Here is a 91,654-nt window from a genome sequence, read left to right as displayed (position 1 = left end):
ACCGTGTTCGACCCGTTCGGCACCAACGGCTCGGGCACCAACGTCATCAGCACCGTCAGCGGCAACACCACCATCAACAACGCCAACTACGTGCGCGCCAGCAACTCGATCGGCTACTTCCTGCCGCCGAACCTGGGCGGCTTCTATGGCCAGGTGCAGTACAGCCTGCACGAGAACGCCAGCACCGACGCGACCAGCACCACGGCTGCTTCCAGCAGCACCGCCGGGCGCTACGTCGGTGGGCGTTTCGGCTACGCCAACGGTCCCCTGGACGTGGCACTGAGCGTGGGCCAGAGCACGGCGGTGGACACCGCTGCGCTGGAGCGCAAGGTGCAGACCATCAACTTGGGCGCTTCGTACGACTTCGGTCCGGTGAAGCTGTTCGGTGAGCTGTCGAACGTGAAGAACAAGTTCGACTACGCGGCAGCGGCCGACACGCACGACACCTACAACGGCTACCTGATCGGCGCGACCGTGCCGGTGGGCGCGGGCCTGATCCGCGTGGCGTACTCGCAGGTGCGCTACAACGAAGGCACGGCCGGCATCACGGGCGAGGACCCGCTGGCGCGCAAGTTCGCGGTCGGCTATGTGCACAACCTGTCCAAGCGCACGGCGCTGTATGCGACGGTGGCGCGCGTGAACAACCGCAACGACGTGAACTACACGGGCAGCCTGGTGTCGGCCAGAAGCGCACGGCGCTGTATGCGACGGTGGCGCGCGTGAACAACCGCAACGACGTGAACTACACGGGCAGCCTGGTGTCGGCCAGCACCACGGGCTACGGCAGCGCGGGCGTGAGCTACACGGGCCTGCCGCGTTCGTCCACCGGCTACGACTTCGGTATCCGTCACGCGTTTTGATGACGGTTTGACGATGTGATGAGGGGGCAGCGCGGCCGGGTGGCCGCGCTGCCTGGCCCGCTGCGCTCACGAGGGAGCCCAAAGGCAGCGAGGAGGTGAAGCCGCAGTTTCAAGGCAGGTCAAATGAAAAAACAGACATTCGCGTTCGCGCGCTGGTTGCGTGCGTGCGTCTTCTTGCTTGTGTCCCTCGGATCGCTTGCAGCGGCACAGGCACAGAACCGCATCGAGTCGGTCACCGGCTCCATGCAAGCCGGCACGGAAGTGCTGCGCATCGATTTCTCGGAGCCGCTGGCCGCTGTGCCTGCAGGCTTCGCCATACAGTCTCCCGCGCGCATCGCGCTCGACTTTCCGGGCATGGCCAGCAGCCTGGGCCGTGCAGCCATCGACGTGAACCAGGGCAACCTGCGTTCCGTCAACGTAGTGCAGGCGGGCGAGCGCACGCGCCTCGTCATGAACCTGAAGCAGGCGACGGCGTACCGGACACAGCTCCAGGGCAAGTCGCTTCTCGTGTCGCTCGAACCCGTGGCCGGCGCCGCACTGGTCGCGTCCACGCCCTTCGAGTTTGCGGAGAACCGCAACCGCGACGTGCTGCCCCTGCGCGACGTCGATTTCCGCCTGGGCACCGAAGGCGCCGGCCGCGTGATCGTGAGTCTGCCCAATGACCAGGTCGGCGTGGACATCCGCCAGCAGGGCAAGGGCCTCGTGGTCGAGTTCACCAAATCGTCGCTGCCCGAGGGCATGAACCGCAAGATGGACGTGGCCGACTTCGGCACGCCGGTTCAATCGGTGAGCATGCAGCAGTCCGGCGATCGCGTGCGCATGGTGATCGAGCCGCGTGGCGATTGGGAACACAGCGCCTACCAGAGCAACAGCCAGTTCGTGGTGGAGGTGCGTCCGCGCAAGGTCGACCCGACCAAGCTGACGCAAGGCACGGGCTACAACGGCGAGAAGCTGTCGCTGAACTTCCAGAACATCGAGATCCGCTCGCTGCTGCAGGTGATCGCGGACTTCACCAACTTCAACATCGTCACTTCCGACTCGGTCAACGGCACGCTCACGCTGCGGCTGAAGGACGTGCCCTGGGACCAGGCGCTGGACATCATCCTGGAGGCGAAGAACCTCGGCATGCGCAAGAACGGCAGCGTGCTGCGCATCGCGCCGGAAGACGAGCTCAACGCCAAGGACAAGATCAAGGCCGAGGCCCAGGCCACGTTGCAGGGGCTGGAACAGCTGCGCACGCAGTCCTTCCAGCTCAACTATGCGAAGGCGGCCACGGTGGCGCAGGGGCTCTCGGGCACCGGCGCGAGCGCCGGTGGAGGCGGCGGCAGCTCGGGCGGCGCGACTCGCATCCTGAGCGCGCGCGGCAGCGTGCTGGCCGAGGTGCGCACCAACCAGCTCTTCGTGACCGACATTCCCTCGCGCCTCTCGCAGGTGGCAGACCTCCTCCAGAAGCTCGACGTGCCGGTGCGGCAGGTGCTGATCGAGGCGCGCTTCGTCGAGGCGACCGACACCTTCAGCAAGTCGCTGGGCGCGAAGCTGGGTGGCGGCTTCGTCAACTCGAACTCGTCGGTCGGCGTGACGCCTTCCGTCAGTACGAGCACCGCCAGCGGCGTGACAACCACCACCAGCACCAACACCTACTCGAGCACCAGCTTCGTCAACCTGCCGGCGACCAGCACCACCGGCGACGCGGTCGGCACCTTCGCGCTGTCGCTGTTCAACTCGGGCCTGACGAAGATGCTCAACCTCGAGATCTCCGCGCTGGAAGCGGACGGCAAGGGCAAGGTGGTGTCGAGCCCGCGCGTGGTGACGGCCGACCAGACCAAGGCGCTGATCGAGCAGGGCACAGAGCTGCCCTACCAGGTGGCGACCTCGAGCGGTGCCACCTCCATCGCATTCCGCAAGGCCAACCTCAAGCTGGAGGTGACGCCGCAGATCACGCCCGAGGGCAACATCATCCTGGCGCTCGACGTCAACAAGGACACGGTGGGCCAGTCGACCACCGCGGGCTACGCCATCAACACCAAGCACATCCAGACCGAAGTGCTGGTGGAGAACGGCGGCACGGTCGTCATCGGCGGGGTCTTCGAGCTGACGGACACCAGTTCGGAATCGCGCGTGCCGGTGTTGGGCGAACTGCCGATGGTGGGTGCGCTGTTCCGCACGCGCAGCCGGGTCAACAACAAGACCGAGATGCTGATCTTCATCAGCCCGAAGATGATTTCGGACAGGAACGCGGCGCGATGAGCCGTCGATAGATTCCAGGCAGCGCGACTGTTCGAGGCCGAGGGCGAGAGCCCTTGGCCTTTTCTTTTTTTCCTGAGCCGCAGGCAGTTTCGTGGAGGCCGATAGCCCCGCGCTGCCTCAGGTCGAATGGCGCACGGGTGTGATCGTCGCTTCAGCCGAGCTGCGGAGCATCTCGACTTTCTCTTGCTCAACCCAGTGTGTCCCGTCGCCGTGGGCCCTGTTTCCGGCCTCCACGGCTGCCTGGAATGCGGTGCGTACAGGGAGCGTATCCGCCTCCCACAGCCAGTGACCCTCGACGGGGTGCCCGAACAGGCCGACGCACGGCAGCCGCCAGCGCAGGCGAATCCGTGGGCGGGAGGGCAGGGGAGACATGCCGGCGAGTCTGCGCGGCGATGTGGGAGATATCTGGGCGGGCCGAGCCGGGCCTGAGCCGGCCGGATTGCCATCCGCCGTGGCCGCGGGGGGCGTCCTTATTCGACCACTGGCACTTCGCGCCAGTTCAACAGCCGCAGGCTCAGGCTGGACGACAGCGACACCTTGAGGTTCGTCACGGTGCCGGTGTTGGAGCCCACCGACAGCGTGGTGCCGCCGTTGGTGCTGCTGGTGAAGCGCAGGTCCGTCACCGCGTACGACTCGGAGATGTAGGCGGCGTTGCTATCCAGTGCCGATTGCCCTGTTCCGAAGTTGATGGCGTACACCCGGCTGGTGCCCGAGGGACTACATGCATCGGCCGTGGTGAGCGTGGAGGCAAATGCCACCACGCCGCCGGTGGTCGTGGTGCTGGTGATCATGCGCCAGGCAATGCCGGTGCTGCTGTCGGTGCCGAGGTCCACGTACCAGCCCATCGAGCTGCTGCCCAGAGTGGTGGTGGAGGTCAGGTCGGTCAGCGCGGTGAGGTTGCTTCGCGCCAGCGGAAAGCTCACGCCCGAGGGCAACGCGGAAGACGTGTTGAATGCAGAGGACGTGCCATCGAGCAGTGCGTAGAAGTCCTGCGCGACCGTGGAGCTCACGTCGCTGGAGGACAGCAGCTGGCCGGTGCCCAGCAGCACATAGCGCTTCTTCGTGGTCGGATGCACCTCGACCAGCGGTTGCGTGGTGACGGGCTGTGCATTGCCGCTGGCGTCCGTCAGCTTGGCCATCAGCAGGGGCGAGCTGTAGGTCGAAGTGCCGGTGACGTCGAAGCGCCAGACCTGCCCGCTGAGGTCGCCGGCGTAGATGGCGTCGGCCGTGCCGTCGGTGAAGTCGCGCACATAGGCGGTGGCGTGCGTGAGGCCGGCGGCGGTGCTGCCGGTCTTGACCTTCTCCAGAAGCGCACCGGTCTTGGGGTTGACAAAATAGATGTAGCCGTAGCCGTCGGTGTTGTTGTAGCCCGAGGTCAGCACCACCACCCAGCCGTACTTGGCGGTCTTCACCACCACGGGCTCGCCGTAGCTGTAGCCCATGGTCGAGTCGGTGAACTCCCACAGCACCTTGCCCGCGACGATCGATTCGGAGGTCATGCCCGCCGGATTGGTGACGTCGATCGCGTAGAAGCTCTTGCCGCCCTTGCCGAGCCCGCCGACGAGGATGGTGCGCCAGTCGGAGGTGGCGGTCGAGGTGGTGGTGAGGGAGCCGCCCGCGTAGTTGAAGTCGACGTCGAAGGTCAGCGGCGTTGCGTCGACGTAGGAGTGGTGGGTGTAGCTGGGGTTGCCCAGCGCGGTGAGGCCGTCGGAGGCGGATGTGTTGGGCGTGCCGCTCGGGCCCTGAAACAGCGCGCTCGGTACGTAGGCGAATATCTCGGTGCCCGCGTCGGTGCCCGACAGCGTGCCGTTGAAGGCGTGCAGCATGCCGTCGTTCGCGCCCACGAAGACCATCGTGGGCCGGCTCGACCAGGTGCTCTTGAAGCTCGCGTAGCCGGGGTTGATCGAATCGGAATACGTGAGGCTGGGCACTCCCACCGCCGTCACCTTGGAGCCCACGATGTCGCCCAGCAGCACCGTGCGTGCGCGGTAGGCCAGGCTGCTGCCGCTGGTGGTGGAGCCGACCTCCTGGGTCTGGTCGCCGCGCAGGTAGCTCAGGTAGTCAGAGCCGTCGTTGCCACGGTAGGAGGTGACCAGCGCGGCCTTCTGGCTGGTCGTGAGGTTCGCGTAGCGGAAGGGCTGGCCGCTGCTGCCATCCCAGGTCGCGACGCGCCGCGACGTGCTCCAGCCGGTGCTGGCGAGTTGCGTGGCGAGCTTGGCGGTGGAGGTCCACATCGTGGTCGAGGTGGTGGTCAGGTCGGTGCCGATGGTCACACTGCTGGCGGTGAGCACGCCGCTCCAGTTCTTCGATGCGTACTGCGCGGCATACGAGGCGCTGCCCGAATCGCTCACCTGGGCGGACGACAGCGAGAGCGAGGTGGTGTAGGCGCTGACGGCCGTGGCGATGGCGGAAAAAGCCTTGGTGAGGCCCGAGACCATCTGGCTCGCGCTGCCGGCCAGGAAGTAGTTGTCGGGCCGGTACTCGGTGGCGGTGCCCATCGTGATGGTCTCGCTGCTGCTGTTCCACCAGCTCTGCGTGAGCGCGGTCGTGGTCTGGGTCGGGTCGTAGCTCGATGGCACGGTGAAGCCGCCGTACTTGGCCGCGAGCCAGTAGGGGTTCTTGTCGGCTGCGGTCTGGTACTCCATCACGTCCATCCAGTAGGTCGAGATGGTCTGCGTGCCCGTCAGGTCGGAGCGGATGTCGTTGGTGTGGGCCTGGTAGGCCAGCCCCGCCATGTAGTAGGTGGCGTAGGAGCTGTTCCACCACGCATCGACCTTGGAGCTCAGCCCCTCGAGCGTGAGCAGGTTGTTGGTGTAGGTGCGCGCGAGGTTGAGCGTGTCGCTGCTCACGGCCGTGGGCTTGGAACGGGTGCTGGTCAGCGTGCCGCCGCCCACGTTGTAGTCGTAGTGCGTGTTGGTGTCGCCGATGCCCAGGATGAAGTTCTTCTGGCAGGCGTACAGCACCGGGTCGGTCCAGGTGGTGACGGCCGGAAAGCCGTCGAGCAGGGTGCTGCGCGTGGTGCTCGACGAGGTGGTGGCCGGCGTTATGTAGCTGGTCCACGTCGACACGTTGCCCAGGTTCTCGAAGTAGCGCACCGCGGCGTAGTAGAGCTCGCTGACGTTGTCGTAGGTCATGTACGACGAGGCGGCTGTGCCGAACTTGTTGAGGTAGTTCATCACGCCGCTGTTGCTGATGGTGACGCCGCTGGTGCTGGTGGTTGCGGTCGCGGTGGCGCTGTCGGGGTTGGTCACCATGATGCCGGTCGTCGAGCTCCACTCGGCCTTGCTGTTGGTGGTGACGGTGGTCGACAGCGGCGTCGGGTAGGTCGGGCCGATGTAGCCCATCGGTGCGCGCAGCACCGCGCCCTGGTTGGTGGCGCCGCTGCCGTTGAGGTAGGAGAAGGCGCTGTAGCGGATCTTGTTGGCGTAGCTCTGCATCAGCCCTTCGGGCTTGTACTGGCCGTTGGGGTACAGCACGCAGTTGGATTCCACGCCGCCCGATGAACTGCTCGAGTCGCAGACCAGCACGCGGATGTACACGCGATAGGTGCTGGCCGCATTGTTCGACGACGAGGCGCTCACCCAGTCGGTGCCGCTCACGCTGGTGTTGCTGTAGCTGCTGCCGGTGCCGGAGAACACCATCGTGTTGCCGCGCTTCCAGATGCTGGTGTTGAACGAGGTCCAGCTCAGGGGCGTCACCGACGAGATCAGCGAGGACGCGATGTTGTGGCCGGTGGAGGTTGTCTGGCTGGTGCCGCGCAGCGGGAAGTTGGTCTGCGAGCCCTGGCTCGATCCCCAGGCTTTTTCGAGGATGGTCTGGGTCGTCGAGTCCACGCTGCGGTAGCCGCCGGTGAGCGCCCAGCGGAACGGGTCGATGGTCTGCATCGTCGCCCAGTTCATGAAGTTGCCGCTCCACTTGCCGGAGCAGGTGTGCAGGTTGGTGCCGGTCGAGAGGCCGGCCGGCTGGAAGTAGCTGCTCGCCGGTGTAGTGGAGTTCAGCGTGTACGTGTAGCACTTCAGCGGATCGAAGTAGCCGAGGTAGGTCGAGCTGTCCGCGTAGTTGCCGAGGTTGGCCACGCTGATGGCGGTCGGGTACTCGACCGACAGCGTGAGCGCCAGATTGCCCGGGACGTCCGCGCTCGCGAAGACCGGCTGGTCGGCCAGTGTCACGGCGGGGGAGGGTTGTACGCCCAGCAGCAGGGCGGCGGCGGTCAGTGCGATGGAAATGACGCGGGAACGGTTCATCGGAGTTACTCGGGCCGGGTGAACGAAGTCTGGAGAAACACCTGCGTCGAACGCGCTCCGGTGACGCGCACGCTGAGGCGGTAGACCGGCGAGATGGTCGACGCCGGCCGCTGGCTCGCCGGCAGCTGGCTGCTGCCGCCGGTGACGTTGCTGCTCGACGGCGCATACACGCAGGTGCTCGTGCTCGCCGTGCCGGCGGCGCGGCACAGGCGGTCGATGACGTAGCGGATCGCGATGTCGGAGGTCGCCCCCGCCAGGTCCGACGCCGTCGGGCTGAAGGTGGATCCGGCGAAGTCGGTGCCGCTGGGCGAGCTGCTGCTGGACAGCAGCACCAGCGGAATGCCCTGGTCGTTGGCCGTCAGCTCGACCGCGCTGTAGTTGGCCGAGGGAATGCTGGCCGCCGAGAGCGTGGCCGTCTTCAGCACGCCGCTCTTGAATGCCGTGAGCACGTTGGAGGCGGCTTGCTCGCCCTGGCTGGCGAGGTCGCGCCGGAACGCGAGGTTGCCGGCGCTCGCCAGCGAGGTGTGCGTGGAGCGCATCACGGCGACGCCGCCGATCAGCAGGATGACGAGCACGATCAGGCAGAACAGCAGCACGACGCCGCGCTGGCGCCGGCCGCGCGAAGCACGGAAAAGAACAACAGGTGTCATGACGTGGGCAGCAGCAGCACGTTGCGAATAGGGATCGTCGACTCGACGATGCGGTGGCGGAAGTGCTGCTCGCTGGTGCTGAAGCTGATCGTCTGCTGCAGCGAGGTGGCGAGGTCACTGAACAATGTGAGCGAGGCAGGCGATGGCAGCTCGCCGTTGTCGTTCGCCCGCTCGGGGTTTGCGCTGCGCAGCACCAGCGCGATGCGGATGGCGACCACCTGCCGTGCGGTGGCGGGCGTGGTCATCATGGTGGCGATGTCGTAGCCGGTGGCGCCCGGATCCACCCAGGTGTCGAGCACGCCATCGGAGTTGGTGTCCAGGCCGTAGAGCGCGTGCATCTCCGACACGCCGTCGGCGACAGCCTGCGATGCATCGGTGCCGTTGGCCATCAGCAGGTCGTAGCTGTAAAGCGTGTTGTTGCTGCCCACCCCGAACATCTGGAACTGCGTGTTGCCCGCGTTGACGTTGCCCAGCGGCGTGAAGTAGGCGCTGCCACTGGCCGCAAGCGTCGACAGGCTGGTCGACGAGCCCGAGGCGGTGTAGTAGGTGCTGCCCAACGGAAGTGCGTCGTTGCCGGCGCTGTCGGCGAAGGCTGTGCTCGAGTGCACCTGCTCCAGCAGGCAGTCGGTGGTGCCGCTGGCGCTCACCAGGCCCAGGTCGCCTTCGGCCAGGCCCGCGGTGCTGTCCAGGCGCAGGATGCTGGTCGACTTGCCGCTCGAGAGAATGAGCCGCGGCACGTCGCCCGAGGCAGCCGTGCCGCCCATTACCACCAGCACGTCGGAGCCCGCGTCGGACTGGCTCTTGCCGATCAGCACCGGCGCCACGCGCAGATTGGCGCTGCCGCTCGCGCCGCCGAGAAAGGCGGTGGCGAAGGGGGCCGGAAACGCTGAGCTGCGCGGCAGGTTGGGCGTGCTCGGCAGCGTTGCGTTCAGCAGGCAGCCGAAGGCGCCCGCAAGGGTCCACGACTGCGTGAAGCCCGAGCCGGCGGTGCGCACGGCGCGGTCCAGCACATAGGCGGCATAGGCGCCGGTCTGCCCCATGTCGTTGGTGGCGGCGGTGGTGCGCTTGCTCGATTCGCCGAAGATCAGCAGGCTGGTGGCGGCCAGCGTCACCACCAGGCCGATGACGATCGCCACCATCAGCTCGATCAGCGTGACGCCGTGTTGTCGTCGTTGCACGCGGTGCCTCATGGCAGCACCACGCGCGTGACGAGCTTGCTGGCGGCATTGGCCGCGGTGGACTCGCGCGTCACGGCGCGCCAGGCGATCACGATATCGGCGGCATTGGTCGTGCCCGCGCTGTTGGTCGCGCCCGAGACGGCAGTCACCGTCAGCGTGGCATTGGGCAGGCCGCCGCTGGTCAGGGCGCTCACGCGCGTCTGCCATGCGGTGGTGTCGACCGAGATGGAGTTTTTCAGCCACATCGTGCTGGCGATCTCGTTGGCGAGCAGCGCGGCGCGGTTGCGGTCCTCGGCGTCGATGGACACCGTGAGCGAGCGCGCCAGCATGCCCGCCATGCCGAGCAGGCCGAACGAGAAGATCAGCAGCGCGACGAGCACTTCGATCATCGCGAAGCCGGACGCGGCATGCGCGCGGCCGTGGGTGGGTGTTTTCATGTTCTCAGCTCGGGCAGCCGTCGGGTGTGCTGGACGACAGCGTCTTGGCCGGATCGCACATGTGCACCTGGCCGCCCAGGTTCACGACCACGCGCAGGGGACGGTCGGCCGAAGTCATCGTGATGTTGTAGGTGGGCGTCGAGCTCAGGCTGCAGGTGGCGCCCGTGACGCCGGTGCTGCTGTTGGCCGACAGCCGGCCCAGCGGGCTGAAGCAGATGGCAGCTGGCCCGCTGATGTTCACGCCCGCGCCGGCAACGGTCAGCACGCCGGCTTCGACGAAGGTGGCGATGCCGGCCGTGTCCAGCGTCGACGACGCGACGAAGTTGATCGACCAGTTGCTGCCGTTGGCCGTGGCGGTCAGGCTGGTCTTCGGGGCGGTGTCGTTGGTCAGCGAGAACACGGCCGTGCGGCTGCGGCGAACCGCCTCGGCCTGTGCCTGGCGCAGGCCGTTCTGCAGCACATCGCTCACCGTGCGCACGCGGGTGTTGGCGATCCATGCGAATACCGCCGGCATCGCCAGCGCCATGAGCACGGCCATCACCGCCAGCGTCACCGCGAGCTCGATCAGCGTGAAGCCCCTGGCCGGCGCGGCGCGCTTCATCAGCAGGCCCCCCGCTTCGACACCCAGTCGGTGCTGCAGGTCGTCCAGCCCGTGGGCACGCCGACCGTCGCGCGGTTGTTGGCCTGGTCGACGGTGAACACGAAGCCCGCGGTGCCGTCGCTGCCCGTGGCCACCAGCGTGTAGCCGGTGGCGGTCACGGCGCCGTACGTGCCGTCGCACGATAGCGTGAAGGTGCCCGACATGCGCAGCGTGGACGACACCAGGCATGGCGAGGTGTAGCTGCCGGTGGACAGGTAGGTGCGGTTGTCCTGGAAGTAGCGCTCCATGTTCGCGCGCATCGTCGACAGGCCGTTGGTGGCGTCGACGATGCGCCCGCGCAGCACGTAGTCGCGGTACGAGGGATAGGCGATGGCCGCGAGGATCGCGACGATGGCCACGGTCACCATCAGCTCGATCAGGGTGAAGCCGCGCGTTCGCGCGCGAAGCCCGTGAGGCTTCTTCTGCAGCCGTTTCATGTCGGTTCTTCTCCTCATGTGCCGGAAGCAATCAGAAGCTTCCTAGACGCCGAGTCGAACATGCAATCTGGGAGAAAGCTGGCTGATGCGTTGTGGTTTGTGTGCGCTGTTGCGCGCTGCATCCGAGGTTCCTCCGACTTTGTCCCCGAGCATTCCGCCTGCATCGGATCGACCGATGTTCAGGAGAAGCGATCGATGATGTTGAAGAAGAAGTTGCAGCCCTTCGTGCTGGCGTTCCTGGTGGGCTGTTCAGCCACCGCGCTGGCGGCGTCGACGGCCACCGAAAGCGGCACCGGCAACTCAGGCGGCAACGCGGCAGTCGATGCCGCGCTGAAGACTTGCGCGGCCAGCGTGGCCAAGGATGCCGGCGGCGGCCCTGACCAGACGGCGATGACCGCCTGCATGACCAAGGCGGGCTTCACCAAGCCCGTGCAAGGCGGCGAGCGGCGGCCGCCGCCTGCTGGCGCCGCGCCTGGGAAATGACGGCGCGGCAGCCGGTGGCGCGATGCTCTTCGTTCAGTGCGCGGCCGATGTCTGCAGCGACGGCATCCGCCCCGCCTCGAGCGCCAGCGGCACCCGAACCTGCGCAAGCAGCCCGTGCGAGCCTGACCTGAGCACCACATCGCCGCCGTGCGCACGCGCGATGGAGCGGCACACGGCCAGGCCGAGGCCGCTGCCTGGCGCGCTCGAAGAGCGGGCGCGCGCCGTGCGGTAGAACGGCTTGAACACATGCTCCAGCTCACTCGCGGGCAGCCCCGGCCCGCGGTCGCCGATCTCGACCACGGCGTCATGTCCGTCGATCAGCAAGCGCACGCGCGCCAGGTCCCCGTACTTCACGGCGTTCTCGATCAGGTTGTCGAGCACGCGCCGCATGCCGATCGGGTCGACCTCCACCTGCGCGCGCTCGACGCGCCGAAGCTGAACGTCCTTGCCGACGAACACGGCCTGCTCGACCACGTCCTCGACCAGGCTCGCGAGGTCCATGCGTTCGCGCGCGCTCACCACCGAAGCATCGCGGATGAAGCTGAGCACGGAGCCGATCATCAGCTCCATCTCCTGGACGTCCTCGAGCATGCCGGTGCGCACATCGTCGGGCACGTCCTCGATGCGAAAGCGCAGCCGCGTGAGGGGCGTGCGCAGGTCGTGGCTGATGGCGCCGATCATTACCGTGCGGTCGTCGACGAAGCTGCGCAGCCGCGCCTGCATGCGGTTGAAGGCTTGCGCGGCGCGGCCGATCTCGGCGGGGCCCTCCAGTGCCAGCACCGGCGCCGACGGGTCGCGGCCCAACTGGTCGGCCGCGCGCGCGAAACCGGCGATCGGCCGCACCAGCCGGCGCGAGAACAGCCAGCCCGCCGGGGCGACGATGGCCGCCGCGATCAGGAACCACAGCAGCACGCGGCGCTGCCAGGCATTCGGAAAGGACTCGGGTGTCGGCTGCACCACCACCCAGCTGCCTTCGGGCGTATACGCCGCGGCGATGAAGTCGCCCTCGACGAACGGCGCGGGCGCGAGCCCGAAGAGCCCGCGCGCGACGGGGCGCTCGATGTCGGCGGTTGCAACGGGCGGCGAGCCGGTGCTTTCGGGCGCACGGGGTGGCTCGGCGCGAACGGGCGGCGGCGGGGTTGCCAGCGGGGGCGCCGCCGGCGCCGTACTGGTCGACGGCGGGCGTACGGCGGGCTCGGCAGGCTGCTGCGATGGCGTGGGTGCGCGCGCAACGGGCGCCTCGGCCTTTGCAGGCGCCTCGCGGTGTGGCGGACTCACGATGGCTGGCGGCGGGCCTCGCGTGGTGCTGCCCGGCTGCGCGAAAGAGGGCGCGGGGCCGGGCGGTGCAGCGGGCGAAGGCCCCGGGGGCGCTGAAGGCGGCGCTGCTGCGCCTGGCGCGACCGCCATGTTGGGCGCTGCCGATCCGGGCGACGGCGGCGGCGGCGAACTGGCGGCATCGGGAGGGGCCCCTCCGGGCGCGCCCGCCGATGAACTGCCTGGTGGGCTTCCCGCCGTGGGTGGGGGAGCGGCTGGCGCATTGCCGGCCGGGGGATTCGTCGCGGCGCCGGGCGGCGGCTGCGGAGCGCCGGCCGTGTTTCCGCCCGGACTTGGGCCCGGGCCGAAGCCGCCGCCAAAGCCGCCCCCACCCCCACCGCCCGGAAATCCCATTCCGCCCCCCGGGCCGCCGGGTCCGCCTGGGCCCCTTCCCTGGACTCGCAAGAAGCCTGCTCCGGCGAACGTGCCAGCGATGCGGCGCGGCGCGGATTGCGCAGCGTCACGCCCTTCTCCTGCCGCGGCAACCGGACCCGTGGTGCCCGCGAACGGCAGCGGCGTGAAGAAGTACAGCCGCACCTCGGCCACGTCGCGCCCTAGCAGCTGCGCCAGGTCGCGCCGAGAGCGTTCGGATGTCAGCCAGCCCTGCCCCTTGGGCTGGGGCGCGTTCACCTGCAGCGAGCGTTGAAGCAGCTTCGCATTGCGGCCCTGGGCGTTGCGGCCCGACAGCATGTGCGCGATCTCGCCCAGCTCCCATTGGCGTTGGGGTTGCGGCGGCAGCAGCACGGTGAGTGCCAGCGTCACGGCCTGCGCAACGACCAGTCCGCCCAGCAGCAGGCCCATGATTTGCCACGCCAGCGGCGGGCCCGGCCAGCGGCGTGCGGTACCTCGGGAGTTCATGCGCCGATGCTGGCACGGACGGGATGCGGTGTCACGCCAGCGTGGCTCGATCTTTGCGTTCCCATTTTTTCTCCCAGCTTTCAGGCGCCGAGTTTGTGAACCGGATGTTGCGGCCGGATTTCACTGCATTGCAATTCATTTCATCGTCTGTGAGGCTTCGGACCAAGGCGGTGTCCGACCTATGATCCGCTACCCGATCCGCCGTAACGTGAACTACCTGTCCACCCGAATCCTCATCGTCGACGATGACGCCGGCATCCGCAGCCTGGTGGCGTCCTTCCTGGAAAAGCACGGCTTCCAGGTCGACGCGGCCGGCCACCCGGCAGAGATGCGCGAGCGGCTCGCGCAGGCCGAGTACGCGCTGATCGTGCTCGACGTGATGATGCCCGGCGAAGACGGGCTGAGCGCGCTGCGCGAGCTGCAGCGCATCGGCGGGCCACCCGTCATCATGCTGTCGGCCGTGGGCACTGACATCGACCGCATCGTGGGCCTGGAGATCGGCGCGGAAGACTACCTTGCCAAGCCCTGCAATCCGCGCGAGCTGCTGGCACGCATCCGCACCGTGCTGCGCCGCACTGCGCATGCGGCCGTCCCCGGGGCGCAGGCGGTGCCGTCGGCGCCGGCCTCCGGCGCGGCCGAGGCGCAACCCAAGGTGCTGTACTTCGCGGGCTGGCGCATGGACTTCGAGGCCTGGCAGCTGCACGACCCGCAAGACCGGCCGGTGGACCTCTCCGACGGCGAGTTCCGCCTGCTGCGCGCGCTGGTGCAGCATCCGCGGCGGGTGCTCACGCGCGACCAGCTGGTGCAGTACGCGCTGGGCACGGAAAGCGATTCGTACGACCGCGCCATCGACGTGCAGATCAGCCGCCTGCGCCGCAAGCTGGCGCAGGGCGAGGTGCGCGCCGACCTGATCCGCACCGTGCGCAACGAGGGCTACATGTTCGTGCCCGCCGTCACGCGCACGCGCGAGGCCTGAGCCCGCAGGCCACGCTGCGGCAACCGGGCCGCAACACGGTGAAATCCGCGGGCAATGCGGCGGGCTCAATCTCGGGGCTTCGCATTCATCACCTTGACCGACCCATGACATTGTTCGACTGGCTGTGTGACTGGCGCACCCTGAGCGCGCTGGCCGTGGGTGACGCCGTGCTGCTGGCGATGTTCCTGGCCTCGGATGCCAGGCGCCTGGCGTTCCTGGCCCGGCGATGCGGCACCAGGCATGAACTGCCGCCGGCGAGGCATGTTCATGTCAATCCCGAAGACCGTGGCGTGTTCACTCGGGAATCGCCTGGGTCCGGGACCTGAGCTCGAGCTTGCGATAGGTGCTCAGCGTCTCTGCGAGCATGGCCAGCATGTGGCGGGCCGCGCGCGGATCCAGCACGGCGCCGCCGTTCGTCAATGCGCGCAGCGCGTAGGCGATCTCGGCGTCTTCCGCCTCGCTCAGCAGGTAGCCCGTTGCGCCCGAGGCGAACGCGCAGAGCACCCGTTCCTGGTCGTCCGTGTCCGACATGGCGACGATCTGGGCGCGCGGCAGCCTCGCGCAAACATCGGCGATCAGCGATGCACCGTCGCCGATCGGATAAAGCTGCATGTCGACGAACACCAGGTCGAAGGACAGCGCGGCCAGCATTTCCTCCGCTTCCGCGCGCGTGGACACGAGCACCACGCGCCGCCCCGGTGCGAGCATGCCGAGAATGCGCCGCATGCGGCTCGCGACGGTGGGGTCGCTCTCCACGACCAGTGCACCGAAGAACGGCTTTGGCTGGAGTGCACGCGAGGCGGCATCAAGGAACCTGGGATCGAACACGGATGTGCTTTTCTCTTTGAAGTGGACGCCGTATGCGCGCGGGCGCCCTAGAGCATCGCCTTCGAATGCCCGAGGCGGCCGGGCGCGTGCTTGCGCTTGCAGCTGCCGTTGCGCGGTGCCTCGTTGCCGGTGGCCATGATCGGCGCGAGGGTCGATCGGCTGTAGTTGCTCGGGGTGCCGGCTTCGTGCGCGGCGCACGTCTCACCGGCGGCCACGAAGATGCCGAGCGCCAGCGCGCCGAAGGCCACCAGGCCCATGAGACACGATGCCCGGAAGGATCTGTCGAGCTGCGGCCTGGCGACGAAGGCGGGCTGCGTCTTGTTCCATCGTGCTTGCATCTCGAACTCCGGGAGATGGCCATTTGCATGCGTCCACGCCGGCAGGCTGCTGAAGCGCAGCGCGTGCGATGCGCTGTTTGAGTTGCGATGCCGGGGACTGTTCATGGCCGGTATCGTGAGCTTCAAAACAGGAGAAAAATTGGACGGCGGCGCTCGATGGCGGCCGCGTGCTTCAGGGGCCCGCGCGGCGCGGTCCATGCGGCCAGTCGCCGCTCAGGAGCAGGCCCAGCCCCGTCGCGCGCAGCGCGGCCGAGATCGGGTCGACGAAGAAGCCGCCGACGTAGGTCGACGATGTGGGAAAGGCCTCGGCACGCGAGGCCATGGGCGCCAGCCGAGGCGATGTGGGCGCCGGCGCCGGCACGCCGTCGAGGGCGGCGGCCGGCATCTCGATCCACGCGCCGGGCGGGTCCGCGGTGAGCATCATGTACTCGGCCCCTTCGAACTCGCAGACCAGCGCGTACTTGCCGCCTGGAAGCCATGTGCTCGACACCACGCGGGCCTGCGGCGCGGCACTCGCCGTACTACCGAACGCGACGCACAGGCACAGCGCGCCGGTGGCCGCGGCGATGCGATGGAGCAGTGGCTTCAATTGCATGAGGGCCTAGAAATCCAGCTTGGCGCTCAGGCTGAAGGTGCGCGGGTCGCCGGGCTTGATGTAGTTGTCGTACTGGTATTCCCAGTAGCGCCGGTTCGCCACGTTGTTGATGGCCGCGCGGAAGGTGGTGTTGCGCCCGGCGATGCGTGTCGTGTAGCTCGCCCCTATGTTGGCGACGGTGTAGCCGGGAAGGCTCAGCTGGTTCGACGCATTGAGCATCGTGCCGCCCGTGTACTTCATGTCGGCCGACAGCTTGAGGCCCGGCACCTGCGCCACCGCGTACGACACCTGCGCGGTCGCCACCAGCTTGGGCGCACCCGCCACGCGGTTGCCGACGTAGTTGCTGCCGCGTTCGTATGAGCTGTCGAGCAGCATCAGGTTGCCGCCGATCTGCCATTGCGAGCCCAGCCGCGTGGAGGCGCCGAGTTCCAGGCCCTGGTAGATCGACTGGCCGTCCTGCACCAGCACGTTGGCGCTGTTGGCGTATTCGGCGCCGCGCTCGATGCGGAACAGCGCGGCCGTGGCGCTCCAGCGCTCGCGTTCGGTCTTCAGGCCCAGTTCGTACTGCTTGCTCTTCAGCGGCTTGAGCAGCTCGCCGTTGTTGGCGTAGAGGGTGCCCACCGTGCTGCCGGCCTCCAGTGACTCTACGTAGCTGGTGTACAGCGTGGTGTCGGGTGCGGGCTTGAACATCAGCGCCAGCGTGGGCGTGACCACGCCGCTCTTGCGATAGCTCGAGGTCTGCGCTCCCGTGGTGCCGTAGCCGTTCTGCTCGTAGGTGGTGCTGCGCAGGCCGGCCAGCACCGACCACTTCTCCGACAGCTTCATCGTGTCGCTCGCGAACACCGCGCGCTGCGTGATGTCGCTGTTGCGGTAGGTCGTGAAGTCGGTGGCGCTGGCGTAGCTGTTGGTGTTCTGCCCGAAGATGCTGCCGGTGCCGATCAGCTGGTAGATGCTGTTGCTGCTGTAGTAGTTGACCTGCTTCTGCCACGACGCACCCAGCGTCACCTGGTGCTCGAGGCCGCCGGTGCGCAGCTTGCCCGTGGCCATGGCCTGCCACTGGTTGAAGCGATGGCCTTCCGCGCTGTCGGAGCGGTAGTCGTCGTAGCTGCCGCCGGCGTCCTGCAGGTAGGCGATGCCTTCGTTGCGGCTGCGCGTGGCGCTGCTGTGGCTGTAGCTGGTGCTCAGCGTCCAGTCGGGCGACAGCTGGTACTGCAGGCCGGTCGAGTAGAGCCTGAAGTCCGTGGCCAGGTGCTGCCCCGCGCCCACGAGTCCCTGGTTGTCGGCGTCGATGGTCCGGGGCAGCTGCGTGCCCGTGTAGCTGCCCGTGAAGATCGACGGCGTCTGGCCGGTGGAGTTGCGCTTCTGGTAGAGCGAGTCGAAGGTCCAGGTGAGCTTGTCGGTGAGCTTCGCGTCGAGCCCGAGCGACATCGATTTGCGCCGCACGTTGCCATCGTTGTAGGTCTTGCCTTCCTCGTGCGTGGCGTTGAGCCGGTAGCCGAAGCGGCCGTCGGCGCCGAAGCGCCCGCCCAGGTCGACGTGCTCGCTCCAGATGCCGGCGGTCTTGTAGCCGACCTCGATGCTGCGCACCGGCTCGTCGGTCGGCTTCTTCGTCACGTAGTTGACGATGCCGCCCGGCGCGCCGAAGCCGTACATGAAGCCCGACGAACCCTTGAGCAGCTCGATCTGCTCGAAGTGCTCGTAGGGCAGGGTGATGGCGTAGCTGAGAAAGGGCTGGCCGTTGATGCGGTAGCCGTTCTGCCAGTCCAGCGGCAAGCCCCGCACCGTGATGTAGCTGGCCCAGGCGCTGTAGGCGCCGCTGTTGTCGCTCACCGAGGCGTCGAGCGCGAACACGTCGCCCAGCTTCGACACTTGGCGCTCGGCCATGTCCTCGCCGCGCACCACGGTGGTGGAAAACGGCGTTTCCAGTTGCGAGCGCGCACCGAGCGCGCCGCTGCTCACCTTGGTGCCGAGATGCTGCGGCGTGTCGTCCTGCGATTCGGCCGTGACCGTCACGGTCGGCAGCGATGCGGATTCCTTGCCCTGCGCCTCCTGCGCATGCGCGCGGCCCACCTGGGCGGCGGCCCACAGCACCAGCAGTGTGGCGCGTGCGGGCGGGCCGAATGTGCTGCGCCTGTATGAAATCGGAGAGGGGTGCGCGACGATGGCGGCGGTGTTCTGGCGTCCAGAGCTCAACGTTGACTCACTTTGTAAATAAGAATTATTCTCATTTTAAAGACGAATCTGGCAGAAATCTTGAAGGCCGGCCCTGCTGCCGGGAGCGGCTTCTTCCCTTCAGTGCCCGTTGCCCGGAGACGGCGCCAGCCCGCGCTGCTTCAGGAAGTCGTAGAGGCTGACAGCGAGCACCTGCGCAATGGGAATCGGCAGCGTGACGCGCAACACCGCCGCCCGCTGCACCGGGCACCGGTCGGAACTGTGGTCGACGCGGCTGGCGTCGAAGGTGATGTGGACGCAGCCCGCATTGACCCAGTAGCCCGAGACTTCGTCCGCGAACACCTGCGGGGCGTGCAGGTCGTCGATGTAGGTGGCTTGCGGAGGCTGGGACATGGCGGCTCGGGAGATGCGGGAGCCCCGATGATCCGCATCAATCTGGTAGGAAAAATGGTCCCGCGCCCTCAGACGATCCGCACCGACAACTCCGGCAGCCGGTCGATGTGGATCTCGATCAGGTCGCCGCGCACCACCGGCCCGACGTTCTCCGGCGTGCCCGAGTAGATGATGTCGCCCGGCCTCAACTCGAAGGCCTGCGACAGCCGGCTGATCTGCTCGGCCACCGACCAGATCATGTGCCTGAGCGTGGCGTTCTGCTTCGTCTGCCCGTTCACCTTGAGCCAGATCGCGCCATCGGTGAAGTGCCCGACCTTCGCCACCGGGTGGATCGGGCCAATGGGCGCCGAATGGTCGAAGCTCTTGCCGATTTCCCAGGGCTTCTTCTGGTCGCCCATCTCGCGCTGCAGGTCGCGGCGCGTCATGTCGAGGCCCAGCGAATAGCCGTACACGTGGTCCATCGCCGAACTCGCCGGGATGTTGCGCCCACCCTTGCCCAGCGCCACCACCAGCTCCACTTCGTAGTGGTAGTTCTTCGTGAGCGTGGGGTAGGGGTGGTCGGCCACCACGCCGGGCGTCACGACCTGGATCGCGTCGGCCGGTTTCTGAAAGAAGAAGGGCGGCTCGCGGCTGGGGTCCGAACCCATCTCGCGCGCATGCGCCTCGTAGTTGCGGCCGATGCAGTAAATGCGGCGCACCGGAAAGACCTGCTCGCTGCCGACAATCGGGATCGTCGACGCGGCGACGTCGAACGGCGTTGCCGCCGCGCGGCCGGCCCCGGCGGGCAGCGCGCAACCGGCGATGGCGCCTGTGGCCATGGCGGCGGAACCGGCCAGCAGGCCGCGACGGGAAGTGATCATGAGCGTCTCCTTGGTTTTATGGAATGCGGGTGCCGTGCCTTCACGGCCGGTCGATTCTGGGGTGGCGAACCGGCGTGCGACCGTCCGCATCTACGCAAAAACAGGACAGAACCCACTCCACCGCATGGCGTCCCGGCGCAGCGGTGGTTCATGGTGCCGAGAAGGGCGGCAAGCGCCTCCGGATCGTCTGCGCCTTCACGATGGATGTATTGGTCTCGGCCTTGTTCGCGATGTGGTCGAGAATGCCGTCGAGCTGGTCGAGCGATTGCAGGAAGAGCCGCGCGACGAAGCAGTCTTCGCCCGTGACCTTGTCGCACTCGCAGAACTCGGGCGTGCCCTCGATCAGCTTCTGCACCGCCTGCAGCTGCCCGGGCAGCGGGCGGATGCGCACGATGGCCTGGAACTGGTAGCCGAGCGCCTTCGGATTCACATCCAGCGTGTAGCCCCGGATCACATCGCGCTCCTCGAGCCGGCGCAGCCGCTCGGACACGCTGGGCGACGACAGCCCCACGCGGTGGGCCAACTCCTTCAGGGACATCCGCGCGTCGGCCGCGAGGGCCTGCACGATGGCTTCGTCTGTTGCGTCGAGCATTTCCGATCTCCGGTGATGAGTGGGTGTTGACGGCTTTTTTTCAAAGGCCACCGGCGGCTGTTGCCTTATTAAAAGCATATCCAATCCGCGCGGGACGTGGCACGCTTGCTCCTTCTTTTCTATCGTTCGGAACCGAGACATGCAGACGCAGTTGCGCGGCGCGCTGGAGATGAGCGCGGCCATGGTGATTTCCGGAACCATCGGATGGTTCGTCGTGCGCTCGGGCCAGCCTTTGCCCGACCTGCTGTTCTGGCGCTGCGTGTTCGGCGCGGCGACGCTGCTGGTCGTGTGCCTCGCGCTGGGCCTGCTGCGGCGCGGCCTGACGCTGCGCAGCTTTGCTCTGGCTGCATTCGGCGGCGTGGCGCTGGTCGTCAACTGGGTGCTGATCTTCGCGGCCTTCTCGCATGCGTCGATCTCGATCGCCACGGCGGTCTACAACACGCAGCCCTTCATGCTGGTCGCGCTCGGCGCGCTGCTGCTGTCGGAGCGGCTGACCGCGATGAAGGCAATCTGGCTGTGCATCGCATTCGCCGGCGTGGTGCTGGTGGCGCAGGCCAAGTCCGGCGGTGGTGCCGACGGTTCCTCTTACTTGATCGGCGTGCTCATGGCGCTGGGCGCGGCCTTCTGCTACGCGGTGGCCGCCATCGTCGCGAAGAAGCTCGACGGCATCGCGCCGCACCTCATCGCACTGATCCAGGTCTGCGTGGGCATCTTGCTGCTCGCACCCTTCGCGCACCTGAAGGCGCTGCCCGCCGACGCCGCCACCTGGGGCGTGCACCTGACGATGGGCGTGGTCTACACGGGGCTGGTGTTCGTGCTGCTGTACGGCGCGCTGCAGAAGCTCTCGACGCCGGTGGCGGGCGCGCTGTCGTTCATCTATCCGCTGGTGGCCATTGGCGTCGACTACGCCGCCTTCGGCCAGCGGCTGGGCGCGCTGCAGCTGGTGGGCGCGGCGGCCATTTTGATCGCGGCGGCGGGCATGACCTTCGGATGGACCCTGCCGGGCCTGCCGCGGCGATTGCCAGCTGCCGAAGAGCGCTGAACCGGGAAGCCGCCGCGACGCCGCTAGCTGGCGCCTTGCTGGCGCCGTCCCAGCGCGAACACCGAGTTCGGCGCGTCGACGACAAAAGGCTTGCGCGTGGCCGACTGGCCGGACGGCGTGCGCCGGCTGTCGCTGCGCGCCGCGGCCTGCACGCCCTTGGCCTTTTGCTCGTCGACAAGGCTTTGCAGCGAGATCGACTTGAGGAACTCGACCGCCCGCAGGTTCACGGTGGCCCAGAGCTCGTCGATTTCGCAGCGGCCGGCCTCGCCCGGCGCGTCGGCGTTGCGCCGGCGGGAGGATTCCGCATCGTGTTCCTCGATCGAGAGGACGATGTCGGCCACGGAAATCTCCGTCGCCCTACGGCTCAGAGAGTACCCGCCGCCCGGGCCACGGGTCGATTCGACGAGGTCGGCGCGGCGCAGCTTGCCGAACAGCAACTCCAGGTAGGACAGCGACACGCGCTGGCGCAGGCTGATCGAGGCCAGCGTGACGGGGCCCGAACGGCCGTGCAGTGCGATGTCGATCATCGCGGTGACCGCGAAGCGGCCCTTGGTGGTGAGGCGCATGCCAGTTCTCCTTTTTCGGGGGATTACTCGTCGCGGCCGCCGGCGATGCCCAGCAGGGCCAGCAGCGACTGGAAGACGTTGTAGATGCTGAGATACACACCCAGCGTGGCGGAGATGTAGTTGGTTTCCAGGCCGTCCTTCACGCGCTTGAGGTCGTGCAGGATGAAGGCCGAGAAGATGCCGATGGCCAGGACCGACAGCGTCATCATCAGCGCGCTCGACTGGATGAAGAAGTTGGCGATGCCCGCCACCAGCAGCCCGATGGCGCCGATGAAGAGCCACTTGCCCATGGAAGACAGGTCGCGCTTGATGACCGACGACAGCGTGGCCATGCCGAAGAAGATCGCGCCGGTGCCGGCGAACGCCGTCATCACCAGGCTCGCGCCGTTGGCCAGGCCGAGCACCGTGCCGACCAGGCGCGACAGCATCAGTCCCATGAAGAAGGTGAAGGCCAGCAGCACCGGCACGCCGGCGGCCGATTCCTTGGTCTTCTCGATGGCGTACATGAAGCCGAAGGCGCCGCCGAGGAACACCATCAGGCCGATGCCCGGCGACATCGCGCGCGACAAGCCGGTGGCAACGCCGATCCAGGCGCCGAGCACGGTGGGCACCATCGACAGCGCGAGCAGCCAGTAGGTGTTGCGCAGGACGCGGTTGCGCTCCTGCGGCGATGCGAGCGGCAGACCGATGCTGTCGTGATAGGCGGTAGGGCTGTTGTTCATTGTGTGGATTCCTTGAAGCTGGACCTGTGCCGGCTGCGCGCAATGGCGCGTGCAGTGGCGGCGCAGGGCCTGAAAATGAGAGGTGTCGTTGCCGCGATGCGGGTACCGCATGGGGGCGGGCCCGGATCGCAAGGGCGGGAGCCGTGGCGGCTTCCGGTCGCGCAGGCTTTGGGGGCCTAGGCGACGAAGGCAGCGGCCCGGGGTGGCCGCTTGGGTCGCGCGAGGAACGGCGAGACGGAGGTGGTCAGGCCGAGCTTCGGCGGCTGTTCCGTGAAGCGCAGCAGTGCGGGGGCTTCGTTGCGCGCGTTGACCAACTCGGCGTGTTCGGAGCCGGCTTCGTCGAGGGAAAGGGCATCGTCCGACGCTTCATCGGCAGCGCCTGCCGGAGCGTCGGAGAGGGCCACGCCGACGACCAGCGTGGCGGCCTGCGGCTCGCCGTGCGAATGGCCGGCACCGATCATGCTGTGCGCAAGCACGGCAAAGCCGTAGCAGGACAACATGATGGAGAGGACAGCAGCGGCAAACCAGCGGGACATGTAGGGGCAATTTTACCTGTCGCGGTTTGCGGCGCTCGCCACGGGGGTTTCAACCGACCGGATCGCATGGATGTTCGTCAGGCTGGCGCGCTCGTGGTTTCGCTGCCTTCGGACTGCAGCCATTCGCGTGCGTGGGTGCGCAGGGCGTCGATCTGCAGCCAGATCAGGCCGAGTTCGGTGTGAAGGGTTCGCGCCTGCGGGTCGTTGCTGGTGGCGACGGCCTGCGCCAGTGCGGCCCGAGCCGCCGGCTCCGCGGCGGCATCGCCCGGCGCCTCGATCAGGCCCTTTTCCAGCCCGGCCGCCAGCCCTTCGAGGGCCGCGATCGCTCCTTCGGCCGCCGTTTGCAGCAGTGCCATCTGCGCCGAGTCGGGCAGCGCCGCACGGTGGGCGCCCAGGGCCGAGAGGTAGCTCAGCAGCGTGTGCGAGCGGATCAGGAAGCGCAGCGCCACCCCCGCGCGCGGCCGCACGTAGCCCGGCTCGCGGAACATGTCCGACACCGCCGTGGACAGCGCCGCGTCCGCGTTGTGGTCGTTGCGCCGCGCCAGCCGGTAGTCGAGGTGGTCGCGCGCGCCGGTGCGGTACTGGCCGACGATCTGCCGCAGGTAGCCGGCATGGCCGCGCATCGCGGCCGCGGCCAGCTCGTTGATGCGCCGCGCTTGCCAGTGCGGCAGCACCAGCAGCACGGCCAGCCCGGCGATCGCGCTGCCGATGGCGGTGTCGACCAGCCGCGGCACCAGCAGCACGCCGCTGTCGCCGACCTGGTTGAAGCACATCAGCACCAGCAGCGTCATCGAGGCGGTGGCCAGCAGATAGCGCGTGGCGCGGGTCGCGAAGAACAGCACGCCGGCCGCCACCGCGATCACCGACTGCACCAGCGGCTGCGGAAACAGCTGCAGCAGCGCCCATCCGGCCACCACGCCGAGCGCGGTGCCGGCGATGCGCTGCCCCATGCGCGAAATGGTGTCGCCGTAGGTCTGCTGGCAGACGAACAGCGTGGTCAGCAGAATCCAGTAGCCCTGCGCCGGGTGAATGGCGCGCATCACCCCGTAGCCCGCAACCAGCGCGATCGACAGCCGCAGCGCGTGGCGAAACAGCGCAGAGCGCGTGGTGAGCTGCCGCCGCACGCGCTCGACCGCATCGCGCCACGAGCGTGGCGAGCGGTCGAACAGGCCCATCTCGGTGCGGCCCGCGCGCGCCGACGGCTGGCTGGCACCCGAGAGCTGGCCGTCGAGCAGCGCGAGGTTGCGCGCCAGCGCCTCGACCGATGCCAGCAGCGCCAGCCTCGCGGGCGTGTCGGCCCGCGCGCGCTCGTGCTCGATGGCACTGCGCAGGTCGGCCAGCGCCTGCACGGTCTCGGGACCGACCTCGAAGGGCTCGCGCCGCGCGATCGAGTCGGCCAGCCGCTGGCAGGCCAGCCCCTGCAGGCCCAGCACGCGCTGGCAGCGGTAGAGCAGGTCGCTGTGGAAGAAGGCATCGGCCAGCGCGTTGTAGTCGTCGTGCGAGGAGCTGGCGCGCTCGTGCACGTCCTGCGCGATCAGGTAGAGCCCGCGGTAGCGCGAGAGGCGCCCGGTCGGCGCGCGCGCGCCGATGCGCAGGAAGATGCTTTCCTTCGCGGCGTTGAGCTCCGCCACCACCTCGGCATTGAGCTGCGCGAGCGCGAGCCGCTTGCGCTCGATGTCGATGCCGCGCAGCGGCTCGAACAGAGAAGCCTTGAAGCGCACGAAGCTGCCCAGCACCGTGAACAGCGTCACCAGCCGCGCCTGCACGGGCTGCGCCGGAAAGGCCGCGCACCACAGCACCGAGAACACGCCGTACCAGGCCGCGCCGGCCAGCAGCAGCAGGGGCTCGCGCCCGCGCTGCACCACGCCGTGCGAGCCCAGGTTCTCGATGCCGAGCGTGGCGTACATCGCGAGGATCAGCGTCGCGTATGCGATCGCCTTGTAGCGCGCTCCCACCGCACCGAGCATCGTGAGGCAGAAGGCCGCGAGCGCCAGCCCGGCGATGAACAGCAGCGGAAGGCTGAACGCCGCCTCGACCGCGAACGCGATGGCGGCGAAGCAGCCCAGCGTGACCACCTGCGCGCGCAGCCGGCCGCGCCAGCTGTCATCGGTCTCGGCGAGCGCGCTGGCGATGGCGCCGAGGAACAGCGGGATCACCGCATCGGGATGGCCGGTCCAGGCGCAGCCCGCCATGAGGCTGCCGAGGGTGAGAAGGATGCGCACGGGCTGCGCGCGGGAAGCGAAGGACCGCAGCCGCTGGCGCAGCGCGTCGGGAGACAGGGGAAGCATGGGGTCGATCTTGCACGATGCATGCCACCGCCATGTGGCGCTCCGCTACGGGGCGGGCCGGCTGCGCAGGAAGCCGTGGCGCAGGGCGATCCACCTGGCCTGGCCGTCGTCGGCTGCGGGGCCGGCGTCGAGGCCCGCGAGCAGCATCCGGTCTTCGACCTGCAGGAACTGGCGGGACGGCGCGCCGTCGGTGCCGGGCAGCACGCGCAACGTGGCATCGCCGAGGTCGATCTGCTCGCCCGGTGCGGGCGATGCGGTGGATGCATCGGGCCAGGCCTCGCGCAAGACGCGCATCTCTTCTTCGGTCGTTGCCTGCGTCGACAGGAGCCACCTCACCCGGCCAGGTGCCGCCGCGACAAGGGCCGCGAGGTGCCCGGGGCTCGCGGGCAGCGCGTCGATCAGTGCGCAATCGCCGCCCGCGACGCCCACGAAATAGCTGTGCGTCAGCGCGCCCGATGCATCGGCCTCGCCCGTGACCCGCAAGACCCGCGCCGAGAGCCGCATCACCAGCCCGGCCTCGTGTGCGTAGCGGCCGCCGCCTTTGCCGTCCGGATCGACGTGCCCGATTTCTTCGTACGCCGGCTCTTCCATGTTCACCGGCCGCCGGCCCGCGGGACCGTCCGCCAGCCGCGGCATGAAGCGCGGGATGTGCGTCAGGCCGCGCGCATGGGCCATGAGTTCGGTCGTGCTTGCGAACTGCGCGAGCTGTTCGAGGATGCGGCGCGTCACGTTCATCAGCTTGAGCCCGCGCGCGGGCGCCACGGCCTCGGCCGGCCGCAGCCACATGTGCTCGACCGTCTCGCGGCCGTCGGGCCGCACGTTCTGCGCCTCGGGCATCGGCGCGAGAAAGAAGCGCGTGTCGAAGCGGCGCGGCATGCCCGGCGGCGTGAGCCAGTGGGTGAAGTAGGCGAGCCGGTCGGCCGCGAGCTGCCAGCCGTGCCGGTCGCACAGCGAAATCAGCGCGTCGGTGCCTTGCTCCGCCTCGTCGCGCATGGCGGCGAGCTGCGCGGGCGGCAGGTTGTCGAGCGCCACCGGCCGGCCCGTGCCGTCGGTCGCGAACAGCACGCCGGCTTCCTCGAAGCATTCGCGGATCGCGGCCGCGTAGTAGTCGAGGCCGCCCTCCGGCACCGCGAGGCGTTCGCTCGCGGCGCTGTCGTCAAGGCCGCCGCAGTGCCCGTGCAGGCTGCGGTCGTGCGCGTCGATCACGCCGCCCGGGAACACGCTGGCACCGCTGTTCTGGTCGTCGGCCTTCTCGGCCCGCCGCAGCATCAGCACCTCGAGCCCGTGGCTGCCGTCGCGCAGGACGATGAGGGTGGCGGCCGAGCGCACGGGGCGCGGCGAAGCGGGGCGTGGTGTGGCGTCGGAGGTGCTGGTGGTCATGCGCACATTGTCGCGCCGGCGGCTGCTGCGAAGGCGACAGCACGGGCCCTCGGCTGTCGCATGAACGACCGTGCGAAACACCATGTGCCGCGTACCTTCAATGCACATCGACTGTTGAAGGACGCACCATGCATTTCGAATTCACCCCTCGGGCGATCGCGCTGCGCGACGAGCTGCTCAAGTTCATGGACGAGTTCGTCTACCCGAACGAGAAACGCCGCGAGGAAGAGCTGGCCGCCAACGCCCGCGCCGGCCGCCCCTATGCCGAACTGCCGATGATGGCCGGCCTCAAGGCCAAGGCGCGCGAGCGCGGGCTGTGGAACCTGTTCCTGCCCGAGCCGGAGCATGGCCCGGGGCTGAGCAACGTCGAGTACGCGCCGCTGTGCGAGATCATGGGTCGGCGCTACTGGTGCGCGGAAATCTTCAACTGTTCCGCGCCCGACACGGGCAACATGGAAGTGCTGGCCCGCTACGGCACCAAGGCGCAGCAGGAGCGCTGGCTCACGCCGCTGCTCGCGGGCGAGATCCGCTCGTCGTTCGCGATGACCGAGCCTGAAGTCGCATCGAGCGACGCCACCAACATCCGCTGCAGCATCCGCCGAGAAGGCAACGAGTACGTCATCAACGGACGCAAGTGGTACATCACCGGCGCGATGAACGAGCGCTGCGAGATCTTCATTCTGATGGGCAAGACCGACCCCGACAACGCCGACCGCCACAGGCAGCAGTCGATGATCCTCGTGCCGAAGAACACGCCGGGCATCACCATCGTGCGCGACATGCAGCTGCTCGGCATGTACGACCCGCCGTTCGGCCACCCCGAGATCGTGTTCGAGAACGTGCGCGTGCCGGTGGAGAACATCCTGCTCGGCGAAGGCCGCGGCTTCGAAATCGCGCAGGGCCGCCTCGGCCCCGGGCGCATCCACCATTGCATGCGCGCCATCGGCATGGCCGAGTCCGCGCTCGAGATGATGTGTCGGCGCCTCGTGTCGCGCACCGCCTTCCACAAGCCGCTGTCGGAGCAGGGCGTGTGGCGCGAGCGCATTGCCGAGTCGCGCATGCTCATCGAGCAGTCGCGCTGGATGGTGCTCAACGCGGCCTACCGCATGGACACCGTGGGCAACAAGGTCGCCGCCAAGGAAATCGCGATGATCAAGGTGCTCACACCCAACAACTGCGTGAAGGTGATCGACTGGGCGATGCAGGCCTTCGGCGCGATGGGCCTGAGCCAGGACACGCTGCTCACCCACTTCTACGCCTACGAGCGCCACCTGCGCGTGGCCGACGGCCCCGACGAGGTGCACCGCAACGCGATTGCGAAGCAGGAGCTGGCGGCCTACCAGTAAGAAGAGGAGGAGCGCGAAAGGCGCTCAGCGCGCGGCGTCGGCCGGCGCCTCCCACGCGAAGCCGACGCCGTACACCGACCGGATCCAGTCGTATTCGGGCGTCACCGCGCCGAGCTTGCGGCGCAGGTTCTTCACGTGGCTGTCGATGGCGCGTTCCGTCACGTCCACCGTGTCGTCGTAGGCCAGCTCCAGCAGGCGGGCGCGCGAGAAGATGCGCCCCGGATGCCGCGACAGCACCTGCAGCAGCCCGAATTCGCGCCGCGTGAGGTTCAGCGGCGTGCCTTCGAGCGACGCGCGCCAGTGCACGTCGTCGAGCACCAGCCCCGGCGCCTCGCTCTGCGACGCCGAGCCCTGCAGGCCCGGTGCGGTGCGCCGCAGCACGGCGCGCACGCGCGCCACCAGTTCGCGCGGCGAGAAGGGCTTGCACACGTAGTCGTCGGCGCCCAGCTCCAGGCCCAGCAGCCGGTCGACCTCCTCGATGCGCGCGGTCAGCATGATGATCGGGTGCGCCGTGTGCTCGCGCGCGCGGCGCAGCACCTCGATGCCGTCGAGCCGCGGCAGCATGATGTCGAGCAGCGTGAGGTCGGGCGGCGTGGCGACGATGCTTTCCAGCGCGCTGTGCCCGTCGGTGAAGTGCTCGGTTTCGTAGCCCGCGTGGCGCAGGTAGTCCTGCACCACCGAGGCGATGTCGATTTCGTCTTCGACGATGACGATGCGTGTCATGACGGTGCCGCCAATGGAAGTGTGATGGTCACGCGCAGCCCGCCCAAGGGCGAGGCCGACGCGTCGATGGTGCCGCCGTGCGCCTCGATGGTCGCGCGGCAGATCGAGAGACCGAGCCCGGAGCCGCCGTGTTCGCGGCTGCGCGAGCTCTCGCCGCGGAACAGGCGGTCGAACAGGCGCGGCAGCTCGGCCTCGGGTACGCCGGGCGCGCTGTCATCGAACAGCAGGGTGAGGCAGTTGCCGGTCCATGCGCCTTCGACCGTGACGTCGATGCGCAGCGTGCCGCCGTCGTTGGTGTAGGCCAGCGTGTTCTCCAGCAGGTTCATGAAGACCTGGTGCAGCCGGTGCGCGTCGCCGTCGATGGTCGGCTGCGCGGAGGCGCCGATGAGGTCGATGGCGCGCCGGTCCACCGCGATGGCGCGCCTGGCGAAGCGGTCGCGCGTGTGGTCGAGCGCCTCCTTCAGCAGCGACAGCGGGAACACCGTGGTAGTGAGCAGGTCGCTCTGCGGTTCACGCATGCTGCTGCGCAGGTCGTCGACCAGCTGGCCGAGGCGGATCACCTGCCGGTGCAGCCGCAGCGCGGTGCGTTCGTCGAAGGTGCGAACGCCGTCCTGCAGCGCCTCGATCTCGGCACGCATGGCCGCCAGCGGCGTGCGCAGCTCGTGCGCCGCGTCGGCCAGCCAGGCGCGGCGCGAGGCTTCCACCGTGTCGAGGCGCTGCGCCATATCGTTGAAAGTCCGCCCGAGCAGCGCCAGCTCGTCCGAGCCCTGCACCGCGACGCGGGTGGACAGCCGCCCGCGCGCCAGGTCCTGCGCGGCCTGCGTGAGCTCGTCGATGGGCCTGAACCAGCGGCGCGCCAGCAACCACGACAGCATCAGCGCGAAGCCGAGGCCGCACAGGCCGGTGAGCACGATCACGCCCGACTGCCGCGCGACGAAGGCGCGGTCGGCTTCGCTCTCGAGGCCCCGCATCGGCGTGAGCGCGAGGTAGCCGATGACCGTCCGGTCGCGCCGGATCGGCGTGCGCGCGGCGTTTTCCAGGTCGACGTTGGCGCCCACCACGCGCGCGCCGTGCGCGTCGAGCACGGCCAGCCGCTGGAAGATGGAGTCCGGCATCTCACGCAGATCCGGGAAGGGCCACGGCGGCGGCATGGCCGGCCCCCGGCGCGGCAACAGGTCGAGTTGCTGTGGCGGCTGTGGGGGTGGCAGGGGCGGCGGGCTGCCGTCGGCGCCGTTGTCGGGCGGGGCATCGCCGCGCATGGCGCGGTGTTCGTACCAGGGGGGCAACCGCCGCTCGTCTGCGTTGCCGTTGCCCGCGGCGCCGTCGAGCACGGCAGCCAGCCGGCCCATCTGCAGGCGGCGCCAGGCGTCGTCGTTGTCGTGCAGGCTCTTCCAGTCGCCATTGGCGACGTAGTGCTTCAGCAGCAGCTGCGAGAGCCAGTCCATGCGCCGGATCTCGATCTCGGCCACGTAGGAGCCCAGGCCGCGCTGCAGCGCAATGATCGAGAGGCCCGCGAAGCTGATCAGCAGCACGATCAACAAGGCGGCCAGCGCCAGGAAGATCTTTCTGGAAAGGGTCAGGTGAGGCATGGGCTCGGGGAAGGCATGGCCGCATTCTGCGACATGCACTGCGGGCAGGCGTTGGGGGGCTTCATGGGCAAGCGGTTGATCATCGGGGTCGAATGTGGAGGAAATTGGGACAGAGGTTCTCCCACATTTCTCCCGAATCGAGCCGCACGATGGAGCCCATGAGCCCTCGCATGGACCTGCCGCTGCTGCTGGCGATCACGGTGTTTTTCTGGCTGGTCGCGCAGGCATGGACGCTGCTCGTCTTCTGGGCGGAAGAAGGCGCCACGCGGCCCTCGGCGCCCGTCGCGCCGCGTCCTGGGCCGATCAGGAAGGACAAGAAGCCATGACACCCCCCGATTCACAACTTCCCCTCGGGCGCCGCGGCCTGCTGGCCGCCCTCGGTGCGGCGGGCCTTTCGGCATCGGCACGCCCGGCGCCGGCCGCGCAGCGCCGGTTGCCGCTGACCGCGCAGACCACCGAGGGACCGTACTACCTCGACCTTGCGCTGGACCGCCGCGACATCACCGAAGGGCTTGAAGGCGTGCCGCTGGACGTGCGCTTCACCGTTTGCGACACCGCCGGCCGGCCGCTGCCGAAGCTGCGCGTGGACCTGTGGCACTGCGACATGCAGGGGCGCTACTCGGGCTTCGGCGAGCAGGGCGACGACCGCGCGCAGTCGTTCGAGGGCAAGACCTTCCTGCGCGGCAGCCAGCGCACCGACCGCGCAGGCATCGTCTCCTTCGGCACCGTGTACCCGGGCTGGTATGCGGGCCGCACCACGCACATCCATTTCAAGGTGATCAATGGCGCGCGTGCTGTGCTCACTTCGCAGTTCTTCCTGCCCGATGCGCTGAGCGAGTTTCTCTATACGCAGATGCCGCTGTACCAGCGTGCGCGAATGCGCGACACGCTGAACAGCGTCGACGGCATCGCGCTGAAGGCCGGCGGGACGGTGCTTGGTGCGGTGCGCGAAGAGCGGCAGCGCTATGTCGCCACGCTCGCGCTGGTGGTGGACCCGGCGGCAGTTCCGGTGATCGACCGGCCTCCGAGGCCGGGCGGTCTGCCCCCTGGTGGCCCATTTCCCGGTTCGACGCCGCTCTCTGGTGCCCGTCCACCGCGGCCCCGCGCTCTGGAAGGCTCCGCGCGCATCCGCGCGATGGTGCCGCCGCGCGCCGAAGGCTGAGCCTCGCCAGCCACATGCGCACGCGGAGACGCGGCAGCGCGCAGCCTCAGGCCGGCCGCTCCGCGAAGCAGAAGCCCACGCCATAGACCGAGCGGATCCAGTCGTGCGACGGCACGGCGTCAGCGAGCTTCCTGCGCAGGTTCTTGATGTGCCCGTCGACCGCGCGCTCGTTCACGTCGAACGCTTCCGAAAACGCGGCTTCGAGCAGCTTGGAGCGCGTGAACACCCGGCCGGGGTCGCGCGACAGCGCGCGCAACAGCAGCAGCTCGCGGCGCGTCAGCCTCAGCGCGCGCCCTTCCAGGCAGGCGTTGCCGCGCGGGTCGTCGAAGCGCACCGCGGCCGAGGGCATGGCGGCTTCGCGCCACTGCGCGTGCCGGCGCAGCACCGTGTGGATGCGCGCCACCACCTCGCGCGGCGAGAAGGGCTTGCAGACATAGTCGTCGGCGCCCAGGTCGAGCGCCAGCAGCCGGTCAGCCTCCTGCGTGCGCGCCGTCAGCATGATGATCGGGTGGTTGCCGTGCGAGCGCACCTTCTCCAGCACCTGGATGCCGTCGATGCGCGGCAGCACCACGTCGAGCAGGGTGAGCGCCGGCGGCGCGCTCAGGATGCGCTCCAGCGCCGCCGCGCCGTCTTCGATCTGCTCGACCTCATGGCCCGCGCCCTGCAGGTGGCCCAGCAGCAGCGGCGCGCTGTCGCGCCCGTCTTCCACCAGCAGGATGCGGCTCATGCTCAGGACCCTGGTGCTCAGAAGGAGGTTCCGATCTGGAACTGGAAGCGCTGCGTGCGGTCGGCCGCGATGCCGTTGGCGGTGTCGGCCTTCTGGTAGAGCAGCGGCACCGCATAGGCCAGCCGCAGCGGGCCCAGCGGGGAGATCCAGCTGATGCCGATGCCGGCGGAAGCTCGCAGGCGGTTCTGCGCCTTCCATTGCGCGTCCGTCATGCTGGCGGTGCGGTCGGCGAACACGTTGCCCGCATCGAAGAAGCTGTACAGGCGCAGCGTCTTGTCGTTGCCCGCGCCCGGGAAGGGCGTGCTGAACTCCATGTTGAAGATCGCCTTGCGCGTGCCGCCGAGCGCGCCGCCCGTGACCGAATCGACCGGGCCGAGCGAGTTCTGCTCGAAACCGCGGATCGAGCCGAGCCCGCCGGCATAGAAGTTCTTGAAGATGGGGTAGGTGCTGCTGCCCAGCGCGCGCGCATAGCCTAGCTGGCCGTTGATGGCCAGCGTGTACTGCTTCGACAGCGGGAAGTACTGTTGGTACTGGTAGTTCGTCTTCAGGTAGTGCAGTTCGCTGCCCACGCCCATTTCGAGGTTGGCGCTCTGCAGCTTGCCGCGCGTGGGCACCAGCGCGCTGTCGCGGTCGTCGCGCGACCACCCCAGCGTGGCCGGGATGCCCACCACGCTCGAATTGGCGCAGGTCACACTCGGCACGGTGCCCGTGCACTTGAAGTAGTCGAGGTAGGCCTGCGGCGTGGCGGTGTACACGTACGAGCCATTGACCAGCGTGTAGGTGCCGTTGGTGCCGGGCGTGAACGACCAGCGCTCCAGGCCGATGCCGAGGAACACGGTGTCCTGCTCGCCCACCGGGAAGCCGAAGCGGACCGAGCCGCCATCGCTCGCGAGCTTGTAGTTGCCGTCAGCCTCGTAGTAGGGCCGCGTGGTGGTGTGGAACACGTTCAGCGTGCGGGAGATGCCGTCCTTGGTGAAGTACGGATCGGTGGCCGTGAGCGAGATGGTGCGGTTGTACGAGCTCGTGTTCACGCTCAGCCCCAGGTAGTTGCCGCTGCCGAACACGTTCTCCTGCGTGATGCCGAAAGTCAGCGAGACCTTGTCGGTCGACGAGTAGCCCGCGCCCAGCTGCAGCGAGCCGGTGGGTTTCTCGGTCACGTTCACCACCAGGTCGACCTGGTCGGGCGAGCCGGGCACGTCGACGGTGTCGACGTTCACGTCGGTGAAGAAGCCCAGGCGGTCGACCCGGTCGCGCGAGGCGCGGATCTTGTTGCCGTCGTACCAGGCGCCTTCGTACTGGCGAAACTCGCGGCGGATCACCTCGTCGCGCGTGCGGGCGTTGCCGCCGATGTTGATGCGCCGCACATAGGCACGGCGCGAGGCTTCTGCCTTGAGCACTATCGTCACGCGGTTGTTCTGGCGGTCGATCTCGGGCTCGGCCTTCACGCGCGCGAAGGCGTAGCCGAAGGTGCCGAAGTAGTCGGTGAAGGCCTTGGTGGTGGCGGCCACGTCCTCGCCGTTGTAGGGCTTGCCGGGGCGGATGGTGACCAGGGTCTTGAACTCGTTCTCGTGGCCCATGTAGTCGCCCGCGAGCTTCACGCCGGCCACCACGAACTTCTCGCCCTCGGTGATGTTGATCGTGAGGGTCAGCGTCTGTCGGTCGGGCGAAATGGCGACCTGCGTCGAGTCGATGCGGAACTCCAGGTAGCCGCGCGTGATGTAGTAGGAGCGCAGCGTCTCCAGGTCGCCGTTGAACTTGGTGCGCGAGTACTGGTTGGACTTCGTGTACCAGTCGAGCCAGCCGCCCGTGTCCTGGTCGAACAGATCGAGCAGTGTGCTCTCGCTGAAATCCTTGTTGCCGACCACGTGCACTTCCTTGATGCGCGCGCTCTCGCCCTCGGTCACGGTGAAGGTGATGTTCACGCGGTTCCTCTCCAGCGGCGTGACGGTGGTGACGACCTGCGCGTTGTAGAGGCTGCGGCTGATGTACTGCCGCTTGAGCTCCTGCTCGGCGCGGTCGGTCAGCGCCTTGTCGTAGGCCTGGCCTTCGGCGAGGCCGACCTCGCGCAGCGCCTTCTGCAGTGCGGCCTTGTCGAACTCCTTGGTGCCCACGAAGTCGACATCGGCGATCGAGGGGCGTTCTTCCACGATCACCACCAGCACGCTGCCGTTGACGTCGATGCGCACGTCCTTGAAGAGGCCGAGTTTGAAAAGCTCACGGATGGCGGCGCTGCCGCGTTCGTCGCTGTAGGTATCGCCGGTGCGCAGGCCCATGGTGGCGAAGACGGTGCCGGGTTCGACGCGCTGCAGGCCTTCGAGGCGGATGTCCTTGACGGTGAACGGCTCGACGGCCCAGGCGGGGAAAGCGGCGAGCGAGGCGAGCAGCGCGGATGCCGCTGCGAGGGACTTCGGTAAGTGCATCGCCGCATGGTCCTTGCCAATGTCGGAGAAATTTGGGACTTTTCTCCGGCTGCCCCGGGGTGCTCGGGGTCTTTACCTTACTGCAACCCCATGGCGTTTGTGGTCATCCACGCCGGCACGGTTTCGGTGCCGGCAGCCTGGCTGATTTTTTCTCGGCAGTTCTGCAGATGGTCTTCGAGCGACAGGCCGCCCTGTATCTCCAGCAGGCGCTCCACCGTGCGGTCGATACCTTCGGCATCGAGCAGCCGGCAGGTGCGCGCGGTGCGGCCGTTGTTGCGCACGAGGCGCGCGATGTAGGGCAGGTCCCGCTGCGTGATGACGGCGGCCGGCATCACGCCTTCGAGCTCGATCCCTTCGCACGGCAGCAGCACGAAGTACTGCAGCCGCAGGTCGTCAGGCAACAGGCTGCGCAGCTGCGTGGTCTTGCGCCCGCCCTGCCATGCGGGGTCTTTCACCTCGCGAGCGCTCTTGCAGCCGTTCAGGCGCAGGAACCAGCGCGGCGGGGACTGGTCCGATTTCTTGCGATAGACGAAGGCATTGCGCCAGGCCTTGATCTCGAACAGGTAGATGCCGGTCTCGCAGACCAGCACGGCGTCGATGCGCGCGGTGGGCACCGCGTGCCCCTCGGGCATCGGGATGATGAGGTTGCGAAGAATGCGCAGGTAGGAAAAGGCGGGGCTGAATGCGCTGGCGAGTTGCTGCACGCCCAGCGAGGTGGCAATGGTGCTTTGCAAGGCAATGGTCATGGAGGACTCCTTCGGCCATCGAGCATCGCGCGGCTTTGGGGAGACTTCTTGTGCAAGGTGTTTCCTGCGGTGGCGTGCAGGCAAACAACAGTCCGTGCAAAGCAGGAGGCATCCACAAGATTCCTCCGAATTTGAACGAGACGATGCGTGCCGGCTGCTCGATGGAGAGCCGCTGCAACTGGAGAACCCTGAATGAAGAAAACCCTCACGGCATTCGCTGCCCTGGCCGTCTGCGGGCTGGCCTCTGCCCAATCSTCCGTCACGTTGTTCGGCGTCGTCGACGCGGGCCTGACCTACCAGTCGGCGACCTCGCGCGACGCGACCACCGGCGCATCGGTGAAGTCCAGCAAGACCNTCCGTCACGTTGTTCGGCGTCGTCGACGCGGGCCTGACCTACCAGTCGGCGACCTCGCGCGACGCGACCACCGGCGCATCGGTGAAGTCCAGCAAGACCAGCCTGGCCAACTCCGGCTACAACTCCAGCCGCATCGGCTTTCGCGGCACCGAAGACCTCGGCGGCGGCCTGGCTGCGAGCTTCTGGCTCGAAGCGCCCATCASCAACGACGACGGCGCCACCGGCATCTCCACCTTCGCCCGCCGCTCCACCGTGAGCCTGTCGGGTGGCTTCGGCGAGCTGCGCCTGGGCCGCGACTACACGCCTACCTTCTGGAACGACACCGTGTTCGACCCGTTCGGCACCAACGGCTCGGGCACCAACGTCATCAGCACCGTCAGCGGCAACACCACCATCAACAACGCCAACTACGTGCGCGCNCACCGTGTTCGACCCGTTCGGCACCAACGGCTCGGGCACCAACGTCATCAGCACCGTCAGCGGCAACACCACCATCAACAACGCCAACTACGTGCGCGCSAGCAACTCGATCGGCTACTTCCTGCCGCCGAACCTGGGCGGCTTCTATGGCCAGGTGCAGTACAGCCTGCACGAGAACGCCAGCACCGATGCGACCAGCACCACSGCTGCTTCCAGCAGCACCGCCGGGCGCTACGTCGGTGGGCGYTTCGGCTACGCCAACGGTCCCCTGGACGTGGCACTGAGCGTGGGCCGGAGCACCGCGGTGGACACCACCGCGCTGGAACGCAAGGTGCAGACCATCAACCTGGGCGCTTCGTACGACTTCGGTCCGGTGAAGCTGTTCGGTGAGCTGTCGAACGTGAAGAACAAGTTCGACTACGCGGCAGYGGCCGACACGCACGACACCTACAACGGCTACCTGATCGGCGCGACCGTGCCGGTGGGCGCAGGCCTGATCCGCGTGGCGTACTCGCAGGTGCGCTACAACGAAGGCACGGCCGGCATCACGGGCGAGGACCCGCTGGCACGCAAGTTCGCGGTCGGCTACGTGCACAACCTGTCCAAGCGCACGGCGCTGTATGCGACGGTGGCGCGCGTGAACAACCGCAACGACGTGAACTACACGGGCAGCCTGGTGTCGGCCAGCACCANGTGCACAACCTGTCCAAGCGCACGGCGCTGTATGCGACGGTGGCGCGCGTGAACAACCGCAACGACGTGAACTACACGGGCAGCCTGGTGTCGGCCAGCACCACGGGCTACGGCAGCGCGGGCGTGAGCTACACGGGCCTGCCGCGTTCGTCCACCGGCTACGACTTCGGTATCCGTCACGCGTTCTGATGCAGGACGCACGCCGCGCGGGACAAAAGGGCGCGTGCTCTTTTCTCCCGCACGGCTTTTGTTTTTCAGTCAGCAGTGAGATTTCCAATGGACCGAATCCGACTCTTCGCGAGCGTGCTGATGGCCGGCGGCCTGGCCGGCTGCATCATGCTGCCTCCGCCCCCTCCACCCATGCTCCATGGTCCCGCGCCGGGCTTTCGCGGCGAAGGGCCGCCGATGAACTACGGCGCACGCAGGCCGCCGCCGCCCGGCTGGGAAGCCTGCAACGGCGCGCGGGACGGCTGCATGCGCGGCATGCCGGGCCAACCCGACGGCCAGGCTCCAGGAGCCCGTTGATGACCGGGGCGCAACTGCACTCCGGCAACCTCGGCACGATCATCGCCGGCGTCATCCTCCTCGGCATGGCCGGCGTGGCCTGCATGATGTTTTCGCTGTTCATCACCAACCTGCGGCAGGGCGCGAGGGCGCGCGAGCTCGCGGCGCAGGCCCGCGGCGAGGCGCAGCAAAGGCTGGGCGCGAGCCGCGTGCAAGACCTGCGGCCGCTGCTCGATGCCGCCCCCGCCTGCCGGGACATCCGCCTCGACATCCAATTGCCGCCAGAGGCCGTTCCCGTGCTGGCGATAGAGGCCGAGCTGCGTGAGCTGCTCGCCAAGGTCGCGGCATATGCGGCCAGCGTGATGCGCGCGGGCGCGACGCTGCAGGTTTCCGCCCAGGCGGAGGGCGGGCAGGCGGTGATCCACTGGCGCGACCTCGATGCCGTCGACGTGCGGCCACCGCTGGCGAGGTTCTTCGACAACGCCCACACGGCGGCAGCCGGTGCCAGCGCCCGGGCCTGCGAGCGCATCGCCAGCCACCATGGCGGACGCTTCTACTCGGCGCCGCATGCAGGAGGCGTGCTGGGGCTGACGCTGCGCCTGCCGCTGCTGACCGGCTGACTGATCGACGCCGGCCGGCCGGAACGGGCCTCCTGGAACTCCGCGCCATACTCGCGGTCCCACGGTGCCGCCGCTTTTCTTCCTCCTGCCGAACGTGCGATCCATTGCTTCCCCGACCTCCTTTCTCCGCGCGCTCGCCGCGAGCGCGGCCCTTCTCGCCGCCGGTGCGCTGCATGCGCAGGCCTTGCCGGCGGGCGTGCACCTTGGCATGTCGGCCGAGGAACTGCGGGCCGTGCTGCCCGCGGCCGAGCGCGTGCAGCGCCCGCAGCGGCTGAGCGGCGGACTGGCCGGCAGCTGGCGCGCGGCTCCGGTCGAGATGGCGGGGCTGCTGTTCGAGCCGACCTTCTTCTTCGCCGCCTCGGAGCTGCGCCGCGTCGAATACGTGGCGACGGCGCAGGCCACGCCCGACAACGGCGCGGCCGCCTTCGCGGCGCTCGTGCGATGGGGCCGAGGGGCGTTCGGCAACGAACTCGCATCGCGCGACCCGGGCAGCGCGTACGCCGCATGGGTGAGCAACGACACCGACGTCTACGTGCAGCAGCAGGCCGGCGATCCGCGCCGCGCGAGCGTGCGGCTGGTCTACAAGGCGCGGCAGCTGCGCGACGGCAGCGAACTCTGAGCGCCGCCGCACCATGGGAAGTTGTCCTGCAAGCCGATTCGAATCTGTCTGGCCGGCGGCGCCCGGCCGGCGGAGAGACTGCCGTCTCCAAATTCTTCATGGAGACGACGATGCCCGAGGCCAGCGAGGTCCGCATTCCGCAGGACGATGAGCAGATCGATGTCACCGATCTGAAAGAGGTCGACTACTGGACAAAATGGTTCGGCGTGACCGAGGCTCGCCTGCGCACGGCCGTGGCGTCTGCCGGCACGCGCAGGGACGATCTGCGCGTCTACCTCGGGCTGCCCTGAAGCGGCGGCAGCCGCGCTGCTTCAGGCGGCGGCCAGCATGCCCCGTTCCTCGATGAACGCGACCACCTCGGCCACGCCGGTGAGCGTCTTGAGGTTCGTCATCACGTAGGGCCGCTGGCGGCGCATGCGCTGCGTGTCCTGCTCCATCACGTCGAGGTTGGCGCCCACGTAGGGGGCGAGGTCGGTCTTGTTGATGACGAACAGGTCGCTCTTGGTGATGCCGGGGCCGCCCTTGCGCGGGATCTTTTCGCCGGCCGCCACGTCGATCACGTAGATCGTGAGGTCCGACAGCTCGGGGCTGAAGGTGGCCGCAAGGTTGTCGCCGCCTGATTCGACGAACACGATGTCGGCGTCCGGAAAATCCTCGAGCATGCGGTCGATGGCTTCGAGGTTGATCGACGCGTCCTCGCGGATGGCGGTGTGCGGGCAACCGCCCGTCTCGACGCCCATGATGCGTTCAGCCGGCAGCGCGCCAGCCACCGTCAGCAGACGCTGGTCTTCCTTGGTGTAGATGTCGTTGGTGATGGCGATCAGGTCGTACTTGTCGCGCATCGCCTTGCAGAGCATTTCGAGCAGCGTGGTCTTGCCCGAGCCGACCGGGCCGCCGATGCCTACGCGCAGCGGGGGCAGTCTCTTGGTGCGATGGGGGATGTGGTGCAGGGCGGAGGTCATGGAGGGTGTGTCCGGTTCAGCTTCGGAAGAGGCGGGAATATTGTGTTTCATGGCGGGCCGACAACACCGCCAGCAGGGGCGCGAAGGCCTGGCGCTGGTCGTCGCCGAGGGCCATGGCGCGGGTCACGGCATCCGGGATTTCCTGCGCCAGCCGTCCGAGGATGCGCTGGCCCGCGCTCTGGCCGAGCGGCACGGCCTTGACGGCGGCGGCGACCATGTTCTCGGCCCAGCCGAAGGCGAAGGCCAGGCAGCCGTCGTGCACCGTGGCGCCGGTGCGGCCGACCGCGAACGCGAAGGCCACGGGGTAGGTCGCGGGCAGGTCGGCGAAGACCTCGGCGGTGTCGGCATGGTGCAGCTTGAGCCACTCGACGAAGGAGCGGCCCATTTGCTCGGTCTGCAGGAAGAACTCGGCCGATTCGCGGGTGCTCATCACCCACTGGTTGAGTTCGCGGATGCGCGGCATGTCGTTGGCGCGCCAGGCCGCGATGGCCTGCGCAAAGGCCGCGAGATCGCCGCGCGCGAAGCTCAGGTGCAATTGGTCTGCGAGCCATTCGGCGGCCTTGGCCTCCGAGTCGACGCCGGCCCATTCGACAGCCGCCTCGATGCCTTCGGAATACGAGAAGCCGCCCACCGGCAGGGCTGGGGAAGCCAGCCAGATGAGCTGCAGCAAGTTGTCGGCGCTGACTGGGTTGGGCATGTCAGTTTTAGGCCACCGGGTACTCCCCTCCGCGAATGTCCCCCGGCTTCGCCTCCTCCTTTATTTCGCTGCGGGGAGCACCCGGTGCCCTGTGCACGATGGGCGCTGCTGTTGTTTCGCTCGATCAACAAGTGCTCTGAACGATCACGACGGCGGGGTGCCTTGCGCAGCGAAATAAAGGAGGAGGCCGCAGGCCGGGGGACATTCGCGGAGCAAGGCACCCCGTCGGCGTGAGCGCGCCCTGGATCACGCATGGCCATGATCGTCGAGCAGTTCCGGCGCGAGCACGAGCGGCTTTGGCCCTTTGCTGCCGCCATGCGAGTGCCCATGGTCATGGCTGTGACCCCCGCCGTGCGAATGCTCATGCGAACCATAGGCGCCGCTCTCGGGCTCGAAGGCTTCTTCCACCGCGACGACGATCAGGTGCATCGAACGCAGCATGTCGGCCAGCACATGATCGGGCTCGATCTTCAGGTGGTCGGGTCGGAGCTCGATCGGCACATGCCGGTTGCCCAGGTGATAGGCCGCGCGCGTCAGGTCGAAAGGCGTGCCGTGGGCCGTGCAATGCGTGATGCGCAGAACCGGCTGCGGCGCGGCGATGACGCGGACCAGCGAGCCGTCTTCGGCCACCAGCACATCGCCGCCCCGCACGGCGGTGCCGCGTGGCAGGAACACGCCGATCTGGCGGCCCTGCGAGTCGGTGGCGTCGAAGCGGCTCTTCTGACGGATGTCCCAGTCGAGTTCGATGGTGGCGGCGCGCTTGAGCAGCACGGGCGCAAGGCCGCGGCCCTGGGGCATGAGTTTGTTGGCGGTGAGCATGGTGGCTTGCGGCTCCAAATGAGGCGGGCTAATATAACGTTCGTTATAACTTCTGTTCAACGGAGCGTCCAATGTCCGCCCTCAAACTGACTCAGATCGGTAACTCTGTCGGCATCATCCTGCCCAAGGAAGTGCTGGCGAGCATGAACGTGGGCAAGGGCGACACCGTCTACCTCACGCGGGCCGCCAACGGCGGGGTCACGATCACGCCGTACGACGACGAGTTCGAGCGGCAGATGGAGGCGGCGCGCCGCGTCATGAAGAAGCGGCGCAATGTTCTGCGCGAGCTTGCCAAGTGAGCGCCGCCAACCAACACTGGGTCTGGCTGAACCTGAGTGTGATTCAGTTGGTCCATGAAGAACAGCTCGCCGAGCATGGTGGTCCCGCCGGTGTGCGTGACGAGGGAATGCTTGCATCCGCCATGGGCCGACCGCAGAACCGCGCGATGTACGAATCTCCCGATGCGGCCACGCTGGCCGCGAGCTACGCATTCGGCATCGCCCGCAACCACCCGTTCGTGGACGGCAACAAGAGAACCGCATTCGTTGCGATGGAAACTTTCCTCGATCTCAACGGATTCGAGCTCCTCGCGTCCGACGAGGACTGCGTACTGAAGACGCTCGGCCTCGCGGCGGGGGAGATCGACGAAGCCTCCTTTGCCCAATGGATTCGCGGGCACCTCGCACCGCGCAGCCCCTGACATTCAAAACAGGAAATACCGCTGCGCCATCGGCAGCAGCTTCGCCGGCTCGCAGGTCAGCAGGTTTCCGTCGGCGCGCACCGCGTAGGTCTGCGCATCGATCTCCATCTTCGGCGTGTAGCCGTTGTGGATCAGGTCCTTCTTGCGCACGTTGCGGATGTTCTTCACCGCGCTGAGGTTCTTGCTCAGGCCGTAGCGCTCCTTGATGCCCGAGGCCAGGCCGGCCTGCGAGACGAAGGTCAGCGAGCTCTTCGCGAGCGAGCCGCCGTACGCGCCGAACATCGGCCGGTAGTGCACCGGCTGTGGCGTGGGTATCGACGCGTTCGGGTCGCCCATCGCAGCCATCGCGATGGTGCCGCCCTTCAGGATGGTGAAGGGCTTCACGCCGAAGAAGGCCGGCTTCCAGATCACGATGTCGGCCCACTTGCCGACTTCGAGCGAGCCGACCTCGTGCGCGATGCCGTGCGCAATGGCCGGGTTGATCGTGTACTTGGCGACGTAGCGCCTGGCGCGGAAGTTGTCGTTGCGCTCGTTGTCTTCGGGCAGCGTGCCGCGCTGCAGCTTCATCTTGTGCGCGGTCTGCCAGGTGCGGATGATGACTTCGCCGACGCGGCCCATGGCCTGGCTGTCGGAGCTGAACATGCTGATCGCGCCGAGGTCGTGCAGCACGTCCTCGGCGGCAATCGTTTCCTTGCGGATGCGCGATTCGGCAAAGGCCAGGTCTTCGGCGATGCCGGCGTCGAGGTGGTGGCACACCATGAGCATGTCGACGTGTTCGTCGAGCGTGTTCACGGTGTAGGGCATCGTGGGGTTGGTGGACGACGGCAGGAAGTTGGCCTCGCCCACCACGCGCAGGATGTCGGGCGCGTGGCCGCCGCCCGCGCCTTCGGTGTGGAAGGCGCAGATGGCGCGCCCGCCCACGGCGGCGATGGTGTTCTCGACAAAGCCCGATTCGTTGAGCGTGTCGCTGTGGATGGCCACCTGCGTGTCGGTGGCGTCGGCCACGTCGAGGCAGTTGCTGATGGCCGCGGGCGTGGTGCCCCAGTCTTCGTGCAGCTTCAGGCCGATGACGCCGGCTTCGATCTGCTCGTGCAGCGCGTGCGGCAGGCTCGCATTGCCCTTGCCGAGGAAGCCCAGGTTCATCGGGAATGCATCGGCCGCCTGCAGCATGCGCTCGATGTGCCAGGGGCCCGGCGTGGCGGTGGTCGCGAAGGTGCCGGTGGCGGGGCCGGTGCCGCCGCCGAGCATAGTGGTGACGCCGGAGGTCAGCGCCTCCTCGATCTGCTGCGGACAGATGAAGTGGATGTGGCTGTCGATGCCGCCGGCGGTGACGATGTTGCCCTCGCAGCTGATGATCTCGGTGCCGGGGCCGATGACGATATCGACGCCCGGCTGCACGTCGGGGTTGCCGGCCTTGCCGATGGCGGCGATGCGCCCGTCCTTCAAGCCGATGTCGGCCTTGACGATGCCCCAGTGGTCGAGGATGAGCGCGTTGGTCAGCACCGTGTCGACGGCGCCCTGCAAACGCGTGCGCTGCGATTGCGCCATGCCGTCGCGAATCGTCTTGCCGCCGCCGAACTTCACCTCTTCGCCGTAGCCGCCGGCGCGCAAGGTGTAGTCGGCCTCGACTTCGATCAGCAGGCCGGTGTCGGCAAGACGGACCCGGTCGCCCACGGTGGGGCCGAAGATTTCTGCGTAGGCACGTCGCCCGATGGTGGCCATGTTTAAAGCTTCCCTTGAACCAGGCCGCGAAAGCCGTAGACGATGCGATCGCCCGAAAAATCGACCAGTTCGACCGTGCGCTGCTGGCCCGGTTCGAAGCGCACCGCGGCGCCCGATGCGATGTTCAGCCGCATGCCGCGCGCGGCCTCGCGGTCGAAGCCGAGCGCGCCGTTGGTCTCGGCGAAGTGGTAGTGCGAGCCGACCTGGATCGGCCGGTCGGCGGTGTTCTGCACCACCAGCGTGAGGGTGCGGCGGCCGGGGTTGAGCGTGTGCTCGCCGTCGTCGGTGAGGAGTTCGCCGGGGATCATGTTCAGACGGCCTGTGCCAGCAGCGACGCACCGAGCACCACGACCGCGGCACCGGCCACGCGCGGCAGCCATGCGTTGGCATGGCGCAGCGACCAGCCCACCGCGATGCCCGCGAGGTGCAGCAGCACGGTCGCGCCGACCATGCCGGCCAGCGTGAGGGCCGCGCCTTCTTCGCTCGCCAGTTCGTGGCCGTGGGCCACGCCATGGAAAACGGCGAACACGCCGACGACCGCCATGGCGACCGCGGCCGGCAGGTGAATGCGCGTGGCCACCAACAGGCCCAGCACGAGCAGCGAGGCCGCGATCATCGGCTCGACCGCCGGCAGCTGCACGCCGGCCAGGCCCATCAGCGCGCCCACCAGCAGCATGCCGGCGAAGGCCAGCGGCGCCCAGAGCAGGTCGGGCCACGCGCGGCGCGCGGCCAGCGCGCTCCAGAGGCCGACCGCAACCATGGCGGCGAGGTGGTCGGCGCCGGTCAGCGGATGCAGGAAGCCGGTGGTGAGGCCGTGATGCAGGCCGCCGTCGACGCCGGTGTGGGCGCTGGCTGCGAGGGGCAGCACGAGGGCGGTGAACAGTGCGAGGCTTCTGGAAGCAGTGGTCTTGCGCATGGAAAAAATCCTTCTTGTTCTGGGTGTGTCAGACGATCGGCTGGTGGACGGTTACCAGCTTGGTGCCGTCCGGGAAGGTGGCTTCGATCTGGATGTCCGGGATCATCTCGGCGATGCCGTCCATCACGTCGGCGCGGGTCAGCACGCCGCGCCCGTCGCTCATGAGCTCGGCGACGCTCTTGCCGTCGCGAGCGCCTTCCATCACGGCGGCGGAAATCAGGGCGATGGCTTCGGGGTAGTTGAGCTTGAGGCCGCGGGCCTTGCGGCGTTCAGCCAGCAGCGCCGCGGTGAAGATCAGCAGCTTGTCTTTTTCGCGCGGGGTCAGTTCCATGGGATCGGCATCGGGTGGCGGAGGGTGGCGGCCATTATGGGCAAGCCGGCTTCTTTGCAACAGTCGTGCCCTGTTCGCCAAAAGTCGTACGTGTGGCACGAAAGATGCACCGAAACGGTGTGAACGCTGCCAACACACCCACCACCCCCGACGACGCGCCGCAGCGCATCGTCAAGGTGCGGCGCGACTACAACAGCTGGGTGGCCAGCGAGACGCTGGAAGACTACGCGCTGCGCTACACGCCGCAGCGCTTTCGCAAGTGGTCCGAATGGCGGGTGGCCAACACGGCCTTCGGGGCGGCGTCGTTCCTGATCCTGGAAGCGGTGGGCGCCACGCTGCTGGTGCAGTACGGCTTTGCCAACGCCTTCTGGGCGATCCTGGCGACCGGGCTCATCATCTTCCTGGCGGGCGTGCCGATCAGCGTGTATGCGGCGCGCTACGGCGTCGACATGGATTTGCTCACGCGCGGCGCGGGCTTCGGCTACATCGGTTCCACGCTCACCTCGCTGATCTACGCGAGCTTCACCTTCATCTTCTTCGCGCTCGAGGCGGCGGTGATGGCCTATGCGCTGGAACTGGCGCTGGGCATTCCGCCTGTGTGGGGCTACCTGGTGTGCGCGCTGGTGGTGATCCCGCTGGTCACGCACGGCGTGTCGGCCATCAGCCGGCTGCAGCTGTGGACGCAGCCGCTGTGGCTGCTGATGCTGGTGGTGCCTTTCGCCTATGTGCTGGTGCGCGATCCTGGTGCATTCGCGGGCATCATGCACTACAACGGGGTTCGCTCGGGCACGAATGGCTTCAATCTGCACCTGTTTGGCGCCGCGCTCACGGTCGGCATCGCGCTGATCACGCAGATGGGCGAGCAGGCCGACTACCTGCGCTTCATGCCCGCGCGCACCGCGACCACGGCGCGCCGCTGGTGGGCCGGGGTGCTGGCCGGAGGGCCGGGCTGGGTGGTGCTGGGCGTGCTCAAGATGCTGGGCGGGGCGCTGCTGGCCTACCTGGCGCTCACGCACATGGTGCCGGCCGACCGGGCGGTCGACCCGAACCAGATGTACCTCGCGGCCTACGAATACGTGTTTCCGCACTACGGCTGGGCGGTGGCGGCCACGGCGCTGTTCGTGGTGATCTCGCAGCTCAAGATCAACGTGACGAACGCCTATGCCGGCTCGCTGGCCTGGAGCAACTTCTTCTCGCGCGTGGCGCACAGCCATCCGGGGCGCGTGGTGTGGGTGGTGTTCAACGCGCTGATCGCCTTCATGCTGATGGAGATGAACGTGTTCGAGGCGCTGGGCGACGTGCTCGGTCTGTTCGCCAACATCGCCATCGCCTGGATGATGGCCGTGGTGGCCGACCTCGTCATCAACAAGCCGCTGGGGCTGTCGCCGCCGGGCATCGAGTTCAAGCGCGCGCACCTGTGGGACATCAACCCGGTGGGCGTGGGCGCGATGGCGCTGGCCTCGGTGCTGTCGATCACCGCGCACCTGGGCATGTTCGGCCCGCTGGCGCAGGCCTTCTCGGCGCTGATCGCACTCGGCACGGCGCTGGTGGCGTCGCCGCTGCTGGCCTGGGCGACGGGGGGCAAGTACTACCTGGCGCGCGGCTCCGATGAACACCACGGCGCGGTGGCCTTCGCGCCCGCCGAAGGTCCGCGCGCGGTGCGCTGGGCCAAGGTCGAGACCGGCAGCTACCAGCGCCTGAAGGTGCAGCACTGCGTGATCTGCGAGCGCGAGTACGAAGGGCCGGACATGGCGCATTGCCCCGCCTACCAGGGCGCGATCTGCTCGCTGTGCTGCACGCTCGATGCGCGCTGCGGCGACCTGTGCAAGCCGCATGCGAGCCTCTCGTCGCAGTGGTCCGGCGTGCTGCGCTGGCTGCTGCCGCGCCGCAGCTGGCGCTACCTCGACACCGGGCTCGGCCACTTCCTGCTGCTGATGCTGGTCATCGTGCCGCTGCTGGCCGTGGTGTTCGGCGTGCTGTACCAGCAGGAGCTGCGTGCGTTCGGCGAAGGCGCGCTGGAGCTGGCCTCCGAGGCCGACGTGGCCGCGGCGCTCATGGGTGTGCAGAAGCTGTCGCTGCGCTCGGGCTTCCTCAAGGCGTACATGGCCTTGCTGGTCATCGCCGGCATCGTCGCGTGGTGGCTGGTGCTGGCGCACCAGAGCCGCAAGGTGGCGCAGGAAGAATCGAACCGCCAGACCCATCTGCTGGTGCGCGAGATCGAACTGCACCGCGAGACCGACCGTGCGTTGCAAGCCGCAAAACAGATCGCCGAAGAGGCGAGGGCCGTGGCCGAGCAGGCCCAGCGCGCCGCCGACCAGGCCAACCAGGCCAAGAGCCGCTACATCAGCGCCATCAGCCACGAGCTGCGCACGCCACTCAACAGCATCCTCGGCTATGCGCAGCTGATGGGCGAAGACCATTCGGTGCCGCCGCACCGCCAGCAGGCGGTGGCGGTCATCAAGCGCGGCGGCGAGCATCTGCTGTCGCTCATCGAAGGTACGCTGGCCATCGCGCACATCGAGGCCGGCAAGCTCACGCTGCATGCGCGGCCGATGCGCTTCGCCGACACGATGCGCGAGCTGGCCGACATGTTCGAGCTGCAGGCGGCGGAGAAGGGGCTGCAGTTCCACTTCGATGCTGCAGGCGCGTTGCCCGAGGTGGTGCGCGCGGATGAAAAGCGCGTGTGCCAGATCCTCATTAACCTGCTGGGCAACGCGATCAAGTTCACGGCGGCCGGGCAGGTCACGCTGCGGCTGGCCTATGCGCGCGAGTTCGCGTCGGTGGAGATCGAGGACACGGGACCGGGCATGCCGGCCGAGGACATCGAGCGGATCTTCGAGCCGTTTGCGCGCGGGAATGCAGCGGGCGCATCGGCCGCGCCGGGCGCGGGCCTGGGGCTCACCATCGCCAAGATGCTCACCGACCTGATGGGCGGCGAGATGAAGGTGCAGAGCACGCCGGGCGTGGGCTCGCTGTTCTGCGTGCGCCTGTTCCTGCCGCGCGTGCACGACGCCATGGCCGGCACCGGCCGACCGCTGCCGGTGCAGCGCGCGCGGCGCGGCTACGAAGGCCCGCGCCGCCGCCTGCTGGTGGTCGACAACGAGGAGGCCGACCGCGACCTGCTGGGGCATGTGCTCGCGCCGCTGGGCTTCGAACTGCGCAGCGCGGCCAGCGGGCACGATGCGCTGGACCTCATCGCCGCCGGCTACCGGCCCGACGCGATGTTCGTCGACCTCGCGATGCCCGGCATCGACGGCTGGGAGACGATCCGCCGCGCGCGCAAGCTCGGGCTGACCGAGGCCTCGGTGGCCATCGTCTCGGCCAATGCGTTCGACAAGGGGCTCGACAACGACGTGGGCATTGCGCCCGAAGACTTCTTCGTGAAGCCCGTGCGCCACACCGAACTGCTCGACTGGCTCGAACGCCGGCTCGGGCTGCAATGGACCGACACCGCCGCCGGGCCTGCGCCCGTTGCAGTTGCGCGCCCGCTGCTGCCACCTTCGCTGGAGCGCCTGCGCGCACTCGAGGAAGCGGTGGGGCTGGGCTACTTCCGCGGCATCATGAACCAGCTCGACGCCATCGACGCAGCGCAACCCGAATGCAGTGCGTGGACCGAGGCCCAACGCACGCTGGCCCGCCAGTTCCAGTTCGAAGCCATGAGCCGTGCGCTCGCCGACGCCGTCGAAAGCGCCGCATGACACAGACGCTACCTCCCGCCGTGGAAACATCGCCGCTCGCCAGGACGCTGCGCGAGCAGCAGGGCGCCAACAGCGACCTCGTGCTGATCGTCGACGACGTGCCCGACAACCTCGCGGTGCTGCACGACGCGCTCGACGAATCGGGCTACACCGTGCTCATCGCCACCAACGGCGAACAGGCGCTGCAGCGCGCCGCGCAGGCGCGGCCCGACATCGTGCTGCTCGACGCGATGATGCCGGGCATCGACGGCTTCGAGGTGGCGCGCCGGCTCAAGGCCGATGCGGCCACGGCGCACATTCCCATCGTGTTCATGACCGGGCTCACCGAGACCGAGCACCTCGTGGCCGCGCTGGAAGCCGGGGGTGTCGACTACGTCACCAAGCCCATCAAGCCCAAGGAAGTGCTCGCGCGCATGAACGTGCACCTGCAGGGCGCGCGCCGCGCGCGGCAGGACGCGCGGCAGGCCGGGCAGGCGCGCAATGCGCTCGATGCCTTCGGCTACGCGAGCATCACCGTGCGCCTGCCCGAAGGCCGGCTGATCTGGCAGACGGCGCTCGCGCGCGACCTGCTGCAGCGCTATTGCGACACGCGCGCGCCCGAGACGCCGCCCGCGGTGCTCGAATGGCTGCGCAGCCACACGCCCGATGCGCGCCAGCGCGGCATCGAGCCGCCGGCGCTGTCCATCGTGCAGGGCGCGAGCAGCCTCACCCTGCGGCTGCACCAGCAGACCAGCAGCGACGACGAAGGCGACGAGTGGATGATCGTCATGCGCGAGGTGTCCGACACCGCCGTGATCGAGGCCATGAGCCTGAGCCTGAAGCTCACGGCGCGCGAGGCCGAGGTGCTGTACTGGGTGGTCAAGGGCAAGACCAACAAGGACATCGGCGAGATCCTCGGCAGCAGCCCGGCCACCGCCAAGAAGCACCTCGAGCGGGTGTACGTGAAGCTCGGCGTCGAGACGCGCACGGCCGCGGCCGGCGTGGCCATCAAGCGCATCCGCGAGTTGCAGCCGCAGTTCGAGCTCTGAGGTTCGATGGCCGACGGTTCCCTGCGCTGTGTCATGGCGCCTGCTTGCAGCGTCCCTAGAATGGCTCGAGGGCCACGGGACACGCGCGATGAAGAACAACAGGCACAACAGGACAACACCCCGACCGCCATGCCGCGGCTGGATGCTCGCTGCTTCCTGCCTGTTCGTGAATCTGGGCACGAGTCCTGGCGCACGGGCCGCCGGCCATTTCGACGTGGACGACGCCAGCACCCTCGACCCGGGCCAATGCCAGTACGAGACCTGGTGGAGCCGCACGGGCACGGAGCCGGTCACGGGGTTCCACCTCGGGCCCGCCTGCCGGGTCGGTCCCGTCGAGCTGGGCCTGAACTTCGACCGCACCTCGGTGCAGGGCGTGCACTCGGTCACCGGCGGGCCGCAGGTCAAATGGAATTTCTACGGACAGGCGGCGGATGCGCCGTTCAGCGCCGCCGTGTCGGCCGGCATCGTGTCGGACCTGCGGCGCGGCGGCCGCATGGGCGGGCAGTTCGTCGTGCCGGTGACGTGGCGCCCGGCCAGCAGCCTGCAGGTGCACGTCAACCTCGGTGCCGACTGGGCGCAGGGCACCGGCCTTCGCACGCCGCGCGGCGGCGCGGGCGTCGAATGGGCGCTGAACGACACCGTGTCGCTCATCGCGGAACGCAACCGCGCGGCGGGCGTCTGGACTTCGCGCATCGGCGGGCGCTTCAGCCTCACGCCGCTGATCAGCGTGGACGTGAGCGCGTCGCGCACCGGGCCGCAGGGCGTGCGCGGCTTCGCGATCGGGCTGAACCACGAATTCACCTGGAAGTGAGCGGCGAGCGACTGCCGCCGGGGGCGCTGTATCCGATTTCCGCGAAATCGCATCGATGCGCCTGGTTGTCGATCACGTATCCGGCCCTGCGCAATTTTTGATTCCGACTGCAAAAGATTTGGTGACAACCTCCCATGCCTGATCCCGTGACGACATCGCCCGTTCTGGACTTCAAGTTCGCCGCTCCTCCCCTCGATTCCACGGCTCATCCTTCGGGCAACCCCTTGGGCATCGCGGCTCGCAACCGGACACCCAGGCCCGTGCGCAACCCGAACCTGCGCGGCCTGCAGTGCCTGCGGTGCGATGCGCTCTTCCCCCTCGCGCTGGCGCACGACGGATGTCCCGCATGCAGGCGCGGAGGCCTTCACGTCGCGCTGCGCGCCAGCTACCTGCCCGGCGGCGCCGAAGCGATGCCCATGCCCTACACCTCAGGCTTCGCGCTGGGCGAAGGGCAGACACCGCTGCAGGACGCGCCCGAGCTGGCGCGGCAGTTCGACGTGGGGCGGCTGGCCATCAAGGACGAGTCCTGCAACCCCACCGGCTCGCACAAGGACCGCATGACCGCGGTGGGCGTGGCGCAGGCGCTCGATTTCGACGCCCACACGCTGGTGCTGGCCTCGTCGGGCAACGCGGCCGTGTCGGCGGCGCACTATGCATGGGCCGCGGGCCTGGGCTGCGAAGTGGCCACCTACGAAGGCATGCCGGCCACCTATGCACGGCAGCTCGACGCACTCGGCGCGCGGCGCTATGTGTTCGCCGACAACGCGGGCCGCTGGGCCTTCGTGCGCGAGCGTGCGCAGCACCCCGGCTACTTCGCGCTGACCAACTACCGCCTGCCCGCGCTGGGCAGCGCGCCGCTGGCGATCGAAGGCTACAAGCCGATCGCGCTCGAATGCGTGGCCGATGGCGGGTTGCCGGACCACATCGTGATTCCCACCGCGCGCGGCGACCTGGCCTGGGGCATCTACGCGGGCTTTCGCGACCTGCTGGCCGCGGGGCGCATCGCACGCCTGCCGAGGCTCTGGCTCGTGGAGCCGTTCCCGCGCCTGGCGCGCGTGCTCGCGGGCGGCCCCCTCAACGACAGCTACCCAGGCCACACCGCGCAGTTCTCCACCGCCGGAGCCACCGTCACCTACCTGCAATGGCAGGCCGCCGCCGCGACGGGCGGCGGCGCGGTGGTCGTGGGCGACAACGAAGCGCGCGCCGCGCGGCGGCTGCTCTCGGCCTCCGGCATCAGCGCCGAGCTGTGCGCGGCCGGCGGCCTGGCCGCCCTGCGGCAGCTGCGAGAGAGCAACGCCGTCGCGGCCGACGCGCATGTGGTGCTGATGCTGACCGCCAGCGCGGCCGGCGATCCGAGCTGGCCCGACCGTCCTGTCTAGCCTTCGGCCTGCAGCCGCAGCAGAAGGCGAGCGCCTTACTTCGCGTCGCTATAGACCGTGGCGCGCGACACGCCCATGTGCGCCGCGGCAATCTCGGCGCCGCGGCGGACCTCCAGCAGGCCGGCCTTCTTCAGTTCCTGCACGAGCTGCTTGCGGTCGGCGGGCTTCAGCGAGCGCGAGGTGGTCGCGCGCGATGCCGCGAACTCGTCGATGCGCGCATGGATGCGGTCCGAGTGGTTGCCGCCGGTCTCGAGGTGCTCGTGCACATCCTTGTCGTCGATCTTCGTGAACTGCGAGATCGCGCCCTGGAAGCTCTGGAACAGCGTGAGGTCGACGTTGAGGCACAGCGCGGCCACGTATTCGCCGCTGTCGTCCTTGATGCCGATGGACGTACTTTTGACCTTGCGCCCGTCGGGAAAGGTGTTGGCGTAGTTCGCGATCACCGCCGGAAACTCCGGGTCGCGGATGCGTGCGAGACCCAGCTCGGTGACTGGCTGGCCGACCTCCCGGCCGCTCAGGCTGTTCTCGATGGCGTAGATCGCGTTCTTGGGGTTGCTCAGGTCGTGCACCACCACTTCGCAGAAGGGCGCGAAGGTCTGGCCCAGGCCTTCGGCCATGTTGCGCAGCATGTCCAGGAGCTGCTTGTTCGGCTTCTTCTTCATGCCGTGGAATGTATCCAGCTCTGGACAGACAATCCAATTCATACAAAAAGTACAGTGTTGGATGTATTATCCAATTTTGTACTGGAGCCCGTGAATGACCGCGAGAGAACGCGCACGCTATGTCGATCCCCGCACCGGCAGGCACTACGACCTGTCCGAACGCCGATGGCGCTCCGACGACGGCCACCCGATGATGGTCACGCCGCTGCCCGGCATCGGGCGCGACGACATCGATTCGCGCGTCCGCTCGCTGTGGCGCTACCGCGCGGCGCTGCCCGTGGCGATCGACCAGCCCGCGAGCATGGGCGAAGGCTGCACGCCGCTGGTGCAGAAGCGCTGGGGCGGCTTCGAGCCCTACTTCAAGCTCGAGTGGTTCAACCCGACCTGCAGCTTCAAGGACCGCGGCGCGGCGGTGATGATGTCTTTCCTGCGGCAGATCGGCGTCGATGCGGTGCTGGAAGACAGCTCCGGCAACGGCGGCGCGGCGATTGCGGCGGCCGGCGCGGCGGCGGGCATGCGCGTGAAGGTGCTCGCACCGAGCTACACGCCCGCGCCGAAGGTGGCGCAGATCCGCGCCTTCGGCGCCGAGGTGCAGCTGGTGCCGGGGCCGCGAGAAGAGTCTGAGTACGAGGCGGTGCGCCAGTCGGAATCGATCTTCTATGCGAGCCACAACTGGCATCCGTTCTTCCTGCAGGGCACGAAGACGCTGGCCTACGAGCTGTGGGAAGACCTGGGCTTCACCGCGCCCGACAACGTCGTGATTCCGACCGGCGCGGGCAGCAATGTGCTCGGCTGCTGGATCGGCTTCAAGGAACTGTTGGCGGCGGGGCAGATCGCGAAGCTGCCCCGCATCTTCGTGGCGCAGCCGCTGAACTGCTCGCCGATCGATGCGAGCTTCATGGCGGGCGCCGACACGCTGGTGGAGCGCATCGTGCAGCCGACGATTGCCGAAGGCACGGCGATCAAGCGGCCCGTGCGGCTGCGGGAAATCCTGCAGGCGCTGCGCGAGACGGATGGCAAGACGGTGGCGCTGACCGAGGAGCAGATCGCGGCGGCGGTGCGCCGACTGGCAGCGAGCGGGCTCTACGCGGAGCCGACGTCCGCCTCGGCCGCGGCGGCCATCGAGGTGCTGGCGCAGCGCGGTGACATCAAGGCCAGCGACACGACGGTCGCGTTGCTGACCGGCACCGGCCTGAAATCGACGCAGTTCATGACCGAGCTGTTCGGCGGCGAGGCCGCGTAGCCAGCGCTACCAGGGCCACGCGATGCGTGTGCCCGTGCCCGTTTCGTCGGCGCGCGCATGCAGCAGGCGCGCGACGGTCAGGTCCTGCAGCGCGAGGCCGGTCATGTCGAAGACGGTGATGTCGGCGGGGCCCCGCTCGAAGGGCGTCTTGCCGCTCAGCAGGTCGCCCAGTTCGATGCATGCCGTGTCGGGCGCCCATTGGGTTTCGCCGATCTGCTGCGCCTGCGTCCGGTCGTCGACGAACAGCCGCACGCGCGGCAGCAGGCCGTCGGGAAGTTCGCGCTTGCCCCGGGTGTCCGCGCCGACGCAGTTCAGGTGCGTGCCGGGCTGAACGGCTTCGAGATCGAAGAGCGCGCCGCCGCCCGGGGTGGCGGTGATCACGATGTCGCTTTGGGCGACAGCTGCGTTGCGGTCGGTGGCCGGCGCGATGTTGCAGCGGCCGGCGAAATGCGCCTCGAACGCCGCATTGCGCTGGCCGTTCGCGCTCACATAAAGAACCTCGCGCAGCGAGGGCATCAGCCGCAGGGCGAAGTCGAGCTGGATGCGCGCCTGCACGCCGTTGCCGAAGAGGCACAGCCGTGTGCTGTCGGCGCGTGCGAGCTGCTGCAGGCCGAGCCCGCCTGCCGCGCCGGTGCGCACGGTCGTCACCGTGTTGCCGTCGATGACGCACAGCGGCCGGCCGGTCGCGGGGTCGATCAGCAGGATCGTCGCCTGGTGTGGCTCSCCGCCGCGCTGCCGGTTGGCAGGCCAGAAGCCCGCGGCCTTGAAGCCGAGCAGGCCCTGGGCCTGCACGTCGCCGGACTTGATGCCGAACACCCCACCCGTGCGCAGCGGCTCGCGCACGACCGGAAAGACGCGGCCCTCGCGCTCGCTGTGCAGCACGAAGGCCTCGCGCACGGCCTGCAGCACGTCGTCGGGGGAAAGGAGGGTGTCGACCTGATGCTTGTCGAGCAGCAGGAGCTGGGCGTTGGAAGGCGCGATCGCGGATGTCATCTGGAAATATTATCTACTTCCAGACAAAACATCAAATTCCCGGGCATTGGCGGGCTGTCAGCGTCCGGTGTGAACCTTGATCCGGATGGTCGCCACGTCCCATCCCCGGTTCTTGAGCCGCGTCACCAGCATCGGCGACAGCTGGCGCAGCTTGGCGGCCGCGGCGCTGCCCTTGACTAGCAGGCACCAGACGTCGCCCTCCGCCGGTCCGGCCTGGATGGCGCTGCGCATGGCCGGCGGGATCAATCCCTCGACAGCCCTGAGCCGCTCCGCAGCGTCGCGTGCGCGCGCCATCAGGCTGCCCAGGGTGGGCGAGCCTTCCGCTGCGTCCTGCAGCGAGATGGGAGGGGGCGTGCGGCGATACATGGGTAATCCAGGGGTTAGAAACAAGACAGCTAAAATGCCCGGTTTGCCGGCGTTCGCGCCGGAAAAAGGCCGCTTGCTTCAAGCTTGATTTTGAAGCGGGTGCGCCCAACTGCTTTCACCATATCTTAGGGAATCCGGTCGCAGTGCCTGCCGTATCAGGCGCCCGCCCATCTCCACCCAATGGCAACCAACTTCCTGACCCAGATCTTCGGCAGTCGCAACGACCGGCTCCTCAAGCAGTATCGCAAGACGGTGGAACGCATCAATGCGCTCGAACCCGAGTTCGAGAAGCTCAGCGACGATGCGCTGCGCGCCAAGACACAGGAGTTCAAGGACCGCATCGCCAAGGGCGAAACGCTCGACGACCTGCTGCCGGAAGCCTTCGCCACTGTGCGCGAAGGCTCCAAGCGCGTCATGAAGATGCGCCATTTCGACGTCCAGCTGCTCGGCGGCATGGCGCTGCACAACGGCAAGATCTCCGAAATGCGCACCGGCGAAGGCAAGACGCTGACCGCCACGCTGCCGGTGTACCTGAATGCGCTGTCGGGCCAGGGCGTGCACGTGGTCACGGTGAACGACTACCTGGCCAACCGCGACGCGACCTGGATGGGCCGCCTCTACAACTTCCTCGGCCTCTCTGTGGGCATCAACCTGCCGCAGATGCCGCGCGAGGAAAAGCAGGCCGCCTACAGCAGCGACATCACCTACGGCACGAACAACGAATACGGCTTCGACTACCTGCGCGACAACATGGTCTACGAGCCCGGCGACCGGGTCCAGCGCGGGCTGAACTACGCGATCGTCGACGAAGTGGACTCGATCCTGATCGACGAGGCCCGCACGCCGCTGATCATCAGCGGCCAGGCCGAAGACCACACCGACCTCTACCTGGCCATCAACAAGGTGGTGCCGCTGCTCACCAAGCAGGAAGGCGAAGCCGATCCGCGCACGGGCGAGGGCGTCACGGTGCCCGGCGACTTCACGGTCGACGAGAAGACGCACCAGGTGTTCCTGACCGAAGACGGCCACGAGAACGCCGAGCGCATCCTGGGCGAACTCAAGCTGATTCCCGAGGGCGCGTCGCTCTACGACCCGGCCAACATCACGCTGATGCATCACCTGAATGCGGCGCTGCGTGCACGCCACCTGTACCACCGCGACCAGCACTACGTGGTGCAGCAGGGCGAGGTGGTCATCGTCGACGAATTCACCGGCCGCCTGATGACGGGCCGTCGCTGGAGCGACGGCCTGCACCAGGCCGTGGAAGCCAAGGAAGGCGTGGAGATCCAGGCCGAGAACCAGACGCTGGCTTCCATTACCTTCCAGAACTACTTCCGTCTGTACGGCAAGCTCGCCGGCATGACCGGCACGGCCGATACCGAAGCCTACGAGTTCCAGGAAATCTACGGTCTGGAGACCATGATCATTCCGCCGAACCGCATCAGCAAGCGCGACGACCAGCTCGACCGCGTCTACAAGACGACGCGCGAGAAGTACGAGGCGGCCATCCAGGACATCCGCGAGTGCTACGAGCGCGGCCAGCCGGTGCTGGTGGGTACCTCGTCCATCGAGAACTCGGAAATCATCGACGGCCTGCTCACGCAGGTGGGCCTGCCGCACCAGGTGCTGAATGCCAAGCAGCATGCGCGCGAAGCCGACATCGTGGCGCAGGCCGGCCGCACGAAGATGATCACCATCGCGACCAACATGGCCGGCCGCGGCACCGACATCGTGCTGGGCGGCAACATCGAGAAGATGATCGAGGCCATCGAGGCCGACGAAGGCCGCGATGAAGCCGCCAAGCAGGCCGACATCGCGCACGTGCGTACCGAGTGGACCAAGGACCACGAGTTCGTCAAGTCGCTCGGTGGCCTGCGCATCATCGCGACCGAACGCCATGAATCGCGCCGCATCGACAACCAGCTGCGCGGCCGTTCGGGCCGCCAGGGCGACCCGGGCTCCTCGCGCTTCTACCTGAGCCTGGACGATCCGCTGATGCGCATCTTCGCGGGCGACCGCGTGAAGGCGATCATGGACCGCCTTAAGATGCCCGACGGCGAAGCCATCGAGGCCGGCATCGTCACGCGCAGCATCGAGAGCGCGCAGCGCAAGGTCGAGGCGCGCAACTTCGACATCCGCAAGCAGCTGCTCGAATACGACGACGTGTCGAACGACCAGCGCAAGGTGATCTACCAGCAGCGCAACGACATCCTCGACGCGGGCGACCTCACGGCTCAGATCGCGGCGCTGCGCGAAGGCTGCTTCACCGACCTCGTGCGCCAGTACGTGCCCAGCGAATCGGTCGAAGAGCAGTGGGACCTGGACGGGCTCGAGAAGAGCCTGTTCAACGAGTGGGGCATCGACATGCCGCTCAAGAAGGAAGTCGAAGCCTCGGACGCCATCGCCGACGAGGACATCGTCGAGAAGGTGCTCAAGAATGCCAACGAAACCTTCGACGCCAAGGTCGCATTGATCGGCCAGGAGAACTTCACCCAGTTCGAGCGCATGGTGCTGTTGCAGAGCATCGACACCCACTGGCGCGAACACCTGGCCTCGCTCGACTACCTGCGCCAGGGCATCCACCTGCGCGGCTATGCGCAGAAGCAGCCCAAGCAGGAGTACAAGCGCGAAGCCTTCGAGCTCTTCGGCCAGCTGCTCGACTCGGTGAAGAACGAAGTCACGCGCCAGCTGATGACGGTGCGCGTGCAGTCGGGCGAGCAGCTCGAGGAAGCCGCGGAAGCGATGGAAAGCCGCGGCGAGAACGTCTCGAACATCACCTACTCGGCACCGACCGAGACGGGCGAAGTCGAGGTCCGCGTCGACGAGGAAAACCAGCGCCGCATCGCGGCTGCCGGCCTGGGCGCGCTCAGCGCGGAGGCCGCGGCTTTCGCGCGCGTCGGCCGCAACGATCCGTGTCCCTGCGGCAGTGGCAAGAAGTACAAGCAGTGCCACGGCAAGCTCAGCTGACCCCGCAACCCATTCGTTAGAGAAATCGCCATGCCAGTGAACCTTTCCGCTCCCGATCCTGCCGCCTTGTTCGCGGTGCCCGGCGTTCGCATCGGCGTGGCCGAAGCGGGCGTGCGAAAAGCCAACCGCAAGGACCTGACGGTCGTGCTGATCGACGAAGGCTCGGCGGTCGGCGGGGTGTTCACCCAGAACCGTTTCTGCGCCGCGCCGGTGCAGGTCTGCCGCGACCACCTGGCCGCGAACTACGGCATCCGCGCGATGGTGATCAACACCGGCAATGCGAACGCCGGCACGGGCGAAGACGGCCTGATGCGCACGCGTTCCACCTGCATTGCGCTCGCGCGCAAGCTGGAGATCGCGCCCGAGCAGATCCTGCCGTTTTCCACCGGCGTGATCATGGAGCCGCTGCCGGTCGATCGCATCGAGGCGGGCCTGCCTGCTGCACTGGCCGATGCCGATGCGAACCACTGGGCGCGCGCGGCCGAGGGCATCATGACCACCGACACGATCCCCAAGGCCTTCAGCCAGCGGGTGCAGATCGGCGATGCCACGGTCACCATCACCGGCATCAGCAAGGGCGCCGGCATGATCCGCCCGAACATGGCGACGATGCTGGGCTTCATGGCGACCGACGCGAAGATCGATCCCTCGCTGATCCAGCCGCTGGCCAAGCTGCTGGCCGACGCCTCGTTCAACCGCGTGACCATCGACGGCGACACCTCGACCAACGACTCGTTCGTGGTCATCGCCACGCAGAAGGCGGCGCACGCCCCCATCACCTCGCTCGACTCGGCCGATGGCCAGGCGTTGGTGGCCGCGATGCAGAACGTGGCGCGCCAGCTGGCGCAAGCCATCGTGCGCGACGGCGAGGGCGCGACCAAGTTCATCACCATCCAGGTCGAGGGCGGCCGCGATGCTGCCGAGTGCAAGCAGGTGGCGTATGCCGTGGCGCATTCGCCGCTGGTCAAGACGGCCTTCTATGCCAGCGACCCGAACCTGGGCCGCATCCTCGCGGCCGTCGGCTATGCGGGCATTGCGGACCTCGACCAGACCGGCATCGACCTGTTCCTCGACGACGTGCACGTGGCGGTCAAGGGCGGGCGCAACCCGTCGTATCGCGAGGAAGACGGCCAGCGCGTGATGAAGCAGAGCGAGATCACGGTGCGCATCGGCCTGGGCCGCGGCAACGCCAGCGAGACGGTGTGGACCTGCGACTTCAGCCACGAATACGTGACGATCAACGCCGACTACAGATCCTGATGACCCCCACGCTCCGCACTTCGTGTCGTCGCTGCCCCTCGAGGGGGCGCTCTACGCCCTTCGGGCGGCCGGGCGGGCGCAGATGAACGAGCAGTTCCAGAAGCTGCTCGAGCGCGCCGAGCAGCTGATCGGCCGCATCGAGTCGATCCTGCCGCAGCCGCTGTCGGCCCCCGCCGACTGGAACGCGTCGATCGCCTGGCGCTACCGCCGCCGCAGCTCGGGCCATGGCGTGCTCGAGCCCGTGAAGCATGTGGCCGCGATGGCGCTCGATTCCCTGAAGGAAATCGACGTCCAGAAGGAAAAGATCGAGCGCAACACCCGCCAGTTCGTCGAAGGCAAGCCGGCCAACAACGTGCTGCTGACCGGCGCGCGTGGCACGGGCAAGTCCTCGCTGATCCGCGCCTGCCTGCAGGCCTACGCGCCGCAGGGCCTGCGCCTGATCGAGGTCGACAAGGCCGAGCTGACCGACCTGCCCGACATCGTCGAGGTGGTCTCGCAGCGGCCCGAAAAGTTCATCGTGTTCAGCGACGACCTGAGTTTCGACGAGGGCGAGCCGGGCTACAAGGCGCTCAAGTCGATCCTCGACGGCTCGATTGCGGCCTCGACGCCCAACGTGCTGATCTACGCGACCAGCAACCGGCGCCACCTGCTGCCCGAGTACATGAAGGACAACCTCTCGTACACCCACACCGAGGATGGCGAGGTGCATCCGGGCGAAGTGATCGAGGAAAAGATCTCCTTGTCGGAGCGCTTCGGCCTCTGGGTGAGTTTCTATCCCTTCAGCCAGAACGAATACCTGGCGATCGTCGCGCAGTGGCTCTCGTCGTTCGGCGTGGACAAGGCGGCCATCGAGGCTGCGCGGCCCGAGGCGCTGGTCTGGGCGCTGGAGCGCGGCTCGCGCAGCGGCCGCGTGGCCTACCAGTTCGCGCGCGACTACGCAGGCCGGAGCAACGCGTGACCGAAGCGCGCAAGCACACCGAGGTCGCGGTCGGCGTGCTGATCCGCCTGTCCGACGACGCACTGCTGCTCTCGACCCGGCCCGAAGGCAAGGCCTATGCGGGCTACTGGGAGTTTCCCGGCGGCAAGATCGAGGCGGGCGAGACGGTCGAACAGGCATTGCGGCGCGAGCTGCATGAAGAACTCGGCATCACCATCGACGGCGCCGAAGTCTGGAAGGTCACGGAGCACGACTACCCGCATGCGCTGGTGCGCCTGCACTGGTGCAAGGTCACGGCTTGGAGCGGCGAGTTCGAGATGCGCGAGGGCCAGCAGATGGCCTGGCAACAGCTGCCGCTGGAGGTGGCGCCGGTGCTGCCGGGTGCCTTCCCGGTGCTGCAGTGGCTGTGCGAAGAGCGTGGCCTGCCGTTCGTGGCGCCGCCGGTTGTCGCGCCGGCTTCCTGATTGATGCACCCCAAGTACCGTCCGGACATCGACGGGCTGCGCGCAATCGCGGTGGGCTCCGTGCTGGTCTATCACGCCTTTCCGAAGGCGCTGATGGGCGGTTTCGTCGGGGTCGACATCTTCTTCGTGATCTCGGGTTTCCTGATCACGACCATCATTCTCCAGAGCCTCGCGGCGGGCGACTTCACGTACCGCGACTTCTACGAGCGGCGCATCCGGCGGATCTTTCCGGCACTGATCGTGGTGCTGCTGGCGACGCTGCTTGCCGGCTGGTACCTGCTGCTGTCCGACGAGTTCGCCGAGTTGGGCAAGCAGACCGTGGGCGGCACGGCGTTCGTCGCCAACCTGGTGTTCTGGGGTGAAGCGGGCTATTTCGACACGGCCGCTGAAACCAAGCCGCTGCTGCACCTGTGGTCGCTGGGCATCGAGGAGCAGTTCTACATCTTCTGGCCGCTGCTGCTCGGGTTCGCATGGCGCAAGCGCTGGCCGATCGTGCGCGTGGTGCTGGCGGTGGCGGCGGTCTCGTTCGTGGTGAACGTGGCGACGGTGCATCCGCTGCCGGCGGCGTCGTTCTACTCGCCGGCCTCCCGTTTCTGGGAGCTGATGGTCGGCGGCATCCTGGCCTGCATGCGGCTGAAGCCGCCGGCGCCGAGCGCATGGCGCAGCCATGTGCAGTCGGTGCTGGGCGTCGGGTTGATCGTGCTCGGCCTGGTGATGATCCGCAGCAACAAGGCGTTCCCCGGCTGGTGGGCGCTGTTGCCCACGCTGGGCGCGGTGAGCTGCATCGCCGCGGGGCCGGCCGGGGTGCTGAACAGGTACCTGCTGTCGAACCGGGTGATGGTGTGGGTCGGGCTCATCAGCTACCCGCTGTACCTGTGGCACTGGCCGCTGCTGGCGTTCGTGCGCATCGTGGAGGCCGATCCGCTGCATCCGGTGCCGGCCTACCGCGCCGCCGCGATGGTGGCGAGCGTGCTGCTGGCCTGGGCGACATACCGCTTCGTGGAGCGCTTCGCGAGGAATCGTCCGGGTGCAGGCACGCTGAAGGCGCTGGGTGCCGGCATGGTCCTGGTGGCCGTGGCGGGCGCCGCGATCTTCCTGGGCGTGCCCGAGCCGCGCAACAGCAGCCCCAAGCTGCAGACGGTGGCCAACGCCACGCTGGACGCCGATTACTACGGGGGCTTCAAGCTCGACCAGATCGGCGAGCAACTGATCTACAAGGTCGGTGGCGGGCCCAAGCGGGTGCTGTTCCTGGGCGACAGCCACGTGCAGCAGTACGCGCCGCGCGTGATGGAGCTGGCGCGCACGCTGTCGATGGAAGGCAAGTCGGCCTGGTTCGCGACCCAGGGCGCCTGCCCGGCGGTGCCCGGTGTGCATGCGGACAAGAACATCGGCTGCGCCGAGCGGCGCGACGCGATGCTGGCCTATGCGCTGGGCCCCGAGGTCGACTCGGTGGTGATCGGCGGCTGCTGGAACTGCTACTTCATCGGCCAGGGCGCCACCGATTACTACTTCCGCGACAGCAGCAACAAGGTCCACCCGTTCCAGAACGGCGACGGCATCGAGCGTTCGCTGGCCTCGATGGAGTTCACGCTGCGCGAGCTGGCGCGCCACAAGAAGGTCTACCTGCTGCTCGACAACCCTGCCGGCGCGGAGTTCTCGCCGAAGCGGCTGATCGAGGGCAGCCGCCTGACGCACATGGAGGTCATGACCTCGACGCCGACGGCGCCGCTGCCGGCCGACCAGAAACAGCTCAATGACCGGCTGCGCGCGATCGCGGCCGCGAGCGGGGCCGAAGCCATCGACGCGATGGCGGTGCTGTGCAAGGACGATCAGTGCCTGCGCACGATGCCCGACGGTTCGCCCGCCTACAAGGACGCCGACCACCTGCGCCCGCGCTACACCCGGGAAGAGGCGAGCTACTTCGACCGCACGGTGCGCACCGCGCCCGCCGCCCAGCAGCCGTCGCGCTGAGCGGGCCTTCGCCAACCATGCATCCCAAGTACCGCCCCGACATCGACGGCCTGCGCGCCATCGCGGTGGGTTCGGTGCTGGCGTACCACGCCTTTCCGAGCCTGCTGCCGGGCGGCTTCATCGGGGTCGACATCTTCTTCGTGATCTCGGGCTTCCTGATCACGACCATTCTTCTGCAGAGCCTGGCCGCGGGCGATTTCAGCTACCGCGACTTCTATGCGCGGCGCATCCGGCGCATCTTTCCGGCGCTGGTGCTCGTGCTGCTCGCGACGCTGGCTTTCGGCTGGTACGTGCTGCTGCCGGGCGAGTTCTCGCAGCTCGGCAAGCAGACCACCGGCGGGGCCGCCTTCTTTGCCAACCTTGTCTTTCTGGGCGAGGCCGGGTACTTCGACGCCACGGCCGAGACCAAGCCGCTGCTGCACCTGTGGTCGCTGGGCATCGAGGAGCAGTTCTACATCTTCTGGCCGCTGCTGCTGGGGCTGGCCTGGCGCAGGCGCTGGCCGATGCTGCGCGTGACGCTGGCGGTGGCGGTGATCTCGTTCCTCGTCAACGTGCTGACCGTGCAGCCGCACCGCGCGGCGGCGTTCTATTCGCCGCTGTCGCGTGCGTGGGAGCTGATGGCCGGCGGCCTGCTGGCGGCGATGCGGCTGCAGGCCGCCAGCAATGGTTCGGCGCAGCCGCGTCCGTGGACGAAGCATGTGCAGTCCGTCGTCGGCATGGGCCTGATCGTGCTCGGCCTCTTCATGACGCGCAGCACCAAGGCGTTTCCGGGCTGGTGGGCGCTGCTGCCTGTGCTGGGTGCGGTGAGCTGCATCGCCGCCGGCCCCAACGGCGTGCTCAACCGGTACTTGCTGTCGAACCGCGTCATGGTGTGGATCGGGCTGATCAGCTATCCGCTGTACCTCTGGCACTGGCCGCTGCTTTCGTATGCGCGCATCGTGGCGGGCGGGGAGCCGCCGCTGCAGGTGCGCATCGTGCTGGTGGTGGCGGCGGTGGTGCTGGCCTGGGCCACTTATCGTTTCCTGGAGCGCTTCGTCAAGCTTCATCTCTCGCAGAGCATGCTGCGCGGACTGGCGGGCAGCGGCGCGGCGCTGGCGCTGGCCGGCGCGCTGGTCTTCCTGGGTACGCCTCCTCCGCGCAACGACAGCCGGGCCCTGCAGGCCGTGGCCGACGCGACGCGCGAAGACAACTACTACGGCGGCTTCGAGGAGACCGCGCTGGGCGGACAGTTCGTCTACCGCACCGGCAGCGGCAGGCACAACGTGCTGCTGATCGGCGACAGTCACGTCGAGCAATACGCACCGCGCGCGCTCGAGCTGGTGCGCACGCAGCCCGGCAAGGCCCGCACGGTGTACTTCGCGACCAAGGGCTCGTGCCCGCCCGTGCCCGGCCTGTTCAGCAGCGCTGACACGGGGTGCGAGGAGCGGCGCCAGGCCGTGCTCGACCTGGCGCTCAAGCCGGACATCGATTCGGTGGTGATCGGGGGCTGCTGGAGCTGCTACTTCACCGGCGCCGGGCCCACGGTGAACTACTTCCTGGACGACAGGAAGGCCGTGCACCCGTTCCTCAACGGGGACGGCATCGAGCTGTCGATGAAGTCGCTGGGCGAGGTGCTGAAGCGCCTGTCGGCGCACAAGACGGTCTACCTCGTGCTCGGCAATCCGGTCGGGATGGATTTCGATCCGCTCAAGCAGATCCAGGGCAGCCGGCTCGGGGGCATGACGGCTGCAGGCGGACAGCTCAAGGCCCCGATGCCGCAAGACCAGGCCGTGCTCAACGCGCGGCTGAAGCAGGTGGCCGAGGCCAACGGCGCGCGGGTCATCGAGCCTTTTGCGAGCCTGTGCGCCGATGGCCAGTGCATCCGCAGCATGCCCGACGACGGTTCGCCGGCCTACAAGGACATCGGCCACCTCCGGCCCAGGTACGCACGCAGCTTCGCGACGTACATTGACCCTGCATTGCTCGACGAGGACGCCGGCGGCAAGTAGCCCTGCGGTCGCCTACTGGATCTTCGGGTCGCCGAAAGGCTCGTCGTCCGGCGGCGCTTCGGCCGGCATGCGGAATTCTTCGCTGGCCCAGGCGCCCAGGTCGACGCCCTTGCAGCGTGCGCTGCAGAAGGGCCTGTAAGTGTTGCTCGGCGCGTAGATGCTGTCGCCGCCGCACGTGGGGCAGCGGACGATCCGCTCGCCCTTGCTGTTCAACCGCGTTGTCATGCGCAGAGGGTCAGCTCGAAGGGCGCGTCGTCCGAGCTTTGGTGAAGGCGGTCGTCCGCGTCGTGGCGCATGAGGCGCACCGAGACCATGAGGCGGTTGCCGCTGATTTCAGGGATCAGGCCCAGCTTGGGATCGATGCGCAGGCGCAGCAGCTGGAAGCTGCGGCCCTGCGGCAAGTTCTGCTGGAACTGGCCGTTGCTGGCGATCACCTTGTAGGGCACGTCGGCATCGCGCAGCAGCTTGAGCAGCAGATAGATCGACGAGGCCAGCGGCGAGAGCGTGTTCGACCAGCGTTCGAGATCGGCGCGGCGGCTGGCGGCGGGGCGGTGCTGCCAGGCGTAGTAGGCGGGCAGGTCGAACTCGCAGGTGCCGCCCGGAATGCCGGCGCGGCTGCGGATGCTCATGAGCCACTCGTTCTCCGTCAGCGCCTGGCCGGCCTTGCCGGCCACGCTGTTGAGGGCGGTGAAGTTGCCTTCGAGCTGGCCGACGACCTGGTCGAGCACGGCCTCGGCGATGGCCGGATTGCCCCGATAGCTGTTGAAGACGTTCTTGTGCTTGTCGAGGTCGCGCAGCACGTCGGCCTTGAGGTCGGCGCGCGCGGCGACGTCCATGATCTCGAAGATCGTGACCAAGGCGTAGTGATGGGACAGCGGCGATTCAGCGGGCACCAGTTCGCCGAGGCGGCGAAACAGGTGCTCCAGCCGCAGGTACGTGCGGATGCGCTCGTTGAAGGGGTACTCGTAGAGGATCACGCGTTTCGTTTTTTCACGTCGGGTTCGGGCTCATTGCGATCTGGCCGCCGGTGCGGGCAACACCTCGCGCACAGCCTCCAGCATACGCTGGCCGAAAAGAATGTAACCCCGGGTCGAAACGTGGGTCTCGTTGGCGGGGAAAAGATCCTTCACCTTGAATCGGTTCTGCTCGGCCAGCGCAAACAGGTCCGGCCCGATATTTTGCGGGTTGAATGCGGCGCGGAATGCATCGGCATGGTTTTGTTGCAAATACACGGTGGTCTTGTTGGGCACGACCATCCACACCACCTTGTAGGGGGCGGCGGTGCGCTCGAAGCGCTTCATGAATTGCGCGGACTCGGCCGTGAGCGCCGCGTTGACGCGGTCTTCGGCGGTCATCAGCAGTTTGTCGCAGGCGCGGTGGCTGAACTGCTTGCAGCCATCGGGCACCACGCGCGCGTCGATCAGCGGACCCCAGCGCTCGGGCGTGTTGGTCCAGCTGTCGGAGGCCAGGATCTCCTTGGTGTTGTGGTACGTGAACCAGCCGCTGAGCAGTTGGGCGTCCCAGTTGAGCTGGAAGCCGGGCGCGGGCCTGGCCGGGTTCTCGAACGGCGGCGGCGTCGGCTTGAAGGCGTGCTTCATCGTCTTGCAGCTCTCGGACTTCTCGATGCGGTCCTGCAGCAGGCGCTCGATGCTCTCGACGATCACGACCTTGCCCTTGAAGCCCGACTTCTCGAGCCAGCCCGGGAAGTCGTCGCACAGCTTGCCGTCGAGGTTGTCCCAGTGGGTGGTCGTCATCTTGTAGCCCGCGCCCACGAGAGACGCCTGCCAGGCGTAGCGAACGGAGAAGCTGTCGCCGATCACCAGGATGTCGGATTCGTTGATGGGCCAGGTCTTGACGTCGGCGTCGGGAATCGGCGGCGGTGGCACCTGCCAGCCGAATTCGCGCTCCGAGATGCGCCCGATGCGGGTCAGGTCGCCGTAGGGAACGGGGGTGAAGAGGCTTGCGACCAGCAGCGCGCAGCACACCAGGTAGCCCGCGGCGAAGATGCGAAGCCAGGTCCTGGCCGATTTCGTGTCTTCCATCTCAGCTCTCCACTGCACTCCGAATGGTCTCCAGCGCATGAACCGGGCGTGCTCCATTCGCGGGACGCCGTGGAACCGGCTTTGCCGGGCCACCGGCGTCGCCCCCGGCGAGGGGGTAGGAGAAGCGACACGAAGTGCGCGAAGCCTGGGGGAGATTCATTTCAGAACTGGAAATAGAGGAAGGGGCTGTAGCTGCCGAACTTCGACACGCACAGGCCAAAAAGATAGATGCAGCCCAGCCCCGTGACCCAGGTGGCCAGTCGCTGCAGGCGGGGGCGTCCGGCCAGGCCCGCGACGTTGGGAATCCAGCGGTCGAGCGTGATGGTGGGCGGCAGCGCCAGGCAGATCACCAGCCCGGCGAAGACGGTCTGGAAGAACTCGGGCTTGCGGAACGGCACACGGAATTCGCTGAAGGCCGACACGGGCGCGCCGTGCAGGCCCAGCATGCCCTTGTAGATCTCGACGGCGGCCGCCATGCTGTCGGCCCGGAACACCACCCAGGCGATCATCACGCACAGGAAGGTGATGAACCACCCGGCCACGCGGCCGTACCACGTGGTCTTGGTGTTTCCACGGCGCACCTTGGCGTTCCAGAAGTGGTTGACCATCAGGTACGCGCCGTGCAGTGCACCCCAGATGACGAAGGTCCAGGCCGCGCCGTGCCACAGGCCGCCCAGCAGCATCGTGAGAAAGAGATTGATGTAGCGCCGCGCCGGGCCCTTGCGGTTGCCGCCGAGCGGCACGTAGAGGTAGTCGCGCAGGAAAGTCGAAAGCGAGATGTGCCAGCGCCGCCAGAACTCGATCATGTTGGTCGACTTGTAGGGCGACCTGAAGTTGAGCGGCAGCTGCACGCCCACGCACAGCGACAGGCCCACCGCCATGTCGGAGTAGCCCGAGAAGTCGAAATAGATCTGCAGCGTGTAGGCCAGCACACCGAACCAGGCCGTGTACAGCGAGGGCATCACGCCTTCGTGCACGCCCTTGAACATCATGTCGGCGTACTGTCCCAGCGGGTCGGCGATCAGCATCTTCTTGGCCAGGCCGAAGACGAAGATGCCCAGTCCGAGCGCCACGTTGTTCGCGTTGAACCGGTAGGTGGCCGGATTGTTGAACTGCGGCATCATCTGCGCGTGATGCAGCACCGGGCCCGCGATCAGGTGCGGGAAGTAGGTCACGAACAGCGCGTAGTGGATGAAGCTGCGCTCGTGCACCTTGCCCTGCCAGCAGTCGACCAGGAAGGCGATCTGCGTGAAGGTGTAGAACGAAATGCCGATCGGCAGCACGATGTGCACCAGATCGATCTGCGAGAAGCCCGCGGCCGCCAGCCCGGCATCGACGTTTTCCAGGAAGAAGTTGGCGTACTTGAAGACAGCCAGCACCCCGAGGTTGACCACCAGCGCGATGATCAGCAAGGCCTTGCGATGCTTGTCCTCGCGGCCCGGGGAAGGCGTCAGCCGCAGCCCGAACCAGTAGTTGATGCAGATCGACCCCAGCAGGAGGGGCAGTGCCTTGACGCTCCACCACCCGTAGAAGAACAGTGACGCCAGTGCCAGGAAACCCGCCGCCGACCGGGGGCTGCGCGTACCGATCAGGAAGAAGCCGATCAGGACCAGCGGGAAGAAAACGAAGATGAAGGGATACGAATTGAAAAGCATCGTGAGGGGCGCTGAGGCGTGCGCCGTTTGACGTGGTCGTCGTGTAGCCGTCGCGGCGTCAACGCCAAATTATCGCGTGCCTGCCCGAACCCACCGTTCCCAGAGACCCTGAACCTGCTGGCCGAGTTCCTCCAGCGTCAGGGACTCGTTGAAAATGACCGCATCGGCGGCGGCCCGGCGCGCCGGGCGCGTGGCCTGCTGGGCAATTACCGCCTTGACCGCTTCGGGTGCCCAGCCCGAGCGTGCCACGACGCGTTTCAGCTGCGTTTCCTCGGTGGCGTCGACCACCAGCACCCGGTCGACGAGGGTGCGCCAGCGGCCGGATTCGACGAGCAGGGGAACATCGAACACAACGACCGCGTCTTCGCCGGCCGCCGCGGCCAGGCGCTGGGTTTCGGCGCCGATCAAGGGGTGGAGGATGGATTCGAGGCGGGCCTTGGCACCTGCATCCGCGAACACGATCTGCCGCATGGCGGCCCTGTCCAGGCCGCCGTCGGGGGCGATGATTCCGGCCCCGAAAGCGGCTTCGAGGGCCGGCATGGCGATGCCGCCCGGGAGCGTGATGGCCCGCGCGATGGCGTCGGTGTCCACCAGCACCGCCCCCTGGGCCACCAGCAGCCCCGCGACGGTACTCTTGCCGCTGCCGATGCCGCCCGTCAGGCCGATGCGCCGCACCATGCGGTGTGTCAATGGATCAGTGCGCCGAGGGGAAAGGCGAACGGAATCCATTGCCTCACGATTTCGGGGCCCGCCACGAGGCAGACGAGGCCCGCGCCGGCCAGGAAGGGGCCGAAGGCGATGGGAATGTCCTTGTGCGCCAGTTTGCCGGCGACGCGCAGCGTCACGCCGATCACCGCGCCCACCAGCGAAGAGACGAGGATGATCGCGATGAGATAGTCGGCGCCGAGCCAGGCGCCCAGCGCGGCAAGCAATTTGAAGTCTCCATAGCCCATGCCTTCCTTACCCGTGACCAGGCGAAAGCCATGGTACACAAGCCAGAGGCTCAGGTAGCCGAACACGGCACCCCAGACGGCAGAGCTCAGCGGCACGCCGGTCCAGCCCATGGCTGCACCGACCAGGCCGAGCCAGAGCAGGGGGTAGTTGAGCGAGTCGGGCAGGAACTGGGTGTCGAAATCGATCAGGAACTGGCAGATCAGCAGGGCGCCGAATGCGGCCCAGAGCACCCCGGCCGGCGTGATGCCGAAACGCCAGGCGCAGAGCGCGAACAGCGCGCCCGTGACCAGCTCGACCAGCGGGTAGCGAGGACTGATCGAAGTCTTGCAAGACGCGCAACGCCCGCGCAGCACGAGATAGCTCAGCACGGGGATGTTCTCGTACCAGCGGATCTTGTGCCCGCAGTTTCCGCAGCGCGATGCGGGACGGGTCAGGTCGAAAGGGGGCTGCGCTTCGAGGACCGCGGCGGCCTTGTCGGCAGCCGCTTCCAGCCCCGCGGGAGGCGACACCTTCGGACCGAAGGCCAGCGACCACAGCGAGGGCGCATCCTTCGACGGCATGAGGTTGGCAACGGCATCGGCGAGCCAGTCGCGATACATCATCACCGGCGTGCGGTAGATGACGACGTTCATGAAACTGCCGATCAATAGCCCCAGCACACCGGCGAACGCGGTGTCGAACTCCCTCGAAACGAGCATCAGACGACCTGGCCGAGCTTGAAGATGGGCAGGTACATCGACACCACGATGCCGCCGATGATGGTGCCGAGGAACACGATGATGATGGGTTCCATCAGGCTCGAGAGGCCCGCGACCATGTCGTCCACTTCGGATTCGTAGAAGTCGGCGGCCTTGCCCAGCATGTGGTCGATGGAGCCCGACTCCTCGCCGATGGCGGTCATCTGGATCACCATCGACGGGAACAGGTTGGCGTTGGTCATGGCCGAGGTCAGGCTGGTGCCCGTGGAAACCTCCTGCTGGATCTTCGCCGTGGCGTCGCCATAGACGCTGTTGCCCGAGGCGCCGCCCACCGAGTCGAGGGCTTCGACGAGGGGGACGCCTGCCGCGAACATGGTGGCCAGCGTACGGGTCCAGCGGGCCACACAGGATTTCTCGATCAAGGTGCCGAAGATCGGAATGCGCAGCAGCAGGCGGTCCATGACCTTCTGCACGCGCTCGTTGCGCTTCCACGCCTGCATGAAGAAGTAGAGGCCGCCGCCGATGCCGCCGAAGATCAGCCACCAGTACGAGACGAAGAATTCGCTCATGGCCATCACGAACAGTGTTGGTGCAGGTAGGTCGGCCCCGAACGAAGTGAACACCTGCTTGAACGCAGGAATCACGAAGATCATGATGATCGCGACCACCACGAAGGCCACGACCACCACCGAGGTCGGGTACATCAACGCCGACTTGATCTTGGATTTGATCGCCTCGGTCTTCTCCATGTACGTGGCAAGGCGGTCCAGCAGGTCTTCCAGAATACCGGCCGCTTCGCCGGCCTCCACCAGGTTGCAGTAGAGATTGTCGAAATACTTCGGGAACTTGCGGAAGGCGGCCGACAGCGAGGTGCCGGTTTCCACGTCGCTGCGGATGTCGTTGAGGAGCTTGGCCACGCTCGCGTTCGCATTGCCGCGCCCGACGATGTCGAAGGACTGCATCAAGGGCACGCCGGCCTTCATCATGGTCGCCAGCTGGCGCGTGAAGATGGCGATGTCCTTGGGCTTGATCGCCTTGCCGGAGCGCATGCGGCGCTTCTTGATCTTGGAGGCGAGCACGCCCTGGCGGCGCAGTGCGGCCTGTACCTGGTTTTCGCCGGCGGCCCGAAGTTCGCCGCGCACCGCCTTGCCGTTGCGGTCCTTGCCTTCCCATTCGAAGACAAATTCCTTGTGCGTGGGCTGGGAGCGGGTGGATGCCACTGTTGCCATTCGATCTCCGGTTCTCAGTGTGTGTTCGTTATTCGTTGGTGCAGGCCACCACTTCTTCCAGCGAAGTGAGACCTTGCATGACTTTTCGCAGACCCGACTGGCGCAGCGAACGCACGCCTTCTTTTTCGGACTGCTGAGCGATGTCGAGCGCGCTACCGTCGCGCAGGATGATTTCCTGGATGGCTTCCGAGATCGGCATCACCTGGTAGATGCCCACGCGGCCCTTGTAGCCGCCGTTGCAGGCGGAGCAGCCGACGGGGCGGTAGGGCTTCCAGGTGCCGTCCAGATCTTCTTCCCTGAACCCTGCGTCGAGCAGCGTTTCGCGCGGAACGTCGGCCGGCATGCGGCAGAGGGTGCACAGCCGCCGGGTCAGGCGCTGTGCGGTGATCAGGATCACGCTCGATGCGATGTTGAACGGCGCGATACCCATGTTGCGCATCCGCGTGAGCGTCGTCGGCGCGTCGTTGGTGTGCAGCGTGGAGAGCACCAGGTGGCCCGTTTGCGCCGCCTTGATCGAGATGTCGGCGGTTTCGAGGTCGCGAATTTCGCCGACCATGATGATGTCCGGATCCTGCCGCAGGAAGGCGCGCAGCGCGGCCGCGAAGGTCAGGCCCGCCCGTTCGTTGACGTTGACCTGGTTGACCCCGGGCAGGTTGATTTCCGACGGATCTTCCGCCGTCGCGATGTTGACGCCCGGCTGGTTCAGCAGGTTCAGGCAGGTGTAGAGCGACACCGTCTTGCCGGAGCCCGTGGGGCCGGTCACCAGGACCATGCCGTAGGGCCGGCCGATGGCGTGAAGGAGCCGTGCCTTTTCGTCTGCGTCGTAGCCCAGAGCGTCGATGCCCAGGCGCGCGCTGCTGGGGTCAAGGACACGAATGACGATCTTCTCGCCGAACAGCGTGGGCAAGGTGCTCACGCGGAAGTCGATGACGCGATCGGGCCCGATCTTGAGCTTCATGCGGCCGTCCTGCGGCACGCGCTTTTCCGAGATGTCGAGCCGAGAGATGACCTTGATGCGCGAGGCCAGCTTGTCCTTGATGACGGTGGGCGGGCTGGCGATTTCGCGCAGCTCGCCGTCGATCCGGAACCGCACGCGGTACTGGTGCTCGTAGGGCTCGAAATGGATGTCCGATGCGCGCATGCCGATCGCGTCGAGCAGCATCTTGTGGAGAAAACGCACGACCGGTGCGTCTTCGACTTCGGCGACCGCCTGCTCGTTGCTGTCGCCCGAGGTGTCGGCCGTGACGTCATCGAACTCGAACTCGCTGCCGACGATGTTGTTGATCGTTTCCGCTGCACTGACGGCGGCGGCTTCGATCATTCGCGACAGCTTGTCGTATTCCGCGATGACCCAGTCGACGCCCATCTGGGAAGCGAACTTGATCTTCTCTGCCGCCTGTTGGTCCGAGGGGTCGGCTGTTGCAACAATCAGACGGTTGTTGCGCTTGCTGAGGACGACGATGCGGTACGCGTGGCACAGCTTCGGGTCGAGCAGGTCCTTGGGCAGGCGCTGGGGATCGATTGCGTCGAGGTCGAGCAGCGGGGCGCCGAAGGCGGTGGAAAGGGTGTGGGCGAGATCGGCGGCCGAGACGGCGCCAGAGCCGGTCAGCTCCGCGATGAAGCTGGTGCGGCCGCTCAGGGACTTCTGGTAGATGTCCTCGGCCGCCCTGGCAGGAAGCTTGCCTGCCGACACCAGGGCGCGAGCAAGCCCGGGGAGGGCAATCTGCGAGGTTTCTTTAACTGGAAGTTCGGCTGCGGCCATTCAACGAATGAAAAAGATGTGAAAAAATGCTTCACGATCATCGCTGAACAGGCCTTTGCTGTAAATCGCTACACAGCAACAGGCATGGCCATTTATTTATGCCAGCCAATGGCTGGTCGGGGTGAGAGGATTCGAACCTCCGGCCTCTACGTCCCGAACGTAGCGCTCTACCAGGCTAAGCTACACCCCGATGGTTGCAAGAAAAAAGAAATCGTCCTAGATGCCAACTCAGGTGAGGTGTTCAGGCACGTCGCTCAAGCAACTGAGCCGCCAATTGTAGCAAACCTGAAGCGTGCAAATTGGACGGGAGGTCCTTCAATGCATGAATTGCTCGCTGTGCTTCGGCGGCGGCGGCGGCGCGCGAGGCAGCAAGGGCGCCGGTTTCGCGCACGATCTCGACGACCTTGCCCAGCTGGGTGGTGTCGCCCGCTTCGATGGCGGCGCGCACCAGTTCGCTCTGCGCCGGGGTTCCGTGCTGCATCGCGAAGATGAGCGGCAGTGTGGTCTTGCCTTCGCGCAGGTCGTCGCCGACGTTCTTTCCTGTCTCGTTGGCATCGCCCGCGTAGTCCAGTACGTCGTCGATCACCTGGAAGGCGGTGCCGAGCGCCTGTCCGTAGGTGGCGCAGGCTTCCTCCACTTCGGGGGTGGCGCCCGCCAGCACGGCCGCCAGGCGGGTGCTGGCTTCAAACAGCTTCGCGGTCTTGGAGCGGATCACGCGCAGATAGGCGGCCTCGTCCAGCGATGCGTCGTGCATGTTCATCAGCTGAAGCACCTCGCCCTCGGCGATCACATTGGTTGCTTCGGCCAGGATCTGCATGACGCGCATGTTGTTGGCATCCAACATCATCTGGAACGCGCGCGAATAGAGAAAGTCGCCGACCAGCACGCTGGCCGGGTTGCCGAACGATTCGTTGGCAGTCGCCCGGCCGCGCCGGAGGGTCGATTCATCGACCACGTCGTCGTGCAGCAGGGTGGCTGTGTGAATGAACTCCACGACAGCCGCCAGATTGAAGCGCTGCTCGCCCGTATAGCCCAGGGCGCCCGACATCAGCAGCAGGAGCGCCGGCCGCAGGCGCTTGCCGCCAGCCGAGATGATGTATTTGGAAACCTGGCTGACCAGCGGCACGCCCGTGTCGAGGCGGCGGGCGATCACACGGTCGACTTCGACCATGTCGCCGGCAATCAGGTCCAGCACGGTGGCGGTGGGGGAGGTGTCGGCGGCGGGAACTGGCAAAGCGGAGGCGCGGAGCGCTGCGGAGGATGAGGGCGACCCAGGCTGGGGAAGGGCCGGAAGGCGCAAATTATAGGGAGCCGCCACGGTTTGCCGGGAGCGCTTTGGGCTGGGAGTGGTTAGCAAGCACAAACCGCGCTATAATCTTGGGCTCTGCGGAATTCGCTGCGGAGACTCATTTCTAAGAGGTTTACATGTACGCGGTCATAAAAACCGGCGGCAAGCAGTATCGCGTTGCTTCCGGCGAAAAAATTAAAGTAGAACAGATTGCTGCGGACGTAGGCCAGGAAATCGTGATCGACCAGGTTCTGGCCGTCGGAAACGGCGCTGAAATCAAGGTTGGCACGCCCCTGGTGTCCGGCGCAACGGTGACAGTCACGGTACTGTCGCACGGCAAGCACGACAAGGTGCACATCTTCAAGATGCGCCGTCGCAAGCACTATCAGAAACGTCAAGGCCATCGCCAGCAGTTCACCGAACTGCAAATCGGCGCGATCGCCGGCTAAGGAGCACATTCCATGGCACAGAAAAAAGGCGGCGGCTCAACGCGAAACGGGCGCGATTCCAAGCCCAAGATGCTCGGCGTGAAGGCTTTCGGCGGCGAACTGATCAGCGCAGGCTCGATCATCGTGCGCCAGCGCGGCACCCAGTTCCACCCCGGCGTGAACGTCGGCGTGGGCAAGGACCACACGCTGTTTGCCCTGGTCGACGGCCACGTGTCGTTCGGTCACAAGGGTGCACTCAACAAGCACACGGTCAACGTGACCCCCGCGGCGTAAGCCTCGAGTCACTTCGACCTGCCCGAGGCCCCGCATTGCCGGGGCTTCTTCATTTGTAAACTGGACATCCCATGAAGTTCGTCGACGAAGCCTTCATCGACATCGCCGCGGGCGATGGCGGCAACGGCTGCGTGTCGTTCCGTCATGAGAAGTACAAGGAATTCGGCGGCCCCAACGGCGGCGACGGTGGCCGCGGCGGCCACGTCTTCGCGGTGGCCGATTCGAACCTCAACACCCTGGTCGACTTTCGCTACTCGCGCCGGCACGAAGCCAAGCGCGGCGAGCACGGCATGGGCTCCGACATGTTCGGTGCCGCGGGCGACGACATCACGCTCAAGATGCCGGTCGGCACGATCATCTCCGACGCCGAAACGGGCGAAGTGCTGTTCGAACTGCTGAAGGAAGGCGACGTCATCACCATCGCCAAGGGCGGCGACGGCGGCTTCGGAAACATGCGCTTCAAGAGCGCCATCAACCGCGCGCCGCGCCAGAAGACCCCGGGCTGGCCGGGCGAGAAGCGCAGCCTCAAGCTCGAACTCAAGGTGCTGGCCGATGTCGGCCTGCTCGGCATGCCGAACGCGGGCAAGTCGACGCTGATCAGCGCGATTTCGAACGCCCGCCCGCGCATCGCGGACTATCCCTTCACCACGCTGCACCCGAACCTGGGTGTCGTGCGCGTCGGTCCGGAGCAGAGCTTCGTGGTGGCCGACCTTCCCGGCCTGATCGAAGGCGCTTCCGAAGGCGCTGGCCTGGGCCATCTCTTCCTGCGGCACCTGCAGCGCACGCGCCTGCTGCTGCATGTGATCGACATGGCGCCGTTCGACGACAACGTCGACCCGGTCGCACAGGCCAAGGCCATCGTCGGCGAGCTCAAGAAGTACGACGCCGCACTCTACGAAAAGCCGCGCTGGCTCGTGCTCAACAAGCTCGACATGGTGCCGGCCGAAGAACGCGCAGCGCGCGTCAAGGACTTCGTGAAGCGCCTGCGTTTCAAGGGGCCGGTGTTCGAAATCTCGGCGCTCACGCGCGAAGGCTGCGAACATCTGGTGCAAGCCATCTATCAGCAGGTCAAGGCGCAGCAGGTGGCCGAGCATGCGCCGGTGGTCGTCGACCCGCGCTTCACGCCGCTGCCTCCCGAGGGCGTTTGAGCGGCACCGCAGCATTGCCCGTGATGCTGCCAACGGACAGATAGACAGACAAAAGCAACCTCGCAGCCTTCACCGCAAAATGACCTCGAACTCCGGATCCACAGCCTTGCGGGATGCCCGCCGTATCGTCGTCAAGGTGGGCTCCAGCCTCGTGACCAACGAGGGGCGCGGCCTCGACGAGGCTGCCATCGGCGAATGGTGCCGGCAACTGGCCGCGCTGGTGCGCGAGGGTCGCGAGGTCGTCATGGTGTCGAGCGGGGCGATCGCCGAAGGCATGAAGCGCCTCGGCTGGCGTACCCGGCCGCACGAGGTCCATGAACTGCAGGCCGCCGCGGCCGTCGGCCAGATGGGCCTGGCCCAGATGTACGAAACCAAGCTGCGCGAAAACGAGATCGGCAGTGCGCAGGTGCTGCTGACCCATGCCGACCTGGCCGATCGCGAGCGCTACCTCAATGCCCGTTCGACGCTGGTCACGCTGCTCAAGCTGGGCGTGGTGCCGGTCATCAACGAGAACGACACCGTCGTCAACGACGAAATCAAGTTCGGCGACAACGACACGCTCGGCGCGCTCGTGGCGAACCTCGTCGAGGCCGACGCACTGGTCATCCTCACGGACCAGAAGGGCCTGTACACGGCCGACCCGCGCAAGGACGCCGACGCGAAGTTCGTGCACGAAGCCGCCGCGGGCGACCCGGCGCTCGAGGCCATGGCGGGTGGCGCCGGCTCCAGCATCGGCCGCGGCGGAATGATCACCAAGATTCTTGCGGCCAAGCGCGCGGCCGGCTCGGGCGCCTCCACCGTCATTGCCTGGGGTCGCGAGTCCGATGCCCTGCTGCGCCTGGCGCAAGGCGAATCCATCGGTACGCTGTTGGTGGCGCAGACCGCCAAGCACCAGGCCCGCAAGCGCTGGATGGCCGATCACCTGCAGCTGCGCGGCGCCGTCGTCGTCGATGCGGGCGCAGCCGCCAAGGTGCGTGCCGAAGGCAAGAGCCTGCTGCCGATCGGCATGACCAGCGTCTCGGGCGAGTTCTCGCGCGGTGACGTGATCGCGGTGCGCGACGTCGATGGCGTCGAGCTTGCTCGGGGCCTGGCCAACTATTCGAGCGTGGAAGCGCGCCTGCTGTGCCGCAAGCCCTCGAGCGAATTCGAGCGCCTGCTGGGCTATGTCGCGGAACCGGAGATGGTCCATCGCGACAACATGGTGCTGATGCCCAGCTGATGAAAACAACAACGGGGCGCAAGGCCCCGTTGATGGATTGACTACTGCACTTCCCGTATCGGGTTGCGTATGTTCTGGACCATTTCCCCGATCGAGGCGCGCGGCGCATTGCCGCGGCACAGCGCCTGGCGCGACAGTGCCCGGGTGTAGCTCGAATTCAGGTCGTTCAGGCGCTTCCACTCGGGCTTGGCGACGTCCTGCCAGGCGCCGTTGTTGTAGCGCGCATAGCTCTTCATTTCCGCGGTCGAGCAGCGTACGCCTTCATAGAAGGCATTGACGGCGCCGCCATTGCGGTTGTGTGCCACCACCACGTAGCGCACGATGCCGTCGCCCGTGATCGCAATCGTGTTCGGGTCGATGCCGAACTTCAAGCTCATGTACGGCGGCATTTCGATCGGCAGCAGGCGGCTTTCGCTGAAGGCCGGCGGTGGGGGCGTTGCGGTTTCCTCCCACTCTTTATCCGTCTCGTAGCGCTTGGGCGGCGGCGGCATGCCTGCCTGGGCCCAATCGGCATTGTCCGTGTCGTGCGGCCCCGAGGCGCATCCCGCAAGGATGCCGAAGCAGGCCAGAAGAAGGGCGCGTTCAGCGTTGCGTCGGAAGGAACGGCGCTTTGTTGTCGTGGACAGGAGGTTCATCGCTCGCAGAAGGAATGTCGGGATGCGGATCGAAACTGCCGCCGGGCGGCAGGTCCAGTCCGGGAGGCGCCCCGGCGTCCAGCGAATGGCGCTCGAATTCTCGGGCGCGCACGTTGCTGCGCAGGAAGCGGTTGCGGAAATCCTGCCGTGGCAGGTAGCGAGCAAGCTCGGTCAGCGCCATCTCATAGACGCCGCGCTTGAACTCGACGACCACGTCGAGCGGCACCCAGTAGTCGTGCCAACGCCAGGCGTCGAATTCGGGATGGTCGGTGGCACGCAGGTTGAGATCCCAGTCGTGGCCGGTGAGTTGCAGCAAATACCAGATTTGTTTCTGGCCCTTGTAGTGGCCCCGTGCGTCACGGCGGATGAACCGATCCGGCACCTCGTAGCGCAACCAGTCGCGGGTACGGGCCACGATGCGCACATGCTCCGGATGGAGCCCCACTTCCTCGTGCAGTTCCCGGAACATGGCTTGCTCGGGACTTTCGCCGCGGTCGATGCCGCCTTGCGGAAACTGCCAGGAATGCGTGCGTATGCGTTTGCCCCAGAAAACCTGGTTTCTCTGGTTGAGCAGGATGATGCCGACGTTGGGCCTGAAGCCGTCCCGGTCGAGCATAATCAAACCCCAATTTTTGAACTGAGTCGATTATGCATGCCGGGTTGCCCTCGGCAAGCTGCCGATGCCAGGCTCTCAGGGTCTCTCCGGGGGAGCAGTCCCCCACTTCCAAACTTCGAATCCAGCGAATCCATCACCGCAATCCCGATGAAAGCTTCCCGATTTTTTGTCTCCACCCTCAAGGAAGCGCCCGCTGACGCCGAGGTCGCGAGCCACCGGCTCATGATGCGCGCCGGCATGATCAAGAAGCTCGGCACGGGCATCTACACCTACATGCCCATGGGACTGCGCGTGATCCGCAAGGTCGAAGCCATCGTGCGCGAAGAGATGAACCGCGCCGGCGCCGTCGAGATGACGATGCCCGTGGTGCAGCCGGCCGAGTTCTGGCAGGAGACCGGCCGCTTCGAGAAGATGGGCCCCGAGCTGCTGCGCATCAAGGACCGGCACGACCGCGACTTCGTGATCCAGCCGACCAGCGAAGAGGTGGTGACGGACATCGCGCGCCAGGAGATCCGCAGCTACAAGCAGCTTCCGAAGAATTTCTACCAGATCCAGACCAAGTTTCGCGACGAGCGCCGTCCGCGCTTCGGCCTGATGCGCGGGCGCGAGTTCATCATGAAGGATGCCTACAGCTTCGACCGCGACCTCGACGCCGCCAAGGCCAGCTACCAGGTCATGGCGCAGGCCTACCGCAACATCTTCGACCGCTTCGGCCTGCGCTATCGCGCCGTGGCGGCTGACAGCGGTGCCATCGGCGGCGACCTGAGCGAAGAGTTCCAGGTGATCGCCGCCACGGGTGAAGACGCCATCGTCTATTGCCCCGACAGCAATTACGCCGCCAACATGGAAAAGGCCGAGGCCCTGGCCCCGGCCGGCCCGCGCCCCACCGCTGCCAAGGCGCTCGAGAAGACGCCCACTCCGGGCAAGGCCACCTGCGAAGACGTGGCAGTGCTGCTCGGCGTGCCGCTGTCGACCACGGTGAAGTCGCTCGTGCTGGCCACCGACATCGTCGACGACGCAGGCAACCCCAAGGGCTCGCAGGTCTGGCTGCTGCTGCTGCGCGGCGACCACGAGATGAACGAGATCAAGGTCGGCAAGCTGCCGGGCCTGGACAAGGGCTTTCGCTTCGCGACCCTGGCCGAGATCGACGAACATTTCGGCTGCAAGCCGGGCTACCTTGGCCCGCTGAACCTCAAGAAGCCCGTCAGGATGGTGGCCGACCGCGAGGTGGCTGTCATGGCCGACTGGATCACGGGCGCCAACGAGATCGACTTCCACATGACCGGCGTCAACTGGGGCCGCGACCTGCCCGAGCCCGACCTGGTCGCCGACCTGCGCAACGTGGTCGCCGGCGACGCTTCGCCCGACAGCAAGGGCGTGCTGGCCATCGAACGCGGTATCGAGGTCGGCCACGTGTTCGTGCTCGGCACCAAGTACAGCAAGGACATGAACGCCACCTACCTCGACGAAGGCGGCAAGCCGCAGTTCCTCGAGATGGGCTGCTACGGCATCGGCATCACGCGCCTGCCGGCGGCGGCCATCGAACAGAACCACGACGAGCGCGGCATCATCTGGCCCGACGCGCTGGCCCCGTTCACGGTGGTGGTCTGCCCGATCGGCATGGACCGCAGCCCCGAGGTCAAGGTGGCGGCCGAAGCGCTGTATGAGCAACTGCTCGCTGCCGGCGTCGACGTGCTGCTCGACGACCGCGGCGAGCGCCCCGGCGCGATGTTCGCCGACTGGGAGCTCATCGGTGTGCCGCACCGCGTGGTGATCTCGGACCGCGGCCTGAAGGAAGGCCAGCTCGAATACCAGCACCGCCGTGACACGGCGGCCACCAAGGTGCCTGCGGCCGGCATCGCGGAGTTCATCACCGGCAAGCTCGCGAAATGAGCGTGGAGGGCGGCCTCTCGCGACGCCAGTGCCTGGGCGGCGCCGTGACGGCAAGCGCCCTCGCCATGCTGTCGCTGCCTCAGACCGCCCTGGCCGGTGCGCAGATCGAGGAGCCGCTGATCGACTCGGTGCGCACCGCGCTCAGTTCGGCCATCCACAACAAGGCACCGCCGGTGCCCCAGTTCGCGAACACCGAGGCCCGGCTCGCCTACCTGCGCTGGCTGGGCGAGATGAGCGAGCGGCTGCGCAAGAAGGTTGCCGATGCGCCGTCGCGCATCGAATTCCTCCAGACCGCCTGGTACGAAGCCAAGCGCTCGGGGCTCGACGTGAGCCTGGTGCTCGGGCTGGTCCAGGTCGAGAGCAATTTCCGCAAGTTCGCCGTGTCGAGCGCCGGTGCGCGTGGCTACATGCAGGTCATGCCGTTCTGGACGCGCGTGATCGGCGACGCCGACCCGGCCAAGCTGTTCCACATGCAGACCAACCTGCGCTTCGGCTGCGTCATTCTTCGCCACTATCTCGACCGCGAGAACGGCGACCTGTACATGACGCTGGGCCGCTACAACGGCAGCCGCGGCAAGTCGCCATACCCGAACGCGGTGTTCGCGAACCAGCGGCTCTGGGTGTTCAACGACAGGGAGCGCGAGAAGGACCCCGCCTCCGCAGGCTGAGCCTCCGTCAGCCGGCCGGCGCCTTGGCGGTGGCCGAGCCCTTCGTGACCATCACCTGGTCGATGCGGTAGCTGTCCACGTCCATCACCTCGAAGGTGTAGCCGCCCCAGGTGACGTTGTCGGTGCGCTTGGGTACGCGGCGCAGCATCACCATCAGGAAGCCGGCCAGCGTCTCGTACTCTTCCGAGTGAGGCAGTTCGTCGATGTGCAGCGCGCGCTGCACGTCCTGGATGGGCGTGACGCCGTCGATCAGCCACGAGTTCTCGTCGCGCTGCACGATCTGCTCCTCGTCCGGCATGGAGACGAGGTCGCCCATCACCGTGCTCATCACGTCGTTGAGGGTGATCACGCCCACCACGAGGCTGTATTCGTTGACGATGATTGCGAAGTCCTCGTGCGCCTGCTGGAACTGTTCGAGCACTTCGGTGAGCGACAGGCGATCGGGAATCACCAGCGCCTTGTGCAGCGGCAGGCCCTGGTCGAAGGCCAGCGGCTGGCCGCTGAGCACACGCTGGAACATGTCCTTGGCATCGACGTAGCCGAGCACGTGGTCGATGTCGCCATCGCACACCGGGTACGCCGAGAAGGGCTCGGCCACGATGCGCGCACGCAGCACCGTCTCGGGATCGTCGTGCAGGAACCAGGCGATGCTGTCGCGCGCCGTCATCACGCTGCTGACCAGGCGCGTCTCCAGCTCGAACACGTTGGCGATCACCTGCTGCTCGCGCACCGCGAGCACGCCGGCCCGCGCGCCGGCTTCGGTCATGGCCAGGATGTCGGCCGAGGTGATCTTGTCGTCGCGCGCCATCGGCATGCCGAGCACTTTGAACAGCAGGTCGGTACAACGCGTGAAGAACCACACCAGCGGCTTGAAGGTGGTGATCAGCACCTGCATCGGCCCGACCATGCGCACCGCCAGTTGCTCGGGGTTGCTCATGCCCAGCCGCTTGGGGAACAGGTCGGCGAACACCAGGAACACCGCGATGATGATGACGAACGAGCACAGGAAGGCCGCGTTGGCGGAGGCCTCGACGCTCAGCCATTTCTCGAAGAAGACCGCGAAGTAGGGGCTGAGCGAGCCCTCGCCGACCACGCCGCCGAGGATCGCCACCGCGTTCAGTCCGATCTGCACCACGGTGAAGTAGTGGCCGGGTTGCTCCTGCACGCGCAGCACCTTCTCGGCCCGAGGGTCGCCCTCGTCGGCCATCTGGCGCAGGCGCAGGCGGCGCGAGGCGGCCAGGGTGATTTCGGCGAGGGAGAAGAACGCGCTCATCGCGATCAATAAGGCGATGATGAGCAGGCTTTGGGTCAGGGTCATGGTGGCACGTCGAAGACGGCCACCATGGTGCCATGACTCGGCACCCGAAAAGTGCTCAGACCCCGCCCTGCGGATGCGTGGGGTCGACCCAGAGGACCGATTCGGGCTTTTCGACGGGTTCGATGTCGAGGTTGACCGCCACCGCTTCGCCATCGCTGCGGCACAGCACGCATTCGAGCGTCTCGGTCGCGCTGGCGTTGATCTCCTGGTGCGGCACGTAGGGCGGCACGTAGATGAAGTCGCCCGGCCCGGCCTCGGCCGTGAATTCGAGCTTCTCGCCCCAGCGCATGCGGGCCCGGCCGCGCACGACGTAGATCACCGATTCGAGATGCCCGTGGTGATGAGCGCCGGTCTTGGCGTCGGCGTGGATGGTCACGGTGCCGGCCCAGAGCTTCTGCGCGCCCACACGAGCGAAGTTGATGGCCGCTGCCCGGTTCATGCCGGGCGTCTGGGCGGTGTTGGCGTCGAGCTGGTTGGCCGCGATCACGCGCACGCCGTCGTGCTTCCAGGCCTGGTCGCCTTCTTCATGCGAATGGCCGTGATCCGCGTGATCGTGGCTCATTGCGGGCCCCGTGGAATCAGGCCGCGGCGCCGCCGCCGATGACTTGCTGCAGTTCGCCCGATTCGTACATCTCCATCATGATGTCCGAGCCGCCGACGAATTCGCCCTTCACGTAGAGCTGCGGAATCGTCGGCCAGTTGCTGTATTCCTTGATGCCCTGGCGGATGCCGTCGTCTTCGAGCACGTTGACGGTCTTGAGCGTCTTCGTGTCGACACCGACCGCCTTCAGGATCTGGATCGCGCGGCCAGAGAAACCGCACATCGGAAAGCTTGCGTTGCCCTTCATGAAGAGCACGAGGTCGTTGGTTTTGACGAGGTCGTCGATGCGTTGCTGGGCGTCGGACATGGGGACTCCTGAAAAGTGGGCTGGGGGGATTATTTCACCGTGCGCCAGATTCCGCCGGAGCAGCGCTGGATGCCGGCGAGGTCGTCGCGGCTTTGCACTTCGGCGAAACCGCGCGCGGCGAGCAGTTGACGCACGGCCGCGGCCTGGTCGTGGCCGTGCTCGAGCAGCAGCCAGCCGCCTTCGGCGAGGTGGCCGGGAGCGTTCTGCACGATCTGGCGGATGTCGTCGAGGCCGTCGGCGCCCGCGACCAATGCGGAAACGGGTTCGTGGCGCAGGGCGGGCAGGTGCGGGTCGCCGGCGGCGATGTACGGCGGGTTGCTTGCGATCACCGTGTAGCCGCTGCTGGCGCCGTCGAGCCAGCTCGCTTCGGTGAAGCACACCGGCAGGCCGAGGCGCTGCGCGTTGGCCTGGGCGACCGCCAATGCGTCGGCGCTGGCGTCGACCGCGTCGACTTGCGCATCGCGGCGGGCATGTTGCAGGGCCAGCGCGATCGCACCGCTGCCCGTGCCCAGATCGAGCACGCGCGGGGCGACATGACCTTCGAGGCACTGCAGCGCCCATTCGACCAACGCCTCGGTGTCGGGCCGCGGCACCAGCACGCGTGGATCGACCTGCAGGGCGAGGCCGTGGAACTCCTTCTCGCCGAGCAGGTAGGCGACCGGCTCGCCCGCGAGGCGGCGTGACAACTGCGCGGAGAGCGCGGACCACGCCGCGTCGGGCATCGCATCGGTGTCGTGCGCCAGCAGCCAGGCGCGGTCATGCGGCGCCCGGCCCAGCGCGTGCAGCAGCAGCAACTGCGCGTCGAGCCGCTCCACGCCCAGCGCGACGGCCGCGGCCAGCGCCTGCGCCACGGTGGACGGCTTCGGGTCGTCGGCGGTCATCACGCTGGCAGGCTCGATTCCAGCTCGGCCAGCTGTTCGGCCTCACGCGCGGCGCGCAGCGCGTCGAGCACGTCGCCAAGGTCGCCTTCCATGATCGCGAGCAGCTTGTAGAGCGTGAGGTTGATGCGGTGGTCGGTGAGCCGCCCCTGCGGAAAGTTGTAGGTGCGGATGCGGTCCGAGCGGTCGCCGCTGCCGATCAGGCCCTTGCGCATGGCCGCGTCCTTGGCCGCTCGCTCGCTGCGGTCCTTCTCCTGGATGCGCGCCGACAGCACCTGCAGCGCCTTCGCCTTGTTGCGGTGCTGGCTGCGGTCGTCCTGGCACTCGGCCACGATGCCGGTCGGGATGTGCGTGATGCGCACCGCCGAGTCGGTCTTGTTGATGTGCTGTCCGCCCGCGCCGCTTGCGCGGTAGGTGTCGATGCGCAGGTCGGCCGGGTTGATCTGCACCGCCACGGTTTCGTCGGGCTCGGCCAGCACGGCGACCGTGCAGGCGCTGGTGTGGATGCGGCCTTGCGTTTCGGTCGCCGGCACGCGCTGCACGCGGTGGCCGCCCGATTCGAAGCGCAGGTGGCCGAACACCTCGTCGCCGACGATGCGGATCACCACCTCCTTGTAGCCGCCGAGTTCGCTTTCGCTTTCGCTCACCACCTCGCAGCGCCAGCCGGCACGCTCGCAGTAGCGCGTGTACATGCGCAGCAGGTCGCCCGCGAACAGGGCCGATTCGTCGCCGCCGGTGCCGGCGCGGATTTCGAGGAAGGCGTTGCGCGCGTCGTCGGGGTCCTTGGGCAGCAGCAGGCGCTGCAGTTCTTCTTCGAGCTGCACCAGCTCGGCTTCGGCGCCCGCGATTTCTTCCTTTGCCATCTCGGCCATGTCGGGGTCGTCGAGCATTTCCGTGGCACCGGCGATGTCGGCCTCGCGCTGCCTGTAGCGCTCGTAGCGGCCGGCGATCTGCGTGACTTCGGCGTGCTCGCGCGAGATGGTGCGGTACTGCGCCATGTCGCTCATGATGTCTTCGCGCGAGAGCAGGAAGTCGAGCTCGCCCAGGCGTTGGGCGTAGCGTTCGAGTTGGTGGCGCAGAAAGGATTTCACGGAGGAACGGGGCTCGAAAAAATGGGGAGGTGCTGCCGCAAAAGGGCAGCGCGCATGAAGACCGCGGCCGATCGGGCCTGGCGACGACGAGCGCCGCTAACGCTCTTTGCGCAGGAACAGGCGCGAGATGGCCTGCGCCGTCTGTTCGCGCGAGGCGGCATCGCCCGCGTGCAGCTCGGCCATGGCGCCGTGCATCATCTTCTGCGTGAGCCCGCGCGACATGGCCTCGAGCACGGCATCGACCGATTCGCCCCTGGCCAGCAGCTTGCGCGCGCGCGCCATTTCGGCGGCACGCCATTCGTCGGCTTGCGCGTTGAGCTGCTGGATCAGCGGCACGGTGCCGCGCTGGCCCAGCCAGTGCATGAAGCTCTGCACGCCCGCGTCGATGATGACTTCGGCCTGCGCGACGGCCGCCTGGCGGTTGGCCTGGCCCTGTTGCACGACCTGGGCGAGGTCGTCGACGGTGTAGAGATAGATGTCCTCGAGCGCCTTCACTTCGGGCTCGATGTCGCGCGGCACGGCCAGGTCGACCATGAACATCGGGCGGTGCTTGCGTGCCTTGAGCGCGCGCTCCACGGCGCCCAGGCCGATGATCGGCAGCGTGCTCGCCGTGCAGCTCACGATGATGTCGAACTCGGCGAGCCGCGACGGCAGGTCGGCCAGACGCATCGCTTCGGCGCCGAAGCGCGAAGCCAGTTTTTCGCCGCGCTCGAGCGTGCGGTTGGCAATGGCGATCGACCTGGGTTCCTTGGCCGCGAAGTGCGTGGCCGCGAGGTCGATCATTTCGCCTGCGCCGACGAACAGCACGCGCGTTTGATGAATGTCTTCGAAGAGCTGGCCAGCGAGCCGGACCGCTGCGGCGGCCATGCTGATGGAGTGCGCGCCGATCTCGGTGGCCGTGCGGACTTCCTTGGCCACCGCAAAGGAGCGCTGGAACAGCTGGTTCAGCGTGCTGCCGAGCGCGCCGGCGGTTTCGGCCGCGCGCACGGCGTCTTTCATCTGGCCGAGGATCTGCGCTTCGCCGAGCACCATCGAGTCGAGCCCGCTGGCCACGCGGAAGGCATGGCGGGCGGCTTCGTCGTCCTGAAGCGTGTAGGCGTGCGATCGCAGCAGGGCCGGGGCCACGCCGCCGCTTTGCGCCAGCCAGCCGAAAGTGTGGTCGAGTGCGGCGTGTTCCGAGGCGCAATAGATCTCGGTGCGGTTGCAGGTGGAGATGATCGCGGCCTCGACCTGGGGGTGGCGGCCGGAGCCAAAGGAACTGCGCAGGCTCTGCAGCGTGGGGGCGATCTGGTCGAGCGCGAACGCGAAGCGACCGCGCAGGTCGAGCGGCGCGGTCGTGTGGTTCAAGCCGAGAGCCCAGACTGACATGGCCGTGATTATAAAATCAGCAGCCGCACGAGCCTTGCGGAGGGACAAATGGCTTTCCCTATGACAGCCATATCCTTCGCCGCATATCCCGGCGCACGCGCAATTCCCTCCGATGGACCTGCTGGCCCTCCTCGATCACCTGTTCAATTTCGTCGCTCCGGCGGCCTTCCTGGCCCTGGTGCTGGCTCTTGCCGGCCGGTTCCTGGGCGGCGGGCGCGCCGGCGTCCCGCGCTGGTGGGTGCAGTGGGCGCTGACCTTTGCCGTGGGTGTGGGCGTGTCGGTGATCGGCCTCGTGGTGTTCGGGCGCGACGGGATGATGGCGACCTACGCTGCGCTCGTGGCGGCCTGCGGCACCGTCCAGTGGCTGGCGATGCGCGGCTGGCGCCGCTGAGGGCCAGCCAGCCCCGAACCTGGCCTGCCTTGGCGCGCTGCCGCCGCAGCGAGGCTCAGGTCGGCATGCCGGGGATCGGCGAGTTGGACGTCGCGGGCGCCGGCGCTGCCGCGGCCGGCTCGGAGGGGGCCATCATGAATGTGGTCGGCGTCGCCATCGGCAGCGCGGCCTTCCTGAGCTCGTCGAGGATCACGAACAGCAGGTCGCTGCGCACGCCGCCCGCAAGCCGGGGGCTCGCCACATAGGCGATCGCCTGGAAGATCAGCAGCCCGTTCTCGATGCCCTCGAGCGTGAGCGATGGCGCCGGCGTTTCCAGCACGCCTTCGTGCCCCCTGCAGGCCGCGAGGATCAGATCGCGCACGCGCTGCGCGTCGGTGGTCAGCGGCATCGGCAGGCGGATCAGTACGCGGCCCTCGGCATTGGCTAGCGTCATGTTGCGAACCGTCTTGGTGATGAACTCCGAGTTCGGCACGATGAGTGTCGAACGGTCGCCCAGCTGGATCTCGGTGGCGCGCACATTGATGCGCCGCACGTCGCCCTCGGCCGTGCCCAGCACCACCCAGTCGCCCACCTTCACCGGCTGCTCCGCCAGCAGGATCAGCCCGGAGATGAAGTTCTGCACGATCGCCTGCAGGCCGAAGCCGATGCCCACCGACAGTGCGCTCGCCACCCACGCGATGCGCTCGATGCCGATGCCCAGTGCCGACAGGGAGAACGCGATCACCAGAATGCCGCCTACGTAGCCCAGCAGCGTGGAGATCGAGCTCTGCATGCCTGGTTCGAACTGCGTGTTCGGCAGGTAGCTGCGCGTGAGCCAGCGCTTGAAGATGCGCAGCACGATCAAGCCCACCACCGCAACCGTGATCGCGCTCAGGATCGCGCCCGGAACCAGCTGGAACTCGCCCACCTTCACGCCGGTTCCGAGCTTGCCGCTGCGCTGGAACACTTCGCTCGGAGATGTGCCCAGCGGCGCGGCCAGAGCGATCAGCATGTAGACGAACAGCGCCACGCGGCTGATGCCCGACAGCACCGTGGCCGCCTGGTCCAGCGTCTGCGGTGCGAGGCCGAAGCTCTTCTGCAGCTTCTGGCCGAAGGTGCTGCGCGAGGCCACGCTGGCCATGAACACATCGTCGGCGAACTTGAACAGCACGTAGAAGGCAGCGGCCACGATGCCGCTCCAGGTCAGCTGCGAGGCCAGGAAGCTGCCCAGCGCCACGTAGCCCAGCGCCACCAGCACCCAGATGGCGATCATCAGCATGCCGATCAGAGCCACCAGCAGGCCGACCCACATCGGCCGCTCGGGCAGGCCGGCCTCGGGCGCGTCGGCGCGCAGCGCCTTGAGCCTGTAGATCACCGTACCCACCAGGGCGGTCAGCACCAGCGCCGTCAGCACATGCGTGGTCACCACGGCGGCGAAGCTGGCGTCGATCAGCGCATTGATCTCGGCCGGCGTCCAGGCCAGTGCCGCCACCAGCGCCACCAGCCAGGGCAGCGCGGCAAGCCGGCTGGCCGTGGCGTCGGGGATCGGCGGCAGCCGCCACGAGGGGCGCGAAGTGGCCAGCAGCGCGCGGCCCAGGCCGATGACGAAGGCCATGAAGGTCAGCGCCTGCGCCGCCGATTGCAGCGCCTTGCGCGCCTGCGGGTCCCAGGTGGCGTAGGTCTTGAGCACTTCCACGAAGCCGTGCGCGGCCACCGCCACCAGCAGCACGTGGCTCGCGACGATGGCGATCACCAGCAACGAGCGGCGCAGCCGGCCGGCCGGCAGCACCCGCATGGAGAGCCGCGCCAGCAGGTGCTCGGCGCCCCAGACGCCCAGGAAGGCCAGCAGCAGGGCGCCGATCAGCGCGGCGATCACCGCCGTGCGCGATGCGGGTGCCAGCGCCTGTTCGATGCCGTCGCCAAGGGCCGTGCCCATGGCCTGCAGCCGCGCCAGGTCGTCGGGCCAGGCCTCCTGCAGGTCGTTCCAGAAGGCGTCGGTGAGCGGCGAGGCCGCGCGCTCGGTGAGCTGGGCCTCGAACAGCGCGCGCCGCTGCGTGACCAGGTCGGCGCCGCGCTGGCGCACGTCGATGGACAGAAGCTTCGCAAGCCGGATATCGGCGTCGAGCGCGTTGCGCTCCTTCGTCAGCTGCGCGCGCTGGCGCGTGATGCCGGGGTCTTCGGTGCTGCCGGCAGCGGGCGGGTTGCCGAGCTCGCCCAGGCGTGCGTTGAGGTCGGCGAGGTCGCCGGTGCGCGCGGCGACGAATTTGTCCGCCTGCGCGCCGATGTCGTTGATCTGCCCGATTTGCTTGCGCGGGTCGTCCTCGGCGTCGCCGCCCTTGCCCGGGTCGGCGGTGAGCTTGTTGAATTGCGCCCGCAGTTCGGCCACGGTGGGCGCGGGGGCTGCCGCGGCGGCGGTGTTGGCACTGTTGTTGGGATTGCCGATGCCGGCGTTCATGCTGGCCTCGGGCTGCGCGAACGCGCCGCACACCGACAGGGCCAGCAGGATGGCGAGGCCGAAGCCCGCCAGGCGAGAGGTCCGATTCATGGCCGCATCATAGAAGCGGCCATGAGGTAAGAGCCTGTAAGAAACGTGCGCCTCAGCCGGCCGGGCTGAACAGGTCGACCCGGTCGGTGATGATGCCGTCGGTACCCAGGCCGATCAGCCGCTGCGCCGCCCATTCGTCGTTCACCGTGTAGCTCAGCGCGCGCATGCCGGCGCCGTGCACCTGCGCGACCACTGCGGCGTCCCATAGCGCGTGGTTGCAGACGATGGCCACGCAACCCAACTGCTGCGCGGCTTCGAGCCAGCCGTTCCACAGCGTGTCGAGCAGCAGCCCGCGCGGCAGCTCTGGCTGCACCGCTTGCGCGCCTTTCAGCGATTCGACCTGGAAGGACGTGAGCAGCGGCGGCACGGCCGCGCCTTGCCACAGGCGCGCAGCCTCACGCGCCACCACCTCGCCGGTTTCGCGCTCGACGCCCGGCGTGGGCTTGATCTCGATGTTCAGCAGGTGGCCGTTCGCCAGGCAGTAGCGCGCGAGGTTCTCCAGCGTGGGCAGCGGCTCGCCCGCATGGGCACGCGAATGCCAGCTGCCCGCATCGAGCTGCGCCAGCGCGCTCCAGGGCTGCGCGCCGCCGGTGCCATGGCCGCTGGTGGTGCGGTCGAGCGCGGCGTCGTGCATCAGGAAGACCACGCCGTCGGCGCTGAGCTTGGCATCGCACTCGAACATGCGGTAGCCGTGCGAGGCGCCGAGCCGGAACGCGGCCAGCGTGTTCTCCGGTGCCAGCTTGCCGGCGCCGCGGTGAGCGACCCAGCGGGGGTAGGGCCAGGAATTCATGATCATTCTTTGAGTGAGGTCCCGGCTTCTTCGTGGGACACCGCGGAACCGGCTTTGCCGGGCCGCTGGTGTCGCCCCCGGTAGGGGGTAGGAGAAGCGACACGAAGTGCGCGAAGCCTGGGGGCGAGCATCAGTCCGCGCGCTTGCCGGAGCCGGCGTCGAACCAGTGCAGCTTGTCTTCGCGCGCGGCGATCTTCACCGTGTCGCCTGCCACCGGCGGATGGTCGCCTTCGTCAGTGCGCATGATGATCTGCTCATCACCGATGCGGCCGTACACCAGGCGCTCGGCGCCCAGCAGCTCGACCTGCTCGACCTGCACCGTCCAGCCGCTCTCGTCCAGCTTCAGATGCTCGGGGCGAATGCCCAGGATCTGGCCCGGGCGCACGCCCGGCGCGTGCTTCAGCAGGTTCATCGGCGGCGAGCCGATGAAGCTCGCCACGAAGGTGGTGGCCGGTTTGGAGTACACCTCTTCGGGCGTCGCGAACTGGTCCATCACGCCGCCGTTCATCACGATGATGCGCTGCGCCAGCGTCATCGCTTCGACCTGGTCGTGCGTGACGAACAGCGAGGTGATGCCGAGTTCGCGGTGCAGCTTCTGGATTTCGAGGCGCGTCTGCGCGCGCAGCTTGGCGTCGAGGTTCGACAGCGGCTCGTCGAACAGGAAAACCTGCGGCTGGCGCACGATGGCGCGGCCCATGGCCACGCGCTGGCGCTGGCCGCCGGAGAGTTCGCGCGGCTTGCGCTCCAGCAGGTGGCCGAGTTCGAGGATCTTCGCGGCCTTGTCGACGCGCACCTTGATCTCGTCGACCGGTACCTTGGCGATCTTCAGGCCGTAGGCCATGTTCGCGAACACGCTCATGTGCGGGTACAGCGCGTAGTTCTGGAACACCATGGCGATGTCGCGCTCGGAGGGTTCGAGCTGGTTCACCACCTTGCCGCCGATGGCGATCTCGCCGGCCGAGACTTCCTCCAGGCCGGCCACCATGCGCAGCAGCGTGGACTTGCCGCAGCCCGAAGGGCCGACGATCACGATGAATTCATGGTTGGCGATCTCGGCGCTCACGCCGTGGATGACCTGGTTGGCTTTCGGCCCGTGGCCGTAGCGCTTGATGACGTTGCGTAGGGAGAGGGAAGCCATGTTTATTCGAGTTCTCCGATATTTTTCAGGAACACCGCGGAACCGGCTTTGCCGGGCCGCTGGTGTTGCCCCCGGCAGGGGGTTGGCGTAGCGACACGAAGTGCGCGAAGCCTGGGGGTGAGCGTCATTTCTCTGTATCAACAAGGCCCTTGACGAACCACTTTTGCATCAGCACAACCACCAGCGCGGGCGGCAGCATGGCGAGGATGGCGGTGGCCATCACGACGTTCCATTCGTTCTGGCCG

General features: G+C 67.5%; 87 protein-coding genes, 1 tRNA gene and 5 pseudogenes (1 of these 93 only partly in view). 37 read left to right on the top strand and 56 right to left on the bottom strand.

Annotated features, from left to right (window positions below):
• Together ASD05_RS16200 and pilQ are read left to right on the top strand one after the other, a co-directional pair.
• A pseudogene (locus ASD05_RS16200) lies at positions 1–860 on the top strand (porin); the annotation flags it as partial.
• 123 nt (positions 861–983) lie between these two features.
• The gene (gene pilQ, locus ASD05_RS16195; protein ID WP_056594225.1) at positions 984–3,107 is read left to right on the top strand and encodes a type IV pilus secretin family protein; all 2,124 of its coding nucleotides are present in this window, start codon (positions 984–986) and stop codon (positions 3,105–3,107) included.
• A gap of 470 nt (positions 3,108–3,577) precedes the next feature.
• Here pilQ and ASD05_RS16185 read toward each other — a convergent pair whose 3' ends face one another.
• The 6 genes from ASD05_RS16185 to ASD05_RS16160 are packed head-to-tail and all read right to left on the bottom strand — an operon-like array spanning position 3,578 to position 10,693.
• A complete protein-coding gene (locus ASD05_RS16185) occupies positions 3,578–7,351 on the bottom strand; it encodes a pilus assembly protein (protein ID WP_056594222.1) in 3,774 nt (1,257 codons plus the stop codon).
• Positions 7,352–7,356: 5 nt separating this feature from the next.
• Positions 7,357–8,001, bottom strand: coding sequence for a hypothetical protein (locus tag ASD05_RS16180; protein ID WP_056594215.1), 645 nt, complete (start codon positions 7,999–8,001; stop codon positions 7,357–7,359).
• Positions 7,998–9,179 carry a PilW family protein gene (locus ASD05_RS16175; protein ID WP_162248890.1) on the bottom strand — a complete coding sequence of 394 codons (1,182 nt, stop codon included), beginning with the start codon at positions 9,177–9,179 and terminating at the stop codon, positions 7,998–8,000. Before ASD05_RS16175 ends, ASD05_RS16180 begins: the two co-directional genes overlap by 4 nt.
• A gap of 8 nt (positions 9,180–9,187) precedes the next feature.
• Entirely contained in the window at positions 9,188–9,616 is a 429-nt protein-coding gene (gene pilV / locus ASD05_RS16170; protein ID WP_056594206.1) for a type IV pilus modification protein PilV, read from the bottom strand.
• A 4-nt stretch (positions 9,617–9,620) separates the two neighbouring features.
• On the bottom strand, positions 9,621–10,217 hold the full coding sequence (locus tag ASD05_RS16165) for a GspH/FimT family pseudopilin (RefSeq protein ID WP_056594203.1): 597 nt from the start codon (positions 10,215–10,217) through the stop codon (positions 9,621–9,623).
• Positions 10,217–10,693 (bottom strand): type IV pilin protein, encoded by a 477-nt coding sequence (locus tag ASD05_RS16160; RefSeq protein WP_056594200.1) that lies wholly within the window; start codon positions 10,691–10,693, stop codon positions 10,217–10,219. Before ASD05_RS16160 ends, ASD05_RS16165 begins: the two co-directional genes overlap by 1 nt.
• A gap of 195 nt (positions 10,694–10,888) precedes the next feature.
• Here ASD05_RS16160 and ASD05_RS16155 point away from each other — a divergent pair, with 195 nt between their 5' ends.
• Positions 10,889–11,176: a hypothetical protein gene (locus ASD05_RS16155; protein ID WP_056594197.1), complete on the top strand. Its 288-nt coding sequence runs from the start codon at positions 10,889–10,891 to the stop codon at positions 11,174–11,176.
• A gap of 33 nt (positions 11,177–11,209) precedes the next feature.
• On the opposite strand, the gene ASD05_RS16150 is transcribed toward ASD05_RS16155, so the two are convergent.
• Positions 11,210–13,348, bottom strand: a complete 2,139-nt coding sequence (locus ASD05_RS16150) for an ATP-binding protein (protein WP_082572070.1) — start codon at positions 13,346–13,348, stop codon at positions 11,210–11,212.
• A 181-nt stretch (positions 13,349–13,529) separates the two neighbouring features.
• Here ASD05_RS16150 and ASD05_RS16145 point away from each other — a divergent pair, with 181 nt between their 5' ends.
• Entirely contained in the window at positions 13,530–14,324 is a 795-nt protein-coding gene (locus ASD05_RS16145; protein ID WP_056594191.1) for a response regulator, read from the top strand.
• Positions 14,325–14,428: 104 nt separating this feature from the next.
• The gene (locus ASD05_RS16140) at positions 14,429–14,650 is read left to right on the top strand and encodes a hypothetical protein (RefSeq protein ID WP_056594188.1); all 222 of its coding nucleotides are present in this window, start codon (positions 14,429–14,431) and stop codon (positions 14,648–14,650) included.
• Here ASD05_RS16140 and ASD05_RS16135 read toward each other — a convergent pair.
• The 7 genes from ASD05_RS16135 to ASD05_RS16105 form a co-directional block, all read right to left on the bottom strand.
• Positions 14,619–15,152 carry a response regulator gene (locus ASD05_RS16135; protein WP_056594185.1) on the bottom strand — a complete coding sequence of 178 codons (534 nt, stop codon included), beginning with the start codon at positions 15,150–15,152 and terminating at the stop codon, positions 14,619–14,621. The genes ASD05_RS16140 and ASD05_RS16135 overlap by 32 nt on opposite strands.
• Before the next feature lie 47 nt (positions 15,153–15,199).
• Positions 15,200–15,490, bottom strand: coding sequence for a hypothetical protein (locus ASD05_RS16130; RefSeq protein WP_157610108.1), 291 nt, complete (start codon positions 15,488–15,490; stop codon positions 15,200–15,202).
• 172 nt (positions 15,491–15,662) lie between these two features.
• Complete coding sequence (locus ASD05_RS16125) at positions 15,663–16,085, bottom strand: hypothetical protein (protein ID WP_056594179.1); 423 nt, start codon at positions 16,083–16,085, stop codon at positions 15,663–15,665.
• Between the two features lie 6 nt (positions 16,086–16,091).
• Complete coding sequence (locus tag ASD05_RS16120) at positions 16,092–18,227, bottom strand: TonB-dependent siderophore receptor (RefSeq protein ID WP_414930049.1); 2,136 nt, start codon at positions 18,225–18,227, stop codon at positions 16,092–16,094.
• A 150-nt stretch (positions 18,228–18,377) separates the two neighbouring features.
• Positions 18,378–18,650, bottom strand: coding sequence for a hypothetical protein (locus ASD05_RS16115; RefSeq protein ID WP_056594175.1), 273 nt, complete (start codon positions 18,648–18,650; stop codon positions 18,378–18,380).
• Between the two features lie 68 nt (positions 18,651–18,718).
• Complete coding sequence (locus ASD05_RS16110; protein WP_056594171.1) at positions 18,719–19,510, bottom strand: fumarylacetoacetate hydrolase family protein; 792 nt, start codon at positions 19,508–19,510, stop codon at positions 18,719–18,721.
• 148 nt (positions 19,511–19,658) lie between these two features.
• Positions 19,659–20,102, bottom strand: coding sequence for an Lrp/AsnC family transcriptional regulator (locus ASD05_RS16105; RefSeq protein WP_056594168.1), 444 nt, complete (start codon positions 20,100–20,102; stop codon positions 19,659–19,661).
• Between the two features lie 139 nt (positions 20,103–20,241).
• Here ASD05_RS16105 and ASD05_RS16100 point away from each other — a divergent pair, with 139 nt between their 5' ends.
• Complete coding sequence (locus ASD05_RS16100) at positions 20,242–21,144, top strand: DMT family transporter (protein ID WP_056594165.1); 903 nt, start codon at positions 20,242–20,244, stop codon at positions 21,142–21,144.
• 23 nt (positions 21,145–21,167) lie between these two features.
• Here the strand turns inward: ASD05_RS16100 and ASD05_RS16095 are convergent, their stop codons facing one another.
• From ASD05_RS16095 to ASD05_RS16075, 5 genes are all read right to left on the bottom strand, one after another.
• Positions 21,168–21,710, bottom strand: a complete 543-nt coding sequence (locus ASD05_RS16095; RefSeq protein WP_056594162.1) for an Rrf2 family transcriptional regulator — start codon at positions 21,708–21,710, stop codon at positions 21,168–21,170.
• Positions 21,711–21,733: 23 nt separating this feature from the next.
• On the bottom strand, positions 21,734–22,432 hold the full coding sequence (locus ASD05_RS16090) for a Bax inhibitor-1/YccA family protein (RefSeq protein ID WP_056594160.1): 699 nt from the start codon (positions 22,430–22,432) through the stop codon (positions 21,734–21,736).
• 176 nt (positions 22,433–22,608) lie between these two features.
• Positions 22,609–22,932 carry a hypothetical protein gene (locus tag ASD05_RS16085; protein ID WP_056594157.1) on the bottom strand — a complete coding sequence of 108 codons (324 nt, stop codon included), beginning with the start codon at positions 22,930–22,932 and terminating at the stop codon, positions 22,609–22,611.
• Positions 22,933–23,045: 113 nt separating this feature from the next.
• Positions 23,046–25,256, bottom strand: a complete 2,211-nt coding sequence (yccS, locus tag ASD05_RS16080) for a YccS family putative transporter (protein WP_056594154.1) — start codon at positions 25,254–25,256, stop codon at positions 23,046–23,048.
• A gap of 45 nt (positions 25,257–25,301) precedes the next feature.
• Complete coding sequence (locus ASD05_RS16075; RefSeq protein ID WP_056594152.1) at positions 25,302–26,636, bottom strand: NUDIX domain-containing protein; 1,335 nt, start codon at positions 26,634–26,636, stop codon at positions 25,302–25,304.
• 128 nt (positions 26,637–26,764) lie between these two features.
• Here ASD05_RS16075 and ASD05_RS16070 point away from each other — a divergent pair, with 128 nt between their 5' ends.
• On the top strand, positions 26,765–27,982 hold the full coding sequence (locus tag ASD05_RS16070; protein ID WP_056594148.1) for an acyl-CoA dehydrogenase family protein: 1,218 nt from the start codon (positions 26,765–26,767) through the stop codon (positions 27,980–27,982).
• 24 nt (positions 27,983–28,006) lie between these two features.
• Here the strand turns inward: ASD05_RS16070 and ASD05_RS16065 are convergent, their stop codons facing one another.
• Both ASD05_RS16065 and ASD05_RS16060 read right to left on the bottom strand, forming a co-directional pair.
• The gene (locus tag ASD05_RS16065) at positions 28,007–28,705 is read right to left on the bottom strand and encodes a response regulator (protein ID WP_056594144.1); all 699 of its coding nucleotides are present in this window, start codon (positions 28,703–28,705) and stop codon (positions 28,007–28,009) included.
• Positions 28,702–30,294: an ATP-binding protein gene (locus ASD05_RS16060; RefSeq protein ID WP_056594141.1), complete on the bottom strand. Its 1,593-nt coding sequence runs from the start codon at positions 30,292–30,294 to the stop codon at positions 28,702–28,704. The genes ASD05_RS16065 and ASD05_RS16060 overlap by 4 nt, the downstream gene beginning before the upstream one ends.
• A 158-nt stretch (positions 30,295–30,452) precedes the next feature.
• Here ASD05_RS16060 and ASD05_RS30115 point away from each other — a divergent pair, with 158 nt between their 5' ends.
• Complete coding sequence (locus ASD05_RS30115) at positions 30,453–30,620, top strand: hypothetical protein (protein WP_235507979.1); 168 nt, start codon at positions 30,453–30,455, stop codon at positions 30,618–30,620.
• Entirely contained in the window at positions 30,617–31,456 is an 840-nt protein-coding gene (locus ASD05_RS16055; RefSeq protein WP_056594138.1) for an intradiol ring-cleavage dioxygenase, read from the top strand. The genes ASD05_RS30115 and ASD05_RS16055 overlap by 4 nt, the downstream gene beginning before the upstream one ends.
• Before the next feature lie 46 nt (positions 31,457–31,502).
• Here the strand turns inward: ASD05_RS16055 and ASD05_RS16050 are convergent, their stop codons facing one another.
• The 3 genes from ASD05_RS16050 to ASD05_RS16040 form a co-directional block, all read right to left on the bottom strand.
• Complete coding sequence (locus ASD05_RS16050; protein WP_056594135.1) at positions 31,503–32,183, bottom strand: response regulator; 681 nt, start codon at positions 32,181–32,183, stop codon at positions 31,503–31,505.
• A 17-nt stretch (positions 32,184–32,200) separates the two neighbouring features.
• Entirely contained in the window at positions 32,201–34,603 is a 2,403-nt protein-coding gene (gene bamA / locus ASD05_RS16045) for an outer membrane protein assembly factor BamA (RefSeq protein ID WP_056594132.1), read from the bottom strand.
• Between the two features lie 77 nt (positions 34,604–34,680).
• Positions 34,681–35,349 (bottom strand): nuclease-related domain-containing protein, encoded by a 669-nt coding sequence (locus tag ASD05_RS16040; protein WP_056594129.1) that lies wholly within the window; start codon positions 35,347–35,349, stop codon positions 34,681–34,683.
• A gap of 192 nt (positions 35,350–35,541) precedes the next feature.
• On the opposite strand from ASD05_RS16040, the pseudogene ASD05_RS30745 reads away from it, so the two are divergent.
• From ASD05_RS30745 to ASD05_RS16015, 8 genes and pseudogenes are all read left to right on the top strand, one after another.
• Positions 35,542–35,703 (top strand): annotated as a pseudogene (locus tag ASD05_RS30745) (porin); the annotation flags it as partial.
• Positions 35,704–35,785: 82 nt separating this feature from the next.
• Positions 35,786–36,123 (top strand): annotated as a pseudogene (locus ASD05_RS30740) (porin); the annotation flags it as partial.
• A 1-nt stretch (position 36,124) separates the two neighbouring features.
• Positions 36,125–36,816 (top strand): annotated as a pseudogene (locus ASD05_RS30735) (porin); the annotation flags it as partial.
• Between the two features lies 1 nt (position 36,817).
• Positions 36,818–37,006: pseudogene (locus ASD05_RS30110) on the top strand (porin); the annotation flags it as partial.
• Between the two features lie 87 nt (positions 37,007–37,093).
• Positions 37,094–37,342: a hypothetical protein gene (locus ASD05_RS16030; protein ID WP_056594126.1), complete on the top strand. Its 249-nt coding sequence runs from the start codon at positions 37,094–37,096 to the stop codon at positions 37,340–37,342.
• The gene (locus ASD05_RS16025) at positions 37,342–37,941 is read left to right on the top strand and encodes an ATP-binding protein (protein WP_200955436.1); all 600 of its coding nucleotides are present in this window, start codon (positions 37,342–37,344) and stop codon (positions 37,939–37,941) included. The genes ASD05_RS16030 and ASD05_RS16025 overlap by 1 nt, the downstream gene beginning before the upstream one ends.
• A gap of 94 nt (positions 37,942–38,035) precedes the next feature.
• On the top strand, positions 38,036–38,560 hold the full coding sequence (locus ASD05_RS16020; protein WP_235507978.1) for a hypothetical protein: 525 nt from the start codon (positions 38,036–38,038) through the stop codon (positions 38,558–38,560).
• A gap of 98 nt (positions 38,561–38,658) precedes the next feature.
• Complete coding sequence (locus ASD05_RS16015; RefSeq protein WP_235507977.1) at positions 38,659–38,850, top strand: DUF3606 domain-containing protein; 192 nt, start codon at positions 38,659–38,661, stop codon at positions 38,848–38,850.
• A gap of 21 nt (positions 38,851–38,871) precedes the next feature.
• Here ASD05_RS16015 and ureG read toward each other — a convergent pair whose 3' ends face one another.
• From ureG to ureE, 3 genes are all read right to left on the bottom strand, one after another.
• Positions 38,872–39,522: an urease accessory protein UreG gene (ureG, locus tag ASD05_RS16010; RefSeq protein ID WP_056594123.1), complete on the bottom strand. Its 651-nt coding sequence runs from the start codon at positions 39,520–39,522 to the stop codon at positions 38,872–38,874.
• 16 nt (positions 39,523–39,538) lie between these two features.
• The gene (locus ASD05_RS16005) at positions 39,539–40,219 is read right to left on the bottom strand and encodes an urease accessory protein UreF (RefSeq protein ID WP_056594119.1); all 681 of its coding nucleotides are present in this window, start codon (positions 40,217–40,219) and stop codon (positions 39,539–39,541) included.
• 246 nt (positions 40,220–40,465) lie between these two features.
• Complete coding sequence (gene ureE / locus ASD05_RS16000) at positions 40,466–41,038, bottom strand: urease accessory protein UreE (protein ID WP_056594523.1); 573 nt, start codon at positions 41,036–41,038, stop codon at positions 40,466–40,468.
• Positions 41,039–41,109: 71 nt separating this feature from the next.
• Here ureE and ASD05_RS15995 point away from each other — a divergent pair, with 71 nt between their 5' ends.
• Positions 41,110–41,337: an AbrB/MazE/SpoVT family DNA-binding domain-containing protein gene (locus ASD05_RS15995; protein WP_056594116.1), complete on the top strand. Its 228-nt coding sequence runs from the start codon at positions 41,110–41,112 to the stop codon at positions 41,335–41,337.
• On the top strand, positions 41,334–41,738 hold the full coding sequence (locus ASD05_RS15990) for a type II toxin-antitoxin system death-on-curing family toxin (RefSeq protein ID WP_056594113.1): 405 nt from the start codon (positions 41,334–41,336) through the stop codon (positions 41,736–41,738). Before ASD05_RS15995 ends, ASD05_RS15990 begins: the two co-directional genes overlap by 4 nt.
• A 3-nt stretch (positions 41,739–41,741) precedes the next feature.
• On the opposite strand, the gene ureC is transcribed toward ASD05_RS15990, so the two are convergent.
• Genes ureC through ASD05_RS15970 form a run of 4 tightly spaced genes read right to left on the bottom strand, consistent with a single transcriptional unit; the run spans position 41,742 to position 44,707 of the window.
• A complete protein-coding gene (gene ureC / locus ASD05_RS15985; RefSeq protein WP_056594110.1) occupies positions 41,742–43,460 on the bottom strand; it encodes an urease subunit alpha in 1,719 nt (572 codons plus the stop codon).
• Between the two features lie 2 nt (positions 43,461–43,462).
• Complete coding sequence (locus tag ASD05_RS15980) at positions 43,463–43,768, bottom strand: urease subunit beta (RefSeq protein WP_056594107.1); 306 nt, start codon at positions 43,766–43,768, stop codon at positions 43,463–43,465.
• 2 nt (positions 43,769–43,770) lie between these two features.
• On the bottom strand, positions 43,771–44,376 hold the full coding sequence (locus ASD05_RS15975) for a HupE/UreJ family protein (protein ID WP_056594103.1): 606 nt from the start codon (positions 44,374–44,376) through the stop codon (positions 43,771–43,773).
• A 28-nt stretch (positions 44,377–44,404) separates the two neighbouring features.
• The gene (locus tag ASD05_RS15970; RefSeq protein ID WP_056594100.1) at positions 44,405–44,707 is read right to left on the bottom strand and encodes an urease subunit gamma; all 303 of its coding nucleotides are present in this window, start codon (positions 44,705–44,707) and stop codon (positions 44,405–44,407) included.
• 104 nt (positions 44,708–44,811) lie between these two features.
• Here ASD05_RS15970 and ASD05_RS15965 point away from each other — a divergent pair, with 104 nt between their 5' ends.
• The 4 genes from ASD05_RS15965 (at position 44,812) to ASD05_RS15950 (ending at position 51,623) form a co-directional block, all read left to right on the top strand.
• Positions 44,812–48,405, top strand: a complete 3,594-nt coding sequence (locus ASD05_RS15965) for an ATP-binding protein (protein ID WP_056594097.1) — start codon at positions 44,812–44,814, stop codon at positions 48,403–48,405.
• Positions 48,402–49,433, top strand: coding sequence for a response regulator transcription factor (locus tag ASD05_RS15960; RefSeq protein ID WP_200955435.1), 1,032 nt, complete (start codon positions 48,402–48,404; stop codon positions 49,431–49,433). Before ASD05_RS15965 ends, ASD05_RS15960 begins: the two co-directional genes overlap by 4 nt.
• 142 nt (positions 49,434–49,575) lie before the next feature.
• Positions 49,576–50,244, top strand: coding sequence for a hypothetical protein (locus ASD05_RS15955; protein ID WP_235507976.1), 669 nt, complete (start codon positions 49,576–49,578; stop codon positions 50,242–50,244).
• Positions 50,245–50,378: 134 nt separating this feature from the next.
• On the top strand, positions 50,379–51,623 hold the full coding sequence (locus tag ASD05_RS15950) for a threonine synthase (protein ID WP_056594089.1): 1,245 nt from the start codon (positions 50,379–50,381) through the stop codon (positions 51,621–51,623).
• A 35-nt stretch (positions 51,624–51,658) separates the two neighbouring features.
• Here the strand turns inward: ASD05_RS15950 and ASD05_RS15945 are convergent, their stop codons facing one another.
• Positions 51,659–52,285, bottom strand: coding sequence for a transcriptional regulator (locus ASD05_RS15945; RefSeq protein ID WP_056594086.1), 627 nt, complete (start codon positions 52,283–52,285; stop codon positions 51,659–51,661).
• A gap of 94 nt (positions 52,286–52,379) precedes the next feature.
• Here ASD05_RS15945 and ASD05_RS15940 point away from each other — a divergent pair, with 94 nt between their 5' ends.
• A complete protein-coding gene (locus ASD05_RS15940) occupies positions 52,380–53,528 on the top strand; it encodes a threonine synthase (RefSeq protein WP_056594083.1) in 1,149 nt (382 codons plus the stop codon).
• 6 nt (positions 53,529–53,534) lie between these two features.
• Here the strand turns inward: ASD05_RS15940 and ASD05_RS15935 are convergent, their stop codons facing one another.
• On the bottom strand, positions 53,535–54,521 hold the full coding sequence (locus ASD05_RS15935) for an ornithine cyclodeaminase family protein (protein WP_056594080.1): 987 nt from the start codon (positions 54,519–54,521) through the stop codon (positions 53,535–53,537).
• A 57-nt stretch (positions 54,522–54,578) separates the two neighbouring features.
• Complete coding sequence (locus tag ASD05_RS15930) at positions 54,579–54,887, bottom strand: hypothetical protein (protein ID WP_056594077.1); 309 nt, start codon at positions 54,885–54,887, stop codon at positions 54,579–54,581.
• A 180-nt stretch (positions 54,888–55,067) separates the two neighbouring features.
• Here ASD05_RS15930 and secA point away from each other — a divergent pair, with 180 nt between their 5' ends.
• The 6 genes from secA to ASD05_RS15900 all read left to right on the top strand — a co-directional run bounded on the left by secA (position 55,068) and on the right by ASD05_RS15900 (position 64,474).
• Positions 55,068–57,854, top strand: coding sequence for a preprotein translocase subunit SecA (secA, locus tag ASD05_RS15925; RefSeq protein WP_056594074.1), 2,787 nt, complete (start codon positions 55,068–55,070; stop codon positions 57,852–57,854).
• A 30-nt stretch (positions 57,855–57,884) separates the two neighbouring features.
• On the top strand, positions 57,885–59,114 hold the full coding sequence (gene argJ, locus ASD05_RS15920; RefSeq protein ID WP_056594072.1) for a bifunctional glutamate N-acetyltransferase/amino-acid acetyltransferase ArgJ: 1,230 nt from the start codon (positions 57,885–57,887) through the stop codon (positions 59,112–59,114).
• An 82-nt stretch (positions 59,115–59,196) separates the two neighbouring features.
• Complete coding sequence (locus ASD05_RS15915) at positions 59,197–60,072, top strand: ATP-binding protein (protein WP_056594070.1); 876 nt, start codon at positions 59,197–59,199, stop codon at positions 60,070–60,072.
• Positions 60,069–60,515: an NUDIX domain-containing protein gene (locus ASD05_RS15910; RefSeq protein WP_007833225.1), complete on the top strand. Its 447-nt coding sequence runs from the start codon at positions 60,069–60,071 to the stop codon at positions 60,513–60,515. The genes ASD05_RS15915 and ASD05_RS15910 overlap by 4 nt, the downstream gene beginning before the upstream one ends.
• A 3-nt stretch (positions 60,516–60,518) precedes the next feature.
• Complete coding sequence (locus tag ASD05_RS15905) at positions 60,519–62,486, top strand: acyltransferase family protein (RefSeq protein WP_082572084.1); 1,968 nt, start codon at positions 60,519–60,521, stop codon at positions 62,484–62,486.
• Between the two features lie 17 nt (positions 62,487–62,503).
• Positions 62,504–64,474 carry an acyltransferase family protein gene (locus ASD05_RS15900; RefSeq protein ID WP_056594063.1) on the top strand — a complete coding sequence of 657 codons (1,971 nt, stop codon included), beginning with the start codon at positions 62,504–62,506 and terminating at the stop codon, positions 64,472–64,474.
• Positions 64,475–64,486: 12 nt separating this feature from the next.
• On the opposite strand, the gene ASD05_RS15895 is transcribed toward ASD05_RS15900, so the two are convergent.
• From ASD05_RS15895 to ASD05_RS15850, 10 genes are all read right to left on the bottom strand, one after another.
• On the bottom strand, positions 64,487–64,699 hold the full coding sequence (locus tag ASD05_RS15895; RefSeq protein ID WP_056594061.1) for a DNA gyrase inhibitor YacG: 213 nt from the start codon (positions 64,697–64,699) through the stop codon (positions 64,487–64,489).
• Entirely contained in the window at positions 64,696–65,451 is a 756-nt protein-coding gene (zapD, locus tag ASD05_RS15890) for a cell division protein ZapD (protein WP_056512709.1), read from the bottom strand. Before zapD ends, ASD05_RS15895 begins: the two co-directional genes overlap by 4 nt.
• 30 nt (positions 65,452–65,481) lie before the next feature.
• Complete coding sequence (locus ASD05_RS15885; RefSeq protein WP_056594058.1) at positions 65,482–66,516, bottom strand: hypothetical protein; 1,035 nt, start codon at positions 66,514–66,516, stop codon at positions 65,482–65,484.
• A gap of 161 nt (positions 66,517–66,677) precedes the next feature.
• Positions 66,678–68,171, bottom strand: a complete 1,494-nt coding sequence (locus ASD05_RS15880) for an MBOAT family O-acyltransferase (protein ID WP_056594054.1) — start codon at positions 68,169–68,171, stop codon at positions 66,678–66,680.
• A gap of 69 nt (positions 68,172–68,240) precedes the next feature.
• Positions 68,241–68,849, bottom strand: a complete 609-nt coding sequence (gene coaE / locus ASD05_RS15875) for a dephospho-CoA kinase (RefSeq protein ID WP_056594051.1) — start codon at positions 68,847–68,849, stop codon at positions 68,241–68,243.
• An 8-nt stretch (positions 68,850–68,857) separates the two neighbouring features.
• Positions 68,858–69,823, bottom strand: a complete 966-nt coding sequence (locus tag ASD05_RS15870; protein WP_056594048.1) for a prepilin peptidase — start codon at positions 69,821–69,823, stop codon at positions 68,858–68,860.
• Entirely contained in the window at positions 69,823–71,052 is a 1,230-nt protein-coding gene (locus tag ASD05_RS15865; protein WP_007833240.1) for a type II secretion system F family protein, read from the bottom strand. Before ASD05_RS15865 ends, ASD05_RS15870 begins: the two co-directional genes overlap by 1 nt.
• Before the next feature lie 28 nt (positions 71,053–71,080).
• Positions 71,081–72,814, bottom strand: a complete 1,734-nt coding sequence (pilB, locus tag ASD05_RS15860) for a type IV-A pilus assembly ATPase PilB (protein WP_056594045.1) — start codon at positions 72,812–72,814, stop codon at positions 71,081–71,083.
• 113 nt (positions 72,815–72,927) lie between these two features.
• Positions 72,928–73,004, bottom strand: a tRNA-Pro gene (locus tag ASD05_RS15855).
• A 51-nt stretch (positions 73,005–73,055) separates the two neighbouring features.
• Complete coding sequence (locus ASD05_RS15850; protein WP_056594043.1) at positions 73,056–74,048, bottom strand: polyprenyl synthetase family protein; 993 nt, start codon at positions 74,046–74,048, stop codon at positions 73,056–73,058.
• A gap of 191 nt (positions 74,049–74,239) precedes the next feature.
• Between ASD05_RS15850 and rplU the strand changes: the two genes are divergently transcribed.
• From rplU to proB, 4 genes are all read left to right on the top strand, one after another.
• On the top strand, positions 74,240–74,551 hold the full coding sequence (gene rplU / locus ASD05_RS15845) for a 50S ribosomal protein L21 (protein ID WP_007833243.1): 312 nt from the start codon (positions 74,240–74,242) through the stop codon (positions 74,549–74,551).
• 12 nt (positions 74,552–74,563) lie between these two features.
• Positions 74,564–74,824, top strand: coding sequence for a 50S ribosomal protein L27 (rpmA, locus tag ASD05_RS15840; RefSeq protein WP_007833244.1), 261 nt, complete (start codon positions 74,564–74,566; stop codon positions 74,822–74,824).
• Positions 74,825–74,895: 71 nt separating this feature from the next.
• Positions 74,896–75,972 carry an Obg family GTPase CgtA gene (gene cgtA / locus ASD05_RS15835; protein WP_056594040.1) on the top strand — a complete coding sequence of 359 codons (1,077 nt, stop codon included), beginning with the start codon at positions 74,896–74,898 and terminating at the stop codon, positions 75,970–75,972.
• Between the two features lie 79 nt (positions 75,973–76,051).
• Positions 76,052–77,191, top strand: coding sequence for a glutamate 5-kinase (gene proB, locus ASD05_RS15830; RefSeq protein WP_056594037.1), 1,140 nt, complete (start codon positions 76,052–76,054; stop codon positions 77,189–77,191).
• A gap of 41 nt (positions 77,192–77,232) precedes the next feature.
• On the opposite strand, the gene ASD05_RS15825 is transcribed toward proB, so the two are convergent.
• Positions 77,233–77,682 carry a CNP1-like family protein gene (locus tag ASD05_RS15825; RefSeq protein ID WP_235507975.1) on the bottom strand — a complete coding sequence of 150 codons (450 nt, stop codon included), beginning with the start codon at positions 77,680–77,682 and terminating at the stop codon, positions 77,233–77,235.
• Positions 77,683–77,773: 91 nt separating this feature from the next.
• Positions 77,774–78,442, bottom strand: a complete 669-nt coding sequence (locus ASD05_RS15820; RefSeq protein ID WP_007833253.1) for an RNA pyrophosphohydrolase — start codon at positions 78,440–78,442, stop codon at positions 77,774–77,776.
• Positions 78,443–78,589: 147 nt separating this feature from the next.
• Here ASD05_RS15820 and ASD05_RS15815 point away from each other — a divergent pair, with 147 nt between their 5' ends.
• On the top strand, positions 78,590–80,335 hold the full coding sequence (locus ASD05_RS15815) for a proline--tRNA ligase (protein WP_056594034.1): 1,746 nt from the start codon (positions 78,590–78,592) through the stop codon (positions 80,333–80,335).
• Positions 80,332–81,003: a lytic transglycosylase domain-containing protein gene (locus ASD05_RS15810; RefSeq protein ID WP_056594031.1), complete on the top strand. Its 672-nt coding sequence runs from the start codon at positions 80,332–80,334 to the stop codon at positions 81,001–81,003. Before ASD05_RS15815 ends, ASD05_RS15810 begins: the two co-directional genes overlap by 4 nt.
• Positions 81,004–81,010: 7 nt before the next feature.
• Here the strand turns inward: ASD05_RS15810 and ASD05_RS15805 are convergent, their stop codons facing one another.
• The 6 genes from ASD05_RS15805 to hemA form a co-directional block, all read right to left on the bottom strand.
• Positions 81,011–82,321, bottom strand: coding sequence for a hemolysin family protein (locus tag ASD05_RS15805; RefSeq protein ID WP_056594027.1), 1,311 nt, complete (start codon positions 82,319–82,321; stop codon positions 81,011–81,013).
• A 55-nt stretch (positions 82,322–82,376) separates the two neighbouring features.
• Positions 82,377–82,883, bottom strand: coding sequence for a cupin domain-containing protein (locus tag ASD05_RS15800; protein ID WP_056594024.1), 507 nt, complete (start codon positions 82,881–82,883; stop codon positions 82,377–82,379).
• Between the two features lie 16 nt (positions 82,884–82,899).
• Complete coding sequence (gene grxD / locus ASD05_RS15795) at positions 82,900–83,229, bottom strand: Grx4 family monothiol glutaredoxin (RefSeq protein ID WP_056594020.1); 330 nt, start codon at positions 83,227–83,229, stop codon at positions 82,900–82,902.
• Positions 83,230–83,258: 29 nt separating this feature from the next.
• Complete coding sequence (gene prmC / locus ASD05_RS15790) at positions 83,259–84,110, bottom strand: peptide chain release factor N(5)-glutamine methyltransferase (RefSeq protein ID WP_056594017.1); 852 nt, start codon at positions 84,108–84,110, stop codon at positions 83,259–83,261.
• A complete protein-coding gene (gene prfA, locus ASD05_RS15785) occupies positions 84,110–85,198 on the bottom strand; it encodes a peptide chain release factor 1 (RefSeq protein ID WP_056512655.1) in 1,089 nt (362 codons plus the stop codon). The genes prmC and prfA overlap by 1 nt, the downstream gene beginning before the upstream one ends.
• A 96-nt stretch (positions 85,199–85,294) precedes the next feature.
• Complete coding sequence (gene hemA, locus ASD05_RS15780; RefSeq protein WP_056594014.1) at positions 85,295–86,566, bottom strand: glutamyl-tRNA reductase; 1,272 nt, start codon at positions 86,564–86,566, stop codon at positions 85,295–85,297.
• 112 nt (positions 86,567–86,678) lie between these two features.
• On the opposite strand from hemA, the gene ASD05_RS15775 reads away from it, so the two are divergent.
• Positions 86,679–86,957: a hypothetical protein gene (locus ASD05_RS15775; protein WP_056594009.1), complete on the top strand. Its 279-nt coding sequence runs from the start codon at positions 86,679–86,681 to the stop codon at positions 86,955–86,957.
• A 55-nt stretch (positions 86,958–87,012) separates the two neighbouring features.
• Here ASD05_RS15775 and ASD05_RS15770 read toward each other — a convergent pair whose 3' ends face one another.
• The 4 genes from ASD05_RS15770 to ugpE form a co-directional block, all read right to left on the bottom strand.
• Complete coding sequence (locus tag ASD05_RS15770; protein ID WP_056594005.1) at positions 87,013–89,481, bottom strand: DUF3772 domain-containing protein; 2,469 nt, start codon at positions 89,479–89,481, stop codon at positions 87,013–87,015.
• 52 nt (positions 89,482–89,533) lie between these two features.
• Positions 89,534–90,277 carry a glycerophosphodiester phosphodiesterase gene (gene ugpQ, locus ASD05_RS15765; RefSeq protein WP_056594002.1) on the bottom strand — a complete coding sequence of 248 codons (744 nt, stop codon included), beginning with the start codon at positions 90,275–90,277 and terminating at the stop codon, positions 89,534–89,536.
• A 124-nt stretch (positions 90,278–90,401) separates the two neighbouring features.
• Entirely contained in the window at positions 90,402–91,409 is a 1,008-nt protein-coding gene (ugpC, locus tag ASD05_RS15760; RefSeq protein ID WP_056593999.1) for a sn-glycerol-3-phosphate ABC transporter ATP-binding protein UgpC, read from the bottom strand.
• 124 nt (positions 91,410–91,533) lie between these two features.
• Positions 91,534–91,654, bottom strand: partial view of a sn-glycerol-3-phosphate ABC transporter permease UgpE gene (gene ugpE, locus ASD05_RS15755; protein WP_007837107.1) — the 3' portion only. 731 nt of this gene lie beyond the right edge of the window; the window shows 121 of its 852 coding nt (coding positions 732–852); its start codon lies beyond the right edge, outside the window; the stop codon is at positions 91,534–91,536.

The organism is Variovorax sp. Root434 (genome assembly GCF_001426595.1).
Lineage (GTDB): Bacteria > Pseudomonadota > Gammaproteobacteria > Burkholderiales > Burkholderiaceae_C > Variovorax.
This window is presented reverse-complemented; position numbering and strand designations above follow the sequence as displayed.

Coding starts and splice junctions, on each gene's coding strand:
- pilQ (WP_056594225.1), top strand. CDS start 984: ATGAAAAAACAGACATTCGCGTTCGCGCGCTGGTTGCGTGCGTGCGTC.
- ASD05_RS16185 (WP_056594222.1), bottom strand. CDS start 7,351: ATGAACCGTTCCCGCGTCATTTCCATCGCACTGACCGCCGCCGCCCTG.
- ASD05_RS16180 (WP_056594215.1), bottom strand. CDS start 8,001: ATGACACCTGTTGTTCTTTTCCGTGCTTCGCGCGGCCGGCGCCAGCGC.
- pilV (WP_056594206.1), bottom strand. CDS start 9,616: ATGAAAACACCCACCCACGGCCGCGCGCATGCCGCGTCCGGCTTCGCG.
- ASD05_RS16165 (WP_056594203.1), bottom strand. CDS start 10,217: ATGAAGCGCGCCGCGCCGGCCAGGGGCTTCACGCTGATCGAGCTCGCG.
- ASD05_RS16160 (WP_056594200.1), bottom strand. CDS start 10,693: ATGAAACGGCTGCAGAAGAAGCCTCACGGGCTTCGCGCGCGAACGCGC.
- ASD05_RS16155 (WP_056594197.1), top strand. CDS start 10,889: ATGATGTTGAAGAAGAAGTTGCAGCCCTTCGTGCTGGCGTTCCTGGTG.
- ASD05_RS16150 (WP_082572070.1), bottom strand. CDS start 13,348: ATGAACTCCCGAGGTACCGCACGCCGCTGGCCGGGCCCGCCGCTGGCG.
- ASD05_RS16145 (WP_056594191.1), top strand. CDS start 13,530: ATGATCCGCTACCCGATCCGCCGTAACGTGAACTACCTGTCCACCCGA.
- ASD05_RS16140 (WP_056594188.1), top strand. CDS start 14,429: ATGACATTGTTCGACTGGCTGTGTGACTGGCGCACCCTGAGCGCGCTG.
- ASD05_RS16130 (WP_157610108.1), bottom strand. CDS start 15,490: ATGCAAGCACGATGGAACAAGACGCAGCCCGCCTTCGTCGCCAGGCCG.
- ASD05_RS16125 (WP_056594179.1), bottom strand. CDS start 16,085: ATGCAATTGAAGCCACTGCTCCATCGCATCGCCGCGGCCACCGGCGCG.
- ASD05_RS16115 (WP_056594175.1), bottom strand. CDS start 18,650: ATGTCCCAGCCTCCGCAAGCCACCTACATCGACGACCTGCACGCCCCG.
- ASD05_RS16110 (WP_056594171.1), bottom strand. CDS start 19,510: ATGATCACTTCCCGTCGCGGCCTGCTGGCCGGTTCCGCCGCCATGGCC.
- ASD05_RS16105 (WP_056594168.1), bottom strand. CDS start 20,102: ATGCTCGACGCAACAGACGAAGCCATCGTGCAGGCCCTCGCGGCCGAC.
- ASD05_RS16100 (WP_056594165.1), top strand. CDS start 20,242: ATGCAGACGCAGTTGCGCGGCGCGCTGGAGATGAGCGCGGCCATGGTG.
- ASD05_RS16095 (WP_056594162.1), bottom strand. CDS start 21,710: ATGCGCCTCACCACCAAGGGCCGCTTCGCGGTCACCGCGATGATCGAC.
- ASD05_RS16090 (WP_056594160.1), bottom strand. CDS start 22,432: ATGAACAACAGCCCTACCGCCTATCACGACAGCATCGGTCTGCCGCTC.
- ASD05_RS16085 (WP_056594157.1), bottom strand. CDS start 22,932: ATGTTGTCCTGCTACGGCTTTGCCGTGCTTGCGCACAGCATGATCGGT.
- yccS (WP_056594154.1), bottom strand. CDS start 25,256: ATGCTTCCCCTGTCTCCCGACGCGCTGCGCCAGCGGCTGCGGTCCTTC.
- ASD05_RS16075 (WP_056594152.1), bottom strand. CDS start 26,636: ATGACCACCAGCACCTCCGACGCCACACCACGCCCCGCTTCGCCGCGC.
- ASD05_RS16070 (WP_056594148.1), top strand. CDS start 26,765: ATGCATTTCGAATTCACCCCTCGGGCGATCGCGCTGCGCGACGAGCTG.
- ASD05_RS16065 (WP_056594144.1), bottom strand. CDS start 28,705: ATGACACGCATCGTCATCGTCGAAGACGAAATCGACATCGCCTCGGTG.
- ASD05_RS16060 (WP_056594141.1), bottom strand. CDS start 30,294: ATGCCTCACCTGACCCTTTCCAGAAAGATCTTCCTGGCGCTGGCCGCC.
- ASD05_RS30115 (WP_235507979.1), top strand. CDS start 30,453: ATGAGCCCTCGCATGGACCTGCCGCTGCTGCTGGCGATCACGGTGTTT.
- ASD05_RS16055 (WP_056594138.1), top strand. CDS start 30,617: ATGACACCCCCCGATTCACAACTTCCCCTCGGGCGCCGCGGCCTGCTG.
- ASD05_RS16050 (WP_056594135.1), bottom strand. CDS start 32,183: ATGAGCCGCATCCTGCTGGTGGAAGACGGGCGCGACAGCGCGCCGCTG.
- bamA (WP_056594132.1), bottom strand. CDS start 34,603: ATGCACTTACCGAAGTCCCTCGCAGCGGCATCCGCGCTGCTCGCCTCG.
- ASD05_RS16040 (WP_056594129.1), bottom strand. CDS start 35,349: ATGACCATTGCCTTGCAAAGCACCATTGCCACCTCGCTGGGCGTGCAG.
- ASD05_RS16030 (WP_056594126.1), top strand. CDS start 37,094: ATGGACCGAATCCGACTCTTCGCGAGCGTGCTGATGGCCGGCGGCCTG.
- ASD05_RS16025 (WP_200955436.1), top strand. CDS start 37,342: ATGACCGGGGCGCAACTGCACTCCGGCAACCTCGGCACGATCATCGCC.
- ASD05_RS16015 (WP_235507977.1), top strand. CDS start 38,659: ATGGAGACGACGATGCCCGAGGCCAGCGAGGTCCGCATTCCGCAGGAC.
- ureG (WP_056594123.1), bottom strand. CDS start 39,522: ATGACCTCCGCCCTGCACCACATCCCCCATCGCACCAAGAGACTGCCC.
- ASD05_RS16005 (WP_056594119.1), bottom strand. CDS start 40,219: ATGCCCAACCCAGTCAGCGCCGACAACTTGCTGCAGCTCATCTGGCTG.
- ureE (WP_056594523.1), bottom strand. CDS start 41,038: ATGCTCACCGCCAACAAACTCATGCCCCAGGGCCGCGGCCTTGCGCCC.
- ASD05_RS15995 (WP_056594116.1), top strand. CDS start 41,110: ATGTCCGCCCTCAAACTGACTCAGATCGGTAACTCTGTCGGCATCATC.
- ureC (WP_056594110.1), bottom strand. CDS start 43,460: ATGGCCACCATCGGGCGACGTGCCTACGCAGAAATCTTCGGCCCCACC.
- ASD05_RS15980 (WP_056594107.1), bottom strand. CDS start 43,768: ATGATCCCCGGCGAACTCCTCACCGACGACGGCGAGCACACGCTCAAC.
- ASD05_RS15975 (WP_056594103.1), bottom strand. CDS start 44,376: ATGCGCAAGACCACTGCTTCCAGAAGCCTCGCACTGTTCACCGCCCTC.
- ASD05_RS15970 (WP_056594100.1), bottom strand. CDS start 44,707: ATGGAACTGACCCCGCGCGAAAAAGACAAGCTGCTGATCTTCACCGCG.
- ASD05_RS15965 (WP_056594097.1), top strand. CDS start 44,812: ATGCACCGAAACGGTGTGAACGCTGCCAACACACCCACCACCCCCGAC.
- ASD05_RS15960 (WP_200955435.1), top strand. CDS start 48,402: ATGACACAGACGCTACCTCCCGCCGTGGAAACATCGCCGCTCGCCAGG.
- ASD05_RS15955 (WP_235507976.1), top strand. CDS start 49,576: ATGCTCGCTGCTTCCTGCCTGTTCGTGAATCTGGGCACGAGTCCTGGC.
- ASD05_RS15950 (WP_056594089.1), top strand. CDS start 50,379: ATGCCTGATCCCGTGACGACATCGCCCGTTCTGGACTTCAAGTTCGCC.
- ASD05_RS15945 (WP_056594086.1), bottom strand. CDS start 52,285: ATGAAGAAGAAGCCGAACAAGCAGCTCCTGGACATGCTGCGCAACATG.
- ASD05_RS15940 (WP_056594083.1), top strand. CDS start 52,380: ATGACCGCGAGAGAACGCGCACGCTATGTCGATCCCCGCACCGGCAGG.
- ASD05_RS15930 (WP_056594077.1), bottom strand. CDS start 54,887: ATGTATCGCCGCACGCCCCCTCCCATCTCGCTGCAGGACGCAGCGGAA.
- secA (WP_056594074.1), top strand. CDS start 55,068: ATGGCAACCAACTTCCTGACCCAGATCTTCGGCAGTCGCAACGACCGG.
- argJ (WP_056594072.1), top strand. CDS start 57,885: ATGCCAGTGAACCTTTCCGCTCCCGATCCTGCCGCCTTGTTCGCGGTG.
- ASD05_RS15915 (WP_056594070.1), top strand. CDS start 59,197: ATGAACGAGCAGTTCCAGAAGCTGCTCGAGCGCGCCGAGCAGCTGATC.
- ASD05_RS15905 (WP_082572084.1), top strand. CDS start 60,519: ATGCACCCCAAGTACCGTCCGGACATCGACGGGCTGCGCGCAATCGCG.
- ASD05_RS15900 (WP_056594063.1), top strand. CDS start 62,504: ATGCATCCCAAGTACCGCCCCGACATCGACGGCCTGCGCGCCATCGCG.
- ASD05_RS15895 (WP_056594061.1), bottom strand. CDS start 64,699: ATGACAACGCGGTTGAACAGCAAGGGCGAGCGGATCGTCCGCTGCCCC.
- ASD05_RS15885 (WP_056594058.1), bottom strand. CDS start 66,516: ATGGAAGACACGAAATCGGCCAGGACCTGGCTTCGCATCTTCGCCGCG.
- ASD05_RS15880 (WP_056594054.1), bottom strand. CDS start 68,171: ATGCTTTTCAATTCGTATCCCTTCATCTTCGTTTTCTTCCCGCTGGTC.
- coaE (WP_056594051.1), bottom strand. CDS start 68,849: ATGGTGCGGCGCATCGGCCTGACGGGCGGCATCGGCAGCGGCAAGAGT.
- ASD05_RS15870 (WP_056594048.1), bottom strand. CDS start 69,823: ATGCTCGTTTCGAGGGAGTTCGACACCGCGTTCGCCGGTGTGCTGGGG.
- ASD05_RS15865 (WP_007833240.1), bottom strand. CDS start 71,052: ATGGCAACAGTGGCATCCACCCGCTCCCAGCCCACGCACAAGGAATTT.
- pilB (WP_056594045.1), bottom strand. CDS start 72,814: ATGGCCGCAGCCGAACTTCCAGTTAAAGAAACCTCGCAGATTGCCCTC.
- rplU (WP_007833243.1), top strand. CDS start 74,240: ATGTACGCGGTCATAAAAACCGGCGGCAAGCAGTATCGCGTTGCTTCC.
- rpmA (WP_007833244.1), top strand. CDS start 74,564: ATGGCACAGAAAAAAGGCGGCGGCTCAACGCGAAACGGGCGCGATTCC.
- cgtA (WP_056594040.1), top strand. CDS start 74,896: ATGAAGTTCGTCGACGAAGCCTTCATCGACATCGCCGCGGGCGATGGC.
- proB (WP_056594037.1), top strand. CDS start 76,052: ATGACCTCGAACTCCGGATCCACAGCCTTGCGGGATGCCCGCCGTATC.
- ASD05_RS15825 (WP_235507975.1), bottom strand. CDS start 77,682: ATGCCGCCGCCGCCCAAGCGCTACGAGACGGATAAAGAGTGGGAGGAA.
- ASD05_RS15820 (WP_007833253.1), bottom strand. CDS start 78,442: ATGCTCGACCGGGACGGCTTCAGGCCCAACGTCGGCATCATCCTGCTC.
- ASD05_RS15815 (WP_056594034.1), top strand. CDS start 78,590: ATGAAAGCTTCCCGATTTTTTGTCTCCACCCTCAAGGAAGCGCCCGCT.
- ASD05_RS15810 (WP_056594031.1), top strand. CDS start 80,332: ATGAGCGTGGAGGGCGGCCTCTCGCGACGCCAGTGCCTGGGCGGCGCC.
- ASD05_RS15805 (WP_056594027.1), bottom strand. CDS start 82,321: ATGACCCTGACCCAAAGCCTGCTCATCATCGCCTTATTGATCGCGATG.
- ASD05_RS15800 (WP_056594024.1), bottom strand. CDS start 82,883: ATGAGCCACGATCACGCGGATCACGGCCATTCGCATGAAGAAGGCGAC.
- grxD (WP_056594020.1), bottom strand. CDS start 83,229: ATGTCCGACGCCCAGCAACGCATCGACGACCTCGTCAAAACCAACGAC.
- prmC (WP_056594017.1), bottom strand. CDS start 84,110: ATGACCGCCGACGACCCGAAGCCGTCCACCGTGGCGCAGGCGCTGGCC.
- hemA (WP_056594014.1), bottom strand. CDS start 86,566: ATGTCAGTCTGGGCTCTCGGCTTGAACCACACGACCGCGCCGCTCGAC.
- ASD05_RS15775 (WP_056594009.1), top strand. CDS start 86,679: ATGGACCTGCTGGCCCTCCTCGATCACCTGTTCAATTTCGTCGCTCCG.
- ASD05_RS15770 (WP_056594005.1), bottom strand. CDS start 89,481: ATGAATCGGACCTCTCGCCTGGCGGGCTTCGGCCTCGCCATCCTGCTG.
- ugpQ (WP_056594002.1), bottom strand. CDS start 90,277: ATGATCATGAATTCCTGGCCCTACCCCCGCTGGGTCGCTCACCGCGGC.
- ugpC (WP_056593999.1), bottom strand. CDS start 91,409: ATGGCTTCCCTCTCCCTACGCAACGTCATCAAGCGCTACGGCCACGGG.